Here is a 115,343-nt window from a genome sequence, read left to right on the forward strand (position 1 = left end):
CGGCATCGTTTTATCTGTATGAGTTTATTCTGCAAGTAGCACCCAGTGTCATGGCCAATTCCATGATGAAAACGTTTCATGTCACTGCTGAAGGATTTGGTGTGATCTCGGCTTTTTATTTTTATGCTTACGCGCCAATGCAGCTGCCTGCTGGTGTGTTATTTGACCGTTATGGACCAAGAAAATTAATGACGTTTGCATTGATGTTGTGTGCGTTTGGATCTTTTTTCTTTGCTTCTACCGACAGTGTTTTTACAGCTTCCATAGGGCGTTTTCTCATTGGCATTGGATCGGCCTTTTCCTTTATTGGAGTACTGGTTTTATTATCACGGTGGTTTCCTCCGCAATATTTTGCCATTTTAGCAGGGATCGCTCAGTTAATGAGCTCGGTGGGGGCTATGTTTGGCGAAGTGCCATTGGCCTCGTTGATAGAACAAGTTGGCTGGCGGCAGGCAAGCTTTATTCTTGCCATTGTCGGTTTTGTTCTAGCTTTATTGCTTTGGTTGTTTATTCGTGATTATCCTCACCAACCAACACAATCATTACCTACGCAGCGTTTCCGCGATGAATGGAAGCGTCTAAGAGAAGTGTGTCGATGCTCTTATACCTGGTTGACTGGAGCGTATGCTTTCTCTATTTGGACACCGATTGCTGTGTTTGCTGCCCTTTGGGGCGTGCCTTACTTGCAGGAAAAATATCAAGTCAGTGTGGTGGTTGCTTCTGGCATGTGCAGTATGATTTGGTTAGGTATAGGGATAGGCAGTCCGTTATTAGGTTGGATCAGTGATCGTTTTAACAGCAGGCGTTTAGCTCTAAGCATCAGTGCAATTTTTGGCTTATCGGCCACATTAATTATATTGTATGTTCCTTATGTGTCGGTTAGCTGGGTTTATGCAGTATTGTTTATGCTTGGTTTAGGGGCTGGAGGACAGACGGTTAGTTTTGCCGTGGTGAAAGATAATAATCCAGCCCATTTGGTTGGAACAGCCTGTGGTTTTAATAACTTGTCTGTATTACTGGGGGGAGCTATTTTTCAACCATTGGTAGGTGTTATTTTACATCGTAGCGAGAGCTTGCGAGTAGTCCATGATATATCAGTCTATACGATTGGCAGTTACCAAAAAGCGTTAATGGTTATGCCATGCTGTTACCTTGCCAGTCTAATTCTTGCATTATTCTTAATCAAAGAATCACACCCCGGTCGAAAGATGAGATAAATCAGAGGGTGTTAACAGGTTCTTAGAGCGCGTTGTCACGAGACTGTTTGGCTGCAAATTGAGCTAACTGATGTTGTTGTTTAATCATATTCAACCGTTGCAGAGCGAAAGGGTATTTGTAACTGTCTTTTGTAGGTAGCTTTGCCAAATCTTTGCCGCCTGCTTGTGCGTGGTTATGTAAAATTTGCGGCAGTGAAGTGTGTTTGCCATTTTTAAAAATATCATATAAAACTATAAAGGTGCTTGTACGTCCTGAGCCACCACGACAATGGAAATAAACCCAGGTATTCGCAGGAATCGTTTGCACGAATTGTCTGAATGCTTTTATTTGAGCAGTGCTTGGTGAGGCATGATCTGGAATGTAAAAGCGTTTATACCCTAGATTTAATTCCTTGGCTAATTGCTGTTCGTCATAGATTGTTTCAGGTGTATATAAAATGGTCTGAGTTTTTTCTATAACGTCCTCTAAATTTTTACGTAAGATCTTATGCAGTGTGACGTTGGTTTGCTTGGCAAGAGTCGTCAGAAGACGAGATTGCTGCGATTGAATCAAGAGCGCGGATTTGCCTTTATTACCCCAATTTTTCACTCCATACCAGCTTATAGGCAGGTCATCCACAAAGCCATGCGATTCTTGACGCAAATCGACAATAATGATGGGGGCATTGATCTGCTTTTTAATGTTAATTAATTGCGAGCGAGTAAACTGACCACTGCCAATGACCTGTATGCCTTCTGTATTTATAATACGAAACCGTTTCGGCATAGGTGCTGAGATATCTTGATCAATCACAAGATATGGGCTGGAATCAGCGGCAAAACCCATTGCGGGAAAAAACAACAGAGCAATCAGGGCGGATAAATACGTTTTCAAATCAGCACTCGGGTAAATTGACTGCCAATCCACCCATCGATGTTTCTTTATAGATACTTTGCATGTCCATGCCAGTTTGTTTCATGGTTTTGATGACTTTATCCAATGAGATTTGATGTTGGCCATCACCGATTAATGCCATACGAGAGGCGTTAACTGCTTTTACAGCACCCATGGCATTTCGTTCAATACAAGGAATTTGCACAAGTCCTAAGACCGGATCGCAAGTCATACCTAAGTGATGTTCCATGGCAATTTCGGCCGCATTCTCAATTTGCTCAATGCTGCCGCCTAACACAGCCGTAAGCCCTGCAGCTGCCATGGAGGAAGCAACACCAACTTCTCCTTGACAGCCAACTTCAGCGCCCGAAATAGAAGCCCCTTTTTTATATAAGATGCCGATTGCAGCAGCAGTAAGAAAATAAGTAAAAATATCCTCCTTGGATAATTTGCTGTGTGCTTCCTGGCAATATTTTAAGACAGCAGGGATAATTCCGGCAGCGCCATTTGTTGGTGCGGTAACAATTCGTCCGCCGGCAGCATTTTCTTCATTGACCGCCATGGCATAGAGGTTTAGGCGATTCATAATATCAGATTGTTCGTAAATACTACGGACGCCTTTTTCAGCATGCAGTTTTTTATATAAGTCCGGTGCCCTTCGTTTCAAATGCAATCCACCTGGTAACATTCCATTATGATGGCAGCCATTTTCAATGCATTCATTCATCACCTTAGCAATATCAAGAATACCGGCATGAATCGACTGATCATCACGCCAGGTTCGCTCGTTAGCCATCATTAATTCAGCAATAGTCAGTTGATTTTTTTTGCAGTGTTCTAGTAATTGCTTGGCTGTGTCAAACGAATAAGGTAATGGGTGTTCTTTATGGACGGCTTGTGCAAATGATTCTTCTGTTGCAATAAAACCGCCGCCAATAGAATAATAAATTTGCTCCAGTAATAACTGGCCATTTTTATCGTATGCACTAAATCGCATGCCATTACTGTGCCTGGGCAAGAGTTCTTTTTGATAAAAAATAAAATCATCGGTTTCATGAAAAGGAAGCGATTTTTTGCCGGCCAAGCAAAGGCGATTGGATTTTAGGATTTCCTGCATGCGAGGTACCATGGTATCAGGAATGACGGTATCTGGCGATTTGCCTTCTAAGCCATTTAAAATCGCTTTATCCGTGCCATGACCTTTGCCAGTTAGGGCTAGAGAGCCATAGAGTTCAATTTTAATGCGTTCTGTTTTCTCAAATAACCGAGTCGTTTCCAGTTGCTTTAGAAATTCATTGGCGGCCAGCATCGGACCTACTGTGTGAGAGCTAGAAGGACCAATGCCAATAGAGAATAAATCAAACAGGCTGATGTTCATAACACTAAACTCAACGATTGAATTTGTTGTACATATATATTGTTATCTTAGCATACCTCCCACACTCCAAAGTAGCTCTATTGTTCATTATTTTTTGTCAAATAGGGTTTGCTGTCCGACTGATCTGTTCTGTCCTTTTTCTTGCTTATCCCTGGTACAGGAGTAAATTTGTCATTTATCCTAATTTTATCGATAATGCATGCATTTGTGCTCTGAGAAAAATATGATTATATCGGTGTATGGTGCTGGTTATGTGGGCTTAGTGTCGGCTGCTTGCTTTGCTAAACTTGGGCACGAAGTGATTTGTGCCGACATTAGTAAACAACGAATTGAGGAACTTAAAGCAGGCAAATGTCCTATCTATGAGGCTCAGCTTCCAGCGTTATTGGTGGCAGAGATGCAGGCAGGCCGTTTGCATTTTACCTGGGATTTGGCTTACGCTGCCCAGCAAGGCAGTATCCATGTGATTGCAACGGGAACCCCTGGTTTGCCGGATGGGAGGGCTGATTTGTCGCAAGTGTTTGATGTTGTCAGTTTACTGGCACGTGAAACAAACAAAGACCTTGTTGTTGTCACAAAATCCACCGTTCCAGTAGGCACGGGAGATGAAATTGAGTCCCGGCTGCAACGAGAATTGTTAACGTTTCAAAAGCCTTATCGCAGTGAGGTCATATCCAATCCAGAATTTTTACGGGAAGGAACAGCCGTGCATGATTTTTTGCACGCTGATCGCATTATAATTGGCGGTGATGCTGCGGCGTTGCTGCCTGTACAAGCCATTTATCAACCATTAATTGAACAGGGTATTCCTCTGGTTTGCATGTCCCGCCATTCTGCGGAACTAACGAAATACGCTGCCAATACAATGCTGGCTTGTAAAATCAGTTTTATTAATCAAATAAGTCGTATTGCTGAAAAGGTCGGTGCAGACATTGATGAAGTCCGTGAAGGCATGGGGTTGGATCATCGTATAGGTCCTCATTTTCTACAAGCAGGTATTGGGTATGGAGGATCTTGCTTTCCTAAGGATGGGCGTGCGTTAATGCAAACAGCGGAGTCTCTTGGAGTAGATGTCCCGTTGCTTGCCGCAATAGAAGACATCAATTACCAACAAAAAAATTGGGTCATTGAACAGCTAAATCATCATTTTCGACATGCATTGCAAAACCGCGTGATCAGCATTTGGGGATTGTCGTTTAAGCCTGGAACGGACGATATACGCGAAGCCAGCAGTTTGGTTATCATTAAGCACTTATTGCAGGCAGGGGCACGATTGAGAGTGTATGATCCGGTGGCAATTCCATCGGTATGGGCGTTGTTTTCAGATAATCCAGCCATAACCTGGTGTGATTCAATTGAAGAAACGCTGCTGAACGGTGTGGATGCATTGATTATTGCCACTGAGTGGCAAGTATTCAAAACCTATCCCTTGGCAAGGCTTGCCGCGGTTCTTAAAGAGGCCCCTCTTATTGATGGCCGCAATTGTTTTGCGTTGTCACAAGTAGAAACAGCAAAAATAGCTTATTATTATTCAGTTGGCAGGCCATCTATTAAATCAGGTAAAAAATGGAAGGGTATTCACGATGCAGGTTAAAAAAGCCGTTTTTCCTGTTGCAGGCTTAGGTTCACGATTTTTGCCCGCAACAAAGGCCAATCCAAAAGAAATGTTGCCTATCGTTGATAAACCGCTTATTCAGTACGCGGTTGAAGAGGCAGTACGAGCCGGAATATCGCACATGATTTTTATCACCAGCTCTAGCAAACGTGCGATTGAGGATCACTTTGACAATCATTTTGAGTTGGAAATGCGCTTACAGGAACAGGGTAAAGATGAATTACTTGCGTTGGTAAAAAGTATTTCCCCGCCGGGCATACAATTTACTTATGTCAGACAACATCAGCCTCTAGGTCTTGGTCATGCGGTGCTTTGTGCAGAACATGTGGTTGGCAGTGAACCTTTTGCCGTTTTACTTGCAGATGATTTGATTGATGATTCGCAAGCACCTTGCCTGGTCGCCATGGCTGAAAATTTCAGGCAAGATGGTGACTCGGTTCTTGCTGTTCAACCAGTGCCATGGCAGGATATTCATCAATATGGCGTAGTTCGTGTTGCCGATGCTTCGCAAAATTACTCAGTTATCCAAGCCATGGTTGAAAAACCTGCAAGAGAGCACGCGCCATCCAATCTTGCTTCAGTGGGTCGTTATATTTTTACCTCAGCGATATTCTCATGCCTTAAACAGACAAACGTCGATCATCGTGGTGAAATTCAGTTAACCGATGGTATACAGAGACTACTTACTCAGGAGAAAGTGCACGCGTATCAATTTCATGGCAAACGTTACGATTGTGGTTCAAAATTAGGTTATTTACAGGCGACCGTTGCGTTTGGCAGGTACCATGCTGAGGTAGGTGAAGCATTTAGCAATTATTTACAGCAAATTCAGTATGAAAAAGTAGTTGGAAGTGCTCTTTGACCTTAGGTTAACAGGTTGAGCCAGCGAATAATTCCATTTTATGAACATCTCTGGCAAAATCCAATCTAACTTGAATAGTCCAGCGAGGCGTTATGAAAATTCTAGTTGCAGTGAAGCGTGTGATTGATCCGTACGTCAAGATACGGGTTAAATCGGATCACAGTGGGGTTGAAAACCAAAACATCAAAATGTCAATGAATCCCTTTGACGAGATTGCTGTGGAAGAAGCACTGCGGCTACGAGAAAAAAATCTAGCGTCAGAAGTCATTCTGGTAACGGTTGGGAACGATGCCAGTCAGGAGACTTTACGCCATGGTTTAGCGCTCGGTGCTGACCGTGCCATCCTTGTGCGGACGGATGCATCCTTTGTTAGTTTAAATATTGCCAAAATTCTGCAAAAAATTGTCCTGGATACCCAACCTGAATTGGTTATGATGGGTAAGCAATCCATTGATGGTGATAATAATCAAACACCGCAAATGCTTGCCGCTTTACTTGGCTGGCCACAGGCAACTTATGCCTCAGAACTATCGTGCAAGTCAAACCAGTTGCAAGTGACTAGAGAAATTGATGGTGGATTGGAGACGCTTCAGTTGCAACTGCCAGCAGTTGTCAGCACGGATCTTCGCTTGAATGAGCCGCGTTATGCTAGTTTACCCAATATTATGAAGGCTAAGCAAAAGCCGCTGGAAATGATTGACCTTGATGCATTGAATCTAAGTTTAAAGATTCATACTCAAGTGTTAAGTGTCACCCCTCCACCGGCAAGAAGAAGTGGAATCAAAGTAAGTTCTGTAGAGGAATTGATTGATAAACTACAACATGAAGCCAAAGTGCTTTAAGGGAGGATAAGACGGTGAGTGCTTTAATTCTTGTTGAACACGATAATCAACTAATTCATCCTTCCACCCGCCATGTATTGGCAGCGGCGTTGCAATTAACTGAAAAACCAGTGTTGCTGGTGGTTGGCTATCATTGTCAATCCGTGGTGGAACAAGCCGCAATACTGAACGGCGTGAGTGGAGTTTGGCAGGTCGATCATGCATGTTATGAGCATCCCTTGGCTGAGAACGTCGGAACATTGGTGGCAGAACTGGCTTCTTCATTCACTTATATTTTATCTGCATCCTCAACGTATGGTAAAAATATATTGCCTCGTGTTGCAGCCTTGTTGGATGTTGCTCAGGTGTCCGATGTTACTCGTATTGTAAGTCCTGATACATTTGAACATCCGATTTACGCGGGAAATACTATAGAGACCGTGAAACTATTAGATGAGAAAAAAGTTTTAACCATTCGAACAACGGCGTTTGATGCAGTGATTGATGAGCAGACCGCTTGTTGTGTTGAAACGATTGAAAAAGTATATCAACCAATGAATTCTGTGTTTATTAGTCATGAGTTAAGTCAATCTTCTAGGCCAGAATTAAGCGGTGCTAAGGTCATCGTTTCTGGTGGGCGTGGTTTGCAAAGTGCAGAAAAGTTCAAACTAATTGAGGAATTAGCCGATGTTCTAGGGGCGGCGGTTGGCGCATCAAGAGCTGCGGTAGATGCCGGTTTTGTGCCTAATGATTATCAAGTTGGCCAAACAGGAAAAGTGGTGGCACCAATGCTTTATATTGCGGTGGGAATTTCTGGTGCCGTACAGCACTTGGCTGGCATGAAAGACTCCAAGGTCATTGTTGCTATTAATAAAGATGAAGATGCCCCTATTTTTCAAGTCGCTGATTATGGCTTGGTGGGCGATCTATTTGAAGTCGTGCCTCAGCTGATCGCTCAATTAAAGTGAGATGGCTTGACTTATTTATTTGTGTCTCTATAAAAAGCGTCGTGTAAATTCTTCCTTTATTAAAGGAAATGGGAGGGATCACCTATGTTGTGTAAATTCCTCTCTTGTAATCATTAATGTATTTTTTAAAAAATAGGAGTATGTAATGTTAGTTGGCGTGCCAAAAGAAATTAAACCACAAGAGAACCGGGTTGGACTTGTTCCTGCGAGCGTTCGCGAGGTTGTCCGAGTTGGCGGCCAGGTTTTAGTAGAAAAAAATGCTGGAATAGGCATCGGTATTACAGATGAACAATACCAGATGGCGGGCGCTGAAATTGTCGACACCGCAGATGAATTATTTTCCAGAGCAGATTTAATTGTCAAAGTAAAAGAGCCACAGCCGGTGGAGTGTCGACGTTTACATGAAGGCCAGACGTTATTTACTTATTTGCATTTGGCGCCGGATCCTCAACAGGCTCGCTTGCTTAAAGAATCGGGAGTAACTGCCATTGCCTATGAAACGGTGACTCAAAATGATGGTGGTTTACCTTTGTTGACCCCTATGTCGCAAGTAGCAGGACGTATGTCCATTCAAGCCGGAGCCCATTGCCTAGAGATGGCTCAAGGGGGTAGTGGGGTATTATTAGGTGGCGTGCCAGGTGTGTCACCTGCCGATGTTGTCGTGATTGGTGGTGGCGTGGTTGGAACAAATGCAGTGCGTATGGCCATGGGTATGGAAGCACATGTAACGGTCATTGATAAATCATTACAGCGCTTGCGCGAGCTTGATTTTCAATTTGGTTCTAAATTAAATACGATTTATGCAACCGCTGAAGCACTTGAGCAGTATGTCACTTCTGCCGATTTGGTGATTGGAGCCGTCTTGGTGCCGGGAGCCGCTGCTCCTAAACTCGTGACTCGTATGATGTTGCAAGCCATGCGGCCTGGTTCTGTGGTTGTGGATGTAGCCATTGATCAAGGCGGATGTTTTGAAACCAGTCGACCTACTACACATCATGAACCAACTTATGTAGAAGAAGATGTTGTGCATTACTGTGTAGCCAATATGCCAGGTGCTGTACCCAGAACTTCGACGTTTGCTTTAAATAATGCCACGTTGCCCTTTGTTTTGAGTTTGGTGAGTAAAGGAGTAAAGTTGGCTTTATTGAGCGATGGCCATTTACTGAATGGCTTAAATGTTCATAAAGGCATGATTACCCATGAGGCAGTAGCGCGTGAATTGGGCTATGACTACATTACCGCAACGGATGCGCTCGCCAGTTAGATAAGAGCTACATTGTAGCCCGGATAGTGCAAAGGCACTTAAAGCACCCATTCAAGCCTGGTTAACAGATGGGTGTTAACCAGGCTACAGTGTCGAGCGATATCCAGGAATTGGTGTTATCCAGGTATTATTTAAAACAAATGTTCCTGGCTTCCCTCTCCTTGCGTATTTGCTGTCTCAGTTGAGCTATCATCCGTGCCAGGGACTTCTTCTTTACGAAAATATTCAATAATGCCATGGTCTTGATTTGCTTGCGCAACAAGACCTGTCGAGGGATTAATACGCACAGCAACAATGTTTTCCGGCTGTTTGAGTTCTTGTTCGGGTTTGTCTTGTAATGCGACTTTCATAAAATCAATCCATAAAGGCAAGGCTAAGCCAGCTGCGTATTCATGGAGAGAGCGTGGGGTGTCAAAACCGACCCAGGTTGTTACGACAAGATCAGGATGGTAACCTGCAAACCAGGCATCGACTTGATCATTGGTTGTCCCAGTCTTACCAGCTAAATCCTGACGATTCAATACTTTTGCAGCTCGTGCAGTACCTTCTTGGATGACTCCTTTTAACGCTGTACTCATTAGAAAGGCAATATCTTCCGGTACGACACGTGGTGCCATCATATCCGGATCGATGTTTTTATCAGCGCATGGCTCGTTGCAAGCAATTAAGGGCTTTGCCTGTAATAGAATTTTACCTTCATCATCGGTAATGCGGTCAATTAGAAAAGGTTCGACCTTGAATCCACCATTAGCAAATATGGCATACGCTGCGGTCAGATCCATGGGGCTGACAGACAAACTGCCTAATGCCAAGGATAGAGCATGTGGTAGGTTTTCTTTATGAAAACCAAAATGAGTAATAAAATCAATAGCATAATCAATACCAATATCATCCAGAATACGGATAGATACCATATTACGAGAACGAATTAAGCCTTCTTTTAAGCGTGTTGGGCCATTAAACTTACGATTATCATTATGAGGGCGCCATAGATTTGCCTGACTAGGGTCATCAATAACAATAGGGGCATCATTCACGAGGGTTGCCAATGTATAGCCTTTATTCAAAGCGGCAGCGTAAATAAAAGGTTTAAAGCTGGAACCCGGTTGCCTGCCTGATTGGGTGGCGCGATTGAATTTGCTTCTTTCAAAATTGAATCCGCCTACGAGTGCTTCAATAGCCCCATTTTTGGGATTCATGGCAACAAGAGCGCTTTCAACGAGTGGAATCTGACATAGTTGCCACTGCTCATTGTGATAGCGAACATACACAATGTCACCTTCAGAAACCACTTGTTTTGCTCGTGTTGGTGCCTTTCCTACCCATCCTTTTTTAAGGGCTGGTCTTGCCCAGGAAAGGCCATCCCAGAACATTGTGAATGGCTGACGACGACGGGAAATGGCAGTGGCTTCTTGTTCACCGACCGTCAAAATAATAGCAGGTTCTAAATCGTTAATCACAGGATATTGAGTGAGTAGCTCGTGAAGTTGATCGACGGAAGATGGATCAATGTCTCCAACATTGGCAATGGGACCCCGATAACCATGCCGACGATCATAAGCAAGCAAATTTTTCTCAATGACTTGGTTTGCAGCGATTTGCAGCGGTCCTTTAATGGTTGTATAGACTTTGTATCCTTTTGTATAGGCGTCAGATCCAAAATGGTCATAGAGTGACTGTCGAATCATTTCAGCAACGTAAGGAGCATTTACCTCAAGAGTGGCACCATGATATTTAGCAGTAATTGGTTGATTGATAGCGTCATGATACTGTTCTTCGGTAATGTATTTTTCTTCAAGTAATCGTTCAAGAACATGATCCCGACGTTTTTTGGCCGCTAGAGGATTGACGATAGGATTTTGTGTTGATGGTGCTTGAGGTAAGCCGGCAATCATGGCCAATTGAGCAAGATTCAGATCTTTTAAAGGTTTGCCATAATACACTTGGGCTGCAGCGCCTACGCCATAAGCCCGATTACCTAAATAAATTTTGTTTAGATAGAGTTCAAGAATTTTTTCCTTACTTAATTCTTTATCGATTTTGATGGCGAGAAGAATTTCATTAAATTTTCGTAAAAAAGTCTTTTTGCGATTCAAGAAAAAATTCCTTGCAACCTGCATTGTAATGGTGCTGCCACCTTGCGATTTGGTGCCTGTCTGAATCATACGTATTGCTGCACGTCCTAGTCCTAAAACATCAACACCAGGATGGTCAAAAAAACGCTGATCTTCAGTAGCAAGTACTGCATAAACCAGGGTTTTAGGTATTTCATTGTAACTGAGTGGAATTCGCCTTTTCTCACCATATTCCTGGATTAATAAACCATCCTGAGTATAAATTCGTAAGGGAACTTGCAATTGAACCGTTTTTAAGGAATCCACATTAGGCAGTTGGCTTTCCAGATAAAGATAAAGCAAGCTTATACATACCAGAAGCAAAAAGGATAAGCTAAGCAATGCCCAAAGGCCTTTACGCCAAAAATACGCGGTTTTTTTCATTTAGATTGAGGTCACTTTAAAAATATTCATTATCCAGGAAAAACCACGCCATGGCTATCCTGTAGTCATGGCGTGGTTTAAGATTTTTTCTATGCGTAGAGGATTATTCAAAAAATGTCCACTTGCGTCAACTATATCACTTTTTTATCCCTTATTACTCTTATAAGTCAGGTTTATGTTGAGCTTGGGGAGGTTCTGCTCCTTCAGTTTCTGTTTTAGGCACTCTGGGGAACCTATGATCTGGGAAAGCAAGTGCGGCAGCCAAACCCCATGGCCCAAAGAAAGTTCCGCGATGCATCAATAATGGCGTGCGTCCGATGGTGAGTCTGCTAGTTGGAGCCGGTATTGTGGGGGAATCATCACCGCCTTTTCTAACAGGCGAAGCACCGTCCATTAATGGGTCAGTTTCCAAAATAGCGGGTAATTCAGAGGGTTGTTTTTCAGCTAATTCACGTTCTAATTGGGCATTTTTTTTCCTACTTTGTTGCAGTTCAATATCTTTGGTACGGATGATTTGTTCTAATGCAGCAATTTTAGCGGCTTGAACAAAAGCAGTTACTTTTAAGTCGACAAGGGTTGGGTTGTCTGTGTAGGAAATGTCTACTATCGGTAATAATAACTCGTTTATAACAGCCCCTGAGACGCTCCAGCTGGCAACAGGCCAGATGCCTGTGATAAGACCATAATGTTGTGATGTTGTGGCACCATAGTTTATGGGGATTTGCGAACTTTGGCGTGTATTAAGTAAAAGCACTACATCCTTATAAAATTGAATTAATTGCGTTCTTAAAGCATCGGCATGTTCTCCCTCAAGCGAGATTTTCCCATCCACAATCGGTTTAATGGATTGAATGATATGCAATAAATAGTTAAGTAACGGTCGGCGGGTGGCATCAGACGCTGTTGATTCAGTAATCAGGACACTAAGGCGGGAGTCTATATCCTCACATGCCAATAGATCATGCACGGTTGTTTCTTCCGGTGTTTCGCTCGCTGAAGTTTTCCTAGCATGATAGCGGACAATAGCAGTAACCAGTGATTTTAGTAGATCAGGTAACGTGGACATAATGGCTCCTTGTTTTTGTTCCTTAATGTACGAGTGAAGGTTACGCTCGTATTTTCTCACTATATTTTAAGTAATATGATAATTGCAAGGATAGTTTGAGCAGTATCGAGTCAAAAATAACAGCTTGATGTAACCACTAATCTTTTTTGCTATAACCTTTGGAAGTCCTAAGCATGTATGTTTATGAGAACTTACTAAAAAATTTCAATTTATTATAAGTTAAGATAAGATAAGCCATGTGAAAGTTGCTTGCTTGGGTCATAAAAAATCTTGACATCAGTCCTTACCGTCAGAGATTTGCAACATTTGCAGTCGTAGAATGGATTGGGGATATGCCTAAGGATATGAATGGCAATACAGGGAGAAAATGCACGTGCTTAAATGGTTTAAATCTAGGCAGCGTAAAATACTTGGTATAGATATTAGCGCAACTTCCGTAAAAATTCTTGAAATTTCTGTCTCGGGCGATCGATATTGCATTGAAGGATATGGCTGTATGATGTTGCCGGAAACAGCAATGGAAGGTAGCGTGATCAAAGATGTTGATGCTGTGGCTGATTGCATTAGACGGTTACTGTCCAGCGAACATTTAACCTGTAAGCAAGCAGCGCTTGCTGTTCCTGATTCGTCCACCATCAGTAAGGTCATTCAAATTAATGAAGGCTTAAAAGAAGAAGAAATGGAAGAAGTTGTGGTTATGGAAGCCGATAAACTGATTCCTTATCCAATTGATGAAATCAATCTTGATTTTGATGTCTTGGGACCCTCCAGCAAAAATACAGCGATGGTGGATGTACTTATCGTCGCATCTAGGGCGGAAAATGTAAGCAATCGTGTGGAAGCAGTAACTCGCGCAGGTCTTGAAGCTAAAATTGTAGACATTGAGTCTTATGTTGTTGAACGCGCAGCCCAGCTTCTTGTATCGGATTTACCAGCAGAAGGCACGAATAAAATCATTGCAATCATTGATATTGGCGCTGCCTATACCCATTTTTTTGTGTTACATGGCCTTAAAATTATTTTTGCCCGCGAAGAGGAATTCGGTGGTCAGCAATTGATAGAAACCATTATGCAACGATACGGAATGAAAGCCGAAGAAGCAGAGATTGCTATGGAACAAGGAACGTTGCCTGAAGATTATGAAAGAGAGGTTTTACAGCCATTTCAAGAATTAATTTTGCTGCAGGCAAAGCGTGGCTTACAATTCTTTTTTTCTACCAGTGATCATACTTATGTTGATTATATTTTATTGGCAGGTGGTGTTGCAAAACAACCAGGCATTGCACAATTGCTGCAGGAACATGTCAATATTCCAACCGGCATCGCTAATCCCTTAAAACATATGGACGTTGCAAATAACATTAATCAAGAGCGAGTGATATCTGATTCTCCAAGATTACTGATAGCCTGTGGATTGGCATTACGTGCTTAATTAAACCGCCTTTATTTTCCGCGGTGAAAAGAGAGTATATAGAACCTTAAAGTAAAGGATGCTGAGGACAGATTGAATGACAGAAATTAATTTACTGCCATGGCGCGAATTAAAACGAGAACGCGAAAAAAAACAATTTACTATTTATCTTTTTTTGGCGTTGATTAGCGCAGCAGCGGTGGTGTTTTTGATTAATATTTATGCAAAACAATTGATTGAGCATCAATCTTCTCGCAATCAATTGTTGGAAAATGAAATTACAAGACTGAAGCAACAGATAAAAGAAATTGAAGAAATTAAAGCAATACGTGAAGCATTGATTGCCAGAATGATCATCATTCAGAATTTACAAGCGACACGCAGTCTTACTGTACGTCTCTTTGATGAATTAATTAAAATAATGCCCGATGGTGTCTTTTTAACGTATGTTGAACGAAAAGAAGATAAGATAACGATTTTGGGTTATGCTGAGTCAAACAGTAATATTTCTCAGCTGATGCGTAATATTGAAAACAATAACTGGATTAAGGAACCCTATCTTACGGAAATCAAAAAAACGCAGGAGGAATCTTCTTCGCGTGTCGAAAATGAATTTAAGCTAAGTTTTATTCTTAGTCCAAAATTTGATGGTCAGAATCATGAATAATTTCAATTTAAATGAACTGACGTTGGAAAATGTAGGGCAGTGGCCAAAAAGCATTAAAATTGGAGTCATTGCTTTTTTATCAATTCTGGTCATATTTATGGGCTATTGGTTCATTGTTAAAGGTAATTTTGAACAATATGATACTTTGAAAGCTAAAGAAGCTTCTCTGAAAACGGAGTTTGAGTTAAAACAGCATCAAGCATCCAATTTGCAGGCTTATCGTAATCAGATGCAAATCATGCAAGAACGTTTTGGCAAGATGCTTAGACAACTACCAACTCAAAATGAAATGCCTGGTTTATTGGAAGACATCTCAAAAACTGGAATTGCAAGTGGTTTGACGTTTGAATTGTTTGCACCAATGCCAGAAGTTCAGCATGATTTTTATATTGAATTGCCCATTAAAATCACGGTGATGGGGAATTATCATCAATTCGCGGTATTTTTAAGTCGGGTTGCTGGCATGGGTCGAATTGTGACGGTGCATGATTTTGTAATAGAAGGCGCTGCTACCGATAAACAAAAGAAAGGCAGTGCCGGCGATCAGTTGATTATGAAAATGACGGCTAAAATTTACCGGTATCGTACACTATGATGCTCTTAAATAGACATTTGTTGATATTATTCTCTTTATTCATGCTAAGTGCTTGTGGGATGGATGAAAACAGTGAGCTTCGCCGTTACATGCATGAAGTCAAAACAAGACCTGCAAAGCCAATTGAACCCATTCCTGTCTTTGAATCATTGCCAAAGTTCGTATACCCTGAGGAAGAAAAACGGCGCAGTCCATTTAAACCTATTATCGCTGAGCAGCAGGAAGATAGGCTCGCACCGAATATTGATCGACCGAAACAGCCTTTGGAGGCATTTCCACTGGACGCATTAAAATTTGTTGGTATTTTAAAAGAAGGTACGACGGTATGGGGGTTAATAAGCCAACCAGGCGGATTGATATCTCGAGTCAGGCCAGGTGATTATATGGGTAAGAATTATGGACAAATTGTTCGTATTTCCGAGACTGCTATCGAATTGGAAGAAACCATAAAAGTGGCAGGAAAGTGGGAGAAAAAACGGATCACATTAACGCTTCATCAGCCTTGACTGCACAGAGCCTAATGTTGGTATCATTTCAAATAGGAGACGGACTTGCATAGAATTATCAGCGTATTTTTATTGTGTCTAATAACTTGTGCCACTCTCTATGCTAAAGATAATGCTTTAACGGCGGTAAAAGTGACTCCTATGCCGGATAATCGAGTTCGTCTTGATTTTCAGTTCGCCCAGCCGCTTGCTCAGTTGCCTGCCAGTTTCATGACGCAAAAACCATCTCGTTTGGTGCTTGATTTTATTGACAGTAAGAATCAGCTCAATGCATCTCAGACATCAAAAAAAGTTGAGATTGCTTCTTTAACGAAGTATAGAATTGTATCCGTTGGCGATCGAGTCAGAGCCATTCTGGATTTATCGGATTCCGTGTCTTATTCAGGCCATATGGTCGACAATGTGTATACCCTCATATTACGAGGGAAAGGGAATGAGCTTATCTCAAAACATAAAGAAGTGTTTATAACGAATCAGCGAGTTAATGCACGTCATGGCATTACCAACATTGATTTTCGTGGTAGTGAAAATCAGGGAGGTCGGCTTATTGTCAATGTATCTGATGCCGGCATTCCAATTGAGGTTAGTCAATCGGGAAAAAAAGTAATCGTTGAGTTTAACAGTACACGTTTGCCACAACGTTTACAGAAACGTTTTGATGTGATCGATTTTCATAGCCCAGCTCAGGTCATTACAGCCGAGCAAAATGGCAAAAATGCAATCATTACCCTGTTAAACAAAGGGGACTACGGCCATTTTGCCTATCAGGTCAATAAACAGTTTATCGTTGATGTATTTCCTCTGACCGCAGAGGAAATACAGGAAGCAAAATTAAAGAAAAAAGTATTTACTGGAAAACGGATTTCTTTGAATTTTCAGGATATTCAAGTGCGGGCAGTGTTGCAATTACTGGCAGAATTTACTGGAGTAAATATTGTTGTTAGCAATCGGGTGGATGGCAATATTACATTACGATTAAATGACGTGCCTTGGGATCAGGCTTTGGATATTATTTTGACCACTCAGGGGCTTGATAAACGCCAGGTGGGCAATGTGATATTAATTGATAAGGCAGAGGCATTTGCTGCTCGGGAAAATGAGGAATTGCAAGCTCAGCAGGCCGCAAAAAAATTAGCACCTATACGTTCGGAGTTATTACAAATTAATTATGCTAAAGCGGCCGATATTGCAACCATGCTGAAAGACAAAGACAATTCATTATTATCTGATCGTGGTACATTAAGTGTAGACACCAGAACCAATACCATTTGGTTGCAGGATACAGGTGCGCAAATTGATGAAATTAGAGAACTGGTTAAACAATTAGATATTCCAGTTAAGCAAGTCTTGATTGAAGCGCGCATCGTCAATGTGACGAAGAATTGTGCAGAAGACATTGGTGTTCGTTTTGGTGTTTCAAGACCAACTCATTTAAGTGGGACACTGGAAGGTGCAAATGCCTTGGCTGGAGGAACGCCTGCGGCGGAAGTGCCTATTCCTGATCGGCTAAATGTTGATCTTGGTGCGTTTCCAGTCGATGCTTCTCCAGCGTCAATTGGCATTGCCCTGGCAAAATTAGGCAATGGGGTGCTGCTTGATTTGGAGTTATCTGCTTTAGAAAGTGAAGGGCGTGCCGAGATTATTGCTAGCCCACGCTTGATGACAACGAATCAACAGGCTGCGGTGATTGAATCTGGGGAAGACATTCCATATCAGGAGGCAACATCAAGCGGAGCAACTGCCGTGGCTTTTAAAAAAGCGGTATTAAGCCTGAAAGTGACACCGCAAATAACACCGGATGGCAAGTTGTTAATGGATTTACAAATTAACCAGGATTCAGATTCTGGAAGACGAGTGCAGGGTGTGCCTATTATTTTAACCAAATCCATTGAAACGAATGTCTTGGTTAATAACGGTCAAACAATTGTTTTAGGAGGAATTTATAAACAGGATAAAAATAATTCCATTACACGTGTGCCGTTTTTAGGGGAGTTGCCATTAGTAGGTAATTTATTCAGTCGCAGTCAGGCAAGAACCAGTAATGAGGAGTTGCTCATTTTCATTACTCCTAGGATAATAACCAACAATTTGTCGATTACAACCATTGAAGGACCACGACAGCGTTTTGCCCATGGTGTGGAACTGGATAAATTTGGCAAGCCGATCGCACCGATGCACCCTATGGGGCAGCCACTTCCAGCAAAGGTAGTTGTGCCGGTAAGACCATGGAAACCTTGAGTTGCATAGAAAATTTATGCAATTTTATGATTAATAGATTCATCTCCGATAAAAATGCTATATTTTAGACGAGCCCCATCTTGGGTAAAAAGTGTTTGATAATAAGCTCCATAATGAGTTTTTTATCGACACATGGGTGGAAAAAGCAATAAAATAAAGCCGCATTTTGATTCGCAATGAGTAATAGATAAAAAGGGGTATGTGATTAAAAATGAGCATAGTTAAAGTACGTAATATATTTCTAATAGGGCCTATGGGGGCTGGAAAGAGTACAATAGGCCGTACTTTGGCAAAAGAGCTCAAGCTTGAGTTCTATGATACGGACGAAGTCATTGAGGAACGTTCGGGGGCAGATATTTCCTGGATATTTGATGTTGAAGGAGAGGAAGGTTTTCGTCGGCGCGAACAAAAAATCGTTGAAGAATTGACACAAAAAAATAACATTGTTTTGGCTACGGGAGGTGGGGTTGTCATGACACCAGAAAACCGTAATGCATTGGCTGCACGTGGAACAGTGATTTATCTTAAAACATCGTTGCAGCAGCAATTTGAGCGTACCAAGCGAGATACTAAACGTCCTCTGCTGCAGACCGATGATCTGGAAAGCCGCTTGGAAATGTTGCGTGATGAGCGTGAACCATTCTACGAAGAATTAGCAGACATCAGTTTTGAAACGGATAAGTTAACTGTAAAAGCGGTGGCAAATAATATTATCAAATATATTTATGGCGAAATCTGATGTTTATCGGCAGTTGAGAATTCAACTTGCCAGCCACGATTATCCTATTTATATCGGTTGCCATTGTCTGACTGATTTGGAATTGTTGCGTCGACATGTAAAAAGCAGCCAAGTCTTGATTGTTAGCAACGAGACTGTTGCCCCACTCTACCTTAAACCACTGGAACAAGCTTTTGCGTCCATGCAATGTGATACGGTTCTTCTTAAGGATGGGGAAGCTTATAAAAATCAGCAAAGCTTGAATAAAATTTATGATGCTTTGGTTCAGTATCGTCATCATCGTGATACGACGCTGATTGCACTGGGAGGTGGAGTTATTGGTGATTTAGCGGGTTTTGCAGCGGCAACGTATCATCGAGGGGTAAGGTTTCTCCAGTTACCCACGACGTTACTTGCACAGGTTGATGCTTCCGTTGGTGGTAAAACGGCTATAAACCATCCGCTTGCCAAAAATATGATTGGGAGTTTTTATCAGCCTCATGCCGTCATTATGGATGTTGATGCGTTATCCACTTTACCAAAACGGGAATTACGCTCAGGATGTGCGGAAATGATAAAATATGGATTTATTGCAGGTGGTGAATTTTTACAACTCCTTTGCCGTTTCCTAACGGAGGGAATGGATTCTCTGACCATGGAACAATGGGCGCAGCTTATCGCGGGATGTTGCCAGATAAAGGCTCGAATTGTAGAAGAGGATGAACGGGAAACAGGTCGGCGCGCTTTGTTAAATCTTGGCCATACGTTTGCACATGCATTAGAAGCGTATACTCATTACCAGCGGTGGCGACATGGAGAAGCGGTGGCGATTGGGTTATACTGTGCCGCAGTCTTATCCTATCAGTTAGGCCACTTGGATCGTGCCAGTGTTGTGTTACTCGATTCACTATTAAGCAAGGTAAACTTACCCCGAAGAATACCGAAAGACATTGATTTATTAACATTGCATTGTTTAATGTTTAACGATAAAAAAGTATCAAACAAGTGTTTACGTTTTGTGTTGATGCGGGCACCAGGGCAGTGTTATTTGGATGATACGGTTACAGAGGACTGCCTGCGCCACGCATTAATCAGTGCTGTTGAAGGAGATATAGAATGAATGAGGGAACGGTTCGGCATGCCAAAGAATCGCCAGAGGCTCACACACACCTATTTAAGCCGTTATCTTGGGTTACAAAAATAGATTTCATAAATCAATTGATTTTGGGCACGAATGTAATGATTTCTGTGCTGGGTGAACCAGGGGGTGGAAAATCTTCTTTTATTGAGCTTTTGCAAGCAAGTCTTGATAAGCGTATTCGCACGTTCTCCATCGCCGCAACGGCTTTATTTGATCAGGCGATACTTTTATCGTATCTACAACAATCCCTGGGGGTTCAAGAAGGGACAACCTTAAGTGAACTGATAGAAAAAAACAAGAAAAATCAAGTTCATACTTTAGTCATTATTGATGATGCTCAATATTTATCTGAATCTTTTGTTGACGAGTTATTGAATGCCTTGCAGCAGCAAGGTCCTCAAGGTTATCTCCATTTTTGCCTCGTAGCCGATCGTTCGGTGACCCTATTGCTGAACAAGCTGGAGAGCAAATACAAAGACATGATTCACAGCATCGAATTGGGTCCATTGAGTGAATGTGAAACGAAGGCTTATGTGAAACACCGTTTATTATCTCACCCCGAGTTTATTACTGATGAATTGGTTAAGCAATTTCATCAATTAACGGAAGGTAAAATTGTTGGCATTAATACCCAAATGCCAAGCTTTTTCAATGTGATAAAATCTATAAACAGTAAGAAGATGTATAATAATAAGTCTTATACGCGCCTGACAATGGTTGCCGGTGCAGTATTTATAGCATTAGGCATTGCTTTTGTATTGCAGTCTAATCGTACTGCCTTGACTTCATCGCCTGAGTCTATGACTGAAGTGGTTTTGCCACTACAAGCTCAGAAATCTGTTCAGCTGGAAGAAATATTAGCAAGCAAAATACTGCCTTATGACGTGGCGGCATCCAGGCAATTTTTGCAGCCAGCCCAATTGCGTCGTGCTGAATTAATTATATCTAATGAAGAAGAAACATCTCCTACGGATAATTTTGTTGTCATGGATAAGGTGGTTGTTATTCCCAAAGTTATCCAGGCAAAGGCTGAGCGAGCAAAAACCATTGAGGCCAAAGCGCATCGGGTTCAGCAGCTTGAAGCTCCTGCGAAACAAGAAAAGCCCGCATTAGAAAATATGGCGTCTGTGCAGGAGCATTACACCATCCAATTGATTGCCAGCCATGACAGAACGAAACTGGAGCATTTTGCCCGCCTGCATCATATTACAAAGCAATCCAGAATCCTTCGTGCTCAAAAGTCTAGTGGTGTATGGTACGTTCTAACGTTTGGTGATTATAACCAGCGCGAGGTGGCCAAGCAGGCCATAGCGAAATTACCGCAAGAATTGGCAAAACTTAAACCTTGGGTACGTCCATTGTCTGACCTTCGGAATATCGGATAAGCCAGACAATATAACCAACGATAGCCAATCCTGTGTAGGTAATCATAAGCAAAGCATGAAAAGGCAATTCTTTTTGCCAATACATGAAAGCATATAATGCATCGGCTAGAAACCAAAGGAACCAAGTTGCAATCACTTTATGGCACATGAGCCATTGAGCAATGAGACTCAGTGAAGTAGTGAGTGCATCGAGTCTGGCAACAGTGGAATGTGAATGGTTGATTAACAAATAGAAAATGACTGCATAAAGTATGCTTCCTGCTGTAAGTAAATGCAGCCATTGCCTGCTGGTAAGAAACGTTAATGATTTTGGATTCTCATAAGATTTTGGAGACGTTGTCCAGTGGTACCAGCCGTAACCCGCGCTGAGGAAATAAAAGGATTCGAGGCACATATCAGCATAAATTCCTTTTTGCCAATAGAGCCATCCATTCATACTGGTTGCTAACAAAGCAATCATCCAGGCTTTGTTATTTTGGCGAATAAAATAATAGGTTGATAGTAAAGAGGCGATCGCGCCTATTAAATCATACATCATAAAGCTATTCCTTCGACGGCATTATCCGTACAGGTTCGATGGGTTTGATCTCAGCCAAGATTTCAAGGTTTTGCTAAGAGCTTGTTAACAAGCTCTAAAAAACACAATCAAATCAAAAGCACCCCAGATAATAGATTGTTAATCATGCTATTTTACTGTATTGTCATGCATCTGGGAAATTTCATCTTTTTCTGCTAGTCTTTCATCCATAAGCCTTTTCAAGGAGAGTAACATGTATAAAAAGGTATTATTTGCAACCGATTTTGATGAAATTGGAATCAATGCGGCCCATAAAGCTAAAAAAATTGCCGATGAAAATAAAGCAGAGTTAATCCTTGTTCATGTGGTTGAACCAATACCGGCTTATGCTTACCCTGGTTTTGCTGGTTTTGCCGAGGTAGAAGTTTCTATACGTGAACAGGCGGAAAAAGAACTTAATCACTTGGCTGACCGTTTAAAGATTGATGAAAAAAATCGATTTCTTGAATTTGGCTCCACAAAAAATGAAGTATTGCGTGTTGCTGAAGAAAACAAGGTGGATCTGATTGTTACAGGAAGCCATGGCAAACATGGGTTGGCATTATTACTTGGTTCGACGGCTAACGCCATTTTACACGGCGCACAATGTGATGTGTTAATTGTACGACCACCCAAAGAATAGGCTTTTGGAGTCTATTCTAATGTTCATTATGTTTCGTAATTAGAAACATACTCGGTATAATTGGTTCTTTTTTTGTTGTTCGTTAGGATGAAATTACTGCGAGGTATACAGAACATACCAGAGTTTGCTGCTGGAACGGTTGCAACCATAGGAAATTTTGATGGTGTACACCTTGGCCATCAGGCTTTGCTGCAACAATTACGTGCCCAGGCAGATTTCATGCAACTGCCTTTGCTGGTAGTATTGTTTGAACCGCAGCCGAATGAGTATTTTCACGGGGATAAGGCACCTGTTCGTCTTTCTAGTTTGCGGGAGAAGTTACATCGTTTGCGCCACTTTGGCGTAGATTTTGTTATCTGCCTTAAGTTTAACCAAACATTATCGTTGATGTCTCCTGTTGAATTTGCTGAGCGCATTATATTTTCCCTTCTTAACGTTAAATTATTGTTGATCGGCCATGATTTTCATTTTGGCAGTAATCGTGAAGGTGATGTAAATCTACTCAAGCAATTGGCAAGCCACCAAGCGTGTAACGTGCAGATTTTTTCTGATTTTACGCTGGAGAATGAGCGTGTAAGTTCAACAAGAATAAGGCAGGCATTACAGTTTAATCATCTAAAGCATGCTGCCGAATTATTGGGACGACCCTATAGTCTATGTGGTCGTGTGATAAAAGGAGATGGTCGAGGTCGGCAATGGAACATTCCAACGGCAAATTTGAGCATGCACCGGCCGAGCTTGCCTTTTAAAGGTGTTTTCTGCGTGCAAGTAAAAAGGCCAGGAAAATCCTTGTTATTTGGCGTGGCAAATCTTGGTTGTAGACCGACGGTGGACGGAAGTAAAAATATACTGGAAGTTCATTTGCTAAACTTCGATGAATCACTGTATGGTGAGGTATTGGACGTCTTTTTTTTGTATAAGTTGCGAGAGGAAATCAAATTTTCCTCATTGGATGCTTTGTTAGCACAAATTCGCAAGGATATTGCGGCAGCAAAAAAATATTTTAGTGAACACAATGAACATTTGACTTTTACAGAGTAGAACTTGATGGCTGATTATAAAGACACATTAAATTTACCGCATACTTCTTTTCCAATGAAAGCAAATCTTGCTCAGCGGGAACCGCAAATGTTGATTGAATGGGATGAGCAAGCCATTTATGAGAAAATTCGGATGGCTAGGCAGGGTGGAAAGCGTTTTATACTTCACGATGGGCCACCTTATGCAAATGGGCATTTGCACTGTGGCCATGCCTTAAATAAAATTCTTAAAGACATCATCATCAAATCAAAATCATTGAGTGGTTATGATGCACCCTTTAAGCCAGGATGGGATTGCCATGGCTTACCGATTGAACTGAATGTTGAAAAAAAAGAAGGTAAAGCTGGGGTTAAAATAAGTGCTGGCGAATTTCGCTATAAATGTCGTGAATATGCGGCGGGGCAAATTGATATTCAAAAGAAAGAATTTAAACGTCTTGGTGTATTTGGAGATTGGGATCATCCTTATGCGACCATGGATTATGCTTACGAAGCTAATATAGTTCGTGCATTGTCTAAAATCATTGAAAATGGTCATCTTCAACAGGGCTTTAAACCAGTGCACTGGTGTATTGACTGTGGTTCAGCACTGGCAGAAGCGGAAGTAGACTATGAAGAAAAAACCTCACCATCGATTGATGTTGCTTTTTTCGCGTTGGAATCAGAGCACTTTCTTGCAAAAGTGGCTCGTGGTTTACCGCGGAAACCATTTATTGTTCCAATATGGACAACAACGCCATGGACGCTGCCAGCCAATGAAGCCGTTTGCTTGCATCCTGAATTAGACTACGCTGTGGTTGATGATGGTCATCGCTATTTCTTGGTTGCCCTTGAACTGGTTGAAATGGTCATGGGGCGATATGGAATTGAGAAATTTACCATATTAGGTCGCGGGAAGGGGACAACGTTTGAACAAATGATGCTGAAGCATCCATTTGATGCCCGTCAAGTGCCTATCGTTCTTGGTGAACATGTGACTACTGATTCTGGAACGGGTTGTGTGCATACTGCTCCTGCACATGGTCCGGATGATTATCTTGTGGGCAAACGTTACGATTTACCGCTTATTAATCCAGTGATGGGAAATGGTTGCTATGCGGAGGATGTGTCGAGGTTTGCTGGCTTGCACGTCTTTAAAGTAAACAATCAGATAGTGGATTTGTTAAGAGAACGAGAGGTACTGCTTCATGAGGAAATGACGCGCCATAGTTATCCTCATTGTTGGCGGCATAAAACTCCAGTCATATTTCGGGCAACGCCGCAATGGTTTATTGCAATGGATAAAGCTGGTTTGCGTCACCATCTCCTTGAACAGATTGAAAAAGTCAATTGGGTTCCTGACTGGGGGAAGGCTCGCATACGTTTGATGGTTGAAAATAGACCTGATTGGTGTATTTCAAGACAGCGAGCGTGGGGTACTCCCATTCCATTATTCGTTCATAAATCAACTCGGGACTTGCATCCTGATACAACCGTCCTGTTGGAGAGGATTGCTAAACGTATTGAGCAACATGGGATCGATGCCTGGTTCGACTTAGATACGACTGAATTTCTAGGCGAGGACGCTGCTCATTATGAGAAGATAAACGACACGCTTGATGTGTGGTTTGACTCCGGCGTATCGCATTTTTGTGTGCTCAAGCATGAACTGGGTTTTCCGGCTGACGTTTATTTTGAAGGATCTGATCAGCATCGTGGCTGGTTTAACTCATCACTGACAACGGCGGTTGCGATGTATGGTGCACCACCTTATAAAACCGTGTTAACGCATGGTTATACGGTCGATGCTGAGGGCAAAAAACTTTCAAAATCAAAGGGAAATTACGTTGCTCTGGATAAACTGATCGAGCAGCATGGTGCCGACATTCTACGTCTTTGGGTTTCATCAACGGATTATCGCAATGAAGTCAGCATTTCAGATGAGATCATCAAACGCAATGCAGATGCGTATCGACGCATTCGTAATACGGCACGGTTTTTGTTGGCCAATTTATTTGATTTTGAACCACAGCATGATTGTGTGTCTGCCGATAATTTGGTTGAGCTGGATCAATGGGCCATCGCTAAATGTCGTCAATTGCAAGAAGAAATTATTGTGGCTTATGAACAGTATCACTTTCATGTGATCTATCAAAAAATTCATAATTTTTGTGCTGTTGACATGGGAAGTTTTTATCTTGATATCATCAAAGATCGGCAATACACAGCGCCGGTAAATAGCAACGCTCGGCGTTCTTGCCAGACGGCCATGTATCACATTATCCAGGCTTTAACACGTTGGTTGGCGCCAATTTTGTCATTTACCGCTGAAGAAATCTGGAAAGTTGTTCCAGGCGAACAAGGTGAATCTGTTTTTATTGAAGAATGGTATGCTGATTGGCCATTGCTCTCGGGTTTGTCAATGAATGAGTGGCAACGGTTGCAGGCCATTCGTGATGAAGTCAATAAGGCGTTAGAAAATAAGCGTAAAGAAGGTGTGATCGGTTCAGCGCTGGAGGCTGAAGTCATTTTGTTTGCTGATGAGGCTACCTATCCACTCTTGGCGCGCCTGGGTGATGAGTTACGATTTTTGTTGATTACTTCCGCGGCTGAAGTGCATGATTTTAAATCGCGTGCTGCGGATACTGTATTAAACGAAGAACTGGGTGTAGCAATTCAAGTGCAAGGTAGTACTCATGCTAAATGCACTCGCTGTTGGCATCGTCGTCCAGAAGTAGGTGAAGATATAAAACATCCCGAATTATGCCAACGCTGTATAGGTAATATTAGTGGTGATGCTGAATTGAGGCAATTTGCATGAGAAAATGGCCTTGGTTTTTATTAAGTCTTTCGGTGATTTTGCTCGATCAGGGAAGTAAATATTGGGCATTACATAATTTGTCTTTTTATCAACCGTTGCCTGTTATGCCGATGCTGAATTTGACATTAGCCTATAATACTGGGGCGGCATTCAGTTTTTTAAGCGGTGCTGGTGAGTGGCACCGTTGGTTTTTTGCTGGATTTAGTCTTTTAATGAGTATAGCGTTGACGATTTGGATTCTGCGAAGTGCTTCTTCGGCTTTGTTGCAATTGATGGCTTTAAGCCTGATTCTTGGTGGTGCATTGAGTAATTTGATTGATAGAGCTACTCTTGGACATGTGATTGATTTTATTGATGTTTATTATAAAAATCATCACTGGCCAATTTTTAATATTGCAGACAGTGCCATTTGCCTTGGTGCAGGCTTGCTGTTTATCGATTTATTTAAAAATCGCTAGGTTCTGTAAAATTTTTGTTCAAAAATCTCTGAGCGTTAAACGGTTTCCAAAGTAGGTAATTGTTTACTTTCAGGATTTAGAATGCTGACCGCTGCAACTGCTGGGAGATTAAAAAAATGCTCTGCTTCTTCCCATTCAATTTCTGCAGGAAATAAACGTAATAATGGCAAGCATTTATTTAATAAAGTACAAAATGTTAAGCTTGCAGGATATGGCCTGACGTGGTGGCATCCGAGGGACATGGCATGCATGGCTTCCGAAAGGGTAGCAACACCGGGCAGATAGTTGATTGAATAAACATTAGCGGTTTGCGCGATGGCTGGCATAAATCCTGGGCTGGTAACAAAATCCACCCCAGCTTGATGGCAATTTTCCAATTGTTGCGTGTCGATGATATTTCCTGCACCAATACGAAGATTAGGAAAATCATGCAGAACGGTGGTTAACAGAGCAGAATCAACGCTATTGATTTCAACGACGGAAAATCCGGCTTCTGTAATATGGCGAAGTTTATCATATAGAAGGCCATCGACATCAAGCGTAATAATAATTGATTGGTTGCCAGCCAGTTTATCGATTATCATGGTCTGTTCACTAACATGCTGCAATGTTCTGACATGTTAGAAGACTTGCTATAACTTGGCAAGTCTTCTATAAAGTTTTCTTGATTGTCTCCTGGCTGCAGGTAGCGCTGGGTAGTGCGAAGCAATATCCGTTGAATCATGCAAAAAAACCTGGTTACCGTTTGCGCGTTAACCAGGCTACGATTTCTACTGAGGTAACCTGGAGATCGCACGAAGTGATATCCGGGTCATCATGTTGCTTTCTTTATCGACCACTGAACGGATTGGTGGATAAAGGATCAGGCCTCGGTGCAGCGGTGTGCTCTTTGTCAGCGTCTAATATTGGTTTGCCAAGACCTGCTGCAAATCGTTCCATGGTCGTTTGCAAAGTGCTCAGTATTCCTCGAGGCACGGGTACCTTCATCAATGCTTGCCAGGTTTGATCTGGGATTGGTTCACCAGCCTTTAGTTTCGCTAATTGAAGTTGCATCTTGTGATTTGGCACTTTCTGTAACACATCGATGACTTCTTGTGGCAGAGCATGTCTTACAGGCTGCAGCACTTTTGTCACTTGAGCATGAGCGGGACTCGCTGCAGTTTTTGCCGACGTGGTTGGCAATGGCGTCATTCTGGGAGGAGTTGGTGACATGGGTGAGGATGATAAACCTCTTGAAGGTTGTGGTTGTTGACCCGGCGTTGCCTGTGCCTGTTGCTCTAGAGTCGCTTGATTTGCGCGTTCTGCCTGAATTTTTGCCACGGCATTGGCAAACTCCATGACTTTTTGCACTTGGAGTTGTTGTTTTTGCAAAACAACATCTTTGTGGCGGTTATTTTCTTGATGTTCCAGTCTGCTATTATGTTGGATGAGGTGTTTCACGGTGACACGCTCTTCTGGACGTAAACGTTTACAGGCTTCATGGGCTGTCTGTTTTTCATCTGTTGATAAATCCCTTATATCCTGTCCTTGCTTGATAAGATAAAATTTTCCTTCATGCTCAACGAGTTGTTCTTTTTTCTTTCGCAGATCTTCAGCCATGTCTTTAGGAAGAACCAGTTCGGCTTTATCCACCGACGATACGAGCTCACCATCGCGCGCGCAAAAGACTTTTTCGCCATTAAGCACCGATTTTAAGTCTTTTAAAGCGGCAATATGCAAGTTATCGGCGGTACTTTCTTCAATCTTTGCTCGAGCCGCTTCAAGTAAAGGTCTTCCTAAAAACTCTTTCTCGACCAGTCCCTCGTCAATATGTCTTTGCTCTACAAATCCGTCATGCATGCTTTCATCTACAAGTCTTTGTATTTGTAAGGCATTGGTTTCCATTTTCTGAGTAAAAGCGGCAATTTGCCGATCAATGTCTGCATGAAGAGATGGCTTTTCTTCATCTTTTAGAGCATGGAGGTCTCTGCCGTTTAATAAAGTATGGATCTCTTCTTCTGCACTGGTGACTCTTGTTGCATAATTCAAATATTTTGAGACAATTTGTTCAGTCTTTGCTTCAAGGACATTCATTTCCTCATCTAATGTTTCCAATTCTTTTAATGAATTGGCCAATTGAGCTCTATATGGTGCAAGTCTCGCCTCGTAATCAGCGGCGGTAGGAGTAGGTGAAGCAGTACTGGCTTTTTCAATTGTTCTTTCCTCTTGCAGGAGCTTATCGATTTCTTCCTGAATTCGTTCTTTTAGTTCTTGTGCTTTTGCATCACGTTTACTCAGAAAATACAGCAGAAGAAAAGCCATTAATCGATGCCGCCTGATTTCTTCATCACGTAATTGTTGTTGTAATTCTTGTTGCAAGGCAATTGTTTCTGCTATTTGAGCACCAATGACTTCTTTTGTTGTTTCACCAGCGGGTGATTTTAAAAAGGCAACAAGCTGTTCCGGATTTTTAAAACCATATTGGCTTGCATAACGGGCGATTAAACCAGGGGAAGTCCTTTCGGCTTTCAATCGCTCAGATTTGTTAGCGGCTGCATCTTCGCGGATTCCGGCTTCCACTTTAGCAAACCATTGCTCAAGATGTGTTGCTGTAAGTTCAACTTTACGTCCATTTTTAGTTTCCAGCCATACTCCTTCCGATGGGGCGTGTCGATGCGTTGCGGCACTTGTGGACGTTGGATGTGTTGGTGACCGTTTGACCATGAATAGACCCCTTTGAAAATATTATTATTAAGTATACATGAAAAAATTGTATATATAAAAATCATGTTGTTTTAAATGTGTTGCCACCAAAGGGACTCACTCATTTACCAACATTGAGCGGCATTGCCTGTTGGTGTGCCTGCAGGACCAGTTGTGATGCCTTTGACACCTAATTGGTTTAGGGTTAATGTTTGGCAGAGCGTATCCAACGTTGCCTGTGTGCTTACAGGGATGGCTTGCAAAGTGTAGGTACTGCCGGTTGCACTGCTTATCGATAAAGAATACCAGCCTTCCGGAGACGTGTTGGAACTGAGTACATCCGTCGCATTACCTGTGCCAATGGTTGCGGTTTGATAGGTATGATGTTCGGAATAATAACGTTCCATGCGACTTGCTAAATCTAATAAAGCAGATTGCCCATCACTACGCCGCGCGCGGGTAACATAATCTTGATAGGTTGGATAAGCAATGCTGGCAAGAATGCCAACAATTGCCATGACGATCAACAATTCAATTAGCGAAAATCCTTTCTTCACTCTATATGTCCTCAAGCTTCATTCTGTCTTTATATTATGAGTTGCTTGCATGGTTTGCAATGAAATAACAGTTTCAGAGGGACGACGCATGAAAAAATACTTGGTTTCTACGTCTGCAGTTTATCGGCGTAATCCAATATAGAAACACAACGCATTTCGTCCCAGCCTAGCGACTCTGAAGACAGGTTCTGATAAAATGAGCCATAAAATGGCTACAAATTTTACGACACAATCAAGTATTTGGTGAATGTAAAATTTTAAGATAACAATGTTTTAAATCAACTGGATTATTATTGATGAGATCGTATTGCGGGTATATTGCCTTGGTTGGACGGCCGAATGTGGGTAAATCTACCCTTCTTAATCGAATTTTACAGCAAAAAATAAGTATTACGTCACGTAAACCGCAAACAACAAGACACAGCATTCTAGGAATTCGTACGGAAGGAGAGAGTCAATTCATCTATGTTGACACGCCTGGAATCCACCAAGGTGTAAAGAAGACCATAAATCGACTGATGAATAAAACGGCAGTTAGTGTGTTACGTGATGTGGATGCCATTGTTTTTCTCATCGATGGCTTGCATTGGAAAGAGGAAGATGAATACGTATTGGAGCTGGTAAAAAAGGTGAATGTACCTTGTTTTTTAGTGGTCAATAAAGTAGATAAGATTGCGGATAAGAAGACGTTATTGCCAAAACTGCAAGAACTAAGCCAACTTTATAAGTTTACTGCAATTATTCCTCTATCTGCAAAAACAGGCACTGGCGTAGATTCATTGCAGCAACAGTTGAAAACTGTTTTACCAGAAGGGCCCCATTTATTTAGTGGCGATCAATTGACGGATCGTTCCACTCGTTTTTTGTGCGCAGAATTAATTCGCGAAAAAATTTTCCGTCTTTGCGGCCAGGAACTGCCTTATTCCACAACGGTAGATATTGAGGCGTTTCAAGACGAAGGTTCTCTTGTACGTATCCATGCCCTGATCTGGGTGGATAAAGAAAACCACAAGCGCATGATTATTGGTGATAGAGGGAGTAAACTAAAAGAAATTGCCAGTAGTGCTCGCCTGGACATAGAAAAACTATTGAATAAAAAAGTGTTTCTGCGTTGTTGGTGCAAGGTCAAATCAGGGTGGTTGGATGACGAACGTTTATTAAAGCAATTAGGTTATGATCATTGAGGCGCTGCATGCTTGGGTGTTACATAAGCGATGGATAGGCGATACGAGCGCTCAGGCTACGTTTTTTACATTCGAACAGGGGATTATTACCTGTCTATATCGAGGAGGACGCACGCCCAAAAAACAATCCTTGTTGCAAGAATTTACACCTTTATGGGTGGCTGTTAACCAGCGCGGCGATCGCTACTACATTCGGCAGATTGAAATTGTGGCAGCGACGATACAGTTTACAGGGCACAATCTCTTTGCAGCCCTGTACATGAATGAATTGCTTTATTATTTTTTGTGCCCAAATGATGAATATCCGGAACTTTATAAAGCTTATGAATCTGTATTAAAGACACTGACTGCCGTGAATAGTCGTTTTGGCGTAGAGACAGTTTTAAGACGTTTTGAATGGCAGCTGCTTGTTTCTTGTGGCTATCAGATGTCTTTAACCCATGACGTGGATGGTCGGCCTATCTTGGCGGATAGACAATATCAACTGTTGGATGGTCATGGTTTTATGGCAGTGGGAAAAGGAATTTTGGGACAGCATATTCTTGCTTTTTCGCAGGATAGATTTACTGATGTGGCGACGTTAAAGGCGGTAAAATGGATAATGCGTCGAGCGATTGACTTTGCTTTGGACGGGAGAGCAATTAAAGCGCGAGAGCTGTATAAAAATAATTTAAGGAATGTGAGCATAGAATAATGGTGAATGATGAAAAAAGAGATACTACTAGGGGTTAATATTGATCATATTGCAACCGTGCGTCAGGCGCGTGGTACTCGTTATCCTGACCCCGTGCAAGCGGCAATAGAAGCCGAAGAAGCAGGCGCTGATGGCATTACCATACATTTACGCGAAGACAGGCGTCATATACAAGACCGAGATGTACGCTTAATCAAAGACGTATTACAGACAAGGATGAATCTTGAAATGGCAGTGACGAAATCTATGCTGGATTTTGCTGAGGAAGTGCTGCCTGCCCATGTTTGCTTTGTGCCAGAAAAACGACAAGAGCTGACGACGGAAGGTGGTCTTGATGTGATGAGTCATTATGAAATGGTGGCAGAGGCTGTAAAAAGAATGAAAGCTACATGCAGTGAAGTCTCTTTGTTTATTGACCCTGATATCAAACAGATTGATGCGTCTCTAGCTACAGGCGCTCAAGCCATTGAACTTCACACGGGTTGTTATGCAGAGGCTCTAACAAATGAAGCGCAAAGGGAAGAATTGCAGCGGATTAGACAAGCGGCTGAGTATGCTGCTAAGCTGGGATTAATTGTCAATGCGGGCCATGGCTTGCATTATCATAATGTTAAACCCATTGCCAGTATTAATGAATTGAATGAATTGAATATTGGTCATGCGATCATTGCCAGGGCATTGTTCTGTGGCTTAAAAGAAGCCATAAGAGTGATGCGGCAGCTGATGCAGGAAGCAAGATAGAAACACCACTTATACGAGATTATGTCAATGACTGATGCGATTGTTATCCGCTTTACGGGTGATTCTGGCGATGGTGTGCAATTAGTTGGCGAGCAGCTGACCATCACTGCAGCGCTGGCGGGGCATGATGTGCGTACGTTGCCTGATTTTCCCGCGGAAATTCGTGCACCTGCTGGAACAGTCGCTGGCGTATCGGGTTTTCAGCTGGCCATGGCGGAGCAGGCTGTATTTACTGCTGGAGAAACGTTAGATGTCTTGGTGGCACTGAATCCTGCCGCATTAAAAAACTCTTTGCAATACCTGGAGCACGATGGATTATTGATTGTTAATGAAGACAGCCTGCAAACAAAAGACTGGGAAAAAGCAGGACTTAGCCCGGCGTTTTTGCAGGATGTTCAACAGCAATACCAAGTGCTCTGCTTACCCTTGATCACCAATACCTTACAGGCTGTGGAAGCATTGGGTTTAAGCCACGCCCAGGCAAAAAAAACAAAAAACTTTTATGTACTGGGGCTGGTTTTATGGTTATTTGATTTGCCTTTTGAACATTGTCTTGCTTTTATTGCCAAAAAATTCAAATCAACACCACAGATAGCCAAAGCGAATGAGCTGACTTTACTTGCTGGTTATAATTATGCGATGACTCTGGAGTTAAGTCGTCGTCAGTATATGTTAGGGCAGGTGAATCGGCAGCCCGGGGATTATCGTCAAATCACCGGGGTTGAAGCGGTCGCTTTGGCGGTTGCCACGGTGGCAGTAAGCACGCATACGCCGATATTGGTTGCAGGATATCCCATCACGCCAGCATCGGCAATTTTACAAGAATGTGCACAATTGGCAGAGTTTGGCGTGAATCTTTTGCAAGCGGAAGATGAAATTGCAGCCATTTGTGCCTGTATTGGAGCAGCTTTTGGTGGACGTTTGGCTTTAACCTGTACCTCGGGTCCTGGTATGGATTTGAAGAGTGAAAGTCTTGGATTGGCAGTGATGACCGAGTTGCCATTGGTATTGGTTGATGTACAGCGTGCTGGACCATCCACAGGCATGCCGACTAAAACGGAGCAAAGTGATCTGCGTCAGGCGATGTATGGTCGGCATGGCGAGGCGCCTTTACCAGTGTTGGCGGCAGTTTCTCCAGCGGATTGTTTTGTAACGATCATTGAGGCGTTTAATATCGCCATTAAGTATATGACGCCTGTGATTGTTTTATTGGACGCTTTGCTCGCAAACGCGGCAGAACCATGGCAAATTCCTAATTTGCGGTCATTAAATTTACCGGTTCTTGATTTTAATCGGTTTCCTAAACCTTATCAAAGAGATGATTCTTTAAGTCGAAGCTGGAATATTCCTGGTACACCTGGATTCATCCACCAATTGGGTGGATTAGAAAAAGAAGGCGAGGACGGGCATGTTAGTTATGATGCGAGCAACCATCAAAACATGGTGGCATTGCGAGCAAAAAAAATAACAACGATTGCTCATGAATATGCACCAGTGTGTGTTGAAGGTGATTCGAATGCATCTACCCTGCTCATCGGCTGGGGTAGCACGTATGGAAGCCTTAAATCTGCTTGCAGGCAATGTCACCAGGAAGGTATACCGGTAGCATTGATGCAATTGCGTCACTTGTATCCTCTGCCGAGCGAACTGGGTGATGTTATGAAAAGCTATCAACGTATCCTCGTTGCTGAGCTCAACACAGGCCAGTTATGTGATGTGCTACGGGCGACGTATTTGGTGAATATACAGCCTATTCTTCAATGCAATGGGCAGCCATTTACCACGAGCTATCTTGTGGATGCCATTAAGGCACATATTGGAATAGCTAACCATGAATAAAATGAATTACACGCGTAACGACTTTGCCAATACAAATGAAGTTCGCTGGTGCCCAGGATGTGGCGATTATGCCATTTTGGCGGCATTGCAACGTGTTTTACCCGAGCTTGGTTTACCGCCGGAAAAACATGTATTCGTATCTGGAATTGGTTGTGCCGGCCGGCTTCCTTACTACATGAATACTTATGGGCTCCATACGATTCATGGCAGGGCAACGGCTATAGCGACGGGGTTGAAAGCACTGCGCGATGATTTATGCGTATGGGTCATCACAGGGGATGGAGATGCTTTAAGCATCGGCGGTAATCATTTGATTCATTGCTTACGTCGTAATGTCGATATCAATATTTTATTGATTAATAATCAGGTCTATGGATTAACAAAAGGTCAATTTTCACCAACCTCTCAACAAGGACAAGTGACAAAAACATCACCGATGGGCGTTGCCGTCCAGCCTATGAATCCACTGGCTTTGGCATTGTCAGCCGGAGCCGGTTTTGTGGCTCGTGCGGTCGATAAAGATCCTAGCCATTTGGCGGACGTTCTTAAAAGAGCCTATGAACATAAGGGATGTGCATTCATTGAAATTTATCAGGATTGCAATATTTTTAATCGCGGGGCATTTGATGAGTTTGCATTAAAAGCCAATCGCTCGCAAAATACATTAGTGCTGAAGGAAGGATTTCCTTTGTTGTTTGGCGAAGAGCATGAATGTGGATTAGCATTAGTGAATGACATGTTGCAGCGAGTTGATGCCCGGGAAGCAAGTAACTATCAACATGATTCTTCCAATTTTCTTGCAGCCATGCGTCTTGCCTGCCTGACTTATCCTGAGTACCCAGTGCCTTTAGGGGTTTATTATCAGACGCAAAGGTCGTTGTTTAGCCTAAATGGTGCGTTTAAAAAATCTGAAAAGGATTTAGAAGCGCTCTTTCGCACAAAGGCAAGTTGGCAACAACAGTAAGTATTCAGGTTGATTTACCTGCTGAAATGAAATGTCAACAGGCCCTAATATTTTATGAGAAAAAATGACACGTTGTCTTTTAAAAAAGACAACGTGTCATGGCACTCAATCGCGGCCAGAAAAGGCACTTAACAGGTTCAATAAACTGATGAACAAATTGTATATTGAAACAAATAGCGTGACCGTCGCTGAAATGTAATTTGTCTCGCCGCCATGAATGATTGCACTGGTTTGCAAGAGAATCACACCTGACGAAATTAATACAAATGCGGCGGAAATTCCAAGATACAAGGCTGGAATTTGCAGAAATAGGTTAGCAATCATTGCCAGTAGAGCAACCATAACGGCAACAAAGAGGAACCCTCCTAGGTAGCTGAAGTCCTTACGCGTGGTTAAGGCGTATCCTGATAAGGCAAAAAAGATTAAGCCAGTACCGCCCAGTGCAGTTGCAACAATTTGCGGACCATTTGAAAAATTTGCAATGTAAAAATTCAAAATAGGCCCTATTGCATAACCCATAAACCCCGTAAAGGCAAAGACACTTACAAGCCCAAGAGCACTATTTCTGAGCGCATTGGTGAGAAACATCAAACCATAAGCACCAACAATAAAAAGTAAAGGGTTAAGCGGTCGTGCGTTTATTGCAAACGAAGTATAAGCAGTCAATGCGCTGAAAAGAAAGGTCATGCCCAGTAATAGGTAGGTATTGCGTAATACCTTATTTGTGGCAAGAACGGATTCTGTTCTGCGGCTTAACACGGAAACGTCATTTCTGTTCATGTGTAACTCCAGATGATTTATAGTCTATTTTAGCATAGATAAGGGCATTTTGTTACGATATCAAGTCTAGCGGGATGAGTTCATGTTGACAAGTATGTTTTAACCCAGAAAACTTTATGTTGAATACATGGCGTATTGCAGTTACCTGATAGAAGTGCCAAGTTTTGATTATTAAAAAATCAAGTGTAAACAAACCCTAAAACCGACTAATTAAATTAGAGGATTATCATGTCTCGTGTTGCGGTGATTCAAATGACCTCATCGGCCAATGTAAAAAACAATCTGAATCAACTGTCTGAATTGTCTGCCAATGCTTGCGATAAAGGAGCTCAATTATTGGTTTTACCTGAAAATTTTGCTTTTATGGGTATGAAGGAAAGCGATAAATTTCGGGTTGCTGAAGACTATGGCCAAGGTGAGATCCAACAAACCATCAGCGAGCTTGCCAAACGCTACCAACTATGGATTATTGCGGGTACTCTTTTATTGAAGAGTGGTGGTGATCGTTTGAAAGCGGCTTGCCTGGTTTATGATGATCAAGGTGCTGTGGTTGCGCGTTATGATAAAATTCATTTGTTTGATGTGCGTGTGTCTGAACGGGAGGCACATCAGGAATCTTTAACCATTGAACCAGGCAATGATGTCGTTGTTGTAGCTACGCCGATAGGGCGAGTTGGTTTGAGTGTCTGTTATGACTTGCGTTTTCCGGAATTATATCAACAATTAGTAGTAAAAGGGGCTGAATTGTTCACTGTGCCATCGGCGTTTACCGCATTGACTGGTAAGGCGCATTGGGAAGTGTTATTACGGGCACGAGCCATTGAGAATTTGTGTTATGTTCTTGCAGCGAACCAAGGTGGGAACCATGAAAATGGCAGGCATACTTATGGCCATAGTATGATTATTGAGCCTTGGGGAAGTGTTTTAAGTAAACAACAAGAGGGTATTGGGGTCATCGTGGCGGATATTGACTTACAGCGATTGCATCAGGTACGTCAAGCGTTTCCCTGCCTTGATCATCGTGTATTATAAGATACATTTACATAGGTAGATTTTATGAAGTTAACTGCATTGGCTATTGCCAAAGATATTTTGTTAAAACCTGCTGCCTTAGATGAGTCTGGAATAGAGAAGTTGATTCATTCTATGATGAAGCATCCTATTGATGACGCTGATCTTTATTTTCAAAGTTGCAGTTATGAATCCTGGTATCTGGAAGATTCACAGGTAAAAAGTGGCAGTTACTCCATTGATCGTGGTGTTGGGATTCGTGCCGTCAGTGGTGAAAAGACAGGATATGCTTATTGCGATGATATTTTGTTGCCGGCGATGGAGCGGGCAGCGGATGCTGCGCGTTCCATCGCTTTTACGGGTGGAAGAACAATGCCTGCTATCAAAGTGGCTACAGCCCCTGTGATTCGCTATGCTGGAGTAAACCCTATTGATGGCATGAGCAAACAGGAAAAAATCGCTTTGCTTGAATCGATTGATAAGGAAGCAAGAAGCCTTGATCCCAGAGTGATTCAGGTTAATGCCTCACTCAGTGGATGTTATGAAGTGGTTATGGTTGCTGGTATGCATAGTCCAATGATTGCCGATATCAGACCGTTGGTAAGCATTAATGTCAGTGTAATTGTTGAGCAAAATGGACGCCGAGAGTCCGCTCGTTCTGGTGGCGGTGGTCGGGTGGGCTATTCGTTTTTTCTGGAACAGGAAAGAGCACTGGAATATGCACGGGAGGCAGTGCGGGAAGCATTAGTAAACCTTGAAGCAGAGGATGCTCCGGCTGGAATGATGCCGGTGGTATTAGGTCCAGGTTGGCCTGGCGTTCTGCTTCATGAAGCGGTAGGGCATGGATTGGAAGGCGATTTTAACCGTAAAGGCCTGTCTGCCTTTTCTGGACGATTGGGGGAGCGTGTGGCTGCCTCTGGCGTTACGGTTGTTGATGATGGTACGCTTGAAAATCGTCGTGGTTCACTCACTATGGATGATGAGGGTACTCCCACGCAATGTACCACTTTAATTGAGAATGGTGTGTTGGTGAATTATATGCAAGACAAACTAAACGCGAGATTAATGGGCATGCAACCCACTGGTAATTGTCGTCGGGAATCCTACGCCCATGTGCCCATGCCAAGGATGACGAATACTTATATGTTGGCAGGCCCGCATGATCCAGAGGAAATCATACGTTCCGTACAGAATGGTTTATATGCGGTTAATTTTGGTGGAGGGCAAGTTGATATTACTTCTGGACAATTTGTATTTTCAGCCAGTGAAGCTTATCTTATCGAGAATGGTCGTGTAACAAAGCCAGTGAAGGGGGCAACCCTAATTGGCAACGGCCCTGATGTGATGAAAAAAATAAGTATGGTAGGGAATGATTTGAAGCTTGATGGTGGAATTGGTGTATGTGGCAAGGATGGTCAGTCAGTGCCGGTTGGTGTCGGACAACCGACGTTGAAGATTGATGCGTTAACGGTTGGGGGAACCCGATAGTATTTGGATATTTTCCCTAAAATGAACTTTTTATGGAAACAGAAGGCCGGCCTTGATTGAGGAGAAAACGGATGGCATCAGGTTCATTAGCACATTCAATTTGTCATGTATTATTAAAGCATGAACAACAAGATGGCAAACGCATTTATTTACGACAACCCAAGGGAGGAGTTTGGCATGAATTCACATGGGCTGAGGTCATGCGTCAGGCACGCCAGGTTGCACGGTTTTTGCAGACGTTAGGGCTTAAAAAAGGCGCGCACGTAGCTATTTTTTCTAAAAACTGCGCTGAGTGGTTTATCGCAGATTTTGGTATTAGTTTGGCTGGAATGGTCAATGTACCGTTATTTTCTAATCAGCATGAAAATAGTATTGAATACGTGCTTGAACATGCGGAAGTGAAGCTGGTATTTGTTGGCAAATTAGATAAACCTCTTGAAACGCGCCGTTATATTCCCGAACGTCTAACGACGATTAGCTTTGATTATCATACTAATTTACATACGACTTATCGTTGGTCGGATGTGCTGGCCAGTGAGCCGCGGGAAGACATTGTTTTTCCAGAAGCTGGTGATGTTTACACAATTATTTATTCTTCTGGAACCTCTGGTACTCCGAAAGGCGCAGTATACACGCATGAAGCGATTGCGAATTATTTGGCTATTTTCCCTGCCGATATAAGGCGGATGACCGATTTGGAGCATCATCATCTCCTGTCGTACTTGCCGCTTGCGCATGTGTATGAACGTTCGGCAATTGAACTGGGAAGCCTTGCGATTGCCTGCGATGTTTCTTTCGTTGAAAGTCTGGAAATATTTGCCGAGAACTTGCGGGAGGTGAAGCCGACTCTTTTTGCGGCGGTTCCCAGAATTTGGGGTGTGTTTCAACATAAAATTGAGCAAAAACTGCCGCCAATACTTTTAAGAAGCCTGTTGAAGATTCCCTTTCTTTCCGGGTTTATCAAAAACAAAATTAAACATCAGTTGGGTTTGCAATGTTCAAGAGGGAATATCTCCGGAGCATCACATCTGCCAACCGGTATCAGTGACTTTTTTGACAAACTGGGGATTCCTATTCAGGAAGGGTATGGACAGACGGAAAATTTTGCTTATGCAACGCTGTCGTTATTGCAAGAGCGAAGACTGGGCTATGTGGGTACGCCGCGACTTCAAGTCGAGATAAAGCTTGATGACAATCATGAACTGTTGATGAAATGTCCTTGTCTTATGGTTTGTTATTATAAAGATAAAGAAGCCACAAAGAAGGCATTTACGGAAGACGGCTGGCTGCGCACAGGCGATATTGTGGATATTGATGCTAGACAGCGAGTTAAAATATTGGGTCGCCTATCAGAAAATTTCAAGAATCAGAAAGGTGAATTTATTGCGCCCACACCGATAGAAAAAAATTTTTCAACCAATCCAATGATCGAGCATTTGTGTTTGGTGGGGCAGGAGCTTGAAAGCAATGTTCTTTTAGTGTCATTGAATCAACAAGCCCGCAAACAGCCAAAACAGGAGGTCATAGAAAGCCTGCAAAAAATGTTGCGTACCGTCAATACTGAATTAAAGAGTTATGAAAAAATCAGCCATATTTTGCTGGTTCTGGAGGAATGGACCACGGAAAATGATTTGCTGACGCCTACCCTGAAAGTGAAACGACGTGTCGTGGAAGAGCGATATCAGAATTTTATTCACAGGGCGATCGAACAATCCGAGCCGATTGTATGGGAATAATTACCCTTGCTTCATCAACTTAGCTAATAAGGTGCTAATCTCCTGAATTCGTTCTTCATGAGTTGTGCCGTCTAATATAAATTTCAGCCGGGTTGGTCCTTCCATTTGATAACGTTTGGCATGAAGCTGAATCAAATGAATTAAGGTGCCTGTATCGATATTAGGGGATTCGAGAAATTCTATTTTGCCGCTTTGTGCTGAAGCATGAAGGCGGGCTATGCCTAATTTGGCCGCCAATAATTTAAGCTCGGTTATTAATAGCAAGTGCTTGACGGATGAGGGCAGCAGTCCAAAGCGATCAATCATTTCAACTTGTAAGTCGCGTAATTGCAATGTATCTTTGGCATTGGCAATTCGTTTATACATAATTAATCTTGTATGAATATCAGCTATATAATCTTCAGGAATAATGGTACTTAAACGAAGGTCAATGTCTGGACCTGGATGCATCGGTGCAGACAATTCAGGGGTTTTGCCTTCTTTTAAATCATGAACAGCTTTATCCAGCATTTCCATGAATAAATTAAAGCCAATGGCATGAATATTGCCGCTTTGTTCTTCACCCAGCAATTCGCCTGCACCACGTATTTCAAGATCATGGGTGGCTAAAGTGAATCCTGCCCCTAAGTCTTCTAAAGACACAATCGCTTCCAGACGTTTGATGGCGTCCGGTGTTAACAGTTTTTCATCCGGTGTCAGTAAATAGGCATAGGCTTGATGATGAGAACGGCCAACCCGGCCGCGCAGCTGATGTAACTGTGCCAGTCCAAATTTATCCGCTCGATCAATAATAATGGTATTGGCCGTTGGTATGTCGATGCCTGTTTCAATGATGGTGGTGCAGACCAGGACGTTAAAGCGATGATGATAGAAATCCGACATAATACGCTCAAGCTCGCGTTCCCGCATTTGGCCATGGGCACTGCGAATGTTGGCTTCAGGTACCAGAGTTTGGATGTCCTGACAGACACGCTCAATGGTTTGTACGTTGTTGTGTAAAAAAAACACTTGTCCGCCGCGAAGGATTTCTCGCAGGATAGCCTCACGCAGTACTAAATCATTTCTTTCCTGCCAAAAGGTTTTAATGGCCAATCGTTTGGCGGGTGGTGTGGAGATTAGGGAAATGTCACGAATACCGGCCATGGCCATATTTAAGGTGCGTGGGATGGGGGTTGCTGTCATGGACAGGATATCTACATGGGTACGTAAGGATTTAATATGTTCTTTTTGTTTTACGCCAAAACGATGTTCTTCATCGATGATTAATAAACCAAGATCACGGAATTGGATGTCACGCTGAAACAGCTTATGAGTGCCAATGACGATGTCGGTTCGTCCATTTTTTAGGGTCTCAATGACCTGTTCTGTTTCTTTCCCACTACGGAAACGGGATAATAATTCAATATGAACAGGAAATTCGGCAAAACGATCGCGAAAGGTTGTAAAATGCTGAGCAGCAAGAAGTGTTGTAGGGACTAGCACGCAGACTTGCTTACCATTTTGCACAGCAATGAAAGCGGCTCTCATGGCTACTTCAGTCTTACCAAATCCAACATCACCGCAAATTAACCGATCCATGGGGCGAGAGGAATGCATGTCTTCGATGATTTGCTGAATGGCCTGCTGTTGATCGGTGGTTTCTACAAAAGGAAAACCACTGACAAAACGCTGGTAGTCCTTTTTAGGTAATTGATAAACATGGCCAGGTTTTGCTTCTCTTTTCGCATAGATATCTAATAATTCAATGGCGACATCATGAATTTTTTCCGCAGCTTTTTTCTTTTCTTTTTGCCACTGTTCTGTTCCTAGGCGATGCAGCGGGGCATGCTCGGCGTCTGTGCCTGTATAACGGCTGATGAGATTCAGTGAGGTGACAGGAACATAAATTTTATCGTCTCCGGCATAGGCAAGCACTAAAAACTCGTTGGTATTGCCGCCACTTTCAATCGTTTGTAAGCCTTGATATCGTCCCACACCAAACTGTAAATGAACAACCGGTGCACCAATTCTAAGCTCTGCCAGATCACGAATGATAAGATCGGGGTCGATGTTTTTTTGCGAGCCCCGTCGCTGAGGAATACTTTGTTCACCGAATAGTTGCGATTCGACAATAATGGAAATGGCAGAATCTATCAACTCGGCGCCATAGATCAGTGGCCCAGTTATCAAATTAATTGATGCGTCATCTTGAATGAAGTTAGACCATGAGGTTTGTATTTTAGGCGAAATATTGCTTTGTTTAAGCAAATCCAGCAAGACTTCCCGGCGGCCGGCGCTTTCTACGACGAGTAAATAACGACGCCCATGGTTTGAAATAAAATCAGCGAGGCGATTCAACGGCTCTTCGCTTTGTCGTTCTATCGGCAAGGAGGGTCCTTGACTTACATTAAAATTAAATGCCCCTTTTTTTTCAGTGGGCTTATGTTGAATTCTTAACGATTGGTGGCGTTTTACTCGGGCGAGTAGTTCGGTTGGATTTAAAAAACAATCGGTTGGTCTGAGAATGGGGCGAATAATATCATGGCGGCGTTGCTCGTATCGAGCATTTACTTCCTGCCAGAATTGTTCGGCTTGCTCAGCAACGGTCTCAATCAAACAGATTGTGGCATCCTGAGGTAAATAATCAAAAAATGTGACGGTTTCTTCAAAAAAAAGAGGCAGGTAATATTCAATGCCGCTGGGATATTGATGATTACTGATCGCTTCATACACGGGACATTGACTGGGATTTCCTGTGAATTGCTCGCGAAAGGCGCGGCGAAAATGGGTAATGCTTTGTTCGTTTAAAGGAAATTCGCGTGCTGGTAACACCTGAATTTGGTTTATTTTGGCGATGGTTCGCTGCGTTTCAGGATCAAATTGACGCAAGCTGTCAATGACATCATCAAATAATTCAATGCGAAAAGGAGTTTGACTGCCCATCGGATAAAGATCAATCATAGCTCCGCGTATGGCAAATTCGCCATGCTCTAATACCTTATTGACACAATGATAGCCTGCCTGTTGTAGTTGCTGTCTGAATAACTCAACATTTAAAGTTTGGTTTTCTTGGAGAGCTAGCGCATATCGATTTAAAAATTGTGGAGGGCATAATCGATGCATTAAGGTGCTGGCAGCACTGATGATGATCGCATTGGCGGTATGTTGTAGACGGCTTAAACAGTATAGGCGTTCGGAAATGATGTCCTGATGTGGTGAAAATTGATCGTAGGGAAGTGTTTCCCAATCAGGAAACATTAATATCTCTGGTGCCTGTTTTTTTGCTTCAAGAAAAAAACCAAGCTCTGCCTGAAGCTGGGCCGCACTAAAATTGTCCGGGGTAATAAGCAGCTTTATTCCAGAATGGTATTGACTGTGTTCAGCCAATACCAAAGAGAGGCTGCTGCCGTACAGTTGCCCCCAGACTTGCCTTGAATGGGGATTTTCAGGAAGTAAGGTTGTTTTAATCATGACTAGTAGTAACTCATTTTTAGGGGGAGAGTATATCGGTTAAATGATGTATCTTGTAGTCTGCATGATGCAGATGTGTTATTTATAGTTTATTTTTTATGCACAATGCGTAATATTTGCATTTCTATGATAGAATGATGACCGTGATAGAGTATCATTTGATGGTTTTAGTTTTTGTATGGACATGATGATATGGGTAAAGAGATTATAGAGCGAATATATTTCCCTAAGAAAGCAGGATTAACTGGAGCTGACAAACCGCTTGCTGTGATTTTAAGTTCTCCTTATGACAGGGTAGGTGATCCTGCGGTACGGTTTGCTATTGGATGTAGGACATTTGATGGATTTGGCTATCGGATTTTAAATAAAAATCAGCTGTATTTTAACATGGATACAGAGACAAGTGATTTCGCCAGAAATTTTAGACCCATTTTCCCAAAAGACCAAAAAAAAGGAATCACCGTTTGGATAGACGCACATGGCAGCCCAGGTTGGTTATTTGCGGAAGAACCTTCTTTGAGCGTTGAGAGCGAAGCCGTCAAACACTTTGCTGACTTTATTAAAAAACTGGAAGCTAAACTTAAAACCCCAGTTATTAATATTGTATTAAGCACTTGTCATTCAGCAACGGAATATTGGGATGTTGAAACTGGTCGAAGAATTATTTCACCCGCTCGTCAATTAAGTCAGTTATTGCCCAGTACGAATGTCATAGGATTTATTGGTGCAAATCATGGCAGTGTAAAAACGGAGGTTTATAAAAAAAATTCAGATGGCTCATTGAAACTCAGCATATTGCCATTACAGGAAGGCGCTGTTTTATTTACGAATGGTTGTATTATCAATGCCCCAACCCCTAGTACCCCATTATTTTTTGATGCAGAAGCGATTCATCCTGCTATCGCTGAAACCTGTGGTGTCGTACGTGAAGGTGTATTACCGTTTTCTTTTATTGACGAAACAATTCATGAATCGCTTGTTTCTGAATGCGTTAAAAGTGAATGCGAAGAGACATCAGATGGTGTAGATGTGGGCTTAGGCGAAAGACATCGATTTTTCTCAGCACCAATACCGCTTGTCAAGAAGGCCCCTGTATCGGATGTAGAGCGAGCTCCTGTTGCCTTTAGTCCAGCATAAAATAATAGAATATATTTTAATAAGGGATGGGTCGGATTTGCAGTAAATAGCTGGCAGCAAACCCAGTTAATAAACCAAATAAATGCCCTTCCCAGGAAACGCCTTTTTTACTTGGAAAGATGCCTAAGAAAATTCCTGCAAAATAATAAGCACTGATGATTCCTAAAAGGATAGCAGTGAGCGTTCCTTGTTGATAAATATCACTCACCAACAGGGCCCAATAGCCGGTGATAAGCGCACTGGCCCCTATGTGTAATCCAGAATGCCCAAAACACCAAAGTAATAATCCGCTGCCAACAGTAATGAGGAGGGTAGCCTCGATATAAAAACTTAAGCCGTTAACCAGCAAGAAGTTACTTAATACCACGAGAGGAATGGAGTTAAAAAAAAGATGATTAAAATTGGCATGCAACAAAGGAGCCAAAAAGATTCCCGGAATGCCACGCACGCGTCTTGGCAATACACCGAGATATAATAGACGGTAGTCAAGCCGACTTAAAAAAAACATAAGCCAGAGTATCAAAAGAATAATGCCTAAAATTTTTAAATTCATCTGAGTTTGGCTGATGATTAGGTCCAGGCTGTCATTTAGCCGGTCAAGCATTTGGCATCATCCTTCTTTCGTTTGCTTTAATTCTTTCGGTATCGAAAGAATTGTTCGTGCCGGTACAAAGAGCAATGGGTCCACGTACGTTTGATTCATCACCATGGACCAATGAAGATGAGGGCCTGTAACCCGACCAGTCATGCCGACAAGTCCCACTTGTTGTCCTTGTTTTATTACTTCTCCCTTTTGCACATCCATTTTCTTCAGATGAGCATATAAAGAAAACACGCCCATGCCGTGATCGACAATCACTGTATTTCCCGTAAAAAAATAATCTCCGGCGTCAACGACTTTGCCCGCACTGATAGCGATGACTGGCGTATTTTCTGGGGCGGCAATATCTAAGCCTGAATGAGGGGCGCGGGGTTGTTTGTTATACACCCGCTTTAAGCCAAAATGGCTGCTGATTGGTCCATGAGCAGGCGCTTTGAACGCTTGGGCGAAAGGATTCTCTTGGCTGTATTGTGAAAACATGGCAGCTAATTTGCCATTTTCATCTTCAATACGTTGTTTGTCTTCCTCATAAGGGTCTACCTTGCGTTTATTATCAATCGTCAAATACTGCGTTTTATAATATTTATCGCTGATATGAAATGGGATGGCTGCCTGCCAGGGCTTAGTCATGCTCAGTGTCTGGATGGGCTGTATGTTATCTAGAGGCACCCCCACAACAAGTAACCATTGATTTTTATTTGGACTTTTAGTCACTGCAATACGGCAATTGTTGTAGTAGGCTTCAGGTTTTTGCTTCAGGTCGATGGGGATAATGGTTACACCGCCGTTTACCGCATGATTCTCCGGCAAATAGTCGGCATGGCTGAGTGTTATTGGCATGAAAAAAATAAAGATCATGACGGTCATATTTTTATAATAATGCATCGAGTTATTCTCCTTTATCGATGATTTTGCCTTTCAGTTTTCCTTTGGCCAGTTGAATACTTACGACATCGCCTTCATGAATTGCCTGAGCATCAAATACTATTTTATGACGATAAGTGACAATGGCATAACCTCTCTCGAGTGTAGCTAAAGGGCTGACTGCCTGCAATGTGGCCATGAAAGTAATCAATCGTCGTTTATGCTGATTCATGATGATGGTTATTTGATAATTCAGACGATGTTGCAGATGGTGTAACTGCTTCCTTGCTTGTTGCAGCAGCAGGGTTGGATTAATCGCTTTTAAGCGGGTCGTTGCCAGATGAAGTCGATGATATTTCTGCGTCAGTAGAGAACGCAAAACATGATGTAACTGGTTTTGCAAATAATCCAATGTTTGCCAGTAAGAGCGTATCATTTGATCCGGTGAAGTTATTATTTGCAGTGCATGCTCAAGCAGCATTTGCTTATGTCGCACATAGCGCTTGATTGCTGCACTCATCCGAATTTCTAGCATGGATAAGAGAGCAAGCAAGTCTTTTTTGTCCGGAGTTACCGCTTCCGCTGCGGCAGTAGGTGTGGGGGCTCTTAAATCGGCAACAAAATCAGCAATGGTAAAATCGATTTCGTGTCCAACTCCGGCCACAACAGGGATATGACTGCTTGCGATGGCATATGCAAGATATTCATCATTAAAAGCCCAAAGATCCTCCATGCTGCCTCCCCCGCGGGCGAGAATAAGTACGTCACAGCGTTTTTCATGGTTGGCTTGATGAAGGGCTGCTATGAGTTGTTTTGATGCTTGTTTGCCTTGTACCTCGCTTGCATAGACAATCACATTGGCTACGGGAAAGCGTCGAGCCAGTGTGGTTCTTATATCCTGTAGAGCCGCCCCGTGGGGGGAAGTAATAATCCCGATGACTTGCGGAAAACGCTGGATGGTTCTTTTGCGTGTGGATTCAAATAAACCAAGGGCCGCCAGCTTGGTTTTTAAACGTTCAAACTGCTGATGTAAGTCGCCTTGACCTGTTTCCCATAGTTCATCAACGATGAGTTGAAAATCACCACGTGCTTCATAAAGACTTAATTTCCCTTTAACCAGGATGTGTTGACCATTTTGTAGTGAAACAAGCTCGCAAGTGTGGCGATTACGAAAATAAACGCAGCGCAACTGAGATATTGCGTCTTTCAAGGAAAAATAGAGGTGGCCAGAAGAGGGTTTACTCAAATTGGACACTTCGCCTTCTACCGATACATCATTCATTTCATGTTCGAGTAGGGAACGGACATGGCGGTTTAGTTGGGTGACGGTAAGAATGGGTGTTTGATTGGCCATACATTCACTTAAGATACCTACAAGGCATCCTATGTTATCAGATGGTTTCTCGTCATTAAACTGCAGTCATTTATCTTGTTTCTTAAAAATGACAATGCTAATGTGCAAGGTTTTGTGTGGAGTTAGACCAAATTATGGTCACAATGACTTCTTAATATTTATTTAAGAAAAACTATCTATACTTGCATGTATCAAAATCTATCTCAAGGCGGTGCCTAATGTACGCAGAAACCTATAAAAAGCTCAAAGAAAAATACAATTTTGATAATTTTGAAATCGCAGCGGAGGTGATTGAGAAATATTTCGGTGATTTATTTCGTTTGAGTGTGGTTGAAAGCGAGTTAGAAAAAGGCCGTACCGACAGCAGTTACATGCGTTTATTTGACCGATGCATGCGCGAATTGAAAGACTTGTATACGGCTGGTGAAGTGGTGGAAAAGCTGTATGACGTATTAAACCATCCTGACATGAAAGCTCTCATGTTACACCAATTTGTATTTGTGCCTGAGGCGGGATCGCAACGCTCGGCACAAGCCGGTTTTTTGGAAAAATTGGCCGTTGGTGATTTAAAAGAAGTGGGTGAGTCATTGACGTTCCTGGATATGAAGCGCTTGGTGAAGGGGTTGGAGCATTTGAAGAGCGGCCGATACTTCTTTGGTCCTTCTGCTGCACGTGTATCCGTTGCGCATGCCTATCATTTGGCTGCGATGTCTCCTGCAACCATCGCACAACTTAAAAGAGACAATCAAGCGTTGCTGGTTAATTTTAATCTTAATCCTAAGGGAACGCCTAAATGGGGTGTCGTGGATTTGGCAGGCAATCGTATTTTTTGTGAAACCCCGTTAACAGAACCGGAAAAACGTGCCCTGAAAGACCATCTTCGCCTGGATGATCCTGAGTTTGTTGGAGGACGTGCCGATGGTTTAGCTTCTACCGGTTACACAGCATTAGCCTGGCTTGATAAAGAAATCACCCATGCCTGGAATTTTGATGTGGATGCAGATTTTACCGCAACCCTCAAGGATTTCCTGTTTACGTTATTTGGAGGGGATTCTACAAGCATCACCTATTGTCTTACAGCTGGGGAGGCAGCACGGTTTTCTACGGAGGCGTTTCGTCATTTACTGCATATGGCAGGATACCACGATGACGAAACATTATTAACAGGCGGTACGATATTTACCCGTAGTGGGCATATTTCGACGTTGGGCAAACTTCGAGGCAAAGAATATACACCAGGAGACTTAACCGCGGTGCTTCAGGCCTACCAGGAGAATCGTTTGAGGTTGTATGATATCGACAGGGACTACTATTCTTCCATGCGCACCCTGGTGGTTGGTTTTGATAATACGCTGACACAACTTGGTCATATTGTTCAGGACAAAGATTCATCCACGCTGACTGTTCCGCCAGTAATTGATTTTGATCGATTGGATAGAGATCATGAGAGTTATTGTCGCCCCACTAATACTAATCCGGCTCATCTGCGGGCTCGTTCATCCACCGATGAATACAACCCGACCGGCATAAGAACCCGAGAAGAGAATGTGGCGGTGATGATGGTGTTTGCGTTTATTCGTGCCAAATCGAAAAAACGGTTGCTTACCATTGATTTACCCGAGCGTTTTCAATTGACTGAAGAGGAGCAGCAGTTTGTTACCCGCACGTTATTGCAAAACCCTTTTGTCACAGAGCTTGAGGTTGGTGCCAACCGTTCGTTGCAAGCGGTTAAAGAAGCGTTGATTCCAACCCTTGCCCGTAACCGCTGGCTGGCCGCTTGTGGTTATCGACCGCCATTGATTGATAATTTCTGGAAGCAGGCAGCCAAACATTGGCTCATTCATTTGCATGAACAGCCAACCATTTTAGAAGCAAAAACAGAACATGAATCATTCAAGCGTTGCGTGCTGGAAATGGGGGTACAAGGATTAGATCATGCCTTGAAATTCTTGGCCGATCCCTTGCAGCGTGATTTTCTTGACAGCATTTATGGTGCTGATAAAAGAGTGTTTTATGCGGCTTGTCCTGCCACAGACTACCCGGCTTATTTAGGCATGTTGCTGGATCATTTGCGTGCACGCGCCTATTTCCCTTTTAATGAATTAGGGATTGCCTATCAACCCGGTAACGATCGTCCCTTAATTGAGTTATTGGGGGAAATTAATCGTCTTGAACAGTTTGAACAAGTCACCTTAACCGAGTGTTTAAAAGATAAAAGAGCGTGCAGAGATTTTCTTACCCAGTTGATAGAGATTGCCGATAGAGAGAAATGGGTTGGTTTGGTGGTGATTCCTGAATTGCAAGATCAGGACAATGTGGATGAAGACACGCGGCAATTACGCGTCTTATACACGTTGTTAAATGATGTGATTTTGCGTAATCGCCATCAACATGCTTCAGACCAACTATTGGAGCGCATTAATGGCATCGTAGCGGATTATGGACGTCTGGGACCCCGGGCCGAGGCCATGCCGCATGAAACCCCGAGTGAAGTGGCGGATGCAGGTGACTTGCACGACGTGATTCACGGCGCTATTGGCCGTTTACCACATGATTTTCAATTGCCAATAAGAAAAAGCGGTGCGGTGCAATTGCAAATGCAAATGCAGCAACAAATCGAACAAGTGCGTCAAGTTCAACAAGAAAAGCAACGTGTGGTTCTGACCACCATCGAGCAGCCGATTGCCGGGGATTTGATCGACCATCATAACATCGATCGTTTATTAGGCGGTTTTTGGGAAGAATACAGCCGTGAAAACCCGATAGAGGCCAGAGCCGCTACGTTACGCAGTGGGGGAGAATCACTCTTACAAGGGTTTTTCCATACCTGGATTAATGCAAATCCTGCGGTTGAAGCCTCCGAAGTCATTCGCAAAATGACGCCCGATGCGGCTAAAGCCTTGTTACGCAAACACACGCGTTTGCCATCCGGACTTAATCCTGAAAATTTACCAAAGGGATTTTATACCCAGCGTTCTGAAGATGGCTATCTCATCCTTTGTTATAGTCCTGAGCTTGCCTATATTAATCCGCCCAATGCCTTAACCATTGATCTGGATGTACGCCCCCCCATGGCGGAAGCCTGGGAAGGGGATTTTCGTCAATTTAATCTCGAAAAATATCGGGCTGGCGGTGGCCGGCTGGATGGAGAGGATTGGCTAAATATTGCCTTATTTGCCCAGTTGCAACCGCCCAGAGATTATATGGCTGATTTTGAAGCATTTTATCGTAAGAATAGTGCGCTTTTCCCCAGTACGGGCGGCTTTTTTGGTCGTAGCGGTCTTTCTTCGTCTCATCGCGACAAGATCATTCGTCACTGGCTTGTGTTTTTACAAGTGTGGCAATACGCAGGCCCCGAAGGGATAGGAGAGTTTTTGGCCAAAGATGAACGGGATTTCCATCTGGCGATTCCCCATGCGTTTGATATTTTATTACAACGTCAGCCAGGAGAGTTGCGTGAATGGGCTTCTGAGCGATTCCGAGAGAATGAGCATTTCTTACGAGCCTTAGGACAAATTTATTATCAATATGGGGATGCAGGAGTCAATAATTTTTTAAGCATGTTGCGTCATGCTGAGACGAACTTAGGCTCGGAGTTTTTAAGGGTATTTGCCCGTTCGGTATTAAGTGCTAGCCCGAATTTTAACTGTTTTATTTCCGAGCGTTTTTTTACGGCCATGGGTGATATGATGGAAAAACTTAAACCCGTGAGCGCTCGTGGTCAATTACACGCCTGGCAAACCATCCTTGAGCTTCATATGACAGCGGTTGGTTGGGAAACTGTTGAAAAGCTTTGGCGTGGTTTTGAGCATTTTACGGCTGAATTGACGGACATGGGAATAGAACTTCACGGCGATGAATTTGATGGATTGCGTCCGGAAAATATGTTGGTGAGCATGGATAGGATTCTTGCAAGTTTAAAGCAAATCCCAAGCCAGGATGACAAGATTCGATTTATTCAGCAATTGCATGAACTGGATTTGACTCATGGTGGGGTGCATTATGCTCTGCAACATGAAGGCTTTAAACATTTTGACCGTGAATTGGAATTGTATGATTTCGAAAAAGGAACGCCGACGTATGCATCGGATTTAACGGATCTTTATCGATGGATGGGTACTACGGCAGCGTTGAATATGAAGCGCGCCTTGGCGTCTAAGCCTCAGTTTGGCCATCATGATTTCCGGGTACTGACCGAGCGTTTGGGCAATGACAGAGTCACTTCGAAAGATAGTTTAATGTGGTTGTTGCATACGCAATACCCAATTGGCGATATTGCAGGCGTTCTCGATGCAGTAGAAGAGCTTCCTTCTGAATTTCAGGCGCGGATTGCTCGTCATTTGCATCATGCAGTGTATCGTTTGGGGAATTCAAATCTGGCGATTCGGCTGGAATCCATGCAAGCGTTAGCCGCGCAAGGATTTGATCCCGAATTGCTGGTTCGCCATCCCAACGGCACGTTTCTTGAAGCAGCGACTATTTTACATCAAGCGCGTCGCTGGCAAAGTCCTGATGTTGAGCGAATGATGGCTTTGTTTGCCGAAGATATCCACAAGGAAGCCGCGTATCCAGATTATCTTTATACCCAGGGATATAAGCTCGCAACGCTGTTTGGGGTTTATCGCAGTGTGCAATTGCAGCAATTTTATCAGGCAACGGCCGATTTAAAACCGGTGGTGCGCCAGGAGTTGAACTTATTAATCACCCAGTTGCTTTCCATCGATTATACAACAACGGGTGAACATTTACCGGAGTTGGTACAGCCAGAGAATTGGGAAGCCTTATTGGTTTGCGTTCAGGAAATGCAAGGTGATCTGGCGCATACGGCCGAACATCGTATTGCCTTCATTGAGCGCTTAAATGCTCAAGGCATCCAGTTTAAATATTCGAAAAGCGGTGCGTTCCGAACGCTTAATAGTCGTGCCGAAGAAGGTCCTGGCGATCTTGGCTTTTTCGTTGACCATGATGCCCGATTGTGGGAGTTCATGCAAAATCATCTGGTGGTTCCATCTGCCTATGATGCAGCTGGTGCAAAAGAAGCGTTATTACCGACTATACGCTTCTTAAAGCGTTTGCAACTTAACCGCACCTATTTAAATGAAATTGAGCCACTGCTTGCCTCGCTTGAAACGACGAAAGGTGGTGGTTATTGGAGCGTTGATTATTTTTATGGTTTGTTGCGTGCCTTGCAGCCTGAAAATGATCAGACCTCATTTCCGATTTCACTGTTAAAAGTGATGCTGCAAGAACCAGCTATTGCAGCGAAGCCCATTGATAGCGTAGAAAAAGAATTTCCCACCGTTTTGATCCCTCATATCAAGACCATCTTGCAAAACACCGAGTTTGATCGTAATCAACAAGCTACGTTGTGCCAGATTGCGCTTCGTGAATACGCCTGGAATGGCAGTGTGGCTAAGTTACCGCAGATCATGGCGACGTTATCATCGCCGCTTTATAAAGACAGCCGCGGTTATGCTTTGGAGATATTAGCCAAATCAACGCATTTCAGCGAGTTGGAATCGCGCTTTGAAAAATGCTGTCGTCTATTGCAACATCCCTATGCGACGGAGGAAGGGTTTGTCGGCCAATGGACAGACATCAGTGCTCTATGGCTTAAGGCACTCAGTACAAGAAAAAATGAAGAAGATTTATATGACCGGATTGCTTCAGATTTTGTTGATGATGAGGAACGTCAGGCCTTAATTCTTAAAATCATTGCTTACAGCAGTTTACGTCCGGGGTTACGAGATACGGACACCTATCAATATCAATTAAATAAAAAAGCACCTAAACTTGCTCAGCGTTTGGGGGATATGAGTCTGGAAGATCTCAAGCTCTTGGCGCAATGTTATCCACAGGAGCCTGCACCCAGTGCCGAGGATATTTTACATTTAATTAAAAAGCACGAACGGGACGGTCTGGAATGGGCTGCTTGTCTGGATGGGTTTTTACGCACTCCATACCCTGAACCGCGTGCAGACTATGGATTTGTTGCCAGTCTTCGTGATTATGATCTGCAGCGCATGATAGCAGAAACCAAGGTGAGTGGTGCTGACGCTCGCCAGGGATTATCGGCAAAAGATGCCGCACGGTTGACGCTGATATTTTCGTATTTGAAACAGTTTGAAAGCGGTGCTCAGAGAATCGAGGGTGTTGGTAAACCTATTGGTAAAATGAGCCAGGAAGAATTGGCGACTGCCTATAGAAGGCTGTCAGAAGCGTCTAAACGAGAGCCTGACAACGATGCTTTACGTGCTCAGGTTTGGGCCGTGTTGTTTGAAGTATTAGGCCGAACCACGCGTAAATACCCTCATTTGGCGCAACAGTTTGCATTAATTGCCAATGACGTCTGTGTGAACGCTGATACACGTGTGTTGCAACTCGCAACCGGGGAAGGAAAAAGCCACTTTGTGGCCATGCGCGCTGCCCGTAACGCGGGATTGGGCAAAATGGTCGATGTTTGTACGGCAAAACGAACGCTGGCTGAGCGCGATCTGAAAGATTATCAAAGCTTCTTTGATTATCTTGGATTAACGACGTCCTACATTCACCCGAAATCATTGCGTGAAACGTATATGCGCAGCCAAATTCACTACACCACCACCGGGGATTTATCACTCTTTTTGGATGAGCAAAGTTATCGTGGCATGCCGATTGTTATTCCACGGGATCAACGGGTGGGTCTGTTTGATGAGTTTGATTTTATTCGCTTTGAAGAAGGTAGAAAGACAGAATACAACTACGCGCAACCAACCGGTAAAACGCCCAAGCAAATGACGTGGTTTTATCAAGCGGTTAACGCGTTTTACAAGGCAAATCAGGAGGAGCTGGTTGAAGGTATTGACATAGATATACTGCAGCAATTTGCCGATTTTCTTTTGCGTGAGGCTCATGAAAATGAAGAGCGGCAAAATCTGGTGCGCCAAATGGCACGTGATCCATTGCAATTGGCGCAATGGCTGCAGTCGGCGCATGAGGCGCATGAGCTTGTCTGGGGTATTGGATTTACCGTGCGCGATGTCACCATTGAAATTGGAGATGAATCTTATCCAATGCGGGAAATCATTCCATTGTCTGCCGATAATCAGCCGATGGTTGGTTCTACCTTTAGTGCGGGTGTTCATCAATTGCTGGCGGTGCGCTTAAATACAGAAGCAAAAGCCTTGCCGGCAGATACCGATCCAAGAAAGAAAGCGCAAAACTTCCATATTCATGCGGAAAGTCATATTGTCAGCTCGCAAGTCGCGGCCGAGCGCATGCGGCAATTGTGGGGAAGCTGGGAGGGTTTTTCAGGAACGATTTCCGCCGCACAGGCAACAACGTTATATAGGGAACGTAGGACGCAGGTACTGCATGTGCCGACTAATCAGCGCGATTTGCGTTTCTGGCATAAGCCTGAATTTTTTACCAGTGATTTACCAAGAGAGGCAGAAACAAGAGCGCAAGCCGAAGAAAAACGCATGGAAGCGGTGGTCAAACAAATACGACTATGCCTTAAAAATAAACAGTCAATGTTGTTTTCTTGCCGCAATGATGCGCATGTTAAAGAGCTGGAAGCGTTATTGCGAGCTCGTTTAACACCGGATGAGCTTGAGCAGTTCCTGTTTTATACCAATGAAGATGAACGAACGCCTGCGCAAGTACTGGAAGAAAAACAAACTCAGGAAGCCTGGCGTGGCGGTAAAAAACAAAGAGCCATGGCCCTGGTGGCGTCAGGGTTTGGACGCGGTGATAACGTCGGCGTTGAAGCGGTCTTTTTATTCGATGTCAACGATAACAATGACAAATTGCAAAAAGGTGGACGTACGGCTCGCAATGGAGAGGAAGGCGAGGTCTTTCAATTTTATCTGGCACGTGATCTGGAGGCAGAAGAAGCACATCTTTGGGACATTATTGATGCAGTTGCCCCAGATGTTCTCGAGGAAATCAGAGGTAAATTTATCGCTGGCGGGTTACTGGAACATGAGGCAGATGCTGAAATAACGCTTAGCCCGGAAGAGCAACAGTTTGAACGAGTGATGCATTTACGTGAATACATCTTCAGTTTGCAAAATGCTCCAAATCAAGGTTATCGCAGTGCGATTGCGCAGTTATCGTCTTGGGCGATGACGCTGTTAGGTCAGGTAGACGATGCGGATGTACGGCAAGAATTGACGACGTTTTTCAGTTTTCATCTTAAAGAATTGGAAAAGATCTGGATTGAGATCTCAGGATCTGCTCAGTCCATTGATGACAAAATTATTACCATAAAACGCATCATCAAAGAACGCACCATTCCTGAGTTTGTTGAACGCTATCGTGAAAAAACCGAACGAGACGTTGAGCCCTATCGATTTGAACCGCATACACCAGTGCAAATTGATCTGGTGGTTTCTCCCCCACCGGCAAAACCTACGGAAAAAGATAAGCTGATTGCAGCGATTTGCAGCGTTATGACCCGTTTACAAGGCTGGGATCTAACAGATGCAAAAACCGCTGAAATTCCTGAAAAAATTCAATCATTGGCAGAACATGGGGATGAAAGGCATTTGCGTAAATTTGCACAGGATGTTGCAGCTTGCCGTTCTGCAAAAGAATTTATAAACATCTTACGGATTAATCACCGGCAGATGCAGCATCCATCTCCTGCCTGGGTAGAGGCTTTGGAGGCCTCTGAATTAAGCATCGAGGCAGATGAGTTTCTGGAAGGGGTTGAAGAACGCCTTAAGCTTGAATTTGCCGGGCTTCTGGGTAAATTGCTGCCAGAGTTGCAAGAGGGCATCATCAACACGTTAAGCAAAAGTTCTCTTGAGGAACGCGACACTCGCATTCAACAAGCCTTGCCCATATTACGCTATCTTGCCTGCTTCAGTGAAGAAGAGCAGGATAACTGGGGCATGGAATACATTGAGTATTTGGCCAATATTCAGCGCGAGATTCCGGAGGAAGTATTAAAGGCTTATCTTGGTGAAAGTCGTCCGATGAGTTATCGCGATTTTATTGCCCTGTGGGGATTGGCAAAATCGGTGGATTATGAGGGCTGTCCTTTACCGGCAGTGTTAAGCCAATTGGAACACTCTCTGAAAGGCGATTCTGAACATCGTCTGCGCACGTTGCTGGATTGGCAGCTGTTATCCTCTGGTATGAAAGAGCAAGACGCTGCAGCATTTTTGATGGATTTTAGTCGTGCAATGCAGCAATTTACGGAAGGAAAAGATTGGGATATTTTTGCTTCGCTCGTTAAAAAAACAAAAGCCTGGTGGAATGTAACGGAAGGCGAACATCAACCGGCTTTAAAAACTCTTTGGCAGCATCTCAGCGCTTATGGGGATCATTTGCCTGACATCAATGATTTTATGCGTTGGAGCATGGGATTGGGTGGCAAATCCTGGTACCAGATTTTAAATGTCGGTTTGCAATCATCACTTACTGCTTCGCAATTGAATGAGCATGCTGAACAGTTCCGCCAGTTCTGGCAGCATCTGGATTTATTCGACATAAAGAAAACAGAAAAAACAGCGCAGTTTGGCAAGTGTTGTCAGGGAATAGCAAACGCTTATCAGCTAATTACCAAAACTGAAGCAGACCAAGAACGGTTAAGAGCGCAGCTGTTAAGCTTGGATGGTGCGCGAATCAGGCTGTTGACGCAATTCATCAATAAAAATCTTGAAAATTTACAAGAGTTTCCGCAAGTGTTCGCAACGTTGCTTGATCATTTTGCCGATGAGGCAATTTCAGTAGAGCGCTTGCAGCCGTTTGCTGAGATATTGGAAACAGCCATGGAGTATCAAGGGGACTATCCTGATACGCTCAATGATTTGCTGGCGAACTTTGCTCGTGTCCGCCCTGCCTTATTTGGCCTCGATGATGAACGGTTTGAACGTATAATGAGGTTAACCCAAGAGAACCTCGAGTGGTTCTTACAATATCCACAAGCACATGCTGCATTGTTAAGAGATATAACCAATCCGGACTTACCTTTGCCACGCTTTGACCGCTTAAGTTCCTTAATCGTAAACCATGCCTTGCCTTTGCAAGAGGCGCACCCTGATACCATTCAGGCGCTCTTGACAAGACTTGAGCGTGCGATGCCACAACTGATTACACTTGATGATGAGACATTTAACTTGGTGATGGATTCCAGTGAACGTCGCATGGCTTCTTTTTTAGATTATCCAACCGTGCATGATGCATTGTTAAACTATGCGTTTGATGAAGATCGAGCGTTAGAATCCATGAGGACGCTGGAATTTATTTTAAATCATGCTGTGAAGTTAAAAAGAGCGCATGCAGAAATTAGCATGGAGCACTTGCTTGCCGGTGTAGAGCGTTTCCGAAATAAAGACGAATCGGTATTGAAGGAGGAGCTGCGGTTGCTGCAAGCATCCGATGGCTCGCCGCATCCTTTATTTGATAACGCGGCAGAAACACTGACGCATGCCATTCCGATAGCATCGAAAGACCAGGTGCGGGAAGTCGTGGTGTCGTTTTATCAGGCAGCCAAAGATACGGAAGGCCAGGCGGGTGCGATGCTAAATCATCCTGATGTTCGTGAACTCTTTACGTTTTCCCCTTATGAGTCGGATACGATACGCGATAAACGTATTATTTGGATGCATTTGCTGCATAACCAAGTGTTTGTCACAGAAGGCGTTGGTCCAGCCGATGGGCATCCTTACGTTTGGAATCGTGCGCATAATAACGCATTAACACAGGCGGGGTTTGAGCAATATACTCGCCATATGAGAACAGTGATGGAGGAAGGGCGAGTTGCAACGGATGTGAATCATACGCGCGATCTGACGGTTACACAGCAGCGACGATTATTGCAACTCACCAGTGAATTTGAAATTATTGGGACAAGATTGCCTGAAGCTCGAAGAGCGCCTGATACTCAATGGGGTGACTTGTCAGCCAAATTACATCATCTGGTTGGGCAATATCAGGCCACTTGGTTTAAATCCATTGATCGTCGAGTCATTGCTAGTCAATTGACGGAACAAGTTGACCGTATCATGGAGGATTCTGAGGGCAGTGGCTTGCCAGTGAGTCGTTATCAGCTGGTCTTGGCGGCGATTCATCAGGCCAAGATGCAAATCGTTGAGTACGATACGGAGCGAAATAAATCACGCTGGAGTTGGTTTAAATTCAATCGCAGTGGTCAGAGCCGATTGTATAATACCATCAATCAGATGCAGGATGAGGTATTACGTTGCTGGAGCCAGGATATTGGTGATGTGCGCGCTTTGCAAAGTTATGAAGCGTTCAATCGGCAGGAATTTATTGATTTGACCAAATGCTTGCAAAAATCAGTCAAAGCGCATTGGGAAGAAACGCGTTATGTGTCTTATGATGACCGATACAATGGTTTCTCAAGACGCATTGGCAATTTCTTTACCAGACAAGAGACCAAGAATGCGTTCGACCGATTGATGCAAGCCGTTGATGCTTTTGTTGCCGATCATCCTAGTGATGGTGGTTTTCCACCTCATGTCAGCGAAATATCTGCCGATGAAGTTGAAAAATTATTGGAAGAACTGCACCGGGATTTGCCGAGAATGCCTGGACATATTGCTACCCTGGTAAAAGAGGTTCTGGCACGCGGTGATTCTTTGGCAACTCATTTGCGGCAACAAGGAAGCTATGATGAGGTAAGGTCAACGGCAATACTACGAGGCCCAGCAGTTGGTTTTGGTGCTGAGGAATAAAAAGCGTTCTTATCCTTATTTCAAATATCGCGTAGCCCGGCTGTTTACAGCCGGGTTTTACGGAGTTATTGCATTATTTTGAAAGTCTCCTCATTTCCTTTTCTCTGTACATGAGAAAAAAATCTGTCATGTACAAGGTTTCCTGTTGCACATCACTGGCAATTCCAGATGAATTTAGGCACAATAGTCAGGCGTTTATGGTTCATAGAGCTTAGTTGCTCTTACGGAAGACAAAGGGGATAACTTATGAAAATGAAATTGGTCGCTGCAGCGGTCATGGGACTGGCGATGTCAACGACAATGGCTGCAACGGATGCTTCATCCTTAAACACAGAGGTAGACAAGCTGTCTTACAGTATTGGTATTGATCTTGGTAAGAATTTCAAACGGCAAGGCATTGATATTAGTCCCGAAGCCATGGTGCAAGGGCTACAAGATGGGATGAGCGGTAATAAGCAGTTATTGACTGAACAGCAGATGAAAGATGTTCTCACGAAATTCCAGCGTGATTTAATGGCCAAGAGAACGGCTGAATACAATAAAAAAGCAGAAGACAATAAAAAAAAAGGTGAGGAGTTTCTAGAACAGAACAAATCAAAAGAAGGGGTAGTGTCATTACCAAGTGGCTTACAATATAAAATCATTAAGTCTGGCGATGGCCAAAAGCCTGGAAAAGAAGATACGGTAACCGTGGAATATACCGGTCGTCTAATTAATGGTGAAGTATTTGACAGTACCGAAAAAACTGGAAAGCCTGCCAGTTTTAAATTGTCTCAAGTCATTCCTGGTTGGACCGAGGCACTGCAATTGATGCCGGCCGGCTCTGTCTGGGAGGTGTATGTCCCTGCTGATTTAGCTTATGGCTCCCGCAGTGTTGGTGGACCTATTGGGCCAAATGAAACCTTAATTTTCAAGATTCATTTGCTTTCTGTGAAAAAAAGTAATGCTTAAGTCATAAGCACTCCTCCTTTTTATAAAGGGCGGTTGGGGTGGATTTCCTAATCTTCCCGATCTCCCTTTTTACATAAAAAGGGATTTATATTATTTTCATATGAGCAAGCGCCTCTTCATCGTTTTTATTCTGGGGTTTTCTTCAGGACTTCCCTTGTCGTTGCTTAGCAGCACGTTACAAGCGTGGTTTGCCGAAGCAGGTATGTCCGTGTTGGCTACCGGTATGCTCAGTTTGCTTGGTCTTCCTTATGTGTATCGGGTCCTTTGGGGGCCTGTTTTAGATCGATATTCCCTCTTTTCTTTAGGCAAACGGCGAAGTTGGATATTGAGCATGCAAGTGGTGTTATTAATCGGATTTAATCTCATGGCGTGGCTTTCTCCTACCAGCTCGCCAACGCTCATGGCTTTCCTGGCTTTTCTCATGGCTTGCAGTTCTGCAACGCAAGACATGGCCATTGAAGCGCATCGGACGGAATACCTACCGGTAGAAGAACATGGTTTGGGAGCTTCTTTTGCGGTGTTTGGCTATCGACTTGCTTTATTACTCTCTGGGGGGTTGGCCCTTATCATTGCGCATTTTGCCGGTTGGGCGACAACGTATCGTTTGATGGGCTTTCTTATGGTTCTTGGCATATTGGCAACGCTATATAGTCCCGAACCATCCATCCCTGACAATCGACAACCACATGTTGTAGATTCTTTTATCGCACCGGTGAAAGAATTGATGGGAAGACCTGGGGTGCTTGCGTTGTTTTTGTTTATTGTATTTTACAAACTGGGTGAAGCATTTACGACGACCACGAGTGGGATCGTCATGCCTTTTTTAATTCAAGGCGTAGGATTTTCACTGGATACCATCGGTTACGTCAATAAAATCGCGGGTGTTGTCGCAATTTTATTGGGCGGATTGGCTGCAGGTCTTTTCTTGATGCGTTGGCCGCTATACCAGGCATTATTAATATTTGGCTTATTGCAAGCTGTAACAAATGCGTTATTCGTATGGCTGGCTGTGGTCGGGAAAAGTATCTCTTTATTTGTTATTGCGGTGGTTTTTGACAATTTTGCAGCAGGTATGGGCTCGACTGCGTTAGTTGCGTTATTTATGCGTGTTGTTGATCGCCGTTTTACGGCGACACAATTTTCAATTTTAGCCGCTCTATCGACCATTCCAAGGATTTTCTCAGGGCCGTTCGCAGCTTCCTTACAATCGTGGTTAGGATGGGTTGGTTTGTACCAAATGTCGGTGGTTTTAGCATTAGGTTTTCTGCCGTTTCTTTTTAGGGTGCGCGATCATCTTACTTTAAATCCAGATAAGGGCAGCCAAGAATATGAGGTAAATGATGCTTATGCTTCCCGGCTGCAAGCAACCAGGCTACGTAGGTGAGAAAATACTGAATTAAAGCTGGTACCGAGGGTGGGAGTCGAACCCACACGGTGTCACCACCACCGGATTTTGAATCCGGCGCGTCTACCAATTCCGCCACCCCGGCACAGGCGGTCATTATAGCAAAGAACGCCTGTGAAACAATGGGCTTTAAGAAAATTATTTGCATTGTTTTATGGCCTATTAGTGAATTGCGCATTGTTAATGGGCATTTTGAAAGTCATTTTTGGCTCGAATAATTAAATTGTTACTTTGAACTTTTATAATCTATAAATATTCTTTGAATGTTACGGATAAATTGGTGTAAAAAATTGTAGTAGTGCCTTCATAGCCTGAGTCTGTTCCCAGAACTAACCAAGCCTCGCCTTTATTGTTTGTGGTAACCGTATAATTGGTAAGCTTGGCTTGCATTTCTTCATTGGGTAAGTAGGGTAAAGTTTTTAATCTGTAAATAGAATTTTCAGTATCGACCCCAAAGGTTCCAATTAAGATCATATCCTTGCCGTCAAGTTTTTGGTTTCCCTTGTCTAAATCAATTTGGTAATTATTGAAATTGTCTGTATACCGTTGTGGTTCATGAGCTACAGCACCAATTTTTACATAAACTGAATCGCCGGGAGAACCTCCTATCCCCCAAGATCCTGCGGTTGCATCAGAGGCAAATTCCAAGGAAAAGCTGACATGATAGGTTGTGTTGGGTTTTAAACCACTTACCTTTTTATAGGCATACATAAATAAATCATCACTATGATTGTTGCCTGATATTTTTAATCCATGCAGGTGGGTATTAATTTCCCCGGGCAGGACAGTACCATTTTTGAATTGAAGTTCAAAGAATGTTTCTTGGCCTTTAGGGTAATCAGCAAAAGAGACTTTAAAGTGTTCTCTTTTGGAAAAAGTATATTTATAGGTTTTTATATCAGGTGTGTTCGAAGCGAATGCCGAAAGAGTACCTACCAGAAAAAAAATAAATAAGAAGGGTCTCTTCATCTTTTTACCTGTTTATTGGTCAATAAACGTGCATTTTAGAGTTAAAGTAGCAATAGAGCAAGGAGGATCTCTTGCTCTGATTAAGGCCGGTCTACAGTAGAATTAACTTGAATTTGCAGATCCTTAATGTGTTATAGTAATGCTTATGGAATTATTATTGAGATCATTATGAAACCTGGAATAGTGAAACTGACTGCCATGATGTTTGTTTTGACCGCAACGCTGTCTTATGCGGCTGTTTGTCCAAATCCGCAAACCAGTTCATTGCGTTGGGGTGAAATTCCCTCTCCTTGGACAGTGAATCCATTTTCACCTCATACACCGCAAGGTGAAGAAGGAACCCGGTTTGTGCGTGCCAATATTCTCGTTGCTGGTATAGGAAGAGGGGTCGTGTGTACGTATCGAAATTCGCTTGGTGACTATTCAATATGGTGGCAAGTCGGAGTAAAAATTCCCGCTATGGTTGATTATCGCTGGCGCAGAAGCTTAAATAATGGTTTTGAATGCACAGATTCTATCGATGTTTGTGAATTTTATACCGCTGAAGGATAAGCCATGTAGCAACCGGGAATAGCATCATTCTTTCTTTTGGGCAATTGCAATTATTCCTGGCTGCAAGCAGCCAGGCTATGAGAGCGCGTTTTAAATTCTATCTTCGGTGATATCAATCATCATCTGCAATGCTTTTTTTGCATTGATAATGACCCATTCCTGTTCGGCAGTATTCAGCCGATTACGTGTTCCTGAAAATTCATTGACGACATCGCCGGCTTTGACTTCATTATACGCTATGGTTTTCCCTTGGCGCAGCAAATCAACCAAAGCAACCAGATGTGGTGGATCGTTTCTTGACATGGTGGCACAGCCGCAACCCATTCCTTTCATATCTCCTTGTTTTGGTGCTTCGGCCAGATTCACGACTTCAATGCCTAATAATTTACAATGCTGTCTTAGATTTTCCACCATATGATTTTCTGTGCCAATTGCATAACGTTTTGTGCCGGCACGATCATGGACTACATAATCCCAGATAAAAGCCGTGGATCCAGCGTGTTGGGCGACGCGAATCACGTCATTACGGCATTCAGGATGAACAATTGTTGTATAGCCGTGTGTTTGCCAATAATCACACATGTAGGGCTGGTAATGAGTATGTACGGCGCATTCACTGGAAAAAAGAATCAGTTCGGCGCGGTCGAACTGCGCAAGAGTATCAGGGCTTTGTTCTCCTAATGAATAGCGCGCACCTTCAGAACCCCCCGGCCAATAAGCGACGTCGTTAATGCCAAGCCACCAGGCGATGTTTTCCCCCATATGTTTATCCGGGATAAACAGGATTTTTTTATTTTGCTTTCTTGCCCATTGAAAGATTTTTTTCACATTAGAACTGGTACAAACGGCACCGCCTTGGGCGCCAGTCATGGCTTTTACTCGCCCAGAAGTATTCATATAACACACCGGCAGAATATTTTCTGGTCCATAACGCTCATTAAGATCAAGAAAGGCTGGTTCGACCATAAAGTCTTTTGCCAGCATCTCCATCGTACAACCCGATTTGGGATTAGTAATGTAAACCTGCTGATTAGGATTGGCAAGAATGCTGATGGATTCAGCCATGAAATGAACAGCGGATTCAATGATGACTGATTTTTCAGGATGATTGGCGGCCATTAATGCCAATTGATAAGAATCTCCGATTTTTCCACCAAATTGCTCTACGAGACGAACGATGTCGCCTCCCATATAATAATGTGCGAGCAATAACAGTTTTTCACCAAAGTGCTCACGAGCTTTTTGCATGTAAGGAGCCATCCAATTAAGGACGGTAGTTAACTTGCGATCAGGCAAGGCCTGGTATTCCTGAGCATAGGGAATAAACTCTTCTTGATACCAGTCTAATGGATAATCACTTTGACAAATGCTCATGTCATTGTGGATATGCATGAGTGTCTTTTCAGGTTGATAAACAGCATCAGTTTTAAACATCGATCCTACCTATTATATAAATGGATTTTGTGGTGAATTAAGACGTGCAATACTTTCCTGGGCTTTCGTATTTTTTTGGGGAAAATCCTCACGAAAGTGACCGCCTCTGGATTCTCTTCTGGACAGTGCGGCTCGTACAATCAGTTCCGCATTAAGAATAATATTGCGTAACTCAATAAAATCACGAGTGATGCAATGTTTCCAGTAATAGTCCTCAATAATTTTTTTACGTTTCATGATTAATTGTAGTATATCTTCGAGCCCCGCTTCTGTTCGTACAATGCCTGAATAGGACGTCATTTCACCACGCAGGCTACGCCAATGAGCATTGATCTGGCTGGCGCGCCGAGTGTTTACTACACTGGGTGAGCTCCAGGCAGGAATTGGATCGGATAATTTCCATGATGTTTTGATGTCTTGCAAACTGCGGCGTGCTGCATTGGCTGCCATGACTACCGCTTCGAGTAAAGAATTGCTGGCCAGACGATTAGCACCGTGTAATCCGGTAAAAGCAACTTCACCAATGGCATATAGGCGCTTTAGATCAGTACAGCCGTTTACATCGGTTAATATACCACCACACTGATAATGGGCAGCAGGAACAACCGGTATCATATCCTGGCTCATTTCCAGACCAATCGACAGCAGTGTGTGATATATTTGTGGAAAACGCTTTTTTAAAAATGATTTTGATTGATGTGTAATATCCAGATAAACGAAACTGCTTTGGCTTTGCTCGATTTCATTAAAAATGGCACGAGATACCACGTCGCGTGTGGCTAACTCTAATTGCTCAGGGGCATAGCGTCGCATAAAACGCTCACCCGTATCTGCATTTTTTAGTAAAGCACCTTCCCCTCGGACCGCTTCTGAAATCAGGAAGTTATTGACGCTGGGATGATGCAAAAGGGTTGGGTGAAATTGATAAAACTCCATATTTCCAACGCGGGCACCAGCACGGTAAGCCATGGCCACGCCATCACCAGTAGCTACCATAGGATTGGATGTGTAACGGAATGTTTTGCCAGCACCTCCTGTGGCTAATAAGATACAGCGAGATAAAAAGGTATGAATACGATTTTGCTGACAATCTAAAATATACGCGCCAAGCACTTCCCCCTGGTTTTCAGTGCGATGGGGGTAATAATGGGTGATTAAATTAATGGCGATATGGTGTTCAAAAAAATGAATTTGTTGCTGCAAGTGAGTGGTGTTGAGCAATGCTTTGATCGAGTTTAAACCCGTTTGATCGCCGCAATTAAAAATTCGTCGATGAGAATGGCCTCCTTCTTTAGCTAAAGCGAATTGGCCATTTGGCGTTTTATTAAAATGAATCGAATAACGTTGCAATTGTTTAATGGCTTCCGGGCCTTGACAAATAATGCGTTTAACGGCAGGTTCATAGCAAAGGCCGTCGCCAGCTTGCAACGTGTCTTGAATGTGCGATTCTATTGAATCTTCAGGTAGGAATACTGCAGCGATGCCACCTTGAGCATAACGGCTGTTGCATTCACTTGCTTCTGCTTTGCTGATTAATGCAATTTTGATTTGTGGTTGTAATTCTACTAACTGCATGCAGTAGTGAAGTCCAGCAAGCCCCGTGCCGATGACAAGCACGTCAAATTCATACGTTTGACCCTGTTGTGATAGTGAGTTATTCATGAAAATGCTTTGACCAGTTGGGCAGCAAGACCCGTGTATGTTTCAGGCGTCATAGCCAGCAAAGAATCTTTTGCTTCCGGCGGAATATCCAGGGAATGGATAAACTGCTTCAGATGATTGCCGTCAACGCGTTGGCCCCTTGTCAAGTCGCGTAACTGCTCATAAGCATTGGGAACCTGATAGCGTCTCATGACGGTTTGAATCGCTTCTGCCAGCACATCCCAATTGGCATTTAGATCGTGTTTAAGTGCTGATTGATTAATTTGTAATTTCTCATTGCCTTTGGTAATGGACTGATAAGCGATTAAGGTGTAGGCAAAAGCAATGCCTAGATTGCGTAAAACTGTAGAATCGGATAGATCACGTTGCAATCTGGACTGCGTTAATTTATTGGCAAAATGATCAAATAAGGCATTGGCAAGACCGAGATTCCCTTCGGCATTTTCAAAATCAATGGGGTTGATTTTGTGAGGCATCGTTGAGGAACCTACTTCGGTTGCAATGGACTTTTGTTTAAAATAGCCCATGGCAATGTAACTCCAGACATCGCGCGTGTAATCAAGCAAAATATTATTAATTCGAATCATTAGATGGGAGACTTCTGCAATGCCATCATGGGGTTCAATCTGAGTGGTGTAGGGATTAAACGATAACCCTAGAGAGGTGACGAATTTTGCGCAATGGCGGCGCCAATCCACGTCGGGATAAGCCGCGAAATGCGCATTGTAATTACCAACGGCTCCATTGCATTTCGCAGGAATTAAAACTTCGGCTAATTGCTGTTGCGGACGCTTGAGACGGGCAACAAAATTGATTAATTCTTTGCCGATGGTGGTTGGTGTGGCTGGTTGGCCATGGGTTCTGCCCAACATGGCGATATCGCCATGCTGTTTGCCAAGTAATGTGATGCTGCCACTTATTTCTGCCAAGGTTGGTAATATCACATGAGCAATCGCTTCCTTCATCATCAGCGCATAGGCAAGATTGTTGATGTCTTCGGAGGTACAGGCGAAATGAATGAAGCCGGTGATTTTTTTTAAAACTTCAGACTGTTCCAGTTTTTCTCTCAGATAATATTCAATGGCTTTGACATCATGATTAATTTGTTTTTCAAATCCTTTGACTTTTTCTGCTTCTTGTTCATTAAACTGTGTGAGTAATTCTTTAAGCCTTGTTTTGGCCTGCGAATCCAGTTTTGGAACTTCATGAATCTTGGGGTTATCTGCAAGAGATTCCAACCAGCGAATTTCGACCATCAATCGATAATATATTAAAGCAAACTCGCTAAAATAAGGACTTAGCGAGCGGGTTTTTTTCAGATACCGACCATCAATAGGAGATATGGCATTTAAAGCAGATAATGTCATGAGGATTCGCCACCGTGATAAAGTGCATATGATATTAGATGCGGCTCCAGATGTGAATAAAGAGTTGACTTGCTTTTATGGTAAACCTGTGCTTTTTCATTCACATCATGCAGCAATTTAAGTAGAATGTTGAACATTTACGGGGGTTAGGGGTATTTATGGCAAGCAATGTGCATACGATTGATTTTCAACACGTAAGCCTTAAGGATTTAGAACAAGTGGGTGGGAAAAATGCATCTCTAGGTGAAATGATTCATCATCTGTCTGCGGCAGGGATTACGGTTCCTGCCGGATTTGCTACCACAGCGGATGCGTTTCGTGATTTTTTAACCACAAATGGTTTGGAGAAAAAAATTCATGAGATGCTGGTGTCATTGGATATTGAAGACGTTGGTCAATTGGCTAGAACGGGCAAAAAAATTCGCGAGATGATCCAAAACGCTTCTTTTTCAGGAGCCTTTGAAGACGATGTGCGTACGGCATACTTGAATCTTATAAAATCAATAGGGCATGAAGAGTTTAGTGTGGCGGTTCGCTCTTCGGCAACGGCTGAAGATTTGCCAGACGCCTCTTTTGCCGGTCAACAGGAAACCCTGTTAAATGTCAAAGGGATTGATGCCATCTTAGCAGCTATTAAGCAGGTATTTGCGTCCTTATATAATGATCGCGCCATTGCTTATCGGGTTCATCATGGTTTTAAACATCAAGACGTTGCTTTATCAGTGGGTATCCAGCAAATGATCCGCAGCGATCTGGCAGCGAGTGGTGTTTTATTTACCATGGACACGGAATCTGGTTTTGATCAAGTCGTTTTCATTACGGCTTCTTATGGATTAGGAGAAATGGTTGTACAAGGGGCAGTGAACCCTGATGAATTTTATGTGCACAAGCCGGCACTTCGTGCAGGAAAGTCAGCCATTATTCGACGAAATTTGGGATCAAAAGCAATTAAAATGGTTTATTGCGAAAACGCAGAAGCAGGGCGTACCGTGCAAACCATAGAAGTAGATGCAGCTATGCAGCGTCTGTTTTCATTAACAGCAAGTGAAGTGGAAGAGCTAGCAAAACAGGCATTAATCATTGAGGAACATTATGGCCGACCCATGGATATTGAATGGGCCAAAGATGGTGTGGATGGCAAACTTTACATTTTGCAGGCACGTCCTGAAACAGTAAAAAGCCGCGCTAATAAGCATGTCCTTGAACGTTACAAGCTGAAGCAATCAGGTACCATATTAAGTGAAGGCCGCAGTATCGGCCAACGTATCGGACAGGGGCGCGCCAGAGTCATTAAAGATGTCAGCGAAATGCATCGGGTTCAACCAGGTGACATTTTGATTTCAGATATGACGGATCCGGATTGGGAACCGGTGATGAAACGCGCAGCCGCGATTGTGACCAATCGCGGAGGCCGTACCTGTCATGCTGCCATTATTGCTCGAGAATTAGGTATCCCGGCCGTCGTAGGATGCGGTGATGCGACAAAAGTGATTCAGGATGGTGATGAAGTGACGGTGTCCTGTGCAGAAGGGGATGCAGGCTTTGTGTATGCGGGCATACTGCCTTTTGAGCGGGTACAACTGGATGTTGACACGATGCCAGAGCTGCCGGTTAAAGTGATGTTGAACGTTGGTAATCCGGAACGTGCCTTTGCGTTTCAATCGATCCCTAATGCGGGTGTCGGCTTGGCCAGATTGGAGTTTCTAATTTCAAACACCATTGGGATTCATCCAAAGGCATTGCTGCAGTATGAAACATTAAAGGATAAAAAACTAAAACAATGGATTGCAGAAAAAACAGCCGCTTATCGCTCTCCAGTGGACTATTATGTTGAGCGACTTAAAGAAGGAATTGCCACCATTGCCGCAGCTTTTTACCCCAAATCGGTCATTGTTCGTCTTTCTGATTTTAAATCCAATGAGTATGCGAATCTTGCTGGCGGGACGCTTTATGAACCTCATGAAGAAAATCCCATGCTGGGATTCCGCGGGGCCGCTCGCTATGTATCACCTGAATTTGCCGATTGTTTTGCGCTGGAGTGTCAAGCGGTGAAACAAGTACGTGAAGACATGGGATTGACGAATGTGGAAGTCATGATTCCTTTTGTCAGAACCGTATTCGAAGCAGAGCAAGTGATTACTATTCTTAAACAACATGGTTTAGAGCGTGGTAAACAAGGATTGCGGATTATCATGATGTGTGAGTTGCCTGCAAACGCATTGCTGGCCAACGAGTTTCTGAACCATTTCGATGGTTTTTCCATCGGCTCAAATGATTTAACGCAATTGACGCTTGGGTTGGATCGTGATTCAGGACTGGTTGCGTCGCAATTTGATGAGCGCGATCCTGCCGTCAAAGCTTTGCTGCATATGGCAATTACTGCTTGTAAACAACAAAATAAATACGTTGGAATCTGTGGACAGGGACCTTCTGATCATCAAGATTTTGCCGAATGGCTCATGCAGGAAGGCATTGATAGTCTATCATTAAACCCTGATTCCGTATTAGAAACTTGTCTTTTCTTGGCCCAGAAATCTTAAGGATGCGAGCATGCATCGTTTAAAATACTGGCTTTTTTTTATGGTGGTTTGTCCTGCAGTGGGGCATGCCGGCATGGAACAAATGCACTTTGAACCCATTGCATCGGTTATTTTATGGGTTACGCTCATTTTTCTCTTCGGGGTTACGGGGCGATACCTTGCTGAACGGCTGCATCAACCCGGGGTGCTTGGTGAGTTATTGATGGGCGTGCTCCTTGGGAACGTATGTTATTATTTCGGCATGCCATTGGCGATTATTCTACGGGAAGGTCCGGCTGTTTTTAGTATTATGTCGGATATGTTGAGCAGTGTTCCACTGATGAAAGCCGTGAAAACCAGTATCCATGATCCTCATTATGCAGGACAGGTAATCAATGCTTTGAGCGGCAGCAGTGGTATTAACTGGATTAAAGTTGCCTATGTGGTTGATATTTTTTCTCGCTATGGCGTTATTTTCTTGCTATTCATGGTGGGATTGGAAACATCTGTCGAAGATCTCAAACACACCGGGCGTGAATCGTTGCAAGTTGCAATGATTGGCGTCATAGCTCCCATCGTACTCAGTTTTTTAATCATGTATTTGTTGGTGCCGGAATCTTCATTCAAGGCTAATTTGTTTGTTGCGGCAACCTTATCAGCGACCAGCATCGGCATTACGGCGCGTGTACTTAAGGAAATGGAAAAATTGCATACGCGCGAGGCAAAAACCATTCTTGGGGCAGCCATGATGGATGATATCCTGGGTTTGGTTATCCTGGCGATTGTCAGCAGCATCGTCATCACGGACGTGGTCAGCATGATGCAAGTGAGTCAAATCATCGTGTCGGCCATCTTGTTTTTTGTATGTGCGTTATCAATCGGTCCTTGGGTATTAAAAAAAGCGGTAAGATTTTTTCGTTTCCTTGCACTGTGGGAGGCGAAACTTTTTATTTCCTTTGTCTTTGTTATGTTTCTGGCTTGGTTGGCAACGTTGGTGCAATTAGCAACCATTATAGGCGCTTTCGCGGCAGGTATTATTATTCATGATGGATTTTTTAACCGAGAAGGCAACCACCAGAATGCTTTGACCATTAGAGAGCTGGTAGCCCCCTTGGAGTTTATTTTAGTGCCGTTATTTTTTATGCTGATTGGTATGCAAGTCAAGATTGAATTATTTATGAATTGGCATGTGTTGTTAATGGCAAGTGGGTTAATCATCGCGGCTGTTGTTGGAAAATTGTTGAGTGGTTTTGGTGGCTATCGTTGGGATGATCGCATTCTAATTGGAATTGGCATGATTCCCCGTGGTGAGGTCGGTTTGGTGTTTGCATCCATTGGCAGAAAATTGGGTGTGATGTCTGATCAATTATTTTCAGCGATTATTTTAATGGTCATTGTCACTACATTACTTGCTCCTCCCTTGTTAAAGTTTCGTTATACTAAACAGAAGGCATCAAACCATGCTCCCTAAACAAACAGATATTTTAACAGATGTAAGGCGAGCATTAGCGGAAGATGTTGGGACAGGCGATGTTACAGCAGCGCTTTTGCCAGAAAAGCTTAGGATAAGTGCGCGAATTATTTCACGAGAGCCAATGTTGATGTGCGGTCGTCCTTGGGTTGAATGTGTTTTTGCGGAAATTAATCCAGAAGTTGAAATTCATTGGTTGGTTAAAGAAGGCGCCTGGCTCGATGAGCCAACGACTCTTTGTCATTTACATGGTCCAGCACGTGATGTATTAACAGGTGAACGTAGTGCACTGAATTTTATGCAAACTCTGGCAGCAACAGCGACACAGACGCGGCAATGTCTTTTGCAACTAGAAGGCTATTCAACCCGTTTATTGGATACTCGTAAAACATTGCCTGGATTACGCCGTGCTCAGAAATATGCGGTTGCCTGCGCCGGAGGTGTTAATCACCGCTTCGGCTTATATGATGCTTTTTTAATTAAAGAAAATCATATTAAGGCGTGTGGTTCCATTAAGGCGGCAATTGCGCTGGCAAGAAAAACCGGGAAGGGATTATTGGTTGAGATTGAAGTAGAAACGATCGCAGAATTTCAGGAAGCGCTTGCCGCAGGCCCTGACCGGATTCTTCTTGATAATTTCACACCGGAAATGCTCATGGAAGCGGTGGCTATCAATAAGCCGAAGCGGTGTGAATTAGAAGCGTCTGGTGGCATTGAATTATCCACACTGGCGCGTATTGCTGAAACCGGTGTAGATTATATTTCAATAGGAGCAATTACCAAATCAATACGAGCGATTGATTTAAGCTTGTTGATTAATGAATCTTAGAGCATAGGATATAATGAATCATAGAATTATATTGACAGGCGGTGGGACGGCTGGACATGTGACGCCAAATATAGCACTGATTGAAGCATTGCAGGCTAATGGCTGGGACATTCATTATATCGGCTCGCCGCGTGGCGTTGAGAAAGAGATAATATCGGCGGTTTCCATTCCTTATCATCAGGTAAACAGCGGTAAATTACGCCGATATTTTAGTTGGAAAAATTTTATTGACCCTCTAAAAATTATAGCGGGTATTATCCAATCTTATTTCCTCATTCGCAGGTTAAAACCAGAGGTTGTTTTTTCCAAAGGCGGTTTTGTTGCATTTCCCGTTGTCGTGGGAGCTTGGCTGAATCGTATTCCTGTGATTGCTCATGAGTCTGATATGACTCCAGGGCTTGCCAATCGCTTAAGTTTTCCCTTCGTTAACAAAATATGCGTGACGTTTGCCGCAGCAAAAAAGCATTTTAAACATCCTGATAAAGTTGAAGTAACAGGCACACCGATTCGTAAGGCATTATTTCATGGCAGTAAAACGAAAGGATTAGCATTATGTGGTTTTAATGAAGATAAACCTTGCTTATTAGTAATGGGTGGCAGCCAAGGCTCGAACGCAATGAATGCCTGTGTAAGAAAGGCACTTGATTTTTTAGGTGAGCGATTTCAAGTGATTCATTTATGTGGGAAAGGCAAAATTGAACCGTTGCTTTTGGATAAAAAAGGATATTGTCAATTAGAATATGCAAAAGAAGAGCTGGCAGATTTATTTGCCGCGAGTCAATTGATCATCTCCCGTTCAGGTGCTAATTCATTATATGAAATCTTGGCTTTGGCTAAACCGCATGTCCTTATTCCATTATCACGGCGTGCCAGTCGTGGTGATCAGATACAAAATGCGCGCTATTTTCAACAGCAGGACATCAGTGTTGTGATTGATGAGGAAGTACTTACCCCTGAAACTTTATTGGCTGCAGTTGATAAAGTAAGCACACGCGAGAAGGAAATCATTGAGAAAATAAACGCGTTGAATATTCACTCGGCAACCGATCATCTCATGACAATCATTCAGGAGATAGGACATGTTGAATCCGCAAGAACTGTTTGAGTATGTTGAAAAACAATGGCAGGAAAACATTCTTACCAGTCTTTGTGATTACATCAAGATTCCCAATAAATCACCGCATTTTGATGCAAAATGGCAAGAAAATGGCTACATGGAAGAAGCCGTAGCTCATGTTGCAGAATGGTGTGAGGTTCATGCGCCAAAACAAATGAAATTGAAGGTACTGCGCCTTGATGGCCGCACACCCTTATTATTTATCGAAGTTCCTGGGCAGAGCGAAGACACTGTTTTACTGTATGGTCATTTGGATAAGCAACCGGAAATGACTGGCTGGAAGGAAGGTTTTGGGCCTTGGCAGCCTGTGTTACGAGAAGGACGGTTATATGGCCGAGGCAGTGCAGATGATGGTTATGCCGTGTATGCTGCCCTTACAGCGATTCGTGCTCTGCAAGAACAGAATTTGTCTCATGCCCGTTGCGTCATTCTCATTGAGGCCTGTGAAGAAAGTGGCAGCTATGATTTGCCTTATTACATTGAGGTAGTCAAAGAACAAATAGGATATCCAAAACTGGTTATTTGTTTGGATTCAGGAGCCGGGAATTATGAACAATTATGGATGACCACATCTCTACGTGGCAATGTGGTTGGGGAATTAGCGGTTGAAGTACTGTCCGAAGGCGTTCATTCCGGCAATGCCAGCGGCATTGTGGCAGATAGTTTCCGTATTGCCCGTGGTTTAATGAGTCGCATCGAAGATGAAATCAGCGGTGAGATCAAATTGCGGGAATTACATTGCGATATACCTCCTGCAAGAATTAATGAAGCAGCAGATTGTGCTGCCGTTTTAGGTAAACAGGTCTATGATGTTTTTCCTTTCCTTCACGACGTCAAACCTGTTCTTTCAGATGCACAGCAATTGATTTTAAATCGTACCTGGAGACCAGCGCTGTCGGTCACTGGCGCAGAAGGATTACCCACCGCCGCCAGAGCAGGAAATGTTCTGCGACCTAAGACTTCCTTGAAATTATCCATGCGCCTTCCTCCCTTGGTGGATGCAAAAAAAGCGGCGCAATCCATGGAAAAAATTTTGACGGAAAATCCGCCCTATCAGACAAAAACATCATTTAGTGTTCATGACCATGCGATGGGGTGGCATGCACCGCTTATGGCTGATTGGTTAACCCATGCTGTTTATGAGGCTTCGATGCAGTTTTTTCAAAAACCCGCCATTTACATGGGGGAAGGAGGCACCATTCCTTTTATGGCCATGTTGGGTGAAGTTTTTCCAGAAGCACAGTTTATGATAACGGGCGTATTAGGTCCAAATTCAAATGCTCATGGCCCCAATGAATTTTTACATCTTGATATGGTGAAGAAAGTAACTGCCTGCGTGGCTTATGTTTTGCACAAGCAATTTGACTTAACTGATTGAGGAGCATTCTCGACAGTTAATAAAAATCTTGCAATACTAAATCTCTCTTGTCAGAGAAGAAACAAGAGTAAAGTCCAATCAAACAAGGAGATTGTTATGAAAGCAATTCTGAGCGCTGCTGTACTATTTTTTATGGCTGCATCGATTTCTGCTGCGTTGTCAGCAAACCCAACATCCTCTGTTCTTGCAGGAATGACCATTCAACCCGTTAAAATTAATTTGAATCAAGCGGATATTAAGACCTTAATTCATTCAATGAAAGGCATTGGCCCCAAAAGAGCAGAAGCTATTGTTCGCTATCGTGAAGAACATGGGATGTTTAAATCCATTGAGGATCTTGCTCGGGTACGCGGGATTGGCCGCACGTTTGTTAAACATCATCTGGCACAATTGCAGGAAATATTTTCTGTAGAATAAAAAGCTGGAGTGTTCTACCCTTTTGCACAGGACTTACGAAAAACCTCGATCTCTGTGTTAAAAAGATATTTTGATTCGGTCATTTAGTTTGTCTAAACTTCTTCATCAAAATTTCTTTTTGCCTTGACCTTGAAGTTTTTTGTAAGTCCTGTTGCAGTAAGGTCGGCCCTAAAATCTTTTACAAAGATCAGTCGATTTTTATCCAAATTTGAGTTAAAGTGCTCACAAAAACCGATCGAGGTAGTAGAGATCATGTTCAGGAAATTAAGGGGGGTGTTCTCCAATGATTTGTCCATTGATTTGGGAACAGCAAATACACTGATATACGTCAGGGATAAGGGTATTGTTTTAAATGAGCCATCGGTTGTTGCCCTGCGTAATGAATCAGGGCAAAAAAGGGTGGCAGCGGTTGGGCTTGAAGCCAAACGCATGCTTGGTAGAACGCCAGGAAATATCAATGCAATAAGGCCAATGAAAGATGGTGTGATTGCCGATTTTTTTGTAACAGAAAAAATGTTACAGCATTTTATTCATAAGGTTCATGAAAATCGATTTTTACGTCCCAGTCCCCGCGTTTTGGTTTGTGTGCCTTGCGGTTCCACCCAAGTGGAACGAAGAGCCATTCGTGAATCGGCTATGGGAGCTGGTGCTCGAGAAGTATTTCTCATTGAGGAACCAATGGCCGCAGCATTAGGCTCTGGTATGCCCGTTGAAGAAGCCAGTGGCTCCATGGTCGTTGACATTGGTGGCGGTACAACTGAAGTGGCCATTATCTCACTGAGCGGCATTGTCTATCATCAATCCGTCCGTATTGGTGGCGATAAATTTGATGACGCGATTGTTTCCTATGTACGTCGTAATTACGGTACATTAATTGGTGAAACCACTGCAGAGCGTATCAAACATGAAATCGGTTCTGCATTTCCAAGTCGTGATTTATTTGAAATTGAAGTACGGGGCAGAAATTTAGCGGAAGGAGTGCCGCGTAGTTTTACTCTGACAAGTGCCGAAATCCTTGAAGCATTACAAGAACCTTTATCAGGTATTGTTGGGGCGGTTCGTGCAGCACTTGAACTAGCTCCGCCTGAATTAGCCGCCGATATTGCAGAACGTGGTATGGTTCTAACAGGCGGTGGGGCATTGTTAAAAAATATGGATACGTTATTGATGGAAGAAACCGGCCTTCCTGTGCTGGTTGCAGAAGATCCACTCACTTGTGTTGCTCGTGGTGGTGGTAAGGCATTGGAAACCATGGATCTGCGCGGCGGTGATTTTCTTTCAACAGAATAATGCTTCTCAAAATCCTCTTTTTGGCCAAGGCAGACGATCAACCTTGAGTTTTGCGTTTGCCTTGTTGCTTTCTTTTATTCTTATGATTGCTGATTTTCATTATCGGACCCTTGACAATCTACGTAGTGGATTTTCTTTTTTTGTTGCACCATTGCAATATGCGGTTGATTATCCAGTACGCATCATCGGTTGGGCAAAATCGGTCGTCAGTTCCAAAAAGGCGTTGATTGATGAAAATATTCAGTTGCGCTATCAGCAAACGATGCTGGAAGCACAATTGCAGAAATTACTTGTGATTCGTAATGAGAATTCTCAACTAAAAGAATTATTGTTAACGTCCACGAATACTAAAACTCGAGCAATGGCCGCGCAGATTCTTGCTGTGGATACGAGTAATTCGCGACAATTATTAGTATTAAATAAGGGCAAGCGCGATGGTGTTTTTTCTGGCCAACCCGTATTAGATGCCAAGGGAGTGATGGGGCAAATTATTGACGTTGGTTCGATGACGAGTACTGTTTTGTTAATTTCAGATGCCAAAAGTGCTGTGCCCGTTCAGAATAATCGTACAGGAGAACGTGCTATCCTTGTGGGCACCAACCATATGAGTCAATTATCTTTGATTAATTTACCTAAATCTTCTTCTATCATGAAAGGTGATTTATTAGTAACATCAGGGCTTGGGCGACGTTATCCTGAAGGGTATCCTGTGGGTCGAGTGGAAGAGGTGAAACACATGCCCGGGGAAGAATTCATTAAAGTGAGCGTGAGTCCAATGGCATTATTAAACCGCAATCAGTTAGTGTTACTCATCTGGCCTGGGAAAGAGCATGCGGAATTAACTGCCCAGATCGTTGAGCGAATGAATGTATTTGACGATTCCAGGCAACATGCCTAGAGCTTATGCTCCTGGATATCGCAAGCGCTATTCAGGCTACCCAAGCCGTAGTTTAATGCGTTTCGTTTTCTGGATATGTTCTACGTTAAGTGTTGAATATGATTTATTTTAAAGTTCGATTTTTACTGCTTTTGCTGCTTGTATTGGCGTTGACTATTATCCCCTTACCCGTCTGGTTGAGTGAATTTCGACCATCATGGGCTTTGCTGTTGATTCTCTATATCCAATTTTTTCTTCCTCGTTTCTTTAACGTCATTTTTATTTTTGTAATCGGTCTTTGTTTGGATGTATTGCTCTCTACGATTATTGGTGAACATGTTTTTGCTTTGCTGTTGACCACATGGGTTATTTCAGGCAAAGCACGGCGTTTTAATTTTTTTCCTATTAGTCAACAAATGATATTGATTTTGTTATCTTGCGCTATATATCAATTCGTTATACTTCTTATTGATGCAGTAGCTGGTTATCAATATACACCATTGAATGTTGTTTGTGGTTCGATCGTTGCCATGATGATGTGGCCATGGATAAGGATATTAGCAGACAGTGTGTTGTTGACCAAAATTGCGTATCGATAAAGCTCTTGCGTTCTTTCGCCATGGATAAATATTGGTCCTGGCTGAAATAATGTTTTTCACATGCTATGATGACCGTCTTTAATTAGACGGAGATATTCATGTCATTTGAAAAAATTAATGTACCTGCCCAAGGTGAAACCATTCATGTCAAAGAAGATTTAAGCTTGCAGGTCCCTAACCATCCAATTATTCCTTTTATTGAAGGAGATGGTATTGGGGTGGATGTTACTCCAGCCATGCTGAACGTGGTTGATGCGGCCGTACAAAGAGCCTATGGCGATAAAAAGAAAATTGCCTGGATGGAAATTTATGCTGGTGAAAAAGCAACAGAAGTATATGGTCATGATCAATGGTTGCCAAAAGAAACATTGGAAGCAATCAAGCAATTTTCCGTATCGATCAAGGGTCCCTTGACGACCCCAGTTGGGGGCGGCATCCGTTCATTAAATGTTACGATTCGTCAGGAACTGGATCTTTATACCTGTCTTCGTCCAGTTCGTTATTTTTCAGGAACACCAAGCCCAGTCAAAGAGCCATGGAATACCAACATGGTGATTTTCCGTGAAAATTCTGAAGATATTTATGCTGGAATCGAGTGGCAGGCTGATTCAGAAGAAGCAAAGAAAATCATTCGATTTCTTCGTGAGGACATGGGGGTCAAAAAAATCCGTTTCCCAGAACATTGTGGTATTGGAATTAAACCAGTTTCCAAAGAAGGAACGTCGCGTCTTGTAAAAGCAGCTATTCAGTATGCCGTTGATAATCAACGTGATTCTGTTACTTTAGTCCATAAAGGCAATATTATGAAATTTACTGAAGGTGCCTTTAAGGATTGGGGATATCAAGTTGCCAAAGATCATTTTGGCGCCAAAGAATATCAAGGTGGCCCATGGCTGGAAATTAAAAATCCTAAAAATGGTCAACCCATTATTATTAAAGACGTCATTGCTGATGCTTTTTTACAACAGATTTTATTGAGACCAGAAGAATACAGCGTAGTCGCGACTTTAAATTTAAATGGTGATTATATTTCGGATGCATTGGCAGCGCAGGTTGGTGGGATTGGTATCGCTCCAGGCGCCAACATAGGTGAGCGTGTTGCCGTGTTCGAAGCAACGCATGGTACTGCACCTAAATATGCTGGTCAGGACAAGGTCAATCCAGGTTCAATCATTTTGTCTGCGGAAATGATGCTTCGTCATTTAGGATGGGTAGAAGCGGCTGATTTGATTGTTGCTGGCATAGAAGGAGCAATAGAAGCTAAAACAGTGACTTACGATTTTGCGCGATTGATGGAGGGTGCTACATGCGTTAGCTGTTCTGGCTTTGCACAAGCTATAATAAAACATATGTAAAATTGATCGATTTTACTGGCCAAATGAGCCATGTAAGTCTATAAAATTAGTAAAGGGTGTATTAAATGAGTGGGTGGTATTTAGAGGATATCGCGGAGCAAAAAACGGCAGAATCGAAAGCATTGCCGCAGCTTAAAGAGCCTCGAAAATATAAAGTTGTACTGCTCAATGATGATTACACGCCGATGGAATTTGTTGTAGAGGTCCTGAAGCGATTTTTTCGGCTAAATGAAGAAGTAGCCGTACAAATCATGCTTCAGGTCCATTACCAGGGACGGGGTGTGTGTGGGGTTTTCACACGTGATATAGCAGAAACGAAGGTTGTCCTGGTTAATGATTATGCCAGGAGTAATGAACATCCATTGCTGTGTAGAATGGAGCCGGAATAATGAGCAGTGCTGGATAGGAGGAGCAGCGATCATGTTAAATAAAGAGCTTGAATTCACCCTAAATCTGGCTTTCAAAGAAGCAAAAGAAAAACGTCATGAATTTATGACCGTGGAGCATTTGCTTTTGTCGCTGCTTGATAATCCTGCTGCAGGCAATGTTTTGCAGGCCTGCGATGCAAATATTGAATCATTGCGACATGATTTAACCGAATTCATCGATGAAACAACACCAAAAATTCCCGAAGATGAATCAGAGCGTGAAACGCAACCGACGCTTGGTTTCCAGCGAGTTTTACAACGGGCTGTTTTCCATGTGCAGTCTGCTGGCAAAACGGAAGTCAGTGGAGCAAATGTGCTTGCGGCTATTTTTAGTGAGCAAGAAAGCCAGGCTGTTTATTTTTTGCGTCGCGAAAATATTACGCGATTGGATGTCATTAATTATATTTCACATGGGGTATCTAAGTATCAAAATAATGATTTACAAGATAATATGAATTCATCCATGGATGAGGATATGATGGTTTCTGAAGGAAATGAATCGCCTTTAGAAAGTTATTGTATGAATCTCAACAAACGTGCTCGATTAGGCAAAATTGATCCATTGATTGGTCGTCATGAAGAAATTCAACGTACCGTTCAAGTTTTGTGCCGGCGGCGTAAAAATAATCCTTTGTTGGTAGGGGAAGCCGGGGTTGGAAAAACGGCCATTGCCGAAGGATTAGCACGTCGGATTGTGGACGGAGAAGTTCCTGAGGCGATAAAAAATTGCGTCGTTTACTCATTAGATTTGGGCGCTTTGTTAGCTGGTACTAAATATCGTGGTGATTTTGAAAAACGTTTAAAAGCAGTTTTAAAGCAATTGGGCGATCAAGAAGGCGGTATACTGTTTATTGATGAAATCCACACCATTATTGGTGCAGGGGCTGCATCAGGAGGTGTGATGGATGCCTCAAACTTGATTAAGCCACTGTTAGCGAATGGTGAGTTGAAATGCATTGGTTCAACAACTTATCAGGAATATCGTGGCATCTTTGAAAAAGATCGTGCGCTTGCCAGACGATTTCAGAAAATCGATATTTCTGAACCAACCATTGACGAGACATTTGAAATCCTGAAGGGATTAAAGGCGAGGTTAGAGGCCCATCATGGGGTAAAATTCTCAATTCCAGCTTTGAAAGCGGCCGCAGAATTATCTGCCAAATACATCAATGATCGTTTTCTACCTGATAAGGCAATCGATGTGGTGGATGAGGCAGGTGCTTATCAAAATCTCTTAACAGCAAGTAAGCGCAAGAAACTTATCAGTGTTACTGAAATTGAAAGCGTTGTGGCAAAAATTGCAAGAATTCCACTTAAAAAAGTATCAGCACGAGATAAAGATACGCTGCGAAATCTTGAACGTGATTTGAAACTATTGGTCTACGGTCAAGATGATGCCATAACAGCGCTTGCTTCAGCCATCAAATTGGCTCGTTCCGGATTGCGTGAACCAGAAAAACCAGTAGGTTGCTTTCTTTTTGCCGGTCCAACTGGGGTTGGTAAGACCGAAGTGACTCGACAGCTTGCGAATGTATTGGGAATCGAGTTGTTACGCTTTGATATGTCTGAGTACATGGAAAAGCACACGGTATCCCGTTTAATTGGCGCGCCTCCGGGATATGTTGGTTATGATCAAGGCGGGCTTTTGACGGAAGCAGTCACAAAAAATCCGCATTCCGTGGTGTTGCTTGATGAAATTGAAAAAGCACATCCTGATGTATTTAACCTGCTGTTGCAAATTATGGATCATGGCACACTGACGGATACAAATGGACGCCAAGCTGACTTTCGTCATGTCATATTAGTGATGACCAGTAATGCGGGTGCAAGTGAAATCAGCCGTAATTCCATTGGGTTTTCTTTCCAAGATAACAGCAACGACGGCATGGAAGTGATTAAGCGTCAATTCAGTCCTGAATTTAGAAACCGTCTTGATGCCATTATTAACTTTACGGCACTCGATGTGAAAACCATTGGTTTGGTTGTAGACAAATTCATCATGGAGCTTGAAGAACAATTAAGCAATAAAGCGGTTACCTTTAAGGTTGAAAAGCCAGCACGTGAATGGTTAATAGAGCACGGATATAATAAAACGATGGGAGCGCGGCCTATGGCGCGATTGATTCAAGAAAATATTAAAAAACCGCTGGCTGATGAGTTACTGTTTGGTAAGTTGGCTAATGGTGGACATGTAACCTTGAAAGTGAAAGATGGAAAATTGCATTTTGATTGTCATGATTATCGGGAAGGCGTTTGTTAAAGCACCTGGCAAAACGGGTGCTTCCTCTCTGGATAGCGTGAGAGGATAATGCCGATCCAGAGACAAGGTTACGCATGGCCTCTTACAATTCTTTAGGGGTTTGGTTAAAATGCTGAAAAGCCTCGCTGAATACCAATTCTATGCTTAGCGTGATTATCATAGCAAAAAATGAAGAAAAAAGAATAAGATCTTGCCTGGAATCGATCAAGTGGGCTGATGAGATTATTGTGCTGGATTCCGGAAGTACGGATAAGACAACAACCATCGCTTTGGAATACACTGAGAATGTTTATGAAACTGATTGGAAAGGCTATGGCATTCAAAAAGATCGTGCATTATCTCTTGCGACTGGCGATTGGGTATTTAACCTTGATGCAGATGAATCGGTTGATGAAGATTTAAAGCAAGAGATCATAGAAGCTATGGCGTCCGATAAAGCCGATGCTTATCAGATTCCGATTCGTATGTGTTTTTACGGTAAAGAACAGCGTTATTCCGGAAGTCCTTCGCGGCATATTCGACTGTTTAAAAGAAAAGATGCTCATTACAGCCATGACATCGTTCATGAGAAAATTATTTTACCTTCTGCAGCAAAAATTGGAAAAATCAAGAATGCAATCCGACATCATTCTTATTATGATATTTCGCATGCAATCTACAAAATGAATCGTTATTCTTCTTACAGTGCTAAGGTTCGTATTGCCCAAAAGAAGAAAACCGATATCATCAGGGTAATCATTGCTACCGGCTGGATGTTTTTTCGTTGTTTTATTTTGCAACGAGGTTTTCTGGATGGGCGAGATGGTCTTGTGTTGGCATTGCTCAATGCGCAAGGCACCTTTATACGAGGTCTAAAACAGCTGTATCCAGATCAAAACATGCAGCGTTTGCCTGAAATTAAAAAGGATGAGGGAGAGGCTTGAAAAAGTTTGGCAAGAGATCTATTTAAAAAGAAAGTTTTAATTGTTCCCAATACTGATTGTATAAAGCGATGGTGTCATCGCCAACATCTCGTTGCACATATCCACGCTTGAGTGTTTCTTGAGAAGGGTAAATCATACGATTGTTACGTAAGGTTTCCGGCAGTCGAGCTTTTCCTTTAGTATTTGTAATGGCGTGACCTTCCTGCCTGGCAATTTGTTCAGCACTACTTGGCTTAAGCATAAAGTTGATAAATGCATAGGCTTCTTCTGGATGAGGAGGATGCGTTGGGATAGCAAGACAATCAACCCAGATAACAAATCCTTCTTGGGGATAAATAAAATGAATGTGTTCATTTTCTGAATGTGCTTTATAAGCATCGCCATTCCAGGCTGAACCTGCAATGGCGTCTTCATCAATAATGATTGCTTGTACACTGTCACTGGCAAAGAGTTTAATATTAGGAACCAAGGCGAGCAATTTCTCATAAGCTTGCTGGATATGTACGGGGTTTTTATCATTAGGATGATAGCCTAAGCCCATTAAAGCGATTGAAAAGACTTCACGAGCATCATCAAGCAATAATAGTTGGCGATGCCAGCGTTTTTCCCATAGGTCACGCCATTTTTTAGGCGTGTCATGCACCCACTGGGCATTATAAAAAATACCAGTGGCTCCCCAAGTGAGTGGCACGCTGTAATGATTGCCAGCGTCATATTGGCTTTTTGTAAACAGTGGGTCGATGTTGTCCGAATTAGGTAGTTTATTGCGATTGAGCTTAGTTAGCATGCCTTGTTTTTTCATCCGTTCTACATAATAACCAGAAGGCATGATGACATCATACACGGATTGTCGGCTTGCTTTTAATTTGGCATACATGGTTTCATTGCTGTCATAGGTGGAGAAATTTACCTTGATTCCCGTTTCCTGTTCAAACTGATGAATGACAGATTTGGGTATTTCTCCTCCCCATACATACACATTAACTACTTTGTTAGCATGAATCGGAGCAGTGAATAAGACAATGAGCGATAAAAAAAGAGTACGTGCGTTTTGTTTCATGTCGATTTCCGTGCTAATCGATGAGCGATGATTACTAAAATCATTGAAATAAAAAACGTGATTGAGCATAAAGCATTTAATTCAGGAGTGACTCCTGTTCTAACTAAAGAATAAATAGTTAAAGGCAAAATATTAAAATCAGGTCCTGCAACAAAATAACTGATAATGACGTCATCAAATGACAGTGTGAAACAAAGCAATAATGCACTTAGAACCGCAGGCCATAACAAGGGTAATAAAATTTTCGCAAGTGCTCTTGCGTGGCTGGCGCCTAAATCCAATGCGCTGTAATAAATATTGGCATCCAGGGTGTGAATTCGGCTGTTGATGGTAAGTATTACAAAAGGAATGCAGAAGGTGATATGGGCAATCAGCAGACTGAAAAAACCAAGTGATAATGAAATGAGGTTAAACAGTATCAGTAAGGCGACCCCTAATACCAGATCAGGGATAATGACTAATAATAACAACATGGCAAATAATGAGCGGCGACGACGATTGTTGCGGTGTAGAAAGAAATGGACGCATGTAAATAAGCCCACCAGGGTTGCTATGGTGGCAGCGCTAAGCCCTAGGATGACTGAGTGTAAAAAGGCAGACCAGAGCTCACGATCGTGGAAAAGTTCAATGTACCAATACGTAGAAAACCCATGCCATTGCAATGAAAATTTTGCTTGATTAACCGAATACAAGATTAAAATCATAATCGGGAAATACAGAAAAATATAGATAAGAAAGAGATAGGATTTTTGCAGCAGCGTCTTCAATGGATAACCTCCCGCCCATGTCGACGATAAAAAAACAGTAAAAGCAACAAAAGTGCTGTTAAAATAGTGCTGGTCGCGGCTCCCTGCGGCCAGTTTTCCAAAACGAGAAATTGATTTTGAATCATATTACCCAGCAGAATAGAACGTGCTCCACCTAAAACATTGGGTATATAAAATAAGGTCATTGCCGGCAGCAATACCAGCAGACAACCGGAAATGATTCCTCCGGCCGTATTTGGTAAAAAAACCCGGAAAAAAATAGCCCATCGGTTGGCTCCCAAATCCTTTGCTGCTTCAATTAATCTAAAATCAAAACGTTCCATGTTGGTAAAAATAGGCAGTACCATAAAGGGAAACAAGTTATAAACCAATCCACTGATCACTGCAAAATTGGTATAAAGCAACGACAGTGGCTGGTCAATAAGATGCAATTTCAGCAGAATGGCGTTTAAGATTCCGTGAAATTTCAATATAGCAACAAGAGAATAGGTTCGGATTAATGAGCTGGTCCAAAAGGGGATGATGATCAACAACAGCAAAACGGATTGGTGTTTGGATTTGATTAATAAATAACTGAAAGGATAAGCAAGAATAAGACAACAAAGCGTTGTTACAAGTGCAATAATAAATGATCGCAAAAATACTTTGGCAAATAATGGGGAAAATAATTCGGCATAATGACTTAGGGTAAATGGCAGTGAAACTAAATGCCCGCTGTCTTTTGAGAGAAAACTGGTAATAAAGATTAACCCCAGCGGCACAAAGCCGAATGCTATTAACCAGAAATATAGGAAATAAAGCGAATAAGGTTTAGCTTTCATAAGGCAGCAGTACTTCCCATCCAGGCAGCCAGTGCACCCAAACGTCTTCATTCAATGAATATTCAAGTTTGTCATCGTCTTCATCGAAAAATTCGGAAGCATTGATGATCTTGCCTGAGCGTAATTTCACCTTAAGATCGACCGTTGAACCTTTATAAACAATATCTACGATTTTTCCCGGCAACATGTCTGCACTTTCACTCACTTCCGTTTGACCCCAGACACGGATATCTTCGGGTCGGATAATCAAGTGAACTTTTTCGCCTGGTTGAAAGCCTCCCGTATTTTTACATTGAAGACCAATGGATTCAATTTCAGTCTGCAAATACCCTTCATTTAGTGCATGGACTTCAATATCAAAAATATTGGCTTCACCGATAAATTTGGCAACGTGCAGATTGCTTGGTGTTTCATAGACTTCTCTTGGTGTGCCAATTTGTTCAATGTGACCATGATTAAAAATGACAATGCGATCCGACATGGATAAGGCTTCTTCCTGATCATGGGTGACAAAAATAAAGGTCATATTTAAGGCTTTTTGCAATTGTTTCAGTTCATACTGCATGGCTTTGCGTAAACGATAATCAAGAGAACTCAACGGCTCATCAAGAAGTAGTACTTGCGGGCGGTTGACAATAGCGCGGGCGATGGCAACTCGCTGCTGCTGACCGCCACTTAACTGGCGGATACTTCGTTTGGCAAATAATTCCAGATGAACAAGTTTTAAAGCCTCATCGACTCGCTCTGTGATTTCATGTTGTTTAACTTGTCGGCAACGCAGAGCAAAGGCCACATTTTCAAAGACGGATAAATGTGGAAATAGAGCGTAACTTTGAAAAACGGTGTGTACGTTTCGTTTCTGTGGAGGAAGGTGATTAACACAAGCATCATTAATGAAAATTTCACCAGAAGATGGGGCTTCAAATCCTGATATCAAACGCAACAGCGTCGTTTTGCCACAACCGGATGGACCAAGTAATGTCAAAAATTCGCCTGGATAAACTGACAATGAGATATTATTTAAAACATCAGTGGCTCCATAGGATTTATGGATTTGTTTAAGTTCAATCAATGGATTTGGCATGGCATTATAAAAAAGTTACTTTCATTCGTTCGGTACTGACTTTATCATCTTAAAAATGATTTAAAAGGATTGAGATTATGAGGCTTGGCATATTATTTGTCCAGCCTGATTGAGTGTGTTTCAAAACAGGTATACCAAAGAAATTACTTATTTAAATTTACCTTGTTTTTGCCATGCATTATAAATTCTACTATCTTACTTTTATTAGGGCCTGTAACAATAGAACAAGACAAGGAAATAAAATGCCTGAAAAAGCAAACAATCAATCCATAAAACGATACTGGCCTCTAATGTCTCTAATTATTGTATCGTTTTTAGCAGCGTTAGCCATTAACTGGAATGTGAATGGTGAAATGCCTGTCGTAATGCATTACTTTATGGGTATTTTTCTTGTTATTTTTGGTCTGTTGAAACTCTTTCATCCCAGTGATTTTGCTGATGGATTTAAAATGTATGATATACTTGCCAAACGTTCACGACTCTATGCCTATTTCTACCCATTCTTGGAATTAGGTTTAGGATTGGCCTATCTCTCGTTTTTTTTACCCATCCTTACCTATCTTATAACTATTATTATACTGACCATTGGTGCGGTTGGGGTCATTAAAGCTTTACGTCAAGGTTTGGATATTAATTGTCCGTGTATGGGTACTGCGCTTGATGTGCCATTGTCAACCGTCACTTTAACGGAAGATATTGGAATGGTTATTATGGTTTTTATTTTGCTGGTTTATAAAATTTTTTAGTGTGATTGCAATTAGGCGGTAACTGATTACTGAAAGCGATAATCGGATTTAATGAATGTAAAAAATGACTTATAGTCACCAGGAAATTTTATCCATCGCATTTTGCGTGCTGCAGACTTCCGATACTCCGCCATTATTACAAACAACCAGCCCTTGCTCGTCTGTGGACATGACACCGCCTTGCCATAAACAACAACCCTTGAGTTTTTGCAAATCCATGACGGCATGTCGTGAGCAGTAACAGGATGAATAATAGCCATTTCTACACACAAAACGACCCGCTGATGAATCACAGTAACTGACTCCTCCCATATTTTCACAACAGCTAGGACAGGGAGAGTAACAGGTTCCACCTGGTTTTGGGCAAGGATTGGCGCAATAATTCTCAGCGATAGCCGTTGAAAATATGGATAGCATGGGGATTATAAGAAGCAAACGTAATGAGCGCATTACTAATTCCAGTCAATGATATAAAAATAGCATAACATATACGGCCTGCAAATCAATTTGCATTCACATCGAATCATTTTAAATTTACAATGCCTATAAAGTTTAACTCAATAAACAAGGATGATGATGACTGATTTTTGGAGGCACGCAGGGTTTAGGTCTTATACATCTTCAAGATGCCATCGCAATACGCAACGGGGAAATGCTGGTGTAGAAGTTGGAAATATGGCTCTGCAAAATCTTAATCCATCGGCCATGATACCAGGAAAATGTGTGCAGTCTCTTCTTTCTTTTCACGCATTATTTAGACGGGGCACGCATACGTCAGAAAAAGGTATTCATGCGTTACAAACAACGATTTCTACCTTACAACTTGTACTTACAACGGTACAGTTCTTTCAAGATGCAAAGTGTGATGAGGTAAATTCAACGCTTTGTAAGCTTAGTTTTATGTTGGCTCTGTTATATCAAGGAACATTATTCGTGGGCTGGGTTCCTGGTGAATGTTCAAAAGATCCCTATTTAAACCCTGATGAGCTGGAATCGTCTGTTAACATACCTCAAAATGAGGGTGCTGATCATGTGAATCCACCGCCTGCAGAAGAGGGTCAGGATCAGCGCGTCATTGAGATTGGTACGTCAACTGAAGAGCATGTTATTGATATTGATAGGCAGGTGCAAGATGAGCCGCATGAAGTAACTGATGAGCCTGTCAGTTTGGTTCCGTGAGGGCCATGAGATTATTATTCCCCGACTTCTTCAATCTGCATTGCCTCATGTTTTTCTAACTCAACGGCTTCTATTTTTTGGAACCGTTGTGTGATTTTTTTGGCAGAAGTATTCACGTCATTGACGTCCTGATGCGCTAGGTCAATGTGTTTTGATAATTTGTCCATGCGCTTTTCAAAACGCTGAAAATCATCGGCCAATGCCTGCAAGTGTTTTTGAATAATATGAACTTGTTTACGTGTTAAGTCATCTTTTAGCACCGCTTTTGCGGTCGTTAATACGGCCATTAAAGTACTGGGTGAAACGAGCCAGACTTTCAGGCGCTGAGAGAGCGAGATGATTTCAGGGTAATTGGCATGAATTTCTGCAAAAATAGCTTCTGCCGGTATAAACATGACTGCGCCATCGGCTGTTTCATGAGGAATGATGTATTTTTCAGCAATGTCTTTGATGTGTTTTTGTAAATCCTGACGAAATTGCTGCTGCAAGGATTTTTTTTCTACGGAGCCCGCTTGTATATTGATTAATTTTTGATAAGTTTCCAAGGGAAATTTAGCATCGATGACCACATTACCCGTTGGTTCAGGTAAAAATAAAATGCAATCCGCTCGTTTTTGATTACTTAGCGTGTACTGCATGCTGTAATGTTGGCTGGGGATCATATTGGCAATAAGCGTGGATAATTGCACTTCGCCGAAAGCGCCTCTGGAGCGTTTGTCGACTAGAACATCCTGAAGACTAACCACATGGGTGGATAATTCAGTGATTTTCTTTTGGGCTTCATCAATGATGGTTAGTCGTTTGATAACATCCGTAAATGTGGATGATGTTTTTTCAAAGCCTTCTGTTAAACGATGATTAACTTGCTGAGTTAAACCGTGTAAGTGATTGCGAATCTCTTCAGTCAAGGTTTGTAAATGGGCGCTTAAAGAACCGGCATGCTGTTTAAAACTATGATTCATCTGTTCACGCACATCCGTCATATGCCTCTGAACGGTTTCGGTGATTATTTGCTGGTTGGTTAATTGGCCTTGAGTGATTTTTTCATAAATAGTCTGTTGATTCATTTGCTGTGCTTGCTGCAAATCCATATGCAATTGCTGAAATTGCGTGGTCAAGGTTTGTTGTAGCCGTTCATAGCGACGCAGCAAAAAAAGAAGCAGCACCATTTGCAGGGCAATCCCTAGACCATAAATAATGGAAAGTATGACTGAATCAATCATTTTGAACCTGTTGGTTGGTCATTATGGCTCACAGTATAACGTTAAGTTGATCGTATGTGGTAAACATGTAACTATTCAATCATTTAACATGCATTTTATTGGTTACTGTGACATGAGCGGCCATTCGATATTAGAACAAATGAACACCTTGCGTGAGCGTATTCGGCTTTATGATTACCATTATTATGTGTTAGATGAGCCATTGGTTCCAGATGCTGAATATGACCGCTGTTTTAAGTCCTTACAGTCTCTTGAGGAGCGTTACCCGCAATACATGAGTCCAGAATCGCCGACTCAACGAGTAGGCGTTGCGCCAGCAACAGAGTTGGAGCCCATCGCTCACCGGCAACCGATGCTTTCCTTGTCGAATGTTTTTTCTCTGGAAGAATTGCAAGCGTTTGTCAAGCGGGTGGCTGATAGATTGGATATGGAGCAATATGATTTGATGTTTGCTTGCGAACCTAAATTAGATGGTTTGGCCGTTAATTTAACGTATGAAAAAGGGCGATTAAAATCTGCAGCAACCCGTGGTGATGGAGCAGTCGGTGAAAACATTACCAATAATATAAAAACGATAGCGGCGGTCCCCCTGAAATTGATGACGGATGACGTGCCGGATTTATTGGAAGTTCGCGGTGAAGTGTATATGCCTAAGGCTGGCTTTGAAGCCTACAATGAAGAAGCACGGAAGCGCGGGGAAAAAACGTTTGCTAATCCACGCAATGCGGCTGCCGGCAGTTTGCGGCAATTGAATCCGGCGGTAACCGCAAGCAGGCCTTTGGCCATTTATTGTTATGGCATTGGAGCAAGCAGCAACGACTATCATTTCCCCGATAGTCATATGCAGCAATTAGAGTGTTTGCGAACGATGGGATTTAGAGTGGCAAATGATATTCAACTTGTGCAAGGACTACAAGGCTGCCTGACTTATTATGAACGCATGTTAACGAGCCGGACGGATTTGCCTTATGAAATCGATGGTGTCGTTTATAAGATTGATAGTATGGCTTTACAGGATAAGTTAGGATTTGTTGCACGTGCACCACGTTTTGCTTGCGCCCATAAGTTTCCTGCCAGCGAAGAAATAACCATCTTATTGGCGGTTGATTTCCAGGTAGGGCGGACAGGGGCATTAACCCCCGTGGCTCGTTTAAAACCAGTCCATGTTGCTGGTGTAACGGTCAGTAATGCGACATTGCATAATATGGATGAAATTGAGCGCAAGGATATTCGCATCGGTGATGTTGTGGTTATCCGCCGAGCTGGCGATGTTATCCCGGAAGTGGTTTCTGTTGTCATGGAAAAAAGACCCAAAGACACACAAAGCATTCAATTGCCAGAACATTGCCCAGTATGTGGCGCTGATGTTATCCGCGAAGAAGAGGAAGCCGTTGCGCGTTGTACCGGTGGTTTATTCTGTAAAGCACAATTGAAGCGTATGGTGTGGCACTATGCTTCACGAAAAGCAATGGCTATCGATGGGTTGGGCGAGGTATTGATTGAACAATTGGTCGATAAGGGTCGGCTGAATGATGTGTCTGATCTCTACACATTGACTCTCGAGGAGTTGGCCAATTTGCCAAGGATGGGGAAAAAATCCGCTGAAAACCTGGTGAATGCTATTGAAAAAAGTAAAAAAACAACGTTTCAACGCTTTCTGTATGCATTAGGCATTCGTGAAATTGGTGAAGCCAGCGCTCATATTCTTGCGATAAATTTTACAGATATAGAGGCGCTTAAAAAGACAACGATTGAAGAATTAATGGAATTAAAGGATATTGGACCGGTTGCTGCCTCACATGTGGTTCACTTCCTGGCACAGCCGCACAATATGGTCGTGATCAACAGGCTTCTGGAGTATGGCGTGCATTGGCCGCGTGCAACCGTCAAAGAGACTGATATCCAGCATCCGCTTTATGATAAAACGGTGGTATTGACGGGAACATTAACCAGCATGAGTCGTGATGAAGCAAAAGAAAAGCTTCTAAAGGTTGGCGCCCGGGTGACGGGAAGTGTTTCGGCAAAAACAGATTATGTCATCGCTGGAGAAGATCCCGGTTCGAAGTTCAGTAAAGCGGCAACACTTGGTGTGCGTGTATTGAGTGAAGATGAATTTTTTAACATGTTGTCTCAGTAAGAGCTTGTTAACAAGCCTAAGAACAGGAGGTGATTTTTTGCTTTTGGCAACGACATTAAGAGTGTGGTTTATTCTGCTGTTATTACCCTCTGGGGTATACGCAGGCAATTGGATATTAAATAATCCTTATCCAGCGAGTGAATCGCTGCAAAGAATTTATTACACGTCTTTTAGCGAACAACCTAAAACGTTGGATCCTGCTAAATCTTATTCCAGTAACGAATATCAATTTATTGCCCAAATTTATGAACCAATATTGCAATATGATTATTTGCAACGTCCCTATCAATTAATTCCGCTCACGGCTGTAAAACTGCCTGAGGTTCATTATTATGATGAGCAAGGCAAGGTATTGACGCAACCACAATCAGGGCAGGTTGCATATTCCATTTATACGATTCATATAACGCCTGGAATTTATTATCAGCCGCACCCAGCGTTTGCTCAAGATGAGCATGGTCATTATTTTTATCATCAGTTGTCTGCTGAATTTCTTGATGATCATGATATTAATCAATTGTCCGATTTTGAGCATGTGGGTACAAGAGAATTAATCGCTGACGATTATATCTATGAAATAAAGCGTATAGCTAATCCGGCGGTGAACTCGCCTATTTATGGGTTGATGAGTGAATATATTAAAGGTTTTCGTGATTATGGCGCTACTTTGCCAGGCAATGGCTCTGGGAAAGGGTATATTGATTTACGTCAATATCCTTTATCAGGCGTGCGAAAAATAGATGATTATGCGTTTGAAATCACCATTAATGGTCAGTACACTCAATTTCTCTTTTGGTTGGCCATGCCGTTTTTTTCTCCCATTCCTTGGGAAGCAGAGCGTTTTTATGCACAACCGGACATGGATGATAGAAATTTAGGACTTGGCTGGTATCCAGTTGGAACTGGGCCGTTCATGCTTAGTGAGAATAATCCAAATAGCCGTATGGTGTTAGACAAAAATCCGAATTATCGGGATACCTATTTTCCAACCTCAACCAATCAAGAGGACAAGCAAAAAGGTTACTTGCATCATCAAGGAGAACGCTTGCCCCTCATTGAAAAGGCAGTGTATACGCTTGAAAAAGAAGCCATTCCTCGCTGGAGTAAATTTTTGCAAGGTTATTATGACTTGTCAGGCATTAGTGCTGACAGTTTTGACCAGGCGATTCAAATAACACGGTCAGGGGATGCAAAACTGACGCCTGCCATGCATGCAAAAGGGATGCGTTTGACTCAGGTTATTGATGCTTCCATTTTTTATCTTGGTTTTAATATGCTGGATAATGTGGTCGGTGGTAACAGTGAACGAGCAAGAAAGCTGCGACAAGCTATCTCTATTGCCATTAATTATGACGAAAACATTGCCATCTTTTTTAATGGACGAGGCGAGCCGGCTCAGGGACCAATCCCGCCTGGAATCTTTGGTTATCGAGATGGAAAAGAAGGTATTAATCCTTATGTGTATGCTTGGGATGGAAACACGGCAAAACGGCGTCCCATTGAGGACGCCAAAGCGTTGATGAAAGACGCCGGCTATCCTGACGGACTTGATCCAGCTACTGGTAAGCCACTCATTTTACATTATGATGTGCCTGCTACTGGTGGCCCTGATGATAAAGAGAGATTAAACTGGATGCGTAAGCAGTTTGCTCGTATAGGTATTTCGCTTAATATTCGTGCCACCCAATACAATCGTTTTCAGGAAAAAATGCGCAGCGGCAATGCTCAGATATTTAGTTGGGGGTGGAATGCCGATTATCCAGATCCAGAGAATTTCTTGTTTTTGTTGTATGGACCCAATGGAAAAGTCAGGTATGGGGGAGAAAATGCATCCAATTATCAAAATGCAACGTATGATCGTTTGTTTAATGTAATGAAAAATCATGATAATGATGAAAAACGACAGCAACTGATCGATCAAATGGTGTCTATTGTACGCAAAGACGCTCCATGGGTATGGGGAATTAACAGTGAAAGCCTTGTCTTGACTCAACAATGGGTCTCGCCACTAAAACCAAATACTATTTCCTCAAATACCTTGAAATACATGGCTATCGATGTGCCTTTGCGCAATGCACTAAGGGCCGCCTGGAATAAACCTGTCTTATGGCCTATTGGTTTGCTTTTGGGCTTGTGTTTATTGTTTTTGTTGCCGTTTGCCGTTGCTTATCGTCGCAAGCAACAACGCTGTGCACCTAGGGTTGATTTATGACTGGATACTTGATTCGTCGTGTTTTTTACGCAATTCCTATTCTGTTGGGAATAAACATCCTAACCTTCGCCCTTTTTTTTATGGTCAATACACCGGATGACATGGCACGTATGCAATTAGGTGAAAAACATGTGACCCCAGTAGCCATTAAGCAGTGGAAAGCACAGCGCGGCTATGATTTGCCGCTTTTTTATAATCAGGATGAAACGGGTTTAAAGACCTTGACGCATACCCTGTTTTTTCAAAAATCATTTTTGTTATTTGTTTTTGATTTTGGTGTTTCGGATGCGGGAAGAGATATCAGTTATGATATTTCACAACGGATGTGGCCGAGTCTTGCGATTGCTGTTCCCGTTTTATTATTAGGCATGTTGGTCAATATTTTATTTGCGATGACCATGGCTTTTTTCCGCTCAAGTTATCTTGATCTGACAGGGGTGATTTTTTGCATCATTCTGATGTCGATTTCGGCCATGTTTTATATTATTGGTGGTCAGTATCTATTCGGTAAAGTATTGCGTCTGGTACCTATTTCTGGTTATGACGATGGATTAAATAGCATTAAATTTGTTGCTTTGCCGATTCTGGTTGCGGTAATAGGGGGACTGGGAGCCGGAAGTCGCTGGTATCGAACCTTATTTTTAGAAGAAATGGATAAAGATTATGTAAAAACCGCACGTGCCAAAGGGTTGTCTGAATTGGCTGTCCTTTTTCGCCATGTTTTGAAAAATGCCATGTTACCTATTTTAACCGGTATCGTGGTGATTATTCCCTCCTTATTTATGGGGAGTCTGGTGCTCGAATCATTTTTTGGAGTTCCAGGCTTGGGTAGCTATATTATTGATGCGATTCAGCAGCAGGATTTTGCCATTGTCCGTGCAATGGTATTTTTGGGTTCTGTTCTTTATATTGTTGGATTAATTTTGACGGATATTTCCTACACATTGGTTGACCCCAGGGTGAGATTGAAATGAAGCTGGAATTATTATGGACGGATCAATGTTTTTTGCTGGTTTTACTTCTGAGTGCTGTAATATTCATTCAAGGTATGCGCAAAGCGCATATCCGTAGAGCGTTTCTCCAGATTTCTAAAAAACCCATTGCCGTGAGTTCAGCCATCATTTTGTTGTTTTTTCTCATCATTGCCATCCTTGATTCTATTCATTACAAAACAGTAAAGGAATATAAGCCTAAGTCATTACTGGATAGACTGTTTGCACCATTGGGAGATGAGTATGAAAAAACGTATTCTGCTCCTATGTCTCTAACGCTGTATACCACAGAGGCAAGCATTGTCGATGGCGAGATTCAACAAATCTATCCGCGTCTGAAATATCCACCGGAATGGATTAAAGACGACAAGGATATGCAGCAGTTTGTCTGGCGTGTTTTGTCCATGACGGTGGTGATTGCTCTGTTCATTATCATTTTTTTCTGGTTGGCAATGGTTGGTATCAGAAGCGTGTATTCTGGCATGACTTCATTTACCTTTAGTCGAGCGAGCATCAGTGCATTTATGACCTTATTTATCTGTTTGATTCTGATGATCGCAAGCTATTGGTTATCGCGTTATTTGCATGTGCTTGGAACAGGAAAAATTGGCCAGGATATTTTCTTCTATGCTGTAAAAAGTATCCGCACAGGCCTGGTCATTGGTGTTTTAACAACGTTATTTATGATGCCGCTTGCGTTGATGTTAGGTATTGCCGCGGGTTATTTTGGCGGTGTTATTGATGATATTATTCAATACGTATACACCACATTGAGTTCTATTCCAGGCGTATTGCTTATTACTGCTTCAATTCTATCCATGCAGACCTACATTGCTAATCATCCTGAGCAATTTACCACTCTGGCGCAAAGTGCCGATGCGAGGTTACTTGCCTTGTGTTTTATTTTAGGTGTAACCAGTTGGACTAGTCTCTGTCGACTATTGCGTGCCGAGACTTTGAAATTGCGGGAAATTGATTTTGTGTTGGCGGCCCAGGCTTTGGGGAGTCGGTCACACAAGATTATCTTTAAGCATTTATTGCCGAATGTCATGCATATTGTATTAATTACGCTGGTTCTGGATTTTAGTTTTCTAGTATTGGCAGAAGCCGTATTATCCTATGTTGGTGTCGGCGTATCACCACTGACCATCAGTTGGGGAAATATGATTAATGCTGCTCGTTTAGAGTTGGCACGAGAGCCTATTGTCTGGTGGCCCATGCTGGCGGCTTTTCTCTTCATGTTTGTTTTGGTTTTAGCCAGTAACTTGCTTGCTGATGCGGTACGGGATGCGTTTGATCCACGGCGAGCTGGTTTATGATAGGAAGATAGGTTTTCTTCAAACTTGTTGCAGTGTGCTGAGCACCGTATTGGCTACTGTAATAGAGTTGGAAAAGAAGTTTTCTCATAAAACATGTTGGGTTAATTGGGCACGCTACTTGCTGTGACGCGGCGAGTTCGGTACATTGCTGCCATGAAATTAAGGATTATGGCCTTTTATGCAATCACGTTTTGTTCATCTTCGGGTGCATACTGAATATTCATTAGTGGATGGATTGGTACGTATTAAACCTTTGATGCAATCCCTTCCTGAAAAAGGTATGAATGCGGTTGCCATCACAGACTATTGTAATTTGTTTGCCGCTGTCAAAGTGTTTCAAACGGCTGTGGCGGCAGGTGTAAAACCGATTCTAGGGTGTGATTTACCCTGCCACGATCCGGAAAAACCGGATGTTGTTTATTGCATGGTTTTACTGTGTCAAAATGAACTTGGTTATCGCAATTTAACCCGCTTAGTCTCTAAAGCGTATCAAGAGGGTCAATATCAAGGTGAGCCTCGCATACAGACTCAATGGATACGAGAGCATGCAGAAGGCTTGATTGCCCTGTCAGGAGGGCGATTAGGGGAGATAGGCCAGGCCTTGCTGGCAGGTGATGATAAGACCGCTTATGCACTTGCTAAATCATGGGCGCAAGTCTTTCCGGATAGATTTTATTTAGAAATTCAGCGCACCAATCGAGTGGATGAAGCGGTTTATAATGAAAAAATTGTTCAAATGGCTGAAAAATTGCAACTACCACTAGTTGCGACCAATGATGTGCGTTTTTTAAATGAAGAAGATCATGATGCACATGAAGCACGAGTATGTATTCATGAGGGATACACACTGGCCGATCCACGCCGTACGTTAAGATATCATGCAAAACAATATTTACGTTCAGCAGATGAGATGGTTGAGTTATTCAGCGATCTACCGCAGGCAGTACAAAATACCGTGGAAATCAGCCAGCGATGTACAGTAAAGCTTGATTTGGGGAAAAATTATTTACCAAATTTTCCGGTTCCTCCTAAATCAACGGTTGAGGATTATTTATCGCATCTATCCAGAGAAGGGCTGGAAAAACGTTTACAGCAGATTTTTCGTGACAATAGCGATAAGTTAAGTGCATCGCGCCACCTCTATGATAAACGTTTGCAAATCGAATTAGATGTAATCAATTCGATGGGGTTTGCCGGCTATTTTTTGATTGTGGCTGATTTCATTAAATGGGCAAAATTAAACGATGTTCCGGTTGGTCCTGGTCGTGGTTCAGGGGCCGGCTCATTGGTTGCTTATGCGTTGGAAATCACGGATCTTGACCCGCTTCAGTATGATCTGCTTTTTGAACGTTTTCTGAATCCGGAACGCGTTTCCATGCCTGATTTTGATATTGATTTTTGTATGGAAGGACGTGATCGTGTGATTGAATACGTGGCTGAGAAATATGGCCGGCAAAGCGTATCACAAATCATCACGTTTGGTACGATGGCGGCAAAGGCGGTCGTTAGAGATGTAGGACGTGTGTTGGGTCATCCTTATGGTTTTGTTGATAAACTTGCCAAGTTAATTCCTTTTGAACTTGGTATTACCTTAAAAAAAGCGCTTGAGCAGGAAGATGAATTACGTCGTCGTTACGAACACGAAGAAGAAGTTAAAGAGCTTATCGATCTGGCATTAAAACTGGAGGGGATTACTCGCAATGCCGGCAAACATGCGGGTGGCGTGGTGATTGCTCCATCTGAGTTAACCGATTTTACAGCAATCTATTGCGAGGAAGGTTCCACGCAGCTCGTCAGTCAATTTGACAAAGATGATGTGGAAGCAGCAGGACTGGTCAAGTTCGATTTTTTGGGATTGCGTACTTTAACCATCATTGATTGGGCATTAAAAATCATCAATCATCAGCAAAAGATGGCGGGTTTGCCATCGGTGAACATTAATGAAATTGCGATGGATGATAAAGCTGCCTTTGATTTGCTCAAGGCTTGCCAGACAACGGCGGTATTTCAGCTTGAATCCAGGGGCATGAAAGAATTAATACATCGTTTGCAGCCTGATTGTTTTGAGGAAATTATCGCTTTGGTTGCCTTGTTTCGTCCTGGTCCATTGCAATCAGGCATGGTAGATGACTTTATTGACCGAAAACATGGGCGAGCTAAGGTTGAATATCCTCATCCTGATCTAGAGCCGATTTTAAAGCCAACGTATGGGGTTATTCTTTATCAGGAACAAGTCATGCAAATCGCTCAGGTTTTAGCAAATTACACCTTAGGTGCTGCTGATTTGTTACGGCGGGCGATGGGTAAGAAAAAACCTGAAGAAATGGCAAAACAGCGTGCTATTTTTACAGAAGGTGCAACCAAACGTGGGGTTGCTGCTGAAATAGCTGAAAATATATTTGATTTAATGGAAAAATTTGCCGGGTACGGATTTAACAAATCGCACTCGGCGGCTTATGCATTAGTCGCTTATCAAACCGCTTGGTTAAAAGCTCATTATCCTGCTGCGTTTATGGCCGCGGTTATGTCTTCAGATATGGATAATACGGATAAAGTGGTGAATTTTATTCATGAATGTAAGCGTATGAATATTGACGTATTGCCACCATCCCTCAATCATTCGCAGTATCATTTTTCAGTGATTAATGATCATAGGATTATTTATGGACTTGGAGCAATTAAAGGCGTAGGAGAAGCAGCGATTCAAAGCATCGTGAGTGCTCGCGAAAAAGAAGGTCACTACACAGGCTTATTCAGCCTTTGTCAACGTCAGGATTTGCGTAAGGTGAATCGTCGAGTCTTAGAAGCTCTGATAAAAAGTGGTGCGATGGACGATTGGCAGATAGAACGTGCCGTTTTATTTGAATCTTTAGAGAAAGCCATGCAGGCTGGTATCCGCTTTCTTCAGAACCAAAGCAGTGGCCAAACAGATTTGTTTGGATTGCTGGATGAGGCTAATAATCAGGAAGAAGACTATGCGCCATGTAACCCATGGAATGAAAAACTGCGCTTGGATGGCGAAAAAGAAACATTAGGATTTTACTTAACAGGGCATCCCGCCTCGGTCTATTTGCAGGAGTTTAAGGATTATACAGTCCCCATTGCTAAACTTAATCCTGCGTCTTCTAGAAAAGTCACGATATGTGGACTGGTAAAGAGTATTCGTCGTTTGCTGACTAAACGAGGAAAAAAACTAATTATTCTTGGATTTGAAGACGTTTCTGGCAACCTTGATGTTGTTGTTTTTGAAGAAGTATTTGCAGCGCAATCTACTGCTGTTCAGACAGGGCAAATACTCGTCATTGAAGGTGAAATTTCCCAGGATGATTACACCGGCGGATTTAAAATGACTGCTACTGCGCTCTATCAACTCAGTGAGGCTCGAGTACGTTTCGCCAAATGCTTGGTTTTAAAACTGACTTCAGAAGACCGGAAGGTTTTGCCACAATTGCAATCGGTATTAAAAACTCATCGGGGAGAGTGTGCCGTGCAAATCCATTATTCAAATGGACAGGCTCAGGCTGTATTAAATCTAGAAGTTTCATGGCGGGTGAATCCAAGCGATGATGTTTTGAGACTATTGAGCGATTTACTGGGTAATCAACGTGTTGAGTTATGTTATTAACAAACCAGATGCGATAAGCTAACATGAGTCATAACCGTACAGAGCCTGAGAATATGCTCTTGTCGGCGTGGGGTATTGCGATGCATCTTGCCTTAATGTTGCCATTTGTATATACAGGATAAAGGATTATTTAATGATTATTTTTCGTAACGTTCTCATCCTATTCATTGTGCTTAATCTCACTATTGGCAAGGTCAATGCGGAGGGGAAAAGTCAAAATTATTATCGGAATTTTTGGAGTCCCACGTTTCATATTCAGCGTTTGAATTATTGCACGCTAGGTGGTAAAGAATGCGGAATGCCCGTGGCACGTCGTTATTGTCAGATGATGGGATATAAAGAGGCTGATAAACAGATCATTGATTATAATGTTGGTTTAACAAATTACATTTTTTCCAAAGCCCAGTGTAAAGGATGGCGTTGTAATGGGTTCAAGCTTATCCGTTGTGTAGGAAATATTTCGCATAAACCTCCGCAAATTTATTATTATCGTTATCGCCGGTTTGCTCTTCCACGCATGGATCATTATCGTGTTGACTGGTGCTATGAGAGTGGTAAAGGTTGTGGTCGTCAGGCGGCGCATTCTTTTTGTCGCCGGATGGGCTATTTACGTACTGAAGGATATAAGAAACAAGAACGTGTTCCCGCGACCAAGGCCATAGGTAATCAGAAATTATGTTTTGGTAATCAATGCACTGGATTTAGTGAAATTATTTGTTATCGGTGAATGCAGAAAAATTTGCAAAAAAAGTTGATGAGCAAAAAATCCTGCTTAGCCTTCTGTTAACAGGATTTTGTTGCATAATCAAAAAAGGATTCCTCCCTTTCTTTTTAAAGGGAGGTGTATAAACAGACCCTATTCCTTCTCCGTTTTATTTTCTTCTTTTTTAGCTTCAACAGGTGCCTCTTCTGGTGTTTCGGTTTCTGCCGGTGGCGTGTCTTCGACAGCTGGTTTAGCAGCTTCAGGTACAGTTTCTTCAATCGGTTTTTCTTCTGAAACTTCTGCACTAGGTTCTGGTTCTGGTTTTGCTTTTGTCTCAGGTTTCTTGGTTTCTTCTGTGGGTTGTGTGGCAGCGGGTTTTGTTTCTGTTGCCTTTACAGACTGTTCTTCTGCTTGTGCCGTTTCTTCACGTTTTTTTTTGTAATCAGTAATGATTTCAGTAACACTGGTTTTAATGTCTTTAAATAATTTACCTGTCATTGAGCCCAATTCTTTCAGATCAGGTAATTTGGATTTGAAATCACTCATTGTGCGCTCCGTCGTTGAATGGGAATTCTATTATAAGTATATACATCTATTACGATTTTTGCGAAATGTTGTCCGGTAGATTCTCATGCCCATGGATGCAATAGCTTAACCGCTGGTTTTAACAGTTTTGCCGCCAGTGATTGCTTGCCGTGCATGGTGATTTTAAAACAGTTAAAAGAGGCCATTTTCTCACCTAGGTATTCATCACTTGTTTTTAGGGTATCTACCAGGCGTAAGTCATAGGCATCCTGAGCAAGCCAATGTTCGCCCGTTGCTACTTTATCGATGTCTAATTGTTGACGATTCGCTAGCACATAGTCGCGAAATGACTTATGTATTTGTTCTAGATCCTCTTTGAATTTTTTACGGCCTTTCTCGGTATTTTCGGCAAACAATGTAAGAGTGCGTTTATATTCACCAGCGGTTAATAGTTCAATGTCAATGTCATTTTTTTTTAGCCAGCGATGAAAGTTAGGTAATTGGGCAACGACCCCAATGGAGCCAATAATAGCGAATGGTGCGGCGACGATGCGGTTGGCGACACAAGCCATTAAATAGCCGCCACTGGCAGCAATTTTATCAATGCAAACGGTTAACGGTATGTTCTTATCGCGGATGCGCTGTAACTGGGAGGCGGCTAATCCATAGGCATTTACTGCACCACCAGGGCTTTCCAGGCGAACAACAATTTCATCGTCCTCTTTTGTTACGGCAAGGATGGCTGAAATTTCATCGCGGAATTGCTCGACTTGTGAAGCTTTTATATCACCGCTGAAGTCAAGTACATAAAGAGAAGGTTTTGATTGCTTTTCTTTTTTCTGTTTGGTTTTTTCTTTTTCTGGTTTTTTATTTAATACTTCTTTTTGCATGCGCTGCTTCATATCATCCCAATGTTTATTCAGTGAGGTGATCTCCAATTTAGGCTTGGGTTTTCGGCCTAAGGATAAAATTCCGGCAACCAACAGCAAGACTGCGATAACCAGCGTAAATGTTTTTAGTGCAAACAGACCGTATTCGGCGAGAAATTCCATCATTAACCTTGTAATAATTTAAAGTCCCAATTATCGCTATCATCCTGGCTGCATGCAAGTAAGGAGCTTGCCATAATTTAGAATTGGATATAGTCTGCCTTCTTTAAATCTATCGCTTAATGCTATGCTCAATGTCGTCGATTTGGATTATGATTATCCGGACAAGCCTGTTTTAAAGAAGGTTTGTCTCACTTTGAGTGCTGGAAATCTTTTACATTTACGTGGGGTAAATGGTTCTGGTAAAACGACTTTATTGAAATTGCTGGCAGGTTTATTCCGTCCGGATGGTGGTCAGATTCATTACAATGGTTGTCCGATTGATGATGATCTTGCTACTTATCAACAAAATCTTTGCTACATTGGCCATAAGATAGGCATCAGCCTTTTGCTGACGGTGGAAGAAAATTGTTCTTTTGGCTTACCTTCCACGCGACATTCGACTCAGCTAGATAATATTATGAAACGATTGGCTTTGAATGGCTTGGAACAGGTTCCTTGTCATTTGTTATCCATGGGACAACGTCGTCGTGTTGGTTTGGCACGCTTGTTGTTGTCAGATGCTTTATTGTGGTTGTTGGATGAGCCACTTGTTGGGCTTGATAAAGAAGGCATGAATGTGTTGATGGGTTGTCTTGAAGAGCATTTGGCGCAAAATGGCCAAATTGTTATGACATCACATCAACCTTTGGCATTAAGCCGGGAACATTATCAGGAGTATTCTTTGTGATAAGCTTGGGCGCACTTTTTAAGCGGCAATTATGGCGAGAAACTTTGCTGCTGACCAGACAGTTGCGTTTTGTTATCAATGCCAGTCTCTTTTTTTTAATGGTCTTAATTTTTTTCCCGTTGACTATGCCTGCTGATCATATGTTGCTGCGCATGATTGCCCCAGGCCTTATTTGGATTGCTTTATTACTTGCTTTGATCATGTCTGCTGAGCGATTGTTCCAACAAGATTACGAAGATGGAGTGATTGAACAATGGTTGGTATCCGGTTATCCAGTGAGCTTAATGGTGCTTGCTAAAATTTTAATGCACTGGCTATTTAATTTGCTGCCATTGGTTGTTATTTGCCCAGTTTTTGCGGTTATTTTCGCACTGAATGGACATGAAACAATGATTTTGATTGGAAGCTTGATTTGTGGGTCGCCTGCGCTTTTATTTCTTTGTGCGTTGGCGGCTGTATTTAGTGGTGGATTAAAGCAAAAAGGGATCTTCATGGCTTTAATTTTGTTACCATTGACGGTTCCTGTCATGATCTTTGGTAGTGGTGCGGTGACTGTAGCAATGCAAGGGATGGCGGTGAGGGGATATCTGGCGTTATTGTTGGCGATGTCTTTGGTTGCGGCGTGTCTCTTACCGGTTGCAATTGCTGCCATGATGCGTATTAGCATGGCAGATTAACTCTGGTAAAAATCAGGAGTTGCAGACATCTCTCCAAAGGCATGTTAGAATTCTTATCTTTTTTCTGTTGCAAATATTTCCTATGTGGAAACTGTTTTATCAATTAGCATCACCCAAACAATTTTATCAGTTATCCGGCCAATGGATGCCGTGGCTGGCTATAAGTACCTTATTCTTTCTGATTTCTGGCGTTGTTTGGGGGCTGGTTTTTGCGCCATCAGATTACCAACAAGGGGATGCGTTCCGTATTATTTATGTGCATGTTCCTAGCGCCTTTCTATCAATGGCATTATATGCATGGATGGGTTTTTTAGCTTTATTGCTGCTGGTTTGGCGTATCAAAATGGCTGGCCTTATGTTATCCATGTGTGCGCAGATTGGCGCTTGCATGGCCTTCTTGGCGCTGGTGACCGGCAGCATTTGGGGAAAGCCGATGTGGGGTACCTGGTGGATATGGGATGCGCGTCTGACTTCTGAGTTAATTTTGTTATTTTTATATGGTGCGATCCTTGCTACTGGCAGTGCATTTCAAAATAAAGAACAAGGTGATCGTGTGGTTGCCATTTTGACTTTGGTGGGACTTGTCGATTTACCAGTGATCCATTATTCCGTGTATTGGTGGAACACGCTTCATCAGGGCGCCACTCTATCAATATTTGCCAAACCTAAAATTCATGCGAGTATGCTCTATCCATTATTGTTGATGTTAATAGGGCTTTCGTTTTATTGTTTTTGGGTGATTTTAATGAAAGCCCGTAACGAATTGTTACTGCGTGAACGTCGACAAAGTTGGGTCAGGGCTTTGATTGAAGGAGAGGATCAATGAATCAGTTTTTCGAGTGGTTGGCCATGGGTGGTTATTCCATCTACATTTGGCCTGCCTATGGATTAGTTTGTGTTGTTCTGGTGATGAATTTACTTGGTATCAAGTGGCAGCGCACGCGCACTCGAAAAAAATTGCAACAATGGTTTAAACGATAGTGAGTATGAAACCTGCCAGAAAACATAAGTTATTGATGGTATTATTAGTGGTTTCTATTTTATCGCTTGCTACCGCATTGGTTCTTTATGCATTACGCCAAAACATCAGTTTATTTTATACGCCTAGCCAGATTGCACAAGGCGAGACTCCTTTTAATCATCCAGTGCGTGTTGGTGGTATGGTGGTTAAAGGCAGTGTCATCAGAAAGTCCAACGATTTGTCAGTACAATTTAAAATAACGGATTTTCAGCATACTGTAGACGTTGTTTATCGTGGTATTTTGCCGGATTTGTTTCGTGAAGGGCAGGGGGTTGTGGTGCAGGGGCAGTTGACTGCAAATGGCCGTTTTCAAGCCAAGGAAGTGTTGGCAAAACATGATGAAAATTATATGCCACCAGAAGTAAAAGAAGCATTAGCAAACAGTGGAAAGGGGCCGCAACCTTGATGAGGCGGGGGTAATGAACATTCGATTCAATGGGAACCTTCACACAGAGATTTATGATGCCAGACCCTGAGGAGATGTTTAGACACTATGGTTGCTGAAATTGGGTTGTTTTGTTTGGTATTGGCGTTATTGTTTGCTGTATTTCTTGCAGTGATCCCGGCGTTGGGTGTCTGGCGGAATAATGCAAACTGGCAGGCCTCAGCACCGCTATATGCTTGCGGGCAGTTTGCTTTTGTTGCTCTGGCATATGGGTGCTTGACGATTTGTTTTCTTCATAATGATTTTACGGTGTTGTATGTGCTCACCAACTCAAGTCTTAAGCTGCCTTGGTTTTATAAACTTTGTGCCGTGTGGGGCGGACATGAAGGATCCATGCTTTTATGGGTCTCCATTCTCAGTGTGTGGATGCTTGCGGTTGCGTTTTTAAGCTCACCGCTGGATTTGGCCATGCGTGCCCGTGTCTTATCGGTTCTGGGTTGGCTGAGTATTGGCTTTATTTTGTTCCTATTGATGACCTCTAATCCTTTTGCCCGCCAGTTTCAGTTATTAAACAGTCAAGGACGGGATTTAAATCCATTATTGCAAGATCCTGGTTTTTTATTTCATCCGCCCATGTTGTATATGGGCTATGTTGGTTTTTCGGTGGCATTTGCTTTTGCCATCGCGGCCTTATGGGCCGGGCGAATCGAAGCGTCATGGGCTAAATGGACTAGGCCCTGGACTTTGGCGGCTTGGTGTTGTTTAACGGCAGGTATTACGCTAGGGAGCTGGTGGGCTTATCGCGAATTGGGATGGGGTGGTTGGTGGTTTTGGGATCCCGTTGAAAATGCCTCGTTTATGCCCTGGTTGGTCGGGACGGCGTTGTTACATTCATTGGCAGTCAGCGAACAACGTCAGCAATTTAAAGCATGGACGTTGTTATTGTCTATTAGTGCTTTTTCCTTAAGTTTGGTAGGAACGTTTCTTGTTCGTTCGGGTGTTTTAACGTCCGTTCATGCGTTTGCGGTTGACCCTCAACGCGGCCTTTATATTTTATTCTTTTTGTTATTGGTTATTGGCGGTTCGTTATTGTTATTTGCAGTGCGTGCTCAAGCATTGCAAAATCCCCTGAAACCAAATCCAGTGTCTCGTGAAAGCGCCTTGTTATTGAACAATGTTTTTCTTGCAGTGACCATGTTAACGGTATTAATGGGGACGGTGTACCCATTGCTGATTGACGGTTTGGGCTTAGGCAAATTATCCGTGGGAGCGCCTTATTTTAATGCGGTCTTTGTCCCTTTAATGATACCGTTATTGTTGTTGATGGGCATCGGTGTGCATTTACGCTGGCAGCGGGACCGGCTTGGGAGTCTGCTGTTTCGACTGCGAAGCATTGCCTTGCTTAGTTTGCTTTTGCCTTTCCTTCTTTTATTTGGCTTAACAAAAACCATCCACGTTTCCGTATGGCTTGGCCTCGTTTTGGCGTCTTGGATTATTTTAAGTACGTTAAAATTATTGGTTGTTAAAATCAAAGCACGCGGAATGGGTCAGTTGACTCAGGCATTTTGGGGGATGATCATTGCCCATTGCGGGGTTGCGGCAACGGTCATAGGGATTGCTGTATCTTCCGGATATGGTTTGCAAGATGATGTCAAACTAGCACCAGGGGAAAGTACGATGCTTGCTGGCTACCGCATTCAGTTTGATGAAGAAGCATCATTAGTTGGTCCTAACTATCGTGGTACAAGAGCACGTTTTAGCATCATAAGTAATCATCGCGAGGCCATAATTTATCCTGAAAAGCGTGTTTATGAGGTGGGAAATATGCCTATGACGGAATCGGCGATTGATGTAACGCCATTTCGTGACTTGTATGTTGCCTTAGGCGAACCATTAGGTGAGCAGGCTTGGTCAGTGCGTTTGTATTACAAGCCCTTTGTCCGCTGGATATGGGGTGGGGGATTTTTAATCCTGGCAGGTGGTTTGTTAGCCTTGTCTGATCGTCGATATTACAGTCAGCGTCAAAAGCGTGATGTCTTACAGGAGGCAAATGCATGAAATTGTATTGGCCACTGTTTCCTTTATTAGTTTTTATCTTGTTGGTGTGTTTTTTTTGGCGTGGCTTGTCGCTTGACCCGCAAGATTTGCCTTCCGCTCAAATTGGCAAAGCTGTGCCATACTTTCAATTACCCAGTCTGGATGGCCATCATAAGCCATTTACCCCTGAATCTTTACAAGGCAAAGTCGTTCTATTGAATGTATGGGCAAGTTGGTGTTCTGCTTGCAGCGAAGAACAAGTTTTCTTACTGCGCCTGGCTCGTGAAGGAGTTCCCTTATATGGGTTAAATTATAAAGACAACCCGAAAGATGCTGCCCAATGGCTATCAGAATGGGGAAATCCCTATAAGAAGATTGGCAGTGATCTTGATGGAAAAGTCGCTATTAATTTGGGTGTTTACGGCGCACCAGAAACATTTTTGATCGATTCTGGCGGTGTGATTCGTTATCGTCACGCCGGTCCACTGAATGCCAGGGTATGGGAACAGGAATTTTTGCCACGTATAAACGCCCTGGAGGCAGCGGCATGAGAGTCAATGGGATGCGCATAGGCCTTAAAATTTTGATGGGATTATTGCTAAACGGCATGGTGGGCATGTTATTTGCCAGTTCTTTATACCCTTTGCCTACTCCACGGCAAGAGGCGCAATTCAATCATCTTTTAAAAGAATTGCGTTGCCTTGTCTGTCAAAATCAGGATTTGGCCGATTCAAATGCCGAATTGGCTAAAGATTTGCGTGCAGAGGTGTATCATTTGGTAAAAGAAGGGAAAACGGATGGTGACATTACAAATTATTTGACTGCACGTTATGGCGATTTTATTTTATTTAAACCGCCGGTCAAATCCGTTACTGCGTTTCTTTGGTTTGGACCCCTCTTGTTTATGGTATTAGGGATGTGGATTTTTTGGCGTACTTGTATGAAACGGCACCGTGATGAATGAATGGTGGTTATCTATTATTTTTATTGGTTTATTAATCATTGCGTTAGGGATGGCGTTGTATCCTTTGCGTAAGCACAGACTACCCTTGTTGGTGCTGGCTCCGATCCTGATGATGATGGTTGCTGCAGCTTATTGGCGGTGGGGTGGATGGTCTGGTTGGCAAGAATATTCTCATAGGGAAGCAAGGCAACACCAAGTCCAGCAGATGATGAAATCCCTTCAAGGACCACAGGAATTAATTAATAAGCTACAAGCACAATTAACTAAAAAACCTGATAGTGCACGCGGATGGTATTTGTTAGGCAGGTTGTATGCGAGTCAAGGTGAATGGCAACTTGCTTATGAGGCTTTTACCAAGGCTCATCGGTTAATGCCAGAAGATGATCAAATAACAATTAATTATGCACAAAGTCGCTGGCAAATCAAGCACCGCCAATTTGATGACACTACTCGCGGCTTATTTAAATCCGTATTGGACAATAATGCAAATCAGCCTGATGCATTGGCAATGCTTGCCATGGACGCTTTCATGAGCCATGATTATCAACTCGCCATCGATTACTGGCAGCGTTTATTGGATATAGTGCCGCTGGAGTCAGACGATGCGAATGCGATACGTAAAGCGATTGCCAAAGCTCAGCAGAGCATGTCGCAATAATTGTAGCCTGGTTAACGCATAGCGGTAACCGGGTTATTTAAGGAGTTTAAGGAGAAAAACATGGTAGAAAAAGTATATCAGGTTATAGAATTGGTAGGGACGTCAACGGACGGCATTGAAGAAGCCATCAACAATGCGATTTCGCAGGCTGCAAAATCGCATGGTAAGTTAGATTGGTATGAAGTGCTGGAAACCCGTGGGTTTATTGAGGGCAATAAAAGCAAATATTATCAAGTACGATTGAAAATCGGTTGCCATGCTCATTAAGTTACGTTATCAGGGATGGTGTCTTCTATAGCACTTAAAAATTGCAAGCCATAGAGGCTTAGCTTGTGCTGTCCGACTCCCGAAACGGTAAGCAGCTCTTCGAGTGTTTTCGGTTTGCGTTGCGCCATCTCATGCAAGGTGGCGTCGCTGAATATCATAAAGGGCGGTTTGTTTTCTTCATCTGCCAGTTTTCGTCGCAAAACACGCAAAACCTCAAACAGCGGATTCTTGCCTAGTGTAGGCGTGCGGTATTCTTTTTTCTTGTGATTTTTTTCCAGTTTCTGCGATAAAATGGTTAATTCTACTTTACTTTCTCCGCGCAATATCGGTATGGCTTTTTCTGTTAAACGCAGAACATTATGATGTTCCATGTCTTGAAAACAATAGCCGCGGTGAATTAATTGCCAAGCTAAATGTTTCCAATAAAATAGTGGTTTATCCTGACCTATGGCAAATGTTGATAACCGATGATGGCCTGACTGCTTAATTTTCTCAGACGCGCTGCCACGTAAAACATCAATCAGGTAAGTTACCCCGTAATTCTGACGCAGCCGATAAATGCAGGATAAAAATTTTTGGGCGTCAACAGTGGCGTCGATTGTTTCCGGTGGATGATCACATACGTCGCATTGTTTGCACGCAACTTCATAAGACTCATCAAAATAACGCAGCAAAATTTGCCTGCGGCAATAAGCGGCTTCGGCAAAGGCTAACATATGATTCAGTTTGTTGTATTCAACTTGTTGCTGAGCTTCATTAGGGCTCGTTGCAATGAGGCCACGTAAACGCGCACTATCAGCAGGGTCATACAATAATAAGGCTTGTGCTGCTAAGCCGTCACGTCCCGCTCTGCCGGTTTCCTGATAATAGCTTTCAATGGTTTTAGGTAAATCATAATGCACAACAAAACGTACATTGGATTTATCAATTCCCATTCCAAAAGCAATAGTAGCAACCACAATATCAATGCGATCATAACGAAATAAAGAGTGTACTTCACGTCGTTCTTGATGTGAAAGACCTGCATGATATGCTCGAGTACGATGGCCTTGTTCCTGAAGTTTGCTGGCAAGTCGTTCAACGTTTGCCCGTGTTCCACAGTAGATAATGCCAGATTGCTGAGTTTTTGTTTGTAGGAAATGATTTAATTGTTTGAGGGGGTTGTCTTTAATCAGAACACGATAATGAATGTTGGGGCGATTAAACGAGGCAATATATTCTTTTGGCTGATAGTTTAATCGATGAACGATATCTTGGCGAGTCTGCTTATCTGCCGTGGCTGTGAGTGCGATAACAGGAACTTGGGGAAATTGTGATTTAAGCACACCTAAAGCGGCATATTCCGGCCGAAAATCATGTCCCCATTGGGATATACAGTGGGCTTCATCAATTGCAAAAAGAGCAATGGGACACTCTTGCAGACGTTCTAGAAACGCCTGGCCCAGTAGGCGTTCTGGTGCAATATAAAGTAAATCCAGTTCTTGTCTGTGCAGCTGAGTAAGTACTGTTCTTGCCTCCATGCTGTTTAAAGAAGAATTATAGTAAGCTGCACGCACACCTTGTAATTTTAACGAAGCAACTTGGTCTTCCATAAGTGCAATGAGCGGTGAAACCACAATACCAGTGCCCGGACGTAATAGAGCGGGGATTTGATAACATAAGGATTTTCCCCCGCCTGTGGGCATGAGCACTAATAAATCCAGGCCGGCTGTTAAGTCTTGTATGATTTGCTCTTGTGGTGGACGAAACGCATCGAAACCATAGTAATCTTTCAAAATCTGAGAGGCTTTAGACTGAGATCGCTCTAGAATTTCCATATCATTATTCTTTTTTTTTCTTTCATGGGCGATAAAAATTGGCAATAATAACATTTTTCAGCATGGACAGTGAATTAGAGGAGTATGGATTATGCAATTTCAACTTGGCGAAGAACATCTTGCCTTTCGTGATATGGCGGCTGAATTTGCACGCAATAAGCTTTTTCCCCATGCAGACCGTTGGGATGAGGACAGTTACTTTCCCATTGATGTTTTGCGAGAAGCTGCACAACTTGGTATGGCTGGCATGGTCGTACGTGAAGACTTAGGTGGCGCTCAGTTAAGTCGTTTGGATGCGGCGCTTATTTTTGAACAACTTGCGGCCGGTTGCATTAGTACCAGTGCCTATCTTTCTATTCATAATATGGTTGCTTCTCTGGTGGATCGGTATGCAGATGAGACGCTTCGGGCAAAGTGGGGACCGAAGCTGACTTCCATGGACGTATTGGCCAGCTATTGTTTGACCGAGCCTGAATCTGGTTCGGATGCCGCTTCTTTAAAAACCCGTGCGGTGCGTGCCGGTGAAGATTATGTCATCAATGGTTGCAAGGCGTTTATTTCTGGCGGCAGTGAAAGTGATGTTTATCTATGTATGGTAAGAACGGGAGATGATTCTTATCAAGGCATCAGCTGTATATTAATTGAAAAAGACAGGCCGGGGTTAAGTTTTGGTAAGTTGGAAAAGAAGATGGGATGGCGCAGCCAGCCTACCTCAATGGTTTATTTCGAAAACTGCCGCGTTCCCATGACCAATCGGGTAGGGAAAGAAGGGATGGGTTTTAAAATTGCTTTAAATGCTTTAAATGGCGGTCGGGTCAATATTGCTGCGTGTTCATTAGGTGGTGCGCTGGCTTGTTTACGGCTGACCCAGGCGTATATGAAAGAACGGAAACAGTTTGGCAAATCATTGGCAGCGATGCAGGCATTGCGGTTTTATTTCGCAGACATGCTCACGGATTTTGAAGCAGCGCGTTTAATGGTTTATCGGGCAGCAGACTCCCTTGATAAAGAGGATGCAAAAGCACCCATAAATTGTGCAATGGCAAAGCGCTTGGCGACCGACGTTGCGTTTAAAATCAGTGATAAAGCGATGCAACTTCATGGTGGTTATGGTTACTTACGTGATTACCAAATTGAGCGTATCTTCAGAGATTTGCGGGTTCATCAGATCTTGGAAGGTACGAACGAGATTATGCGGGAGATCATTGCAAAAGCGACATTGGATGAGGACTATTTAATCGATTAGGGAGCAAAGTATGAGTTTAATTGAACAAAATTTGGATGATAATGGCATTTTTACCCTGACTCTGAATCGGCCTGATAAATTAAATGCCATGAGTACGGATGTTCTCCATACGCTATCTGAGCTGTTTGCCTCAGCAAAGGACAATAAGAAAGTCAAGGCTATATTGTTAACTGGTGCGGGCAAGGCTTTTTGCGCAGGTGCCGATATTAACCGTCTTGCGGAGTGTGATGCCCAAAGCGGGTATCAATTTGCATGTTTTGGTCAAGATGTTTTTCGACAGCTGGAAACGTTGGGTAAGCCTTCTCTAGCGGCAGTAAATGGGTATGCTTTTGGTGGAGGATGTGAATTGGCGATGGCGGCAACATTGCGCATTGCGGCAAGAGAAGCCCAGTTTGGTCAGCCCGAGGTGAAGCTCGGTGTCATTCCTGGGTATGGCGGCACACAAAGACTTGCACGTTTGGTGGGGAAAGGAAGAGCACTTGATCTGTGTCTCACTGGTCGATTTATTGATGCACAAACCGCATTAAACTGGGGATTGGTCAATGATGTGGTGAACTCCGAGCAATTAATAGAAGAAGGTAGGCGTCTTTTAAAGGGCATTTTATCGATGGCTCCATTAGCGATTGCGGGGGTGATGGAAGTGATTGATCGCGGGTATGATTTATCGTTGCCGGATGCGTTGCATTTAGAAGCGGTGCATTTTGCTAACGTGTGTGCGAGTGAAGATAAAACGGAAGGTGTTCGTGCTTTTCTGGAAAAGCGTAAACCTGCCTTTAAAGCCCGTTAATGCGTTTAGGAGTTTATCATGGTCGATGAGGTGTTATTTACTCGGGAAAAACATATTGGGATCATTACCTTAAATCGTAGCCCAGCATTAAATGCGCTAACGTTGCCTATGATTCTTGCACTACAAGAGCAATTATTGGCTTGGCAAGAAGATAAGGGGATTCATGCCGTGGTGGTGTGTGCCGCTCCTGGTAAAGCATTTTGTGCTGGCGGTGATGTGCGTTGGTTATACGAACGCGGGCGTCAGCGTGATCCTCAGCAAATGCAGTTTTTCTACCATGAATATCGCTTAAACCACTTTATTCACCATTTCAATAAACCTTATATTGCTTTCATGAATGGCATCACCATGGGGGGAGGTGTCGGTATTTCTTTGCATGGTTCTCACCCGATTGCGTCTGAACAGTTTGTTTTTGCCATGCCGGAAACAGCCATTGGATTTTTTCCGGATATTGGTGCGAGTCACTTGCTATCTCGTTGTCCCGGGCAATTTGGCAGGTATTTGGGATTGACGGGCAATCGTTTGAATGCTTTTGAGGCACATAAACTTGGTTTGATCAAACAGGTGATTTCTTCTGAGCTATGGGAGGCCGCGTTCAATCATCTTCTTGATGCAGATTTGTCAACCGCTCCTCACGAGACGGTTAATGCTTGTTTGCAGCGCTTTGCCGCACCAGTCTCTTCTGCACCACTCCTGGAATCAGAATCGTTGGTTAATTCTGTCTTTGACCAGGAAAACGTCGAGGCGATTCTAGAAGCACTTGGACAGGGAGAAACGGATTGGCATCGTGAGACGCTGGCAGTCTTAAAGCAAAAATCGCCCTTGAGTCTTAAGGTTACTTATGCACAATTAAAAAAAGCGATGGGCATGACGATGGCTGATTGCATCAAGATGGATTATCGCCTGGTTAGGCATTTTATGCGAGGTGAGGATTTTTATGAGGGCGTGCGCGCCTTGTTAGTAGATAAAGATAAATCACCGCACTGGCAGCCGCAAACACTGGCCGAGGTAAATGATCGCATGGTTGAACAGTATTTCGCAGAAGATAAGGATGAGTTGCCATTATTAAGTTCTAAGTAGAATTATTTTCTCCTTGTCAGGAAAATTGCATATGAAACAAATTAATACTATAATTTCATATGAAATAGGGAGGGTTTATGAAAACATCCTTAAATAAGTTTCATGAAAAAGAGCTGGTACTGACCAAGGCCATTGTTAATCTGACTCATTTTTATGATTTAACTGGCAAGGATTTAAGTGATTTGATTGGCATCAGCCCGGCAGGTGCCACGCGGTTACATCAGGGTAAGAAATGTATTTCACCATACACCAAAGAAGGAGAAATGGCTTTACTCTTATTAAGAATTTATCGCAGTTTAAATTCACTTGTAGGAAATAATCATGATAAAGCGAAACAATGGTTAAACAGTCAAAATGATTATTTTGGCAGGAAACCTATTGATCAAATGAAAACGATCTCCGGGTTGGTAGACGTCGTTTATTATCTGGATGCCATGCGTGGGAAATTATGAGTCTATGGGAAGACTGTGAAGGCCGGCAATATATAAAAACCATTCGTGCCGAACCATGGCGAGTGGTTGAGGCACAACACTTATTGAGTTCTCGGGATTTGGTTGATACTCGTGAGGAACATGATCTTTTAGAAGAATTATTAGAAGAATCCAAACCCGACATTAAAAAAGACAAGCATTACTTGATTTTCACGCCTTTTCGTTATCCGCCCTTGAAATATGGTTCACGTTTTAGCCATGTCTTTGAACCCTCACTTTGGTACGGCTCTCTGGAATTAGAAACTGCGTTTGCCGAAGTGGCTTATTATCGACTGCAGTTTTTAAACAGCACAGCAGGTGATTTAGGCTACATTGAAATCCCAATGACGGCTTTTAAAGCATGTTTGCATACCAAGAAAGGCATTGATTTGACGCTTAAGCCGTTTATGGACTATCAAGAAAACATTTCCAACAAAAAAACTTACGAGGTTAGCCAGCCGTTAGGAGC

At 42.8% G+C, this 115,343-nt stretch carries 93 protein-coding genes and 1 tRNA gene (2 of these 94 running past the window's edge); 67 read left to right on the plus strand and 27 right to left on the minus strand.

Annotation, left to right across the window (positions count from 1 at the left end):
* Positions 1-1,217: the 3' portion of an MFS transporter gene (locus E1O52_RS02360; RefSeq protein WP_133127101.1), read on the plus strand. The gene continues 67 nt to the left of window position 1, outside the view; the window shows 1,217 of its 1,284 coding nt (coding positions 68-1,284); the start codon falls outside the window, past its left edge; the stop codon is at positions 1,215-1,217.
* A gap of 22 nt (positions 1,218-1,239) precedes the next feature.
* On the opposite strand, the gene E1O52_RS02365 is transcribed toward E1O52_RS02360, so the two are convergent.
* On the minus strand, positions 1,240-2,124 hold the full coding sequence (locus E1O52_RS02365) for a phosphatase domain-containing putative toxin (RefSeq protein ID WP_133127102.1): 885 nt from the start codon (positions 2,122-2,124) through the stop codon (positions 1,240-1,242).
* Complete coding sequence (locus E1O52_RS02370) at positions 2,093-3,469, minus strand: L-serine ammonia-lyase (RefSeq protein ID WP_133127103.1); 1,377 nt, start codon at positions 3,467-3,469, stop codon at positions 2,093-2,095. Before E1O52_RS02370 ends, E1O52_RS02365 begins: the two co-directional genes overlap by 32 nt.
* A gap of 223 nt (positions 3,470-3,692) precedes the next feature.
* Here E1O52_RS02370 and E1O52_RS02375 point away from each other — a divergent pair, with 223 nt between their 5' ends.
* From E1O52_RS02375 to ald, 5 genes are all read left to right on the plus strand, one after another.
* Entirely contained in the window at positions 3,693-5,063 is a 1,371-nt protein-coding gene (locus tag E1O52_RS02375; RefSeq protein ID WP_165474685.1) for a UDP-glucose dehydrogenase family protein, read from the plus strand.
* Complete coding sequence (gene galU, locus E1O52_RS02380; RefSeq protein ID WP_133127105.1) at positions 5,053-5,946, plus strand: UTP--glucose-1-phosphate uridylyltransferase GalU; 894 nt, start codon at positions 5,053-5,055, stop codon at positions 5,944-5,946. The genes E1O52_RS02375 and galU overlap by 11 nt, the downstream gene beginning before the upstream one ends.
* A gap of 92 nt (positions 5,947-6,038) precedes the next feature.
* Positions 6,039-6,788: an electron transfer flavoprotein subunit beta/FixA family protein gene (locus E1O52_RS02385; RefSeq protein ID WP_133127106.1), complete on the plus strand. Its 750-nt coding sequence runs from the start codon at positions 6,039-6,041 to the stop codon at positions 6,786-6,788.
* Positions 6,789-6,802: 14 nt separating this feature from the next.
* Positions 6,803-7,735: an electron transfer flavoprotein subunit alpha/FixB family protein gene (locus tag E1O52_RS02390; protein ID WP_133127107.1), complete on the plus strand. Its 933-nt coding sequence runs from the start codon at positions 6,803-6,805 to the stop codon at positions 7,733-7,735.
* Positions 7,736-7,880: 145 nt separating this feature from the next.
* Positions 7,881-8,999, plus strand: a complete 1,119-nt coding sequence (gene ald, locus E1O52_RS02395; protein ID WP_133127108.1) for an alanine dehydrogenase — start codon at positions 7,881-7,883, stop codon at positions 8,997-8,999.
* A gap of 131 nt (positions 9,000-9,130) precedes the next feature.
* On the opposite strand, the gene E1O52_RS02400 is transcribed toward ald, so the two are convergent.
* Together E1O52_RS02400 and E1O52_RS02405 are read right to left on the minus strand one after the other, a co-directional pair.
* Positions 9,131-11,497 carry a penicillin-binding protein 1A gene (locus E1O52_RS02400; RefSeq protein WP_133127109.1) on the minus strand — a complete coding sequence of 789 codons (2,367 nt, stop codon included), beginning with the start codon at positions 11,495-11,497 and terminating at the stop codon, positions 9,131-9,133.
* Positions 11,498-11,657: 160 nt separating this feature from the next.
* Positions 11,658-12,563 carry a hypothetical protein gene (locus E1O52_RS02405; protein ID WP_133127110.1) on the minus strand — a complete coding sequence of 302 codons (906 nt, stop codon included), beginning with the start codon at positions 12,561-12,563 and terminating at the stop codon, positions 11,658-11,660.
* Between the two features lie 373 nt (positions 12,564-12,936).
* Between E1O52_RS02405 and pilM the strand changes: the two genes are divergently transcribed.
* The 8 genes from pilM (at position 12,937) to E1O52_RS02445 (ending at position 21,224) form a co-directional block, all read left to right on the plus strand.
* Positions 12,937-13,995, plus strand: a complete 1,059-nt coding sequence (gene pilM, locus E1O52_RS02410) for a type IV pilus assembly protein PilM (protein ID WP_133127111.1) — start codon at positions 12,937-12,939, stop codon at positions 13,993-13,995.
* Positions 13,996-14,071: 76 nt separating this feature from the next.
* Positions 14,072-14,641 carry a PilN domain-containing protein gene (locus E1O52_RS02415; RefSeq protein WP_133127112.1) on the plus strand — a complete coding sequence of 190 codons (570 nt, stop codon included), beginning with the start codon at positions 14,072-14,074 and terminating at the stop codon, positions 14,639-14,641.
* A complete protein-coding gene (locus tag E1O52_RS02420) occupies positions 14,634-15,236 on the plus strand; it encodes a type IV pilus inner membrane component PilO (protein ID WP_133127113.1) in 603 nt (200 codons plus the stop codon). Before E1O52_RS02415 ends, E1O52_RS02420 begins: the two co-directional genes overlap by 8 nt.
* Entirely contained in the window at positions 15,233-15,742 is a 510-nt protein-coding gene (locus E1O52_RS02425) for a pilus assembly protein PilP (protein ID WP_133127114.1), read from the plus strand. Before E1O52_RS02420 ends, E1O52_RS02425 begins: the two co-directional genes overlap by 4 nt.
* A gap of 45 nt (positions 15,743-15,787) precedes the next feature.
* The gene (locus E1O52_RS02430) at positions 15,788-17,980 is read left to right on the plus strand and encodes a type IV pilus secretin PilQ (protein ID WP_133127115.1); all 2,193 of its coding nucleotides are present in this window, start codon (positions 15,788-15,790) and stop codon (positions 17,978-17,980) included.
* 211 nt (positions 17,981-18,191) lie between these two features.
* Positions 18,192-18,719 carry a shikimate kinase AroK gene (aroK, locus tag E1O52_RS02435; RefSeq protein ID WP_133127116.1) on the plus strand — a complete coding sequence of 176 codons (528 nt, stop codon included), beginning with the start codon at positions 18,192-18,194 and terminating at the stop codon, positions 18,717-18,719.
* A complete protein-coding gene (aroB, locus tag E1O52_RS02440; RefSeq protein ID WP_133127117.1) occupies positions 18,706-19,818 on the plus strand; it encodes a 3-dehydroquinate synthase in 1,113 nt (370 codons plus the stop codon). Before aroK ends, aroB begins: the two co-directional genes overlap by 14 nt.
* Entirely contained in the window at positions 19,815-21,224 is a 1,410-nt protein-coding gene (locus E1O52_RS02445; RefSeq protein WP_133127118.1) for an AAA family ATPase, read from the plus strand. Before aroB ends, E1O52_RS02445 begins: the two co-directional genes overlap by 4 nt.
* Here E1O52_RS02445 and pnuC read toward each other — a convergent pair.
* Entirely contained in the window at positions 21,178-21,762 is a 585-nt protein-coding gene (pnuC, locus tag E1O52_RS02450) for a nicotinamide riboside transporter PnuC (protein ID WP_133127119.1), read from the minus strand. The genes E1O52_RS02445 and pnuC overlap by 47 nt on opposite strands.
* A 232-nt stretch (positions 21,763-21,994) precedes the next feature.
* On the opposite strand from pnuC, the gene E1O52_RS02455 reads away from it, so the two are divergent.
* The 4 genes from E1O52_RS02455 (at position 21,995) to lspA (ending at position 26,721) form a co-directional block, all read left to right on the plus strand.
* Positions 21,995-22,423 carry a universal stress protein gene (locus tag E1O52_RS02455; RefSeq protein WP_133127120.1) on the plus strand — a complete coding sequence of 143 codons (429 nt, stop codon included), beginning with the start codon at positions 21,995-21,997 and terminating at the stop codon, positions 22,421-22,423.
* Positions 22,424-22,510: 87 nt separating this feature from the next.
* A complete protein-coding gene (gene ribF, locus E1O52_RS02460) occupies positions 22,511-23,464 on the plus strand; it encodes a bifunctional riboflavin kinase/FAD synthetase (protein WP_133127121.1) in 954 nt (317 codons plus the stop codon).
* A gap of 6 nt (positions 23,465-23,470) precedes the next feature.
* Positions 23,471-26,263, plus strand: coding sequence for an isoleucine--tRNA ligase (gene ileS, locus E1O52_RS02465; RefSeq protein ID WP_133127122.1), 2,793 nt, complete (start codon positions 23,471-23,473; stop codon positions 26,261-26,263).
* Positions 26,260-26,721 (plus strand): signal peptidase II, encoded by a 462-nt coding sequence (gene lspA / locus E1O52_RS02470; protein WP_133127123.1) that lies wholly within the window; start codon positions 26,260-26,262, stop codon positions 26,719-26,721. Before ileS ends, lspA begins: the two co-directional genes overlap by 4 nt.
* A 35-nt stretch (positions 26,722-26,756) precedes the next feature.
* On the opposite strand, the gene E1O52_RS02475 is transcribed toward lspA, so the two are convergent.
* From E1O52_RS02475 to E1O52_RS02485, 3 genes are all read right to left on the minus strand, one after another.
* Positions 26,757-27,305 carry a bifunctional 4-hydroxy-2-oxoglutarate aldolase/2-dehydro-3-deoxy-phosphogluconate aldolase gene (locus E1O52_RS02475; RefSeq protein ID WP_133127124.1) on the minus strand — a complete coding sequence of 183 codons (549 nt, stop codon included), beginning with the start codon at positions 27,303-27,305 and terminating at the stop codon, positions 26,757-26,759.
* Positions 27,306-27,549: 244 nt separating this feature from the next.
* Positions 27,550-29,424, minus strand: coding sequence for a hypothetical protein (locus E1O52_RS02480; RefSeq protein ID WP_133127125.1), 1,875 nt, complete (start codon positions 29,422-29,424; stop codon positions 27,550-27,552).
* A 104-nt stretch (positions 29,425-29,528) separates the two neighbouring features.
* Positions 29,529-29,960, minus strand: coding sequence for a type IV pilin protein (locus E1O52_RS02485; RefSeq protein WP_278043911.1), 432 nt, complete (start codon positions 29,958-29,960; stop codon positions 29,529-29,531).
* 296 nt (positions 29,961-30,256) lie between these two features.
* Here E1O52_RS02485 and era point away from each other — a divergent pair, with 296 nt between their 5' ends.
* Genes era through E1O52_RS02510 form a run of 5 tightly spaced genes read left to right on the plus strand, consistent with a single transcriptional unit; the run spans position 30,257 to position 35,382 of the window.
* Positions 30,257-31,144: a GTPase Era gene (gene era / locus E1O52_RS02490; RefSeq protein ID WP_133127127.1), complete on the plus strand. Its 888-nt coding sequence runs from the start codon at positions 30,257-30,259 to the stop codon at positions 31,142-31,144.
* The gene (gene recO, locus E1O52_RS02495) at positions 31,134-31,838 is read left to right on the plus strand and encodes a DNA repair protein RecO (protein ID WP_207384157.1); all 705 of its coding nucleotides are present in this window, start codon (positions 31,134-31,136) and stop codon (positions 31,836-31,838) included. The genes era and recO overlap by 11 nt, the downstream gene beginning before the upstream one ends.
* A 9-nt stretch (positions 31,839-31,847) precedes the next feature.
* Positions 31,848-32,579 (plus strand): pyridoxine 5'-phosphate synthase, encoded by a 732-nt coding sequence (gene pdxJ, locus E1O52_RS02500; RefSeq protein ID WP_133127213.1) that lies wholly within the window; start codon positions 31,848-31,850, stop codon positions 32,577-32,579.
* Positions 32,580-32,600: 21 nt separating this feature from the next.
* Entirely contained in the window at positions 32,601-34,418 is a 1,818-nt protein-coding gene (locus E1O52_RS02505) for a 2-oxoacid:acceptor oxidoreductase subunit alpha (protein WP_133127128.1), read from the plus strand.
* Positions 34,411-35,382, plus strand: a complete 972-nt coding sequence (locus E1O52_RS02510) for a 2-oxoacid:ferredoxin oxidoreductase subunit beta (protein WP_133127129.1) — start codon at positions 34,411-34,413, stop codon at positions 35,380-35,382. Before E1O52_RS02505 ends, E1O52_RS02510 begins: the two co-directional genes overlap by 8 nt.
* A 105-nt stretch (positions 35,383-35,487) precedes the next feature.
* Here E1O52_RS02510 and E1O52_RS02515 read toward each other — a convergent pair whose 3' ends face one another.
* Positions 35,488-36,162 (minus strand): Bax inhibitor-1/YccA family protein, encoded by a 675-nt coding sequence (locus E1O52_RS02515; RefSeq protein WP_133127130.1) that lies wholly within the window; start codon positions 36,160-36,162, stop codon positions 35,488-35,490.
* Between the two features lie 228 nt (positions 36,163-36,390).
* Here E1O52_RS02515 and E1O52_RS02520 point away from each other — a divergent pair, with 228 nt between their 5' ends.
* The 3 genes from E1O52_RS02520 (at position 36,391) to E1O52_RS02530 (ending at position 40,397) form a co-directional block, all read left to right on the plus strand.
* On the plus strand, positions 36,391-37,194 hold the full coding sequence (locus tag E1O52_RS02520; RefSeq protein ID WP_133127131.1) for a carbon-nitrogen hydrolase family protein: 804 nt from the start codon (positions 36,391-36,393) through the stop codon (positions 37,192-37,194).
* A 24-nt stretch (positions 37,195-37,218) separates the two neighbouring features.
* Complete coding sequence (gene tldD / locus E1O52_RS02525) at positions 37,219-38,661, plus strand: metalloprotease TldD (RefSeq protein ID WP_133127132.1); 1,443 nt, start codon at positions 37,219-37,221, stop codon at positions 38,659-38,661.
* A 71-nt stretch (positions 38,662-38,732) separates the two neighbouring features.
* Complete coding sequence (locus E1O52_RS02530; RefSeq protein ID WP_133127133.1) at positions 38,733-40,397, plus strand: AMP-binding protein; 1,665 nt, start codon at positions 38,733-38,735, stop codon at positions 40,395-40,397.
* Here E1O52_RS02530 and mfd read toward each other — a convergent pair whose 3' ends face one another.
* Positions 40,398-43,847, minus strand: coding sequence for a transcription-repair coupling factor (gene mfd, locus E1O52_RS02535; protein ID WP_133127134.1), 3,450 nt, complete (start codon positions 43,845-43,847; stop codon positions 40,398-40,400).
* A gap of 192 nt (positions 43,848-44,039) precedes the next feature.
* Here mfd and E1O52_RS02540 point away from each other — a divergent pair, with 192 nt between their 5' ends.
* Positions 44,040-44,984: a hypothetical protein gene (locus E1O52_RS02540; protein WP_133127135.1), complete on the plus strand. Its 945-nt coding sequence runs from the start codon at positions 44,040-44,042 to the stop codon at positions 44,982-44,984.
* Between the two features lie 16 nt (positions 44,985-45,000).
* Here the strand turns inward: E1O52_RS02540 and E1O52_RS02545 are convergent, their stop codons facing one another.
* From E1O52_RS02545 to xseA, 3 genes are read right to left on the minus strand one after another with little or no spacing between them, the layout of a single operon-like run.
* Positions 45,001-45,588 (minus strand): rhomboid family intramembrane serine protease, encoded by a 588-nt coding sequence (locus E1O52_RS02545; protein WP_133127136.1) that lies wholly within the window; start codon positions 45,586-45,588, stop codon positions 45,001-45,003.
* Between the two features lie 6 nt (positions 45,589-45,594).
* Entirely contained in the window at positions 45,595-46,470 is an 876-nt protein-coding gene (locus tag E1O52_RS02550; protein ID WP_133127137.1) for a M23 family metallopeptidase, read from the minus strand.
* A gap of 4 nt (positions 46,471-46,474) precedes the next feature.
* Positions 46,475-47,803, minus strand: coding sequence for an exodeoxyribonuclease VII large subunit (gene xseA, locus E1O52_RS02555; RefSeq protein WP_133127138.1), 1,329 nt, complete (start codon positions 47,801-47,803; stop codon positions 46,475-46,477).
* Between the two features lie 218 nt (positions 47,804-48,021).
* Between xseA and E1O52_RS02560 the strand changes: the two genes are divergently transcribed.
* The 3 genes from E1O52_RS02560 to E1O52_RS02570 all read left to right on the plus strand — a co-directional run bounded on the left by E1O52_RS02560 (position 48,022) and on the right by E1O52_RS02570 (position 61,825).
* The gene (locus E1O52_RS02560) at positions 48,022-59,490 is read left to right on the plus strand and encodes a hypothetical protein (protein ID WP_133127139.1); all 11,469 of its coding nucleotides are present in this window, start codon (positions 48,022-48,024) and stop codon (positions 59,488-59,490) included.
* A gap of 246 nt (positions 59,491-59,736) precedes the next feature.
* Positions 59,737-60,441 (plus strand): BamJ family beta-barrel-assembly machinery protein, encoded by a 705-nt coding sequence (gene bamJ / locus E1O52_RS02565; protein ID WP_133127140.1) that lies wholly within the window; start codon positions 59,737-59,739, stop codon positions 60,439-60,441.
* A gap of 100 nt (positions 60,442-60,541) precedes the next feature.
* Positions 60,542-61,825 (plus strand): AmpG family muropeptide MFS transporter, encoded by a 1,284-nt coding sequence (locus E1O52_RS02570; protein ID WP_133127141.1) that lies wholly within the window; start codon positions 60,542-60,544, stop codon positions 61,823-61,825.
* A 19-nt stretch (positions 61,826-61,844) separates the two neighbouring features.
* Here E1O52_RS02570 and E1O52_RS02575 read toward each other — a convergent pair.
* Both E1O52_RS02575 and E1O52_RS02580 read right to left on the minus strand, forming a co-directional pair.
* Positions 61,845-61,931: transfer RNA gene (locus E1O52_RS02575), tRNA-Leu, on the minus strand.
* A 161-nt stretch (positions 61,932-62,092) separates the two neighbouring features.
* Positions 62,093-62,815, minus strand: a complete 723-nt coding sequence (locus E1O52_RS02580) for a hypothetical protein (protein WP_133127142.1) — start codon at positions 62,813-62,815, stop codon at positions 62,093-62,095.
* Between the two features lie 168 nt (positions 62,816-62,983).
* Here E1O52_RS02580 and E1O52_RS02585 point away from each other — a divergent pair, with 168 nt between their 5' ends.
* Positions 62,984-63,367, plus strand: coding sequence for a DUF3757 domain-containing protein (locus E1O52_RS02585; protein ID WP_133127143.1), 384 nt, complete (start codon positions 62,984-62,986; stop codon positions 63,365-63,367).
* 90 nt (positions 63,368-63,457) lie between these two features.
* Here E1O52_RS02585 and nadA read toward each other — a convergent pair whose 3' ends face one another.
* From nadA to purB, 3 genes are read right to left on the minus strand one after another with little or no spacing between them, the layout of a single operon-like run.
* Complete coding sequence (gene nadA, locus E1O52_RS02590) at positions 63,458-64,801, minus strand: quinolinate synthase NadA (protein WP_133127144.1); 1,344 nt, start codon at positions 64,799-64,801, stop codon at positions 63,458-63,460.
* 12 nt (positions 64,802-64,813) lie between these two features.
* Entirely contained in the window at positions 64,814-66,463 is a 1,650-nt protein-coding gene (gene nadB, locus E1O52_RS02595) for an L-aspartate oxidase (protein ID WP_133127145.1), read from the minus strand.
* Positions 66,460-67,830 (minus strand): adenylosuccinate lyase, encoded by a 1,371-nt coding sequence (purB, locus tag E1O52_RS02600; RefSeq protein ID WP_133127146.1) that lies wholly within the window; start codon positions 67,828-67,830, stop codon positions 66,460-66,462. Before purB ends, nadB begins: the two co-directional genes overlap by 4 nt.
* A gap of 158 nt (positions 67,831-67,988) precedes the next feature.
* Here purB and ppsA point away from each other — a divergent pair, with 158 nt between their 5' ends.
* From ppsA to E1O52_RS02665, 13 genes are all read left to right on the plus strand, one after another.
* Positions 67,989-70,370 (plus strand): phosphoenolpyruvate synthase, encoded by a 2,382-nt coding sequence (gene ppsA, locus E1O52_RS02605; RefSeq protein WP_133127147.1) that lies wholly within the window; start codon positions 67,989-67,991, stop codon positions 70,368-70,370.
* Positions 70,371-70,380: 10 nt separating this feature from the next.
* On the plus strand, positions 70,381-71,820 hold the full coding sequence (locus E1O52_RS02610) for a cation:proton antiporter (protein ID WP_133127148.1): 1,440 nt from the start codon (positions 70,381-70,383) through the stop codon (positions 71,818-71,820).
* Positions 71,810-72,649, plus strand: a complete 840-nt coding sequence (nadC, locus tag E1O52_RS02615) for a carboxylating nicotinate-nucleotide diphosphorylase (protein WP_133127149.1) — start codon at positions 71,810-71,812, stop codon at positions 72,647-72,649. The genes E1O52_RS02610 and nadC overlap by 11 nt, the downstream gene beginning before the upstream one ends.
* 13 nt (positions 72,650-72,662) lie before the next feature.
* On the plus strand, positions 72,663-73,754 hold the full coding sequence (locus E1O52_RS02620; protein ID WP_133127150.1) for an undecaprenyldiphospho-muramoylpentapeptide beta-N-acetylglucosaminyltransferase: 1,092 nt from the start codon (positions 72,663-72,665) through the stop codon (positions 73,752-73,754).
* Positions 73,729-75,144 carry a M20 family metallopeptidase gene (locus E1O52_RS02625; RefSeq protein ID WP_133127151.1) on the plus strand — a complete coding sequence of 472 codons (1,416 nt, stop codon included), beginning with the start codon at positions 73,729-73,731 and terminating at the stop codon, positions 75,142-75,144. The genes E1O52_RS02620 and E1O52_RS02625 overlap by 26 nt, the downstream gene beginning before the upstream one ends.
* A 96-nt stretch (positions 75,145-75,240) precedes the next feature.
* Positions 75,241-75,561 (plus strand): ComEA family DNA-binding protein, encoded by a 321-nt coding sequence (locus E1O52_RS02630; protein ID WP_133127152.1) that lies wholly within the window; start codon positions 75,241-75,243, stop codon positions 75,559-75,561.
* 252 nt (positions 75,562-75,813) lie between these two features.
* Positions 75,814-76,851 carry a rod shape-determining protein gene (locus E1O52_RS02635; RefSeq protein ID WP_025385468.1) on the plus strand — a complete coding sequence of 346 codons (1,038 nt, stop codon included), beginning with the start codon at positions 75,814-75,816 and terminating at the stop codon, positions 76,849-76,851.
* Complete coding sequence (gene mreC, locus E1O52_RS02640; RefSeq protein WP_133127153.1) at positions 76,829-77,749, plus strand: rod shape-determining protein MreC; 921 nt, start codon at positions 76,829-76,831, stop codon at positions 77,747-77,749. The genes E1O52_RS02635 and mreC overlap by 23 nt, the downstream gene beginning before the upstream one ends.
* A 98-nt stretch (positions 77,750-77,847) precedes the next feature.
* Positions 77,848-78,327 carry a rod shape-determining protein MreD gene (gene mreD, locus E1O52_RS02645; RefSeq protein WP_133127154.1) on the plus strand — a complete coding sequence of 160 codons (480 nt, stop codon included), beginning with the start codon at positions 77,848-77,850 and terminating at the stop codon, positions 78,325-78,327.
* A gap of 98 nt (positions 78,328-78,425) precedes the next feature.
* Entirely contained in the window at positions 78,426-79,682 is a 1,257-nt protein-coding gene (icd, locus tag E1O52_RS02650; protein WP_133127155.1) for an NADP-dependent isocitrate dehydrogenase, read from the plus strand.
* A gap of 65 nt (positions 79,683-79,747) precedes the next feature.
* Entirely contained in the window at positions 79,748-80,071 is a 324-nt protein-coding gene (gene clpS / locus E1O52_RS02655; protein WP_133127156.1) for an ATP-dependent Clp protease adapter ClpS, read from the plus strand.
* Between the two features lie 31 nt (positions 80,072-80,102).
* Entirely contained in the window at positions 80,103-82,370 is a 2,268-nt protein-coding gene (gene clpA, locus E1O52_RS02660; RefSeq protein ID WP_133127157.1) for an ATP-dependent Clp protease ATP-binding subunit ClpA, read from the plus strand.
* A 140-nt stretch (positions 82,371-82,510) separates the two neighbouring features.
* The gene (locus E1O52_RS02665) at positions 82,511-83,293 is read left to right on the plus strand and encodes a glycosyltransferase family 2 protein (RefSeq protein ID WP_133127158.1); all 783 of its coding nucleotides are present in this window, start codon (positions 82,511-82,513) and stop codon (positions 83,291-83,293) included.
* 22 nt (positions 83,294-83,315) lie between these two features.
* On the opposite strand, the gene E1O52_RS02670 is transcribed toward E1O52_RS02665, so the two are convergent.
* The 4 genes from E1O52_RS02670 to potA are packed head-to-tail and all read right to left on the minus strand — an operon-like array spanning position 83,316 to position 87,025.
* Positions 83,316-84,353, minus strand: coding sequence for an ABC transporter substrate-binding protein (locus E1O52_RS02670; RefSeq protein ID WP_133127159.1), 1,038 nt, complete (start codon positions 84,351-84,353; stop codon positions 83,316-83,318).
* Positions 84,350-85,120 (minus strand): ABC transporter permease subunit, encoded by a 771-nt coding sequence (locus E1O52_RS02675; RefSeq protein WP_133127160.1) that lies wholly within the window; start codon positions 85,118-85,120, stop codon positions 84,350-84,352. The genes E1O52_RS02670 and E1O52_RS02675 overlap by 4 nt, the downstream gene beginning before the upstream one ends.
* Positions 85,117-85,941, minus strand: a complete 825-nt coding sequence (locus tag E1O52_RS02680) for an ABC transporter permease (RefSeq protein WP_133127161.1) — start codon at positions 85,939-85,941, stop codon at positions 85,117-85,119. The genes E1O52_RS02675 and E1O52_RS02680 overlap by 4 nt, the downstream gene beginning before the upstream one ends.
* Positions 85,931-87,025: a spermidine/putrescine ABC transporter ATP-binding protein PotA gene (potA, locus tag E1O52_RS02685; protein WP_133127162.1), complete on the minus strand. Its 1,095-nt coding sequence runs from the start codon at positions 87,023-87,025 to the stop codon at positions 85,931-85,933. The genes E1O52_RS02680 and potA overlap by 11 nt, the downstream gene beginning before the upstream one ends.
* 242 nt (positions 87,026-87,267) lie before the next feature.
* Here potA and E1O52_RS02690 point away from each other — a divergent pair, with 242 nt between their 5' ends.
* On the plus strand, positions 87,268-87,771 hold the full coding sequence (locus E1O52_RS02690; protein WP_242602132.1) for a MauE/DoxX family redox-associated membrane protein: 504 nt from the start codon (positions 87,268-87,270) through the stop codon (positions 87,769-87,771).
* A gap of 75 nt (positions 87,772-87,846) precedes the next feature.
* Here E1O52_RS02690 and E1O52_RS02695 read toward each other — a convergent pair whose 3' ends face one another.
* The gene (locus E1O52_RS02695; protein WP_207384158.1) at positions 87,847-88,221 is read right to left on the minus strand and encodes a neurogenic locus notch; all 375 of its coding nucleotides are present in this window, start codon (positions 88,219-88,221) and stop codon (positions 87,847-87,849) included.
* A gap of 225 nt (positions 88,222-88,446) precedes the next feature.
* On the opposite strand from E1O52_RS02695, the gene E1O52_RS02700 reads away from it, so the two are divergent.
* A complete protein-coding gene (locus E1O52_RS02700) occupies positions 88,447-88,950 on the plus strand; it encodes a hypothetical protein (protein WP_133127164.1) in 504 nt (167 codons plus the stop codon).
* Between the two features lie 14 nt (positions 88,951-88,964).
* Here E1O52_RS02700 and E1O52_RS02705 read toward each other — a convergent pair whose 3' ends face one another.
* The gene (locus E1O52_RS02705; protein WP_133127165.1) at positions 88,965-90,173 is read right to left on the minus strand and encodes a DNA recombination protein RmuC; all 1,209 of its coding nucleotides are present in this window, start codon (positions 90,171-90,173) and stop codon (positions 88,965-88,967) included.
* 112 nt (positions 90,174-90,285) lie between these two features.
* On the opposite strand from E1O52_RS02705, the gene ligA reads away from it, so the two are divergent.
* The 6 genes from ligA to E1O52_RS02735 all read left to right on the plus strand — a co-directional run bounded on the left by ligA (position 90,286) and on the right by E1O52_RS02735 (position 101,185).
* Positions 90,286-92,310 carry an NAD-dependent DNA ligase LigA gene (gene ligA, locus E1O52_RS02710; protein WP_133127214.1) on the plus strand — a complete coding sequence of 675 codons (2,025 nt, stop codon included), beginning with the start codon at positions 90,286-90,288 and terminating at the stop codon, positions 92,308-92,310.
* Entirely contained in the window at positions 92,282-94,522 is a 2,241-nt protein-coding gene (locus E1O52_RS02715; protein WP_133127166.1) for an ABC transporter substrate-binding protein, read from the plus strand. The genes ligA and E1O52_RS02715 overlap by 29 nt, the downstream gene beginning before the upstream one ends.
* Positions 94,519-95,496, plus strand: a complete 978-nt coding sequence (locus E1O52_RS02720; RefSeq protein ID WP_133127167.1) for an ABC transporter permease — start codon at positions 94,519-94,521, stop codon at positions 95,494-95,496. The genes E1O52_RS02715 and E1O52_RS02720 overlap by 4 nt, the downstream gene beginning before the upstream one ends.
* Positions 95,493-96,833, plus strand: coding sequence for an ABC transporter permease (locus E1O52_RS02725; protein ID WP_133127168.1), 1,341 nt, complete (start codon positions 95,493-95,495; stop codon positions 96,831-96,833). Before E1O52_RS02720 ends, E1O52_RS02725 begins: the two co-directional genes overlap by 4 nt.
* A 178-nt stretch (positions 96,834-97,011) precedes the next feature.
* Positions 97,012-100,458 (plus strand): DNA polymerase III subunit alpha, encoded by a 3,447-nt coding sequence (gene dnaE, locus E1O52_RS02730; protein ID WP_133127169.1) that lies wholly within the window; start codon positions 97,012-97,014, stop codon positions 100,456-100,458.
* A 133-nt stretch (positions 100,459-100,591) separates the two neighbouring features.
* The gene (locus E1O52_RS02735; protein WP_133127170.1) at positions 100,592-101,185 is read left to right on the plus strand and encodes a hypothetical protein; all 594 of its coding nucleotides are present in this window, start codon (positions 100,592-100,594) and stop codon (positions 101,183-101,185) included.
* Positions 101,186-101,314: 129 nt separating this feature from the next.
* Here the strand turns inward: E1O52_RS02735 and E1O52_RS13315 are convergent, their stop codons facing one another.
* Positions 101,315-101,707, minus strand: a complete 393-nt coding sequence (locus E1O52_RS13315; RefSeq protein WP_133127171.1) for a hypothetical protein — start codon at positions 101,705-101,707, stop codon at positions 101,315-101,317.
* A gap of 83 nt (positions 101,708-101,790) precedes the next feature.
* Positions 101,791-102,738 (minus strand): protease SohB, encoded by a 948-nt coding sequence (gene sohB, locus E1O52_RS02745; protein WP_133127215.1) that lies wholly within the window; start codon positions 102,736-102,738, stop codon positions 101,791-101,793.
* A gap of 124 nt (positions 102,739-102,862) precedes the next feature.
* Here sohB and ccmA point away from each other — a divergent pair, with 124 nt between their 5' ends.
* The 10 genes from ccmA to E1O52_RS02795 all read left to right on the plus strand — a co-directional run bounded on the left by ccmA (position 102,863) and on the right by E1O52_RS02795 (position 109,474).
* Positions 102,863-103,465, plus strand: a complete 603-nt coding sequence (ccmA, locus tag E1O52_RS02750) for a cytochrome c biogenesis heme-transporting ATPase CcmA (protein WP_133127172.1) — start codon at positions 102,863-102,865, stop codon at positions 103,463-103,465.
* Complete coding sequence (gene ccmB, locus E1O52_RS02755; protein ID WP_133127173.1) at positions 103,462-104,142, plus strand: heme exporter protein CcmB; 681 nt, start codon at positions 103,462-103,464, stop codon at positions 104,140-104,142. Before ccmA ends, ccmB begins: the two co-directional genes overlap by 4 nt.
* Positions 104,143-104,224: 82 nt before the next feature.
* Positions 104,225-104,968: a heme ABC transporter permease CcmC gene (gene ccmC, locus E1O52_RS02760; protein WP_207384159.1), complete on the plus strand. Its 744-nt coding sequence runs from the start codon at positions 104,225-104,227 to the stop codon at positions 104,966-104,968.
* A complete protein-coding gene (ccmD, locus tag E1O52_RS02765; protein WP_165474686.1) occupies positions 104,965-105,123 on the plus strand; it encodes a heme exporter protein CcmD in 159 nt (52 codons plus the stop codon). The genes ccmC and ccmD overlap by 4 nt, the downstream gene beginning before the upstream one ends.
* Before the next feature lie 5 nt (positions 105,124-105,128).
* Positions 105,129-105,569, plus strand: coding sequence for a cytochrome c maturation protein CcmE (gene ccmE / locus E1O52_RS02770; RefSeq protein WP_133127174.1), 441 nt, complete (start codon positions 105,129-105,131; stop codon positions 105,567-105,569).
* Between the two features lie 87 nt (positions 105,570-105,656).
* A complete protein-coding gene (locus E1O52_RS02775) occupies positions 105,657-107,606 on the plus strand; it encodes a heme lyase CcmF/NrfE family subunit (protein ID WP_133127175.1) in 1,950 nt (649 codons plus the stop codon).
* Positions 107,603-108,136 carry a DsbE family thiol:disulfide interchange protein gene (locus E1O52_RS02780; protein WP_133127176.1) on the plus strand — a complete coding sequence of 178 codons (534 nt, stop codon included), beginning with the start codon at positions 107,603-107,605 and terminating at the stop codon, positions 108,134-108,136. Before E1O52_RS02775 ends, E1O52_RS02780 begins: the two co-directional genes overlap by 4 nt.
* A 35-nt stretch (positions 108,137-108,171) precedes the next feature.
* Positions 108,172-108,549, plus strand: coding sequence for a cytochrome c-type biogenesis protein (locus tag E1O52_RS02785; RefSeq protein WP_242602136.1), 378 nt, complete (start codon positions 108,172-108,174; stop codon positions 108,547-108,549).
* The gene (locus E1O52_RS02790; protein WP_133127177.1) at positions 108,542-109,207 is read left to right on the plus strand and encodes a tetratricopeptide repeat protein; all 666 of its coding nucleotides are present in this window, start codon (positions 108,542-108,544) and stop codon (positions 109,205-109,207) included. Before E1O52_RS02785 ends, E1O52_RS02790 begins: the two co-directional genes overlap by 8 nt.
* A gap of 60 nt (positions 109,208-109,267) precedes the next feature.
* A complete protein-coding gene (locus E1O52_RS02795; protein WP_133127178.1) occupies positions 109,268-109,474 on the plus strand; it encodes a dodecin in 207 nt (68 codons plus the stop codon).
* On the opposite strand, the gene recQ is transcribed toward E1O52_RS02795, so the two are convergent.
* Positions 109,471-111,291 carry a DNA helicase RecQ gene (recQ, locus tag E1O52_RS02800; RefSeq protein WP_133127179.1) on the minus strand — a complete coding sequence of 607 codons (1,821 nt, stop codon included), beginning with the start codon at positions 111,289-111,291 and terminating at the stop codon, positions 109,471-109,473. The genes E1O52_RS02795 and recQ overlap by 4 nt on opposite strands.
* A 91-nt stretch (positions 111,292-111,382) precedes the next feature.
* Between recQ and E1O52_RS02805 the strand changes: the two genes are divergently transcribed.
* The 5 genes from E1O52_RS02805 to E1O52_RS02825 form a co-directional block, all read left to right on the plus strand.
* The gene (locus E1O52_RS02805) at positions 111,383-112,537 is read left to right on the plus strand and encodes an acyl-CoA dehydrogenase family protein (protein ID WP_133127180.1); all 1,155 of its coding nucleotides are present in this window, start codon (positions 111,383-111,385) and stop codon (positions 112,535-112,537) included.
* A gap of 10 nt (positions 112,538-112,547) precedes the next feature.
* Positions 112,548-113,324 carry an enoyl-CoA hydratase/isomerase family protein gene (locus tag E1O52_RS02810; RefSeq protein ID WP_133127181.1) on the plus strand — a complete coding sequence of 259 codons (777 nt, stop codon included), beginning with the start codon at positions 112,548-112,550 and terminating at the stop codon, positions 113,322-113,324.
* Positions 113,325-113,342: 18 nt separating this feature from the next.
* Entirely contained in the window at positions 113,343-114,404 is a 1,062-nt protein-coding gene (locus E1O52_RS02815; protein ID WP_133127182.1) for an enoyl-CoA hydratase/isomerase family protein, read from the plus strand.
* A gap of 77 nt (positions 114,405-114,481) precedes the next feature.
* On the plus strand, positions 114,482-114,856 hold the full coding sequence (locus E1O52_RS02820; RefSeq protein ID WP_133127183.1) for an antitoxin Xre/MbcA/ParS toxin-binding domain-containing protein: 375 nt from the start codon (positions 114,482-114,484) through the stop codon (positions 114,854-114,856).
* Positions 114,853-115,343, plus strand: partial view of an RES family NAD+ phosphorylase gene (locus tag E1O52_RS02825; RefSeq protein WP_133127184.1) — the 5' portion only. It continues 232 nt past the right edge of the window; only the first 491 of its 723 coding nucleotides appear in the window; its start codon is at positions 114,853-114,855; the stop codon falls past the right edge of the window. The genes E1O52_RS02820 and E1O52_RS02825 overlap by 4 nt, the downstream gene beginning before the upstream one ends.

Source organism: Legionella nagasakiensis (assembly GCF_900639915.1).
In the GTDB taxonomy this organism is placed as follows: Bacteria; Pseudomonadota; Gammaproteobacteria; order Legionellales; family Legionellaceae; genus Legionella_A; species Legionella_A nagasakiensis.

Bases quoted from the DNA above. Each gene is read 5' to 3' on its own strand.
- E1O52_RS02370 (WP_133127103.1), bottom strand. From the start codon at position 3,469: ATGAACATCAGCCTGTTTGATTTATTCTCTATTGGCATTGGTCCTTCT.
- E1O52_RS02375 (WP_165474685.1), top strand. From the start codon at position 3,693: ATGATTATATCGGTGTATGGTGCTGGTTATGTGGGCTTAGTGTCGGCT.
- galU (WP_133127105.1), top strand. From the start codon at position 5,053: ATGCAGGTTAAAAAAGCCGTTTTTCCTGTTGCAGGCTTAGGTTCACGA.
- E1O52_RS02385 (WP_133127106.1), top strand. From the start codon at position 6,039: ATGAAAATTCTAGTTGCAGTGAAGCGTGTGATTGATCCGTACGTCAAG.
- ald (WP_133127108.1), top strand. From the start codon at position 7,881: ATGTTAGTTGGCGTGCCAAAAGAAATTAAACCACAAGAGAACCGGGTT.
- E1O52_RS02400 (WP_133127109.1), bottom strand. From the start codon at position 11,497: ATGAAAAAAACCGCGTATTTTTGGCGTAAAGGCCTTTGGGCATTGCTT.
- E1O52_RS02405 (WP_133127110.1), bottom strand. From the start codon at position 12,563: ATGTCCACGTTACCTGATCTACTAAAATCACTGGTTACTGCTATTGTC.
- E1O52_RS02415 (WP_133127112.1), top strand. From the start codon at position 14,072: ATGACAGAAATTAATTTACTGCCATGGCGCGAATTAAAACGAGAACGC.
- E1O52_RS02420 (WP_133127113.1), top strand. From the start codon at position 14,634: ATGAATAATTTCAATTTAAATGAACTGACGTTGGAAAATGTAGGGCAG.
- E1O52_RS02425 (WP_133127114.1), top strand. From the start codon at position 15,233: ATGATGCTCTTAAATAGACATTTGTTGATATTATTCTCTTTATTCATG.
- aroK (WP_133127116.1), top strand. From the start codon at position 18,192: ATGAGCATAGTTAAAGTACGTAATATATTTCTAATAGGGCCTATGGGG.
- aroB (WP_133127117.1), top strand. From the start codon at position 18,706: ATGGCGAAATCTGATGTTTATCGGCAGTTGAGAATTCAACTTGCCAGC.
- E1O52_RS02445 (WP_133127118.1), top strand. From the start codon at position 19,815: ATGAATGAGGGAACGGTTCGGCATGCCAAAGAATCGCCAGAGGCTCAC.
- pnuC (WP_133127119.1), bottom strand. From the start codon at position 21,762: ATGATGTATGATTTAATAGGCGCGATCGCCTCTTTACTATCAACCTAT.
- E1O52_RS02455 (WP_133127120.1), top strand. From the start codon at position 21,995: ATGTATAAAAAGGTATTATTTGCAACCGATTTTGATGAAATTGGAATC.
- ribF (WP_133127121.1), top strand. From the start codon at position 22,511: ATGAAATTACTGCGAGGTATACAGAACATACCAGAGTTTGCTGCTGGA.
- ileS (WP_133127122.1), top strand. From the start codon at position 23,471: ATGGCTGATTATAAAGACACATTAAATTTACCGCATACTTCTTTTCCA.
- lspA (WP_133127123.1), top strand. From the start codon at position 26,260: ATGAGAAAATGGCCTTGGTTTTTATTAAGTCTTTCGGTGATTTTGCTC.
- E1O52_RS02475 (WP_133127124.1), bottom strand. From the start codon at position 27,305: ATGATAATCGATAAACTGGCTGGCAACCAATCAATTATTATTACGCTT.
- E1O52_RS02480 (WP_133127125.1), bottom strand. From the start codon at position 29,424: ATGGTCAAACGGTCACCAACACATCCAACGTCCACAAGTGCCGCAACG.
- era (WP_133127127.1), top strand. From the start codon at position 30,257: ATGAGATCGTATTGCGGGTATATTGCCTTGGTTGGACGGCCGAATGTG.
- recO (WP_207384157.1), top strand. From the start codon at position 31,134: ATGATCATTGAGGCGCTGCATGCTTGGGTGTTACATAAGCGATGGATA.
- pdxJ (WP_133127213.1), top strand. From the start codon at position 31,848: ATGAAAAAAGAGATACTACTAGGGGTTAATATTGATCATATTGCAACC.
- E1O52_RS02505 (WP_133127128.1), top strand. From the start codon at position 32,601: ATGTCAATGACTGATGCGATTGTTATCCGCTTTACGGGTGATTCTGGC.
- E1O52_RS02510 (WP_133127129.1), top strand. From the start codon at position 34,411: ATGAATAAAATGAATTACACGCGTAACGACTTTGCCAATACAAATGAA.
- E1O52_RS02515 (WP_133127130.1), bottom strand. From the start codon at position 36,162: ATGAACAGAAATGACGTTTCCGTGTTAAGCCGCAGAACAGAATCCGTT.
- E1O52_RS02520 (WP_133127131.1), top strand. From the start codon at position 36,391: ATGTCTCGTGTTGCGGTGATTCAAATGACCTCATCGGCCAATGTAAAA.
- tldD (WP_133127132.1), top strand. From the start codon at position 37,219: ATGAAGTTAACTGCATTGGCTATTGCCAAAGATATTTTGTTAAAACCT.
- E1O52_RS02530 (WP_133127133.1), top strand. From the start codon at position 38,733: ATGGCATCAGGTTCATTAGCACATTCAATTTGTCATGTATTATTAAAG.
- mfd (WP_133127134.1), bottom strand. From the start codon at position 43,847: ATGATTAAAACAACCTTACTTCCTGAAAATCCCCATTCAAGGCAAGTC.
- E1O52_RS02540 (WP_133127135.1), top strand. From the start codon at position 44,040: ATGGGTAAAGAGATTATAGAGCGAATATATTTCCCTAAGAAAGCAGGA.
- E1O52_RS02545 (WP_133127136.1), bottom strand. From the start codon at position 45,588: ATGCTTGACCGGCTAAATGACAGCCTGGACCTAATCATCAGCCAAACT.
- E1O52_RS02550 (WP_133127137.1), bottom strand. From the start codon at position 46,470: ATGCATTATTATAAAAATATGACCGTCATGATCTTTATTTTTTTCATG.
- xseA (WP_133127138.1), bottom strand. From the start codon at position 47,803: ATGGCCAATCAAACACCCATTCTTACCGTCACCCAACTAAACCGCCAT.
- E1O52_RS02560 (WP_133127139.1), top strand. From the start codon at position 48,022: ATGTACGCAGAAACCTATAAAAAGCTCAAAGAAAAATACAATTTTGAT.
- bamJ (WP_133127140.1), top strand. From the start codon at position 59,737: ATGAAAATGAAATTGGTCGCTGCAGCGGTCATGGGACTGGCGATGTCA.
- E1O52_RS02570 (WP_133127141.1), top strand. From the start codon at position 60,542: ATGAGCAAGCGCCTCTTCATCGTTTTTATTCTGGGGTTTTCTTCAGGA.
- E1O52_RS02580 (WP_133127142.1), bottom strand. From the start codon at position 62,815: ATGAAGAGACCCTTCTTATTTATTTTTTTTCTGGTAGGTACTCTTTCG.
- E1O52_RS02585 (WP_133127143.1), top strand. From the start codon at position 62,984: ATGAAACCTGGAATAGTGAAACTGACTGCCATGATGTTTGTTTTGACC.
- nadA (WP_133127144.1), bottom strand. From the start codon at position 64,801: ATGTTTAAAACTGATGCTGTTTATCAACCTGAAAAGACACTCATGCAT.
- nadB (WP_133127145.1), bottom strand. From the start codon at position 66,463: ATGAATAACTCACTATCACAACAGGGTCAAACGTATGAATTTGACGTG.
- purB (WP_133127146.1), bottom strand. From the start codon at position 67,830: ATGACATTATCTGCTTTAAATGCCATATCTCCTATTGATGGTCGGTAT.
- ppsA (WP_133127147.1), top strand. From the start codon at position 67,989: ATGGCAAGCAATGTGCATACGATTGATTTTCAACACGTAAGCCTTAAG.
- E1O52_RS02610 (WP_133127148.1), top strand. From the start codon at position 70,381: ATGCATCGTTTAAAATACTGGCTTTTTTTTATGGTGGTTTGTCCTGCA.
- nadC (WP_133127149.1), top strand. From the start codon at position 71,810: ATGCTCCCTAAACAAACAGATATTTTAACAGATGTAAGGCGAGCATTA.
- E1O52_RS02620 (WP_133127150.1), top strand. From the start codon at position 72,663: ATGAATCATAGAATTATATTGACAGGCGGTGGGACGGCTGGACATGTG.
- E1O52_RS02625 (WP_133127151.1), top strand. From the start codon at position 73,729: ATGTTGAATCCGCAAGAACTGTTTGAGTATGTTGAAAAACAATGGCAG.
- E1O52_RS02630 (WP_133127152.1), top strand. From the start codon at position 75,241: ATGAAAGCAATTCTGAGCGCTGCTGTACTATTTTTTATGGCTGCATCG.
- E1O52_RS02635 (WP_025385468.1), top strand. From the start codon at position 75,814: ATGTTCAGGAAATTAAGGGGGGTGTTCTCCAATGATTTGTCCATTGAT.
- mreD (WP_133127154.1), top strand. From the start codon at position 77,848: ATGATTTATTTTAAAGTTCGATTTTTACTGCTTTTGCTGCTTGTATTG.
- icd (WP_133127155.1), top strand. From the start codon at position 78,426: ATGTCATTTGAAAAAATTAATGTACCTGCCCAAGGTGAAACCATTCAT.
- clpS (WP_133127156.1), top strand. From the start codon at position 79,748: ATGAGTGGGTGGTATTTAGAGGATATCGCGGAGCAAAAAACGGCAGAA.
- clpA (WP_133127157.1), top strand. From the start codon at position 80,103: ATGTTAAATAAAGAGCTTGAATTCACCCTAAATCTGGCTTTCAAAGAA.
- E1O52_RS02665 (WP_133127158.1), top strand. From the start codon at position 82,511: ATGCTTAGCGTGATTATCATAGCAAAAAATGAAGAAAAAAGAATAAGA.
- E1O52_RS02670 (WP_133127159.1), bottom strand. From the start codon at position 84,353: ATGAAACAAAACGCACGTACTCTTTTTTTATCGCTCATTGTCTTATTC.
- E1O52_RS02680 (WP_133127161.1), bottom strand. From the start codon at position 85,941: ATGAAAGCTAAACCTTATTCGCTTTATTTCCTATATTTCTGGTTAATA.
- potA (WP_133127162.1), bottom strand. From the start codon at position 87,025: ATGCCAAATCCATTGATTGAACTTAAACAAATCCATAAATCCTATGGA.
- E1O52_RS02690 (WP_242602132.1), top strand. From the start codon at position 87,268: ATGCCTGAAAAAGCAAACAATCAATCCATAAAACGATACTGGCCTCTA.
- E1O52_RS02695 (WP_207384158.1), bottom strand. From the start codon at position 88,221: ATGCGCTCATTACGTTTGCTTCTTATAATCCCCATGCTATCCATATTT.
- E1O52_RS02700 (WP_133127164.1), top strand. From the start codon at position 88,447: ATGGCTCTGCAAAATCTTAATCCATCGGCCATGATACCAGGAAAATGT.
- E1O52_RS02705 (WP_133127165.1), bottom strand. From the start codon at position 90,173: ATGATTGATTCAGTCATACTTTCCATTATTTATGGTCTAGGGATTGCC.
- ligA (WP_133127214.1), top strand. From the start codon at position 90,286: ATGAGCGGCCATTCGATATTAGAACAAATGAACACCTTGCGTGAGCGT.
- E1O52_RS02715 (WP_133127166.1), top strand. From the start codon at position 92,282: ATGAATTTTTTAACATGTTGTCTCAGTAAGAGCTTGTTAACAAGCCTA.
- E1O52_RS02720 (WP_133127167.1), top strand. From the start codon at position 94,519: ATGACTGGATACTTGATTCGTCGTGTTTTTTACGCAATTCCTATTCTG.
- E1O52_RS02725 (WP_133127168.1), top strand. From the start codon at position 95,493: ATGAAGCTGGAATTATTATGGACGGATCAATGTTTTTTGCTGGTTTTA.
- dnaE (WP_133127169.1), top strand. From the start codon at position 97,012: ATGCAATCACGTTTTGTTCATCTTCGGGTGCATACTGAATATTCATTA.
- E1O52_RS02735 (WP_133127170.1), top strand. From the start codon at position 100,592: ATGATTATTTTTCGTAACGTTCTCATCCTATTCATTGTGCTTAATCTC.
- E1O52_RS13315 (WP_133127171.1), bottom strand. From the start codon at position 101,707: ATGAGTGATTTCAAATCCAAATTACCTGATCTGAAAGAATTGGGCTCA.
- sohB (WP_133127215.1), bottom strand. From the start codon at position 102,738: ATGGAATTTCTCGCCGAATACGGTCTGTTTGCACTAAAAACATTTACG.
- ccmA (WP_133127172.1), top strand. From the start codon at position 102,863: ATGCTCAATGTCGTCGATTTGGATTATGATTATCCGGACAAGCCTGTT.
- ccmC (WP_207384159.1), top strand. From the start codon at position 104,225: ATGTGGAAACTGTTTTATCAATTAGCATCACCCAAACAATTTTATCAG.
- ccmD (WP_165474686.1), top strand. From the start codon at position 104,965: ATGAATCAGTTTTTCGAGTGGTTGGCCATGGGTGGTTATTCCATCTAC.
- ccmE (WP_133127174.1), top strand. From the start codon at position 105,129: ATGAAACCTGCCAGAAAACATAAGTTATTGATGGTATTATTAGTGGTT.
- E1O52_RS02775 (WP_133127175.1), top strand. From the start codon at position 105,657: ATGGTTGCTGAAATTGGGTTGTTTTGTTTGGTATTGGCGTTATTGTTT.
- E1O52_RS02780 (WP_133127176.1), top strand. From the start codon at position 107,603: ATGAAATTGTATTGGCCACTGTTTCCTTTATTAGTTTTTATCTTGTTG.
- E1O52_RS02785 (WP_242602136.1), top strand. From the start codon at position 108,172: ATGGGATTATTGCTAAACGGCATGGTGGGCATGTTATTTGCCAGTTCT.
- E1O52_RS02790 (WP_133127177.1), top strand. From the start codon at position 108,542: ATGAATGAATGGTGGTTATCTATTATTTTTATTGGTTTATTAATCATT.
- E1O52_RS02795 (WP_133127178.1), top strand. From the start codon at position 109,268: ATGGTAGAAAAAGTATATCAGGTTATAGAATTGGTAGGGACGTCAACG.
- recQ (WP_133127179.1), bottom strand. From the start codon at position 111,291: ATGGAAATTCTAGAGCGATCTCAGTCTAAAGCCTCTCAGATTTTGAAA.
- E1O52_RS02805 (WP_133127180.1), top strand. From the start codon at position 111,383: ATGCAATTTCAACTTGGCGAAGAACATCTTGCCTTTCGTGATATGGCG.
- E1O52_RS02810 (WP_133127181.1), top strand. From the start codon at position 112,548: ATGAGTTTAATTGAACAAAATTTGGATGATAATGGCATTTTTACCCTG.
- E1O52_RS02815 (WP_133127182.1), top strand. From the start codon at position 113,343: ATGGTCGATGAGGTGTTATTTACTCGGGAAAAACATATTGGGATCATT.
- E1O52_RS02820 (WP_133127183.1), top strand. From the start codon at position 114,482: ATGAAAACATCCTTAAATAAGTTTCATGAAAAAGAGCTGGTACTGACC.